Raw genomic sequence first — 91,743 nt, 5'->3', positions numbered from 1 at the left:
CTTGTTGTCCGTCTGTGCTGGCGACCGTACCGAAACTTGCCGTTAAAGCGTCGTTCCCTCCGGTGAAGCGGCATATATGGACACCATACGAGTCGGTCAACAGTCTTTTGCAATTTTATTGCACGACCCGCCGCCATTGAGGCGAAGACCGCTGAATTGAGCCGTTATGAGATTTGCGAGCATCTCGCATAACGGCCCCTGCCCTTACTCCACCATCGCTTCCAACGCCTCGCTAGCTTCCAGCCACGCCGCCTCTGCCGCCTCGACTTTCGACTGGATGTCGGCGCGATGAGTCATCAGCTCCGACATCTTCATTTTGGCCAATTGCGCGTCGGCCGATGCCGGATCGAACATGGCTCTCTCAATTGCACTGAGCGACTTGTTGAGCCGTTCGAGCTCAGCCTCCGCCTTCTGGGCACGCTTGCGCATTCCCTGGCCCTTTTCGCGAGCTTCCGCTGCGGCTCGGCGCTGATCCTTTTTGTTAGGAGCCTTCGTTGTGCCAGCCTTCTTGCCGCCGCCTGCTGCCGATGCCGGGTCCTTCGCCAGTACGAAGGCAATATAATCGTCGATCGACCCGTCGAATTCCTGCGCCAGCCCCTGATCGACCAGTACCAGCCGATCCGCAGTCATTTCCAGCATGTGCCTGTCATGGCTGACGATGACGACAGCGCCAGTATAGGCGTTCAACGCTTGAATCAGCGCCTCGCGTGCGTCGACGTCGAGGTGGTTGGTAGGTTCGTCGAGGATGAGCATGTGCGGTGCATCGCGCGTGATGAGAGCAAGCGCCAGCCGCGCCCTTTCCCCGCCCGAAAGCTTGCCGACCTGTGTCGTAGCCTTGGACCCCGAAAAACCGAAACGCCCCAGATGCGCGCGCACCGCAGTGGGCTTGGCGTCCTTCATCAGCGACGTCATATGCTCCAGCGGGGTTTCCGTCGCGTCCAACTCCTCAACCTGATACTGTGTGAAATAGCCGACGCGCATCTTTCCGGACGCATTCATCTCCCCTTCCATCGGCGTCAGTTGCGCGGCCAGCAAACGGGCCAGCGTCGTCTTGCCGTTGCCGTTGCGGCCCAGCAGGGCCATCCGTTCGTCGGGGTCGAACCGCAGGTTGAGCCGGCTGAGCACCGGCGTATCGCCATACCCGACGCTGGCAAGATCGAGCGTGATCAGCGGCGGGCGCATTTCTTCCGGGTTGGGAAAATCGAAGCTGAGCGAAGGATCGTCGATCAGTTCCGCGATCGGCTGCATCCGTGCAAGCGCCTTGGCCCGAGACTGGGCCTGTTTGGCGGTGGATGCGCGGGCCGAATTGCGGGCGACGTAGTCCTGCAACCTTTCGCGTTCCGCCTGTTGCTTGGCGCGGGCCGAGGCGATCTGAGCCTGCCGCTCGGCACGCTGGCGTTCGAAGGCGTCGTAGCCGCCTGCATATAGGGCCAGCTTGCCGCCCGAAAGATGCAGGATCGAATTGACGACGTTGTTCAGGAAATCCCGTTCGTGACTGACCAGCAGGATCGTCGCCGGATAGGACTTCAAAAAATCTTCGAGCCAAAGCACGGCTTCGAGATCAAGGTGGTTCGACGGTTCGTCGAGCATGAGCAGGTCGGGCGCGGAAAAGAGCAGCGCGGCCAGCGCAACGCGCATCCGCCAGCCACCCGAGAAAGTTTCGAGCGCGCGGTGCTGCGCCTCTTCATCGAAGCCGAGACCGACAAGGATGCGCGCGGCACGCGACGGTGCCGAATGGGCGTCGATGGCAATCAGCCGCTCGTGCACTTCGGCAAGGCGGTGCGGGTCGTGGCAGGTTTCGCTTTCCACCATCAGCGCCGCGCGTTCGCCATCGGCGGCAAGCACCGTCTCGAACGGCGTCGCCGTGCCGCCAGGCGCTTCCTGCGCGATATAGCCGATCCGGCTGCCGCGCGGCATGTCGATCGAACCGCCATCGGCCTCGATCTCGCCGGTAATGGTTTTCAGCAGCGTGGATTTGCCCGCGCCGTTGCGACCGATCAGTCCGATCCTTCCGCGCGGCGGCAGATTGGCCGAAGCGCCATCGATGATCGTGCGGTCGCCAAGGCGTACGGTAATGTCTGTAAGATTGAGCATGGCGCGCGCCTAGCAGCGAGGCTCGCATTTCCCAAGTATGGAGTTTGGTCCGGCCTTGGCGACGCGGTCTGGCGAAGGTCGCCCCCGACGCGGCCTGTCGCGAACTTGCTGGCTGGGGCGGCAGGATTCGAACCTGCGCGTGCCGGTACCAAAAACCGGTGCCTTACCGCTTGGCTACGCCCCAGTGCCGGCAAGGAGGCTGCATATAGCGCCATGCGAGCAGATGAAAAGGGCCGATCGCCGGAACCGTATCATGGACCATGTCGTTTCTTGGCTCATCATGGCAAGTCATTCGAAAACAAGCCCGAAACCGCAGCCTGACACGACCGGGCTCATTTTCGTCGACGATTCGCTTCCAGGCATAGCGCGGCGGCGTTGCGGTCGCGGTTGGTCGTACTCCGATGCAAAGGGCCGTCGGGTCACCAATCGCGTCGAGATCCAGCGGCTCAATGCGATTGCCTTGCCGCCCGCCTATGTCGATGCCTGGTTCGGCCCCGCTGCCAACGGCCATATCCTTGCCACCGGTTTCGACGCGCGTGGGCGCAAGCAATATCGCTATCATCCAAGCTTTCGCGCTGAGCGGGAGAGCGAGAAGTTCGACCGCACCGTCGCGTTCGGCAAGGCACTGCCGCTCATTCGCAAGCGGGTGGAAGACGATCTGTCGCGCCGAGGGCTTACCAAGCAGCGCGCGGTCGCTTCGGTTATCCGCCTTCTCGACCTCGGGCGCCTGCGCGTCGGCAACGAGACTTACGCGAAAAGCAACGCCAGTTTCGGTGCGACGACCCTGCGCCAGCGGCATGCGTCGCTGACCGGAAGGCGACTTTCCCTGCGTTTCAAGGGCAAGTCGGGCCAGATGCGCGAAGTGACGCTGACCGATCGCAGCCTCTTGCGCTTCGTCAAGCAGATGCAGGATTTGCCCGGTCAGAACCTGTTCCAGTACCTCGACGAACATGGCGAGCCTCATCCCGTGGCGTCGAGCGACGTCAACGAATACCTGCGCGAAACCATGGGTGAGAATTTCAGCGCCAAGGATTTCCGCACATTTCATGCCAGCGTCGTCGCGCTCGCGACCTTGGCCGATGGCGACGGGGCCGATGGCGACGGGCGTACGCCGATCAGACAAGTACTGGAGGTGGTATCCAGCAAGTTGGGCAATACGCCTGCGGTGGCGCGACGCAGTTATATCCATCCTGCTGTGATCGATCTTGTGGAAGTGCAGGAAATCTGGCGCGAAAAACTCTCCATGCCGCGCAAAACCCGCTGGCTGACGCGGGAGGAGCGGGCGTTGATCGAGCTACTCGAGGCATGCACCGACAAAGACCGCACTAAGTCCTGCAAAAGCGAGAGGTCTGAAGAAGCGGCCTGATTTGATCCGTTATGGACCCGTAGTACTATTTCCACCTTGCCTCGATAATTGGTGGCGCATATCTGGGGCAGAGGGGGGATTACAAAATTCTCAGGTTTATTTTCATTGCCTTGGCCGGGTTGGCCTTGGCTGGTTGCGATTCGCAAGAACGTGCGGTCGACGTCGCGATGGAAAATGGCGTGCTGATCGTTGCCAACGGCGCCGACCCCGCAACGCTCGACCCCCACCTGCTGATCGGCGCGCCAGAAGCGAACATCGTCGGCGCGCTCAGCGAAGGGCTCGTCATTCATGATCCGGATGATACCGGCGCGGTCCGGCCCGGCGTCGCACGTTCCTGGCAGCACAGCCCTGATTACAAAACCTGGACCTTCAACTTGCGAAAAGATGCGCGGTGGAGCGACGGTCAGCCCCTGACCGCGCAGGACTTCGTTTTCAGTTTCCAACGAATGCTGGCACCGAAACTGGGCGCGGAAGGCGCCGACCTGCTCCATGTCATTCGCAATGCCCGGGCCTACAATCGCGGAGAACTGACCGATTTCGCGCAAGTCGGCATTGCCGCTCCCGATCCCTATCGGCTCGTGCTGACGTTAGAATATCCCGCGCCCTACCTTCTCCCGATGCTGGCAGGTACGGCGTTCGTCCCGGTCAACCAGGCCGCGGTGCAAGCAGGCGGCCGGATCGACGATGCGGACAATCGCTGGGCCAGCGCCGGCACTTACGTCGGCAACGGGCCCTTCCTCCTCAGCGAATGGCGGGTCAACCGTTTCGTGTTGCTTGAACGCAACCCGCAATACTGGGACGCCGGCAACGTCGCGCTGAATGCCGTACGCTTCGTGCCGCTGGGCGAACGCGATGCCGAAGTGACAGCGTTCATCAAGGGCGATGTTCATGTCACCCAATCGTTTACGGGATCGGAAATCGCCGAATTGAAGCGCAAGCGGCCCAACGCGGTCGTCACTGAAGACATGCTGGGCGCCTATGTCTATGTGTTCAACCTGCAGCAAAGACCGTTCGACGACGTTCGCGTGCGTCGGGCGCTGGCCCTGGCCATCGACCGTCAGAAACTCGTTGAGAAGTTGGGCGGCGACAGGCAGGCGATCGGCGGCTTCGTGCCACCTGGAATTCCGGGTTATGACCATATCGGCCCACCTGCACCCGATGTGGCGAAGGCGCGCCGACTGCTGGCCGAAGCAGGCTATCCCGATGGCCGCGGCTTTCCCGAAACGACCATTCTGATCAACGAATTCGACATCCACCAGTCGGTCGCAGAGGCGGTGATTGCCATGTGGCGCGATGGATTGGGGATCAACGTTGGCATTCGTGCAAGATCATGGAAGGACTATCTCGCCGCTTCTCGCGACAGGCAGTTCCAGATCGCACGTTCGGGCTGGGTGGCGGGCTATCTCGATCCCGGCGCATTCCTCGACATCCTCGCATCCGGCGGACGCAACAACGAAGCCGGCTGGGCCGATCCGCGCTATGACGCCCTGATTGCCGAAGCCCGCGCTATGTCCGACCAATCCAGCCGCATGGCCACGATGCGCAAGGCAGAGGATTTGATGCTGGCGCAGCAGCCGCTGATCCCCCTGCTCAATTATTCCCAGACTTATCTGCTCGATCCCCGGGTCAAGGGTTGGGGCCATAGCATTAACGGGAATCGCGTGTACAAGTTCATGTCGTTTTCGTCGAACTGAAGAAAACCGCACTGGCAATAACGGACCACGCATGACCAGCCTCTACAGCCGTATCTGCATCGCCTTGGCGATGGCCCTTTCGCTCGCCGCCTGCAGCAAGGGGGAAACGGATGCCGATATCGGCGTGCAGGACGGCATCCTGCTGACCGGAAATGGCGTGGAGCCGCGCACGCTCGACCCCCAGCTTAACACCGGGTCGCCCGACGGCCGCATTATCGCGGTGCTGAGCGAAGGGCTGGTCACGTCCGATCCCATCGATCCTTACGGCGTTCTGCCGGGCGTGGCGCAAAGCTGGGAACATGACGACGAATACCGGCAGTGGACCTTCCATTTGCGCCCCGGCGCGATGTGGAGCGACGGGTCACCGCTCACTGCACAGGATTTCCTCTACAGCTTTCGCCGCATCCTGACCCCGGCGCTGGGCGCGGAGCTGGCGGAACTGTTTTACGGCATCAAGGGCGCAGAAGATTTCAACAAGGGCAAGACCGACGACTTTTCGACCGTCGGCTTCAGTTCGCCCGATCCGCAGACGCTTGTCATCACGGCCGACGCGCCAATGCCGCACTTGTTGAACATGTTGGCGACATACACCTTCTATCCGGTCCAGAAGGCGGCAGTCGAAGCCAACGGCAAGATGACCGACCGGAACAACGACTGGTTCGAGCAGGGCAGCTACGTCGGCAATGGCCCCTTCATTCTCGATGAATGGAAAACCAACCAGTACATATCGGTAAAGAAGAACCCGAATTACTGGGATGCGGCGAACGTACGGCTGAACGGCATCCGGTTCTTTGCGATCGAAAACCAGAAGAGCGAGCTGAACGCCTATCTTTCGGGCCAATTGCATATGACAAATACCGGCTCGGTCCCGGTCGAACGCATCGCCAGCCTCAGGAAAAGCCATCCTGACGAGCTGCGCACCGACCATCAGCCGAACGCCAATTTCTATGCCTTCAACACCGGTCGAAAAGCCTTCTCGGACAAGCGCGTGCGCAAGGCGCTTTCGCTTGCGCTCGACCGCAAGCTGCTGACCGAACGGGTGCTGTTGGGGGGGGAAACGCCTGCGGGCGGGCTCGCCCCGCTGGGCCTGCCCGGATACGATGCCATGCCCGCGCCCAAGGCCGATCCGGCAGCCGCCCGCCGCTTGCTGGCACAAGCTGGCTATCCCGGCGGCAAGGGCTTTCCCAAGTTGGACATCCTGATCAACACGCTCGAAAAGAATCGGAAGCTGGCCGAAGCGATCCAGGCGATGTGGAAGAAGGAGCTTGGCATCGACGTGGGCATCTACAACCAGGAATGGAAGGTCTTTCTGGACACCCGCAAGGCGCGCGATTTCGACGTTACCCGATCCGGCTGGTTCGGTTTCTACCCCGGCCCCGGCGCATATCTGACGCTGATGACGACCGACAGCCCGAACAACGACAGCGGGTGGAGCAATCCGCGCTACGACGCACTGGTGGCCGAAGCGCTGGCGACGGGCGACACGACGAAACGCATGAACCTGTTCCATCAGGCCGAGGCGATCCTGATCGACGAAATGCCGATCCTGCCGCTTTATTACGGTGCACAGAATACGATGGTCGACACCCGGGTCAAAAATTGGGGCAGCGACGGCGCCGGGAACTTCAAGTTCGTCTATCTGGAAGAGTAAGGCGTAAAGCGCACGCCACGAGGTTTGCGCTCCACACCTTCTCGACCCATTGGCAAGAGCCTCTGGCTCAGCCCAGCTTGCGGACCCAGCCGTGGCTGTCGGCAATCTCACCGCGCTGGATGCCGGTCAGCGTCGCCTTCACCTTTTCGGTTACCTGACCCGGGCCACCCGAACCGACGGTGAAATCGATGTCGTGCCCTGCAACCCGGCCCACCGCGGTCACCACCGCAGCCGTGCCGCATGCGAAACACTCAACCAGCTTGCCGCTTCTGGCATCGGCTTCCCACTGATCGATCGAGTAACGTCCTTCGCTCACGTCCAGCCCTTCGGCGCGGAGCAGCTCGATCAGGCTGGCGCGGGTGATCCCGGGCAGGATCGTTCCCGTCAGCGCCGGGGTGACGACGCGACCGTCGTCGAACACGAAGAACAGGTTCATGCCGCCCAGTTCCTCGATCCACTTGCGCTCAACCGCGTCGAGGAAGACGACCTGGTCGAAACCGCGTTCGATCGCAGCGGCCTGCGGGACGAGGCTGGCGGCATAATTGCCGCCGCACTTGGCCGCGCCGGTGCCGCCGGGCGCGGCGCGGGTATATTCGCTCGACACCCAGATCGACACCGCCGGCGCGCCCGACTTGAAGTAATTTCCGGCCGGGCTGGCGATGACCATGAAGCGATAGCGCTTGGCCGGACGGACGCCGAGAAACACTTCGTCCGCAAACATGAACGGGCGAAGGTAGAGCGACGCGCCCGCGCCTTCTGGTATCCAGCCGCCATCCTTGGCGAGCAGCGCCTCTATCGCGGAAATGAACAGCGCCTCGGGCAAGTGCGGCATGGCGAGCCGGTCGGCCGACTTGTTGAACCGGCGGGCGTTTTCTTCGGGACGAAACAGCGCGGTCGAACCGTCGGGATGGCGATAGGCCTTCAGCCCCTCGAAGATTTCCTGCGCATAGTGCAACACTGCTGAGGCCGGGTGCAGCGGGATCGGCTGCAGCGGGCCGACGGTGGCGTTGTGCCAGCCCTCACCCTCGGTCCATTCGATGGATACCATGTGATCGGTAAACTGTGTGCCGAAACCGGGGTTCGCAAGCGCTAATGCACGGTCCGCATCCGATGTCGGTGCAGGGTGCGGAAGTTCGCGAAACTCGATGGTATCGGCGGCGGTCGCCATGGTCGTTTTCCAGTGCTTTGATGCGTCGGTCGAGCGAGCCGGTTAAGCGTTGCCACGCCTCGGTGCAAGCCTTGTGACGAGCGCAGGTCGCGCCACTTGCGGGTTCTTGTACCCAATACGAAAAAGGCGGCTCCCGAAGGAACCGCCTTGTTTCTGCCTGGCGCAATGCGCGAGAACTTATGCGTCGTCGCGAACGACCTTGCGCTCGGCGATGCGAGCGCGCTTGCCGGTGCGGCCGCGCAGGTAATAAAGCTTTGCACGACGCACGACGCCGCGGCGAACCACGGTGATGCTGTCGAGGTTGGGCGAGTAGAGCGGGAAAACGCGTTCCACGCCTTCGCCGAACGACATCTTGCGAACGGTGAAGTTCGAACCCATGCCGCGATTCGAACGGGCGATGACGACGCCTTCGTAGTTCTGCACACGCTCACGCGTGCCTTCGACGACGCGCACGCCGACGCGGACGGTGTCGCCCGCACGGAATTCCGGGATATCCTTGCCGAGGCTCTGGATGGCTTCGGCTTCGAGCTGCTGGATCAGATTCACTGGTCCAAGTCCTTTTTCTTTCGCCGCGCGCCAGAGGCAGGCTGGGCCCGAGCGTCGATATGACGCTCCCAAAGGTCCGGCCTGCGTAACCGTGTATCGTCTTCGCTGCGTTGCTTTCGCCACGCCGCGATTTTCGCATGATCCCCCGATCGCAGCACTTCAGGGATCGTGCGCCCTTCCCATTCGACAGGTCGGGTATAGTGCGGATATTCGAGAAGGCCGCTTTCGAACGACTCCTCGACCCCACTTGAAGCCGCGCCCATTACGCCGGGAAGCAGCCGAATGCAAGCGTCGAGCAGCACGAGCGCGCCGACCTCTCCGCCCGACAGGATCACGTCGCCGATGCTGACTTCCTCGACCTCGCGCCCGTCGAAGATGCGTTCGTCGAAACCTTCGAACCGACCGCACAGGATCGTGACCCCCGGTCCTGCGGCAAGCTCGCGCACGCGGCGCTGAGTCAGCGGACGCCCGCGCGGAGTCATCGCCAGCACGGGACAGTCGGGGTGGCGCGCCCTGGCATGGTCGATGGCGGCAGCCAGCACGTCGGGTTTCAGCACCATGCCCGCGCCGCCCCCTGCCGGAGTATCATCGACAGTGCGGTGCTTATCGTTGGCGAAATCGCGGATCTGGACGGTATCGAGGCTCCATGTCCCCGCTTCCTGCGCCCGTCCGGCAAGGCTCACGCCCAGCGGTCCCGGAAACATTTCGGGATAAAGCGTCAGGACGGTGGCGGCGAATGGCATGCCCGGGGCACTAGCGCCCCGGGCACACAAACGCCATCCCGTGCGTTGCGCTGGGCATGAACGACGAAATCGACGATTGCATCATCATCGGCGCGGGGCCTGCCGGGCTGACCGCCGCAATATATCTTGCGCGCTATCATCTTTCGATCCGCCTGTTCGATTGCGGCAGCAGCCGGGCGGCGATGATCCCCTGCACGCACAATCACGCAGGCTATCCCGATGGCATCGCGGGCAAGGAACTGTTGCGGTTGATGCGCGAACAGGCGGCCAAATACGGCGCGCTGCGCGAGGACAAGCGCGTCGAAACGCTGGCGCGCGACGATGGCATCTTCACCGTCGGCACCGACACCGGCACTTATCGCGCCCGCACCGTGCTGGTGGCGACCGGCGTGGTGAACCGTCGCCCCGCAACGTTGAATCCCGACGTCCATGACGCTGCGCTGGCGCGTGGCCTGCTGCGCTATTGCCCGGTCTGCGACGGTTACGAAGTGACAGACCGCCGCGTCGCGGTCATCGGGTCGGCTGACCATGGCACTTCGGAGGCGCTGTTCCTGCGCGCCTTTACCCGCGACCTGACCCTCATCTGCCCCGACGGGGATCACGATCTGGACGCCGAATGCATCGCAAAACTGGACGATGCCGGCATCGTACGCGTTGCGGGCCCATGCGAGGGGTTCGCCATCGAAGGAGAGCAGCTGGCATTCGACACGGCAGATGGCCGCATGGCATTCGACAGCGTCTATCCCGCGATGGGCAGCGACGTCCGCTCCGCGCTGGCCGCGATGGCAGGGGCTCAGACCAGCGAGAAGGACTGCATCATGGTCGACGACCATTTGCAGACGAGTGTGCCGGGTCTGTTCGCGGCGGGAGATGTCGTGATCGGGTTGGACCAGATCAGCCACGCGATGGGTCAGGCGGGCGTCGCGGCAACCCGCATCCGCAACCTTCTGTCTGAACAGCGCCCGTTGAGGCGCTGACGCAGCCTTAGGGCTCAGCGAAGTCGGCGGTGACGACCAGCCGTTCGGCATTCCATTCGCGCACGGCGTTTTCGTGCATCGGAATCATGAACGTGCGTGGCTTCGCGCCTTCGGGCCGTTCGATCTCGATCACGTCGCCCGCGCCGTAATTGTCGATGGCAACGATCTTGCCCAACGGTTCACCCGTTTCGGATACCGCGGCAAGACCGAGCAGGTCGGCGTGATAAAATTCGCCCTCTTCCAGCGGGGGCAGTTCTTCGCGCGGGACGGTCAGCGCCGTGCCGCGTAACGCTTCGGCGCTATTGCGATCGGTAACTTCGGCAAACCGGGCGATCGCTCCGCCCTTGCCGTCGTCGCGGATCTTTTTCGGAGTCAGGATGCCGGCGTCATCCGGTCCGCCGCGTGATGCAACGGGACGGGAAACGCGAAAGGCGCGGAACCGCTGGAGCGATTCCACGCCTTCGCCGAACAGTTTCAGCCGGACCTCGCCCGTCACGCCATGCGCGCCGGTGACGACCGCGAGCGTGAGGGCCTGGTCCGCCAAGGATCAATCCTCGGCCTTGGCTTCTTCAGCAGGTGCTTCTTCAGCTGCTGCTTCTTCAGCGGGTGCTTCGGCAGCAGCAGCTTCTTCAGCCGGTGCTTCTTCGGCAGCCGGTTCTTCGGCCGGAGCTTCGGCAGCAGCCTTGGCAGCTTCTTCGGCTTCGCGGGCCTTGTCAGCCTTTTCCTCAGCGCGTTCCTTGGCCTTTTCGCCCGGTTCGGCCTTCTTCGGGTTGTTGCGGGCCGCACGCTCAAGAATACCGGCGGCATCGAGGAAGCGGGCAACACGGTCGGTCGGCTGCGCGCCGACGCCCAGCCAGTAACGCACGCGGTCTTCGATCAGCTTGACGCGGTTTTCGTCACCCTTGGCGACCAGCGGGTTGTAGATGCCAACCTGCTCGAGATACTTGCCGTCGCGCGGGCTGCGCACGTCGGAAACCACGATGCGATAGTAAGGACGCTTCTTCGCGCCACCGCGCGACAGACGGATAGTAACAGCCATTCAGATTACCTTTCGTTCAATTCGTAAAGTCATTCAAAGTCGTAAATTCGGAATTCATTTCTTGCCCAGCAGGTTGGCGAGATCGGGCGGCAGTCCGCCCATGCCGCCGCCAAGTCCGGGCCCACCAAGTCCGGGCCCACCAAGTCCGGGCATGGCGGCATCCATGCCACCCTTGCCGAACAGGGCGCCAAGGCCCTTGAGCCCGCCCATCTTCTTGATCTGCTTCATCGCCTTGGACATTTCCTGGTGCATCTTGAGCACCTTGTTCACGTCCTGCACCTGCGTGCCCGAACCCGATGCGACGCGCTTCTTGCGCTTGGCATTCAGCAATGCGGGGTTGGCGCGTTCCTTTGCGGTCATCGACGAAATGATCGCATCCATGCGCAGCAGTACGCGATCGTCCATGCCCGACTGCGCCATCGCGGCCTTGGCCTTTTTCATGCCCGGCATCATGCCAGCAATCGCGCCCAGCCCGCCCATCTTGGTCATCTGCTGCAATTGCATGCGCAGATCGTCGAGATCGAATTTCCCCGCCGCCATCTTCTTGGCGAGGCGTTCGGCGTCCTCTTCCTTGACCGACGCCGCGGCCTTTTCGACCATGGAGACGATGTCGCCCATGCCAAGGATGCGGTTCGCGACGCGCGAAGGGACGAACGGTTCGATCGCGTCCAGCTTTTCGCCGGTGCCCGCGAACTTGATCGGCTTGCCGGTAACGGCCCGCATCGACAATGCCGCACCACCGCGCGCATCGCCGTCCATGCGGGTTAGCACCACGCCGGTCAGCGGCACTTCGCCAGTAAAGGACTGCGCGACGTTCACCGCGTCCTGACCCGTCAGCGCATCGACGACGAGCAGCACTTCCTTCGGCGTGGCGACGGCGGCAACCGCCTTCATTTCGGCCATCAGCGCTTCGTCGACGTGCAACCGGCCCGCGGTGTCGAGCATCAGCACGTCGAAGCTTTGCAGCTTTGCGGCCTGCATCGCGCGGTTCGCGATTTCGACCGGTTGTTGCCCGGCGATGATCGGCAGGGTGGCGACACCCGCCTGTTCGCCCAGCACGGCAAGCTGTTCCTGCGCCGCCGGACGATTGACGTCGAGCGAGGCCATCAAGACCTTCTTGCCCTCGGTCTCTTTCAGACGCTTGGCGATCTTGGCGGTGCTGGTAGTCTTGCCCGACCCCTGCAGGCCGACCATCATGACGATGACCGGCGGCTTGGCCTCGAGGTCCAGCTTGGCCTGCGCCGCGCCATCTTCGCCGCCCAGCATTTCGACCAGCGCGTCGTTGACGATCTTGACGACCTGCTGCCCCGGCGTGACCGAGCGCAGGACTTCCTGCCCGATGGCCGCTTCGGTAACCTTATCTATGAACCGTCGAACGACCGGAAGCGCGACGTCGGCTTCCAAGAGGGCAATGCGCACTTCGCGCATCGCGGCGCGAACTTCGTCTTCCTTCAACGCTCCGCGGCCGCGCAGCGAATCGAAGACGTTACCAAGCCGGTCTGACAGGCTTTCGAACATCAAATTCTCCTCATGCGCGCCGCGCAAACGACGCCAAGACGTTCAGATCCGGAGCAAAAGCGCAAAACGCCGGTGGGCGAAACCTCGCCAACCAGCGTGCCGCGTATTGTCACGGACCCATGGATACACGCAGTGTTCCGATCCAAAAACCGGCCTGCCTGTGGCGCGCCCTTACATCCGCCCCCCTTCGAAAGCAAGGCACGAGTGGCCAATCCGGTTGCGCACCAGTTGCTTAACCTGATGTTTAGAGCATCGGGCTAACCCGGGCGGGACGGCCATTTCGGCCCGCAAGCGAGGAGCCGCCCGATCTATGCACGAGTCCGCACCTGGGCTTGAAGACAAGGCGGCGGAGCCGGTCGGGAAACCTCGGGCCGAACGCGACGTCATCGCACAAGGCATAATCGCGGCCGCGATCATCATGTTCGTCGGCCACGCGGCGGCGGTCGTGCCGGGCGTCCTGCAATTCATTAATGGTCATGGCGAAGGACCTGCGCCTTATCTCGCCAGTGCGCTGCTGCTGAATACCGCGCTCATCATCTTCGGCTGGCGGCGGCACAACGAACTGGTTGCGGAAGTGAAGAAAGGGCGCCGCGCGGAAGAAGAAGCCCGCAAGCTCGCCTTTACCGATCCGCTGACCGGCTCGCTCAATCGCCGGTCCATCGGTCCCGAAGTCGACAAGCTGGTCGCCGAAGCCGAAGCGAACGACAACGCGCATGCCGCCATTGCATTCGTCATGCTTGATATCGACCATTTCAAGCAGATCAACGATCTGAACGGACACCGCGCGGGCGACACCTTGCTGGTGACGATGGCCGAACGCGTGCGCGACGTCTTGCCTGAACGGTCGAAGCTGGCCCGGCTGGGCGGCGACGAATTCGCATGCGTCATCCCCTACGATCGCCGGGACATGGTCGCCATCGACCGCGTGGCCAGCGCCATCATCGCCACCGCGCGCCAGCCGTTCGACGTGGCGGGCGGCCAACTGGCCATGAGCCTTTCGGTCGGCATCGCGTGCAGCAGCGGACTGCCGGCAAATTGCAAGAGCCCGGCGGAGGAACTGCTGCACATGGCGGACATGGCCATGTATCACGCCAAGAAGAACGGCCGGAACCGCTACGACTGGTTCGAACCCAAAATGGAGCAGGACCTGCGCAGCCGCGCGGAGCTGGAAAACGGCATCCTTGCCGGGATAGCCCGCGGTGAATTCTTGCCTTTCTACGAACAGCAGGTCGATATCGAAACGGGTGCGTTGACCGGCTTCGAAATGCTGGCCCGCTGGCAAAGCCCGCACTTGGGGCTCGTTTCACCCGACAAGTTCATCCCGGTGGCGGAAGAACTGGGCGTGATCGCGGACCTGTCTGAATCGGTCATCGGGCAGGCTCTGCGCGATGCCCGCGATTGGGATTCGCGCCTGACGCTGGCGGTGAACATTTCGCCGGTGCAAATGCGCGATCCGTGGTTTGCGCAACGCCTGCTGAAGCTGATGGCAGAGGCCAATTTTCCGCCCGAACGGCTGGAGATCGAGATCACCGAGATGTGCCTCAGCGAAAACATCGGCCTCGTCCGCTCGCTCGTCACCAGCCTGAAGAACCAGGGCGTGACGGTCAGCCTCGATGATTTCGGGGTGGGATACGCAACGCTGGCGCAGCTTCGCGCCCTGCCCTTCGACCGGATCAAGATTGACCGCGCCTTTGTATCTCGGCTGGCCCGGTCAGAGGATACCGCGGCCGTTATCGCCACCATCGCCTCCATCGGCGAAGGCATGAACCTGCCCGTCACGGCAGAGGGGATCGAAACCGAAACCTTGCGCGATTCGCTGTTGCGCATTGGGACGTTCAAGGGACAGGGCTATTTCTACGGTAAGCCCGAAACCGCCGAACAGGTCCGGACCCGGCTGAAAAGCGAAGCGCGGCTGGCCATCGATGCGCGTGCCGCTTTGGCCGGTATGGACGAAGAAGTCAGGGCCGTGAACGGCTAAACCTGCCGCACGACCTGTGTACCAGCACTGGACGCGCCGCGCCGGGGTGCATAGATGCGCAAGCAATGCGCATTGCTTTCACCAAGATGCACGGTCTGGGCAACGACTTCGTCGTGCTGGACGCGCGCGCACAGCCGTTGCCGCCGCTGACCGGCGATGTCGTCGCGGCGCTGGCCGACCGGCATACCGGCATCGGGTGCGATCAGCTTGTACTGATCGAACCGAGCGAGGTCGCCGACTGGCGGATGCGCATCTTCAATTCTGACGGCAGCGAGGTCGAGGCCTGCGGCAATGCCACCCGCGCGGTCGGGCTGCTGATCGGCGGCGAAGTCACACTGGAAACGCTGGGCGGGACCATCGTGGCACGGCCCGACGAGAACGGCGTCGCGGTCGATATGGGCGTGCCGCGTTTCGGCTGGGACCAGATCCCGCTCGCCTATGGCATGGACACGCTGGACCTTCCCGTCGGCTGGCCGCTCGATTCGGCAGCGTGCGAAGCTGTGCTGGAACATCCCGTCGCGGTGAACGTCGGTAACCCGCACGCCGTGTTCTTCGTGAACGATGCCTATGCCGTGCCGCTGGCTGAAATCGGCCCGGTCATCGAAAACGACCAGATTTTCCCCGAACGCGTTAACGTCAATGTCGCCACGGTAACCGCGCGCGATGCGATCACCTTGCGCGTGTGGGAACGCGGCGCAGGGATTACGCAGGCCTGCGGCACCGGCGCATGCGCCACGGCGGTCGCAGCGATGCGGCGCGGGCTGGTCGATCGCGAGGTTACGGTGACGCTGCCGGGTGGCGCGCTGACCATCGTGTGGGAACCCGATGTCGACGGCGCGCCCGGTCACATCACGATGACGGGCCCGGCCTCGGTCAGTTTCACGGGCAGTTTCGACTGGGGCGACTACGCTTGAGCTTGCCCGAAGCCGGAATGCCCGAGACTCTGGGCCCCGAAATCATCACGCTCGGTTGCCGCCTCAACGCCGCCGAAAGCGACCGCATCCGCGCCATGCTGGACGGGCGCGGCGATACGGTCGTCGTCAATTCCTGCGCCGTGACCGAAGAGGCCGTGCGGCAGACCCGCCGCGCCATCCGCCGCGTTCGCCGTCGTCGTCCCGATGCGCGTCTGCTGGTCACCGGATGCGCCGCCGATATCGAGCGCGAGCAGTTCGCCGCCATGCCCGAAATCGACGGCCTGATCCCCAATGCGGAGAAATTAGCCCCTTCCAGCTGGGGCGCGAGCCACAATGCCGCAGGACTTCCGCTGGTGCCGATGCATCAAGGGACGAGCACGCTGGCCACGCGCCGCACCCGCGCGTTCGTCGCGGTGCAGAACGGTTGCGACCATGCCTGCACCTTTTGCGTCATCCCGCAGGGGCGCGGGCCAAGCCGATCGCTCACCGTGCCGCAAGTGGTGGGCGAGATTGCCGCGCATCTGGAGCAGGGCGCGTCGGAAGTCGTGCTGACCGGCGTCGACGTGACCAGCTGGGGTCACGACCTGCCCGGATCGCCGCCATTAGGCGCTCTGGTCTGCGAGGTGTTGCGCGCTTTTCCCAGTCTGGCCCGATTGCGCCTGTCGTCCATCGACGGAGCGGAAATCGACGAGGAGCTGGAAGAAATGCTGGCGGGCGAGGCGCGGCTGATGCCGCATCTCCACCTATCGCTCCAGCATGGGCACGACCTGATCCTCAAACGGATGAAGCGGCGCCATACGCGCGCACAGGCGGTCGATCTCGTCACCCGGCTGAAACAACGCCGCCCCGACATCGCCATCGGCGCGGACCTGATAGCGGGTTTCCCGACAGAGGATGCCGCGATGCACGAAGCGAATCTTGCCATCGTGCGCGACTGCGACATCGTCCACGGCCATGTCTTTCCCTACAGCCCGCGCCCCGGCACGCCTGCCGCGCGAATGCCGCAGGTCGATCACGCCACGATCAAGGCGCGCGCCGCCGCGCTTCGCGATGCCGTGGAGCAGCAACGTAACGCCTGGCTCGTCAGTCACGTCGGCAGCACGCTCGACGTGCTGGGCGAAAACGACGGCACCGGCCACGCCACCAATTTCGCGCCCGTCCGCCTCCCCACCGGGGTTGGCGGCGGCGACATCGTCCGGATGCGCGCCACCCGCGTAGAGGATGGGCAGATCATCGGAGAACTAATATGAGCGAAAGCTGGTCAGACCGGCTTTTCGGCGGATTGCGCAAAACCGGAGAGAAGCTTTCGGGCAATCTCGCCGGTATCGGCGGACAGGCGCGGTTGAGCGACAATCAGCTCGACGAGCTTGAGGACGCGCTCATCATGTCGGACCTCGGCCCGCGTGCCGCGATGCGCATCCGCGACGCGCTGGCGCAGCGCAGCTTTGCCGGCAACGCCGACGAACACGCCGTGCAGGAAGCGGTGGCCGAAGAGATCGCCGATATCCTGCGCCCCGTCGCCAAACCGCTTGAGGTCACCGCATTCCCCCGCCCCCACGTCGTGCTGGTCATCGGCGTGAACGGCAGCGGCAAGACGACGACGATCGCCAAGCTTGCCCACCTGTTTCAGGAAGACGACTATTCGGTGATGCTGGCCGCAGGCGACACGTTCCGCGCCGCCGCCATCGGTCAGCTCAAGGTCTGGGCCGAACGGCTAGGCATCCCCGTCATCACCGGGCCCGAAGGCGGCGACCCGGCCAGCGTCGTGTTCGATGGCGTGAAGGCCGCGACCGATAAGGGGAGCGACGTGCTGATCGTCGACACCGCGGGCCGGTTGCAGAACAAGCGCGAGCTGATGGACGAGCTGACCAAGATCCGTAAAGTGCTGGGCCGGCTCAACCCCGAAGCGCCGCACGATGTCGTCCTCGTGCTCGATGCGACGAACGGGCAGAACGCATTGCAGCAGATCGACGTGTTCAAGGAAGTTGCCGGTGTGTCCGGCCTCGTGATGACAAAGCTGGACGGGACGGCGCGCGGCGGCGTGCTGGTCGCGGCGGCGGCGCAGTACGGGCTGCCGATCCACGCCATCGGCGTCGGCGAAAAGATCGACGACTTGCGTCCGTTCGATCCCGATCTCGTCGCCCGCGTCATTGCAGGAGTGGCATGATGAGCGAGAATGCAGCTTCCCCGCCCGTTCAGAAAAAGAGCGGCTGGCTCAATATCGCGATAGATTACGGGCCGCTGCTCGTGTTCTTCGGCGTGTACAAGTATTTCAGCCCGACCGAGGACGGCAACGCCATCGGGCAGGTTCTGGCCATGGTAAAGGGCACCGGCGCGTTCATCGTCGCCGCGCTCGTCGCCGTAGCCGTGTCTAAATGGAAGCTGGGCCACGTCACGCCCATGCTGATGCTGTCGACCGCGCTGATCGTGTTTTTCGGCGGCCTGACGATCGCGTTTCAGAACCCGGTATTCGTCCAGATCAAGCCCACGATCATCTACGTCGTTTTCGCCGCGGCGCTTCTGATCGGCCATTGGCGGGGCAAGGCTCTGTTGAAATACCTGCTCGACGCCGCGTTTGAGGGGCTGTCGGACAAGGGTTGGATGGCCCTGTCGCGCAACTGGGGTTTCTATTTCATCGCGCTCGCCGCGCTGAACGAAGTGCTGCGTGCGACGTTGAGCTTTGATTCGTGGCTGGCGGCGAAGCTTTGGGTCTTCCTGCCGCTGTCGTTCCTGTTCACCTTTACCCAATTGCCGATGATGCTGCGCGAAGGCCTGGGCAAGGATGACAAGCAAGAAGCGGTGACCGAGCATCCACCGGCCTGAGCCGGATCGTGCCCCCAGCTTTTGCACAGGCGACAGGTGACATTCGTTGAGATTTGGGGAAATCTCATGTCAGGGTCGCGCCCGAACGGTCTGAGACCGCATAACGGGGGGATAAAACATGGCTAAACTTTTCGGCAACCTGCACCTGGTGCTTGCGATCGGGGTGATCGCCGCCATCGCGCTGATGCTGGCCTTTGCGCCATCTGCGCCGGTGGACATTAACACCGTGTCGCGCTGGCTGCACATTTTCTTCGGCATCTTGTGGATCGGGCTGCTCTATTACCTCAATTTCGTTCAGGTTCCGACCATGCCGGCCATTCCGGCCGATCAAAAGGGCGCCATTACCGGGCATATTGCGCCCAAGGTCCTGTTCTTCTTTCGCTGGGCGGCGGCGCTTACGGTGCTCACCGGCCTGATCATCGCAATGGTCAACGGCTACATGGTCGAAGCGCTGACTTTCAGCGGCGAAGGTGCTGTCGACCTGATCGGCGCGGGCATGTGGATCGCGATACTGATGGCGTTCAACGTGTGGTTCATCATCTGGCCGGCGCAAAAGAAGATCCTGGGCATCGTCAGCGCCAGCGACGAGGCAAAGGCCGCCGCCGCTCCGCGCGCGCTGATCGCCAGCCGCCTCAATACGCTGCTGTCGTTCCCGATGCTTTGGGCCATGGTAAGCGCAAACCTGGGTTGAACACGGTTGCCGGAATTGAGCGGGGCGCGTCGGAAACCCCGATGCGCCCCGCTAATTCATGCGGCAAACCCGATTTTTACCGTTGCCGTGCCAAGCAAGCGCAATGCTCATCACGATCGCACTCTACTTCCTTGCCATCAACGTCTGGACGTTTGGCGCATTCTGGCATGACAAGGCGCAGGCCATCGCCGGCGGACGGCGCATTTCCGAAGCGAACCTGCTGACGCTTTCGCTAATCGGCGGCAGTCCCGGTGCCCTCGCCGCGCGGAAGGCCTTTCGCCACAAAACGCGCAAAGAGCCTTTTTCGACGGCGCTGCTGGTTATCGTCGCCATTCAGGTTGGCGGGTTGATCGGGTGGTTCCTGCTGGCCTGATTGCCAGTCACGTCAATCGCGCGGAGCGGCCGAAGTCAGGTCGAGGCCGCACCGGCTGCACGTTCTGGCCGGCCAGAACACGCTCCATAACCCGCGCCGGAATATCGACGTACCGCAGCGCGGACAGGCGATCTTCAGGCTGCGGATGGCAAAAGCCACGACCCACAGCAACAACAGCGGCAGCACGACCCAATCGAGCATGCCACCGTCGGCCATGCCGACCGCCGACGCCAGCAATGGTATGCCCCAGACGATGAACAGGCCGCTGGCGACGCCCATGGCCATGTGCATACGCCCGATTTCGTAAACCGTCTTGCGCGGCGGGGTCATGGGGCCGTCGCCATCAACCGGCAGTGCGGCAAGACATCGGCACCCCTAGATCCGCACCTGCGAACCCAGTTCGACGACACGGTTCGTGGGCAGGCGGAAGAATTCCATCGCGGTGGCCGCATTGCGCAGCATCCAGCTGAAAATCTTTTCGCGCCACAGCATCATCGCGGGCTTTTCGCTGGGCAACAGCGTCTGGCGCGACAGGAAGAAGCTGGTCTGCATCATGTCGAACTTGCCGCCGCAAAGGTCGATGGCCTTGAGCGCCAGCGGCACGTCGGTTTCTTCCATGAAACCGTAATGCAGCACCACACGGTAGAACCCGTCGCCAAGATTTTCGATCTCCGCCCGGTTCGCCGCATCGACATAAGGTTCTTCGGCAATCGAGACGGTCAAAACCACGACGCGGTCGTGCAGCACCTTGTTGTGCTTGATGTTGTGCAGCAGCGCCGACGGCACGCCCGCCGTGCTGGATGCCATGAAGATCGCGGTGCCCGGTACGCGGGTGGCAGAATTGGCCGCGCTCTTGGCGAAGATCTCGATCGGCAGCGCAATCTCGGTCATCCGCTCGCGCATCAGCTTGCGGCCCTTGGCCCATGTCGTCAGCAGCGTAAATGCCGCCGCGCCGATCAGCAGCGGGAACCAGCCGCCGTCGGGGATCTTCGTGGCGTTCGCCGCAAAGTATGCACCGTCGACCACGAAGAACAGCACGATCACCGGCACCGCGGTGAACCACTTCCATTTCCACACAGCGAACAGCAGGACCGCCATGAGACAGGTGTCGATCACCATCGCGCCGGTGACTGCAATGCCATAGGCGCTCGCCAGGTTGGACGAATTCTCGAACGTCAGGACCAGCAGGATGACCGACACCATCAGCACCCAGTTGATGAACGGAATGTAGATCTGCCCCGATTGGGTCTCACTGGTGTGGAGGATCGAAAGGCGGGGTATGAAACCTAACTGCATCGCCTGATGCGTGACCGAAAACGCGCCCGAGATCACTGCCTGGCTGGCGATGAATGTCGCGCACATCGCCAACAGCACCAGCGGCAGGCGCAGCGCATCGGGGGCCATCATGAAGAACGGGTTCTCGATCGCTTCCGCCGCGCTCGCCCCGGTCAGGCTGGTGACCATCGCGGCCTGACCGAAATAGTTGATCAGCAGTGCGGGCATCACAAACCCGAACCACGACACGCGAAGCGCTCCACGCCCGAAATGCCCCATGTCGGCATAAAGCGCTTCTGCCCCCGTCACGGCCAATACGACCGACCCGAGCGCGAGGAATGCCAACGTCTTGTCGACCATGAAGAACTGCAGCGCGTACCACGGGTTCAGCGCTGCCAGCACGCTGGGGTTGTTGAAAATCTGGATCATGCCCAGCACCGCAAGGACCACGAAATAAAGGATCATGATCGGCGCAAACAGGGCGCCAACCTTTGCAGTGCCGCGTCGTTGGAGCAGGAACAGGAAGATCAGCAGGGCAAGCGCGATCGGGATGACGAACACCTCGAACCGCTTTTCGACGACGGTCAGGCCCTCGACGGCCGAAAGCACCGAAATTGCGGGCGTAATCATCGAATCGCCATAGAACAGCGACGTCGCCAGAACGCCCAGCAAGACTGTGATCCAACCATAGCGCGATCGCCCGATCTGACGCGAAATCAACGCGAGCAGGGCTAGGCTACCGCCCTGCCCCTTGTTATCGGCGCGCATCAAGATTGTGACGTACTGGATCGAGACGACGAGCGTCATCGACCAGAAGATCAGACTTACAACGCCAAGGATATGCAGGCGATCGAGCGCCAACGGGTGCGGCCCGACGAACGTTTCGCGAAACGCGTAAAGCGGGCTGGTGCCGATATCGCCAAAGACGATGCCGATGGCGCCCGCCGCAAGCTTCAGCTTAGCGCTGGCTCGTGCGTCTTGTCCGTTAGCGGATTGGCTCATCGCGTCTGGTTGCCCTTTGCGATGGCCGGAATATCGTCTTGACCGACCATAGGGCGGTGGCGATTAGCAGCGGTTGTTCGCACCTGCAAGAAAAGCCGCGCGGGTGTCACGGTGCGGGACTGCCCGACGCCGCGGCATCCGGGCTTTCCTGCTCCACCGGCACTGGCCCCGAAGGCATCGGACCCGCCGGACTTGCGCCGTTTGTCATGGCGATGATCGCATCGAGTCGCGCCAGCCGTTCGGTCAGGTCCGCGCGCCATGGCGCATTGGTGTCTCCGGGCCGGTCGAGCAGCCCCTGCCACATCGCGCGCGCTTCCTCGAACTGTCCCGATTGCGCAAGGGCGAGCCCCTTGAAGAACGGCGGGCCGAGATGTTCAGGCGCAATCGCCGCCGCATTGTCGAAGGCATAGAGCGCGGCCGGCGTGATGATACCATTGGCATGGCCGACGAGCGCATTGCCCAACGCGACCCACACATCGGGATCGTCGGGATTTTCGTGGATCGCCCCGCGCAACATGCCCGCCGCCGCGCCGAACTGTCCGGCGCGCACGAAGGCATCGGCGGTGATGAGATAGCTTTGGCCCCGACCGTACTGATCGCCCATCGCCTTGCGCGCCTCGATCAGAGCGGCCTGTCCCGATTCGGCGTTTTCGCGCGGCACGGTCGGCGATCCGCGCATCTGCGGATGCCCCTGCAGCGCATATCCCGCCAGCCCCAGCATCAGCGCCGCGCCCGCGAATTCACGCCCGCCACGCGGCAGTTTCAGCACAAAGGCCATGCCCGCGAAGGTAATTGCCGCCAGCGCCAGAACGATGATCCAGCCCATCAGTCGTTATCCCCTACGCCACGCGTGAACCGGCGGCGAAGCAGCATGATCGCCAGCAGCAGCAGAACCAGCGGCGCAGCGAACAGCGGCCACGTCAGCGCCGTCAGTTCCGGCTTGTAGCTTACGTAATCGCCGTAACGTTCGATCAGCCAGCCGCGAATCGCTTCGGGATCTTCCCCAGCCTTGATCTTCAGTCGCACCTGATTGCGCATGTCGCCCGCCATCGAAGCATCCGAATCGGCGATCGACTGGCTCTGGCATTTGAGGCAGCGGAGCGTTTCCATCAGCTCCTGCGCCTTGGCCTCTTGCGCAGGATCTTCCAGCTGGCGGTAGGCATAGGGCGCGGGCGGCAGTTGGTCCTGCGCGGCAAGCGGACCGGCCAGCGCGCTGACGATCAGCGTGGCGAACAGCGCGAGACGGGCGAGCATGTGCATCACAGCGGCTTCTCCGCCCGTTCGACTTCGGCGAGGATTTTGGCCACGTCGCGGTCCATGATCGGGCCGATATGCTGATAGCGTATCGTGCCGCTGCCATCGATCACGAACGTTTCGGGCACGCCCGACGAACCGAGGCCAAGCTGCACTTCGCTTATGTCGTCCTTGCCGATGCTGGCGAACGGATTGCCGTGGCGGGCCAGGAATCGGGCAAGATCCTCCTCCCGATCGCGGATGGCGACGCCGTCGATGGGCACGCCCGATTTCGCGATGGCATCAAGCTGCGGCGCTTCGGCGGCGCAGGGCACGCACCAGCTGGCAAAGATGTTGAGCAGGCGCGGACGCCCCTGACGAAAGGCATCGGTCGCAAGGCCGGGCCTGTCGGGCGATCCGGGGGCAAGGTCGAACACGGGCAGCGGCTTGCCGACCATCGCGCTTTCAATCTCGCGATCGGCCGGCCGGATCAGTCCGTTCATGACCAGCGCGAAGAACGCGCCGAACAGGACCAGCGGCAGCCAGATGGCCCAGCGCTTGCCTTTTGGAGCATCGGGTGCGGTCATTCCGCCGGCCCTGTCGTCGCCGCTGCCAGCGGCTTGCTTTCGCGGCGCATGGCGATGCGGCGGCGTTGGAGGCCGCGGCGCACATCGCCCGCGACCCGCCCGATCAGCGCCAGCACCCCGCCCAGCGCGATCAGCAATCCGCCCAGCCACACCAGCGGCACGAACGGTTTCCACCACAGTCGCAATTGCCAGCGCCCATCCGCGCCCTCTTCACCGACGACGGCATAAAGCTGACCGTTCCAACGGGTGGAGAGAGCGGATTCGCTCGTCGTCTGCTGCGGCTGGGTGAACGTGCGAGACTGTGGGTGGAGCATGACCGGCGAACCGTCTTCGTACCGAGCGGTCATCGTCGCTTCCAACGCGGTCCAGTTCGGGCCCGCCACCGGCTCCATCGACGTCAGCTCGATCGACCATGGCCCGACATCGACCCGGTCGCCGACATTGGCCGCGACCAGTTTTTCGGTCGAAAACGCACTCTCGCTCGCCATGCCGAACAGCGCGACGGCAAGCCCGAAGTGACCCAGCACCATGCCATAAGTCGGCAGCGGGGTACGCAGGAGGTTGCGACCGAAAAGCGGCACGAGGCTGGCAATGCCAAGCCCGATGGCCATGCCAAGGCCGAGCAGCGGCAGGATGTGGATGTCCGGCGCGAACATCAACGCACCCCCCAGCACGATCACCGTGACGACGGCGGGCAGGATCAGCCTTTTCCCGATGCGACCGAATCGGTCGCTACGCCAGCGTAGCAGCGGGCCGATGGCCAGGGCCACGAACATCGGAAAGGCGAAGATCGCGCCGACCGGATTGAAATAGGGCGGGCCGACCGAAACCTTCGTGTCGAACGCCTCGGTTAGCAAGGGATAGAGCGTGCCGAGCAACACGATGCCAAGAATTGCGGTCAGCGCAACGTTGTTAACGACCAGCCCCGCCTCGCGGCTGACGATGCTGAACCGCTTGCCCTCGCTCACCGTGCTGGCGCGAGCGCCAAACAGGGCTAGAGCGCCGCCGATATAGATGGTGAGCAAAGCCAGAATGAACGTCCCGCGTTCGGGGTCCACCGCAAAGGCATGAACGCTGGTCAGGATGCCCGACCGCACGAGGAATGTCCCCACCATGCTCATCGAAAAGGCGACGACGCCCAGCATGATCGTCCATGTCCGCAGCGCATCGCGCGATGCCAGCACGCTGGCCGAATGCAGCAGCGCAGTCGCGGCCAGCCACGGCATGAGCGAGGCGTTTTCGACCGGATCCCAGAACCACCAGCCGCCCCAGCCGAGTTCGTAATAGGCCCAGTACGACCCCGCGGTGATCCCGATGGTCAGGAAGATCCAGCTTCCCAGCACCCAAGGGCGCATGGCTCGGGCAAAGGCGGGGCCGACCTCTCGCGTGATCAGCGCGCCGACCGCGAACGAGAACGCGACCGAAAGCCCGACGTACCCGACATAAAGCGTGGGCGGATGGAACGCGAGGCCGATGTCCTGCAACAGCGGGTTCAGCCCGTTGCCCTCTGCCACAGGCGTCAGCAACCGTTCGAACGGGTTCGACGAAAACAGCAAAAAGGCATAGAAACCCAGGCTGACGAACGCCTGCGCCGCCAGCGTCGCGATCATCGTGCGTTCGGGCAACCGCCGTTCGACCAGCGCGAGGAACGATCCCGACAACGCCATCACCGTGACCCACAGCAGCATCGAGCCTTCGTGGTTACCCCACGTGCCCGCCACCTTGAAGATGAACGGTTTGGCGCTGTGCGAATTGGCCGCCACCAACAGCACCGAAAGGTCGGTGCGGATAAACAGCCACATCAGCATCGCGAACGACAGCGCGACGAGCGGCCCCTGCATGATCGCGGCGGGGCGCACGATGCCACCCATTTCGCCACTGCCGTCGCCGCCGCGCAGCGTCATCAGGCTGGTGAACAGCTGCAAGACCGCCAGCGCGGCCGCGAACCAGAGAAGGGCGAGGCCCGCTTCGGCGATCATTCGGTTTCGGCCACCACGGCCTTCGCCTGCGCGTCGGTCATGTCCTGCAATTCGCGCGGCATGTAGTTCTCGTCATGTTTGGCCAGCAAGGTGTCGGCCACGAAAACCCCGTCCGCCGCCAGCCTGCCGTCGGCGACGACGCCCGATCCTTCGACGAAAAGGTCGGGCGTGATCCCGGTATAGCGCACCGGCACCGTCACCTTGCCGTCGCCGACATCGAACGTCACCGTGACGCCATCGGGCAAGGTCTTGATCGAACCTTCCTGAACCATTCCGCCCAATCTCACGGCCTTCCCGGTTTCGGGCGGGCTGGCGACAAGATCGCTGGGCACATAGAAATAGCTGGCCTGTCCGCGCAGACCCCAGATCGCCAGCAGCGCCGCGCCGATCAGCACGACAAGCGCGAGCACGACCAGCACCAACCGCTGGTGTTTAGGTTTGAGGGCAGTGGTCATTTACGTCCTTTTGCGGCGTCGCGGCGTGCTTCGGCCCGGCGCATCGCGAACCAGCTCCACGCTACCATCACCAGCGTGCCGCCGATGCCGATGACATAGGCCGCGATCACGAACGGCCAGTGTGACAGCCCCTCGTTCAAAGGGCCACCCCTGCCATCGCATCTGACGCCATGGCGCGGCGGCGAAGGCGCGACTCGGCTTGGAAATTTGCGAGAATGGCGCGCATCCGGGCCAGCACCACGCCGCCGAACAGCAGCGAAAAGCCCAGCATCGCGATCAGCAACGGCCACAGGAATGCGGGATCGATGGCGGATTTGCCCATCGTGATGCTGGCGGGCTGGTGCAGTGAATTCCACCACACCACCGACCGATTGATCACCGGCACGTTGATCGCGCCGACCAGCCCGAAGATCGCAGTAACGCGGCTGCCGCCGCCCACCCCGTCCTTTTGCGCCGCATTGGCGAGCGCGAGATATCCGAAATAAAGGAACAGCAGCACCAGCATTGACGTCAGCCGCCCGTCCCACACCCACCACGTGCCCCATGTCGGGCGGCCCCAGATGGACCCGGTGGCAAGGCAGATCGCGGTGAATACCGCGCCCGGCACGGCCGCTGCACGCGCGGCGATCGTCGCCAGCGGGTGCCGCCAGACCAGTTCGACAAAGCTGGCGATGGCGATGGTCGTCCATCCGCCCATGCCGAGCCATGCGCTGGGCACATGGATGTAGAGGATGCGGACCGTATCGCCCATCAGCCGGTCCGCCGGGGCGAACAGCAGGCCATAGGCCAGCGCGCCGCCCGCAAGCAGAAGACCCGAAACCAGAAGGATCGGGGTCAACCAGCGTGCGAGGCGCAGGAACCGGGCGGGATTGGCGAAACCGTGCATCGATAAGGCTTTCGCCGACCGCTTTGGCAGGGGCGGCGAGCGGCTTCAAGTCAAAGACTCGCCTCGCCCCGCCAAAAGGACAGGAATCGACCTAAAGACCCAAGGGTTTCGCCCGATCCACCGTCAGCGACCGATTGCGGCGCGCGCCATCGCATCGGCGACGCGGTTCGCCGCGGTGCCGCTGGCCTCGCTCTCCAGCCAGATCTGTTCAAGCCGGCCGGGGATCTGCGCGATGCGGCGGTCGACTTCCTCGAACGTGACGGGCACCGATTCGTCGCGAGACAGGTATTCCACCGCGACCGAAATGATGCCGCCGGCGTTGATCACGTAATCGGGCGCCCACAGGATGCCGCGGTGGTTCAGGTGATCGCCGTCGGCCGCCGTGGCCAACTGATTGTTCGCACCGCCCGCGACGACCGCGCAGTCCAGCGCCGCGATGGATTCGGCATTCAGGATCGCGCCCAGCGCATTGGGGCTGAACACGTCGCACGCCGTCGTCATGATGGCGTCCGCCGCCACGACATTCGCGCCCAGTTCGTCGGCCAGTTTCGCCGCGCGCGCCTGATCGACGTCTGCCAGCGTGAGCACCGCGCCATCCTTGGCCAGATGGCGCGCAAGGCCGGAGCCGACGCTGCCGGTGCCCTGTATCGCGATGTGCACGCCCGACACGCTGTCCCTGCCCAGCTTGTGCTGTACCGCCTGCTTTACGCCCAGATAAATGCCGTGCGATGTGAACGGACCCGGATCGGAACCTACCGTCGGCTCGCCGACCTTGGCCGAAAGGCCGGTGACGTGCCGGGTGCGGCGGTGGACGATGTCCATGTCCGCTTCGGTGATGCCGACATCTTCTGCCGTGACGTAATCGCCGCCCAGCTTTTCGATGGCATCGCCGAACGCAAGCATCATCTCTTCAGTCTTGGTGCGGTTTTCATCGGCCAGGATCACCGCCTTGCCGCCACCCATGGGAAGCCCGGCCAGCGCGTTCTTGTAGCTCATGCCCTGCGACAGGCGCAGCGCATCGGTCAGCGCGGCAGTGCTGTCGGCATAATGCCAGAAACGGGTGCCGCCGGCGGACGGGCCCAGATGGGTGGAATGGATCGCGATGATGGCCCGAAGGCCGCTCTTGCGATCATGGACGAGCGTGATCTTTTCGTGATCGTCGAACGCAGGGTTATTCCACATGCGGGAGTTGAACCGCCTCTCCGAATACGGATCGTTGACGTGGATTTTACCCCCGATCCGGCAGTGAAGACTGGGGCGACCGAGGGGTCTCGAACCCCCGACCTCCGGTACCACAAACCGGCGCTCTAACCAACTGAGCTACGGTCGCCACAAAGCCCTGAACCTCCCCCGTTTTAGCCGGGAAGGAAGGGCCTGTTTTCACTGCCGCGAACCAACGTCAAGCGCTATCAACGGCGGGACGCGCCTGTTGCACAAGCAGGCATTGAAGGGAAGCAAAAAACGAACATTCCTTGCGCAAACGTAATTTTGTTGCGTGACCTAATTTGCCTCGCCCCAACTTCGCGCAACGATCCGCGCCGGTTCGAGCTGTGCGTCGATCAGCGCGCGCTCTTCGAGCACCACCGAATCGACCCGGACGACGATGCGCGCCTCGAACCACCGGCTGGAAACACCAAGCTGCCGCAACTGCGCAGGCCCGATCGGCGCGCCCATCGCGGCCAGCGGCGCAATCGCTTGATTCAACGTGCTCCAGCCGTTTGCCGGGCGCGATTCGATCAGGCTTGCGACCTGCTGGACGCTCAGCGTCCCCGGCATCAGCGCGGCGACGAGCGGAGCCTGATCGGAGCGCAGAGTGTTCAGATTGATGACGGTCCGTTCACCACCGGGCACGGCGCAAAGCCACGGGCTGAGCCGGCGATAGATCGGTTCGTCCATGCCGCGCACCGCGCGCAGTTCGGACAGGTCGACGATGCGCCGCCCCGCCGTGCGATAGGGAATGGGGAGCGACGCATAGTAATTGTCCTCCGCCCCGTTCACCTGCGGATCCTGATCGGCATCGACCCAGTCCGCGATGGAATCGCTGATAATGACGGCGCGATCCATCGGCACCTGCAACGCGTCCATCAACCGGCGCATCTGGTCCAGCGCAGCGAGGTTGAGGCGCGTACGTTCCCCTTCGCCCACCACCAGCGAGTTCACATCGAAACAGTTGCCGCGATCGGTGATGGTGACGGTGACGATCCCGCGCGAAAGCGGCAGCGGCGTTTCGCTCCCCAGAAGCCCGCCGGGATCGACGGTACGGCTGCGATCCACCGCGACCAGCGCGCCGAGCCGTGCGGCAACGATGTTTTCGGCGCTGAGCGCATAGAGCCGCGCCTGCGCCATCGCCTGCGAATTGGCCGCGAGACGCGTGGCAAGGTTCAGCCGTTCGAGCATGACGGCGGCAATCACCGCCATCACCGCGACCAGCAGCAGCACGGACAGCAGCGCCGCGCCGCGTTCGCGTTTCGCCATCCAGCGCGAACGGGTCCGGATTGTCCGGGCCCGCATCACTGGTAGTTCGCCCCGACCAGCGCGACAATGCGCAGGGTCGTGCCGTCGGTCTGCGGCACCAACAGCTCGACCGCGGTCGGCAGGTCGGTCGCGTTCTCGCCCTGCCAACGGTCGAGCCAGTTGCCCTCCGCCCCGCGAAACCGCAGCACCGGGGCACCCGAAATCCGCAACATCGCGGACGGTTCGGGCGGGGTGGCGCCATCGGGGAACGGCAAGCCGACGCGGACCAGCCGGTTGCCGTCGACGCGCCAGCTTACGCGTTGCAGCGACGGGCGCGCCTCACCCATCGGGTTGTCCCAGCCGCTTCGGGTCAGGTCGATCAGCGCGCCCCCTGCGCCTTGTTCCATCGCCGGGTGTGCTTCGCCGCGTTCGTCGCGCACGGGCCGCGCGGCCGCCTGTGCCAGATCGGCGGTCCACACCGCGATGAAGCGCCGCTGATCGGCGAGCCGTTCGGTAACTTGCCGCCCGCTGATTTCCGCATCCACGGAAAAGCGCAACAGCCCGATCGCCCCGCCCGCGATGACCGCAAAGAGGACAAGGGCGACCATCATTTCGACGAGCGTAAAGCCGTTGCGGACCGGAACCCGTGTCATGCCGAAACCCGAGTCATGACGGTGCGACCCGCAGAAATTCGTACGTGACGGCATTCGTCTCGCGCCCTGGCGTTACCTCCTTGACCGACAGTACGATGCGGATCGTGCCGGGATATTCGGCCGGCGCTTCGACCACGCGGTCCCACCTGAACTGCCGCCCGGCGTTTTCGACTTCACCTGCGTCATCGCCCAGCGATGGCGGCATCGGGTCGGTCAGCCATTCAGCGGCAAGGTTCTGGGCGGTCACTTCGCGCATCAGACGCTGATCGAGATCGGCGGTGCGGGCGATCGACTGCCCCTCCATCCGCATCAGGGTCAGCCCCGCCAGCGCGAATATCGCCAGCGCGACGAGCAGTTCGATCAGAGTGAACCCGTTTCGGACAGGTCGGTTTGCGGCCGGAAGGGTCGGGGCGTGACGGTTCATGGCGCGCCTTGGGTATCCGGGCCGATCATTGCGATGAAACGGCAACCTCGCCGTTGCGGCCCACGGTTACGACCGTTGCATTGCTGTCGTGTGACAGCCGCAGCCGCAAATCTTCGCTCGCCAAACCCAGCGGGTCGAAGATCACGCGGCGATTCGCCGGTGCGCCCCGATCTTGGCCTTGGCCTTGGCCTTGGCCTTTGCCTTTGCCTTTGCTCTGCCCCTGTCCGTCGACGGCGGCCACCGTCCCGTCACCCCAATCGGTCGCGGCCAGCGTTCCGTCCAGCGGCATCCAGCGCCCGTCGGTGCGGCGTTCGAAATAATATCCCGCCGGGCCGACCACGGCGGACACCGGGGCTGAGGTGGCGATCGCTTCGTCGCGGGCGGCCATGGTGCGAGCGGCGAATCGCTCCGCCTCTCGCCGCAAATCGCCGCTACCGTCGGGCATCGACAGGACCGCGGCGCCTGCCATCAGCGCGATGACGAACAGCACGACCATCAATTCGACCAGGCTGAACCCGTTGTGGGCGGGGCCGTTCGCTTTGCGAGTGCGGTGGATAGGGCAGGTCATGGCGGCGCGCAGCTATGCGCCAGCAAAAACTTTGCCGCAAGCTCGGGAAGCTGCTGCTCAGCCATCAGGCTACGCCATTCTGCCGCGAATAGCGCGGGGTTGCCTGATGCAAGAACCTCGGGCTGATCTCGTCCGGGTTTCGGAAGGCAGCGGACAAGGGCCAGACCTGAGAAATGGTGGGCGGTAACGGGCTCGAACCGCTGACCCTCTCGGTGTAAACGAGATGCTCTACCAACTGAGCTAACCGCCCGCTTGGGACATGAAACATGCCGCATGCGCGGGGCGCGCTTAGCGCAAAGTTCGGTCGGGGGAAAGCGCCGTTTTCGCCAGCGCGCGCTTCGGGTGCACGTTTTTTGCGGATATGGCATCGCGGCGATCGCGCATGGCTTGCAACATGACGCCTTGTGCGCGAAACCATTTTACATGAAGCACTTGGTCCTTGTTCTCGCCCCTTTATTCGCCATGATCGCGGCACCTGCATCGGCGACCACCCCGGACGAAATCGTCGATGCCGCGCCCGACAGCGAATGGCGCGAGATTGCGCCAGCGGACCTTTTGGTCATGACGCTCGCCCCCGACGCTGCGGGCAAGCCGCGCGAGGTTGTCGTGCAGCTTTTGCCCGAACCGTTTTCGGCGGCGTGGACCCGTAACGTCCGCGCATTGGCCAAGGCGAACTGGTGGAACGGAACATCGATCTATCGCTCCGTCGACAACTGGGTGGTGCAATGGGGCGAAGGGCCGGTGGAAGAAGGAAAGACGGTGCCTGCCGCGATGGGGGAGACTTCGGCCGACGGCTATTCGCTCGATTGGCGCAGCGGACTTGTTGCAACGCTGTGGGATGCACACGGCAGGCGCGCGGCAGAAGCGGCGGATAAAGAGAGGGATGGCTCGAAATTCGGCGATCCTTACGCCGCAGCGGTCGGATACGTGAATGGGATGCCGGTGGCGAGCGATCTGGAAACGCGGATCGGTCCCGATGGGGCGAAGATCAGCCGTCCGACGCGGATTTGGCCGGTGCATTGCTATGCTTCTGTCGGCGTGGCCCGGGCGCTGTCGCCCGATGCGGGTTCGGGAACGGAACTTTACGCCGTGATTGGCCACGCACCACGCCAGCTCGATCGTAATATCGCCGTGGTCGGCAAGGTAATCGACGGGATCGAGCATCTTTCTATCCTGCCGCGCGGAACGGGGCCTGCGGGCGTTTACGAGACGGAGGGTGAACGCACGCCCATCGTTTCGGTTCGGCTGTTGAGCGAAATGCCGGTGGCGGCGCGCCCGCGCTATCGCGTGCTCGACACCGATGGCGATAGTTTTGCGCGCTATGCCGAGGTTAAGGCCAATCGTGATGATGCGTTCTATACCGTGCCGGCAGGCGGGGCCGATGTCTGCAACGTGGCTGCGCCGGTCAAGCGCTTCGCCGATGACGCCAGCGGTTAAGGACGCTCAGGCCTAGATCCGATCCGCTTGGGCCACCGCATCGCTGGCGCGCAGGGCGCTGATGATCCGTGTCAGGTGGGCCAGATCGCGCACTTCGATGCCGACTTCGTACGTTCCGAACAGATCGTCGCGCGTTTGCAGGGCCAGATGCGTGATGTTCGCGTGGTTCGCGGCGAATACGCCTGTCATTTCCGACAGCGTGCCCAACCGGTTGTACAACATGACCCGCAGGTTGCCGGTCGCCCCGTCGCTGCGTTGATCCCATGACAGGTCGATCCAGCGCTTGTCGTCCTGCTCGGCCAGCATCATGCAATGGATCGAGTGGACCTCGACCTTGCGCCCTTCGCGAATGCCGACGATGCGATCGCCCGGTACCGGATGACAACAGGGTGACAGCTTGAATTCCGCGCCCTTGGGCAATCCGCGCAGACGCACGGAACGCGCCGGGGTCTGCCAGAAACTGTCGTCGGGCAGTTCCGACCCACTACCGGGGACGAGCGCTTCCATCACGTCCTTCTCGGTTAGTTTGGCAGTACCGATTGCCAGCATCAGCGAGGTTTCGTCTTCCATATCCAGCCGCTTTAGCGCGCCATTGATGGCCTTTTTGCCGATCTTGACGTTCATCCGCTCGACAATGGAATCGAACAGTTCCTGCCCGATACGCGCCGTCTCCTCGCGCTCCTTTTGCCGGACGGATCGGCGGATAGCGGCACGCGCCTTGGCGGTGACGACGAACGACAGCCAGCCCAGTTGCGGTTCGCTGTCGGGCCCCTTGATGATTTCCACGATGTCGCCATTGGCCAGCGGCGTGCGCAGCGGCATGTGGCGACCGTTGATCTTGCAGCCGACCGCGCTGGCGCCAAGGTCGGTGTGGACCGAAAACGCGAAATCGACCGGCGTCGCCCCCCTCGGAAGCTGATATAGCGCGCCTTTGGGCGTGAACGCGAAAATCCGGTCCTGATAAATCGCGAGCTTCGTCTGTTCGAGCAGTTCTTCGGCGTCGGCGGCAGTGTCGAGAATTTCGAGCAAGTCGCGCAGCCAGCCCACCTGACCGTCGGGGGTCGATCCGCCCTGCTTGTAGGCCCAATGCGCAGCAAGACCGAATTCGTTGGTGCGATGCATTTCGCTATTACGGATCTGGACTTCGACGCGCATCGAATTTTCGTAGACCAACGAGGTGTGAAGACTGCGATAGCCGTTCGATTTCGGCGTCGAGATATAATCCTTGAACTTGCCCGGTATCATCGACCACGTGCGATGCAGTACGCCCAGCGCGCGATAGCAGTCCTCTGGCGTGTTGGTCACCACGCGGAATGCCATGATATCGGTGATCTGTTCGAAGCTGACGTGGCGCTCGGCCATCTTCTTCCAGATCGAGAACGGGTGTTTTTCGCGTCCCGAAACCTCGACCTTCACGCCGCCTTCGGCCAGTGCCTGCTTGATGCGCAGCGCGATTTCGTCGACCTGCCCGCCTTCCTGGCTGCGGATCTGCGCCAACCGTCCGGTGATCGTGGCATATGCCGCCGGCTCCAGCTGTTCGAACGCCAACAGCTGCATTTCGCGCATGTATTCGTACATGCCCACGCGCTCTGCCAGCGGGGCATAGATATCCATCGTCTCGCGAGCGATGCGGCGACGCTTGTCTTCGTTCTTGATGAAGTGGAGCGTGCGCATGTTGTGGAGCCGGTCTGCCAACTTGACCAACAGGACGCGCAAATCCTCGCTCATCGCAAGGAACAGCTTTCGCAGGTTTTCCGCCGCCCGCTCGTTCTCCGGCATCTGTTCGATCTTGGACAGCTTGGTAACGCCGTCGACCAACCTCGCGACTTCGGGACCGAAGTTCTTCTCGACATCCTCGATCGTGGCGAGCGTATCTTCCACCGTATCGTGGAGCAACGCGGTGATGATGGTTTCCTGATCGAGCTTCAGGTCGGTCATCAGTCCGGCCACTTCGATCGGGTGGCTGAAATAGGGATCGCCCGATGCGCGCTTCTGGCTACCGTGTTTTTGCACCGTGTAGACATAGGCGCGGTTGAGCAATGCCTCGTCCGCATCGGGATCGTAGGCTTTTACACGTTCGACAAGTTCGTATTGGCGCAGCATTCTGACGCTACGATGTGCGCATTGGATGCTGCGATGCAATGGCTAAAATACGAGAGTTGTGCACGGCACGGCAGACTTGTGGACTTCGGGCCAAAATAGCCGCTTTGGGTCCGACATTCCCAAAGGCAACGACACAGGAATTATCCGGTCCGATGCCTGAGTTCCACCGCAGTCAGTTGGCCGGTTCGAGCGTATCCGTTTCTTCGGTCACGATTTCCGGCACAGGCTCTGCCTGCAAGTCAGCTTCGGGTTCGACGACCGGATTGGCGGTCACGGGCATTTCCACGTTCGCATCGTCCATCATCGTCGCCGGATCTTCCTCGTCCAGCAGCGTTGTCGCACCCTTGACGAAGCCCTCGCCCTTTTTCGGCGTCACGCCGGTTTCGATCTCGATGTCGCAGTTGAACTCCAACCGTTCCTGCATCTCGCCAAGGTTGGCGGTGACACGGCCGCGCAGACGGTCGATCGCGACCTTGCGCTCGATCAGGTAGAGATCGCGATTGGCGGCATAGGGATCGCCGCATTTCTGCCGGATCGCGTCAATCTGTGCATCGGTCTCGATCCTCGCTTCAAGCGAGGTCAGCGCGCCGACCGGGAGCGCGTAATAGGGCTTGTTGAAAGGCTTGCCCGCGACCGCCGGAATGATCGACAGGTCGACGATCCGCCCGAAAAGATCGCGCACCGTGGTCGATCCGATGAAGGGAAGATAGAGATAGGGCCCCGGCCCGACGCCATAGTAGCCCAGCGTATTGGCCAGCCCATTGAATTCGTAAGGCATGTTGAACGGCTTTTTCTTCGCCACATCAAATACGCCGGCCACGCCAATGGTCGTGTTGATGGCAAAACGGCCAAGCGTCTTGATCGCCTTGCCCGGCTTCATCTGAAGCATGAAGTTCAGAAAAGACACTGGCTCACCCAGGTTGCGCAGGAAATTGCCCAACCCCTTGCGGATCGGTGACGGGAGCGCTTCGTCGTAAATCTTGGCGATCGGCTCGACGAGGGCCTGATCCACCGCCTGCACAGCCTTGTAACTGGCGGCATTCAGCTTTTCTGCGGGGTCGCCTACTGGCGTGCCGATAGCACCTTCGACGACAATGACGTTGCCTGTGTCTGACCCATCGGACTGGGGTTCGTCTTCGACCGTGGCGACAGTTTCAGGGGCAGTTGCGCCGCTGGCGGGCCCGGGCGTCGGTTCTTCCTGAAATGCGGTCAGGTACTCCAGACCCAGGTTCGAGATCGCACCTTCGTTCAGGCGCACCGAAACGGGGGCAAACGGCCGGGCGGGTTCTGCAATGCAGGCAATATCCTGCGCACATGCTCCGACGGGATCGGCCCCAGCGGGATTGGCCCCGGCGGGATTGGCCAGAGCAACTGTCAGCGCAAGAACGGAAACAACCATCAAACCCTCATCATTCGCCGGCGCACAGGCAAGGACCGCGCAGGAGATCCCGAAAGAGAAGGCTCTTATTGCATTGCCCGCCATCCCGCCAGAGGCACCAAGCCCCTATTTTGCAAGCCATTATCGAATGTTGCATGAACGAGCGGTGTGCACGGTCGGCGCCCCCGTCAGGTCCAGCTCGCTTCTGGCGGCAGGCTCATCAGGATCGCATCGACGTTTCCGCCCGTCTTCAACCCGAACAGCGTGCCCCGGTCGTAAACGAGGTTGAATTCGGCGTAACGCCCCCTCCATTCAAGCTGTTGCTGCTTGTCTGCTGCATCCCATGCCATCCCCATGCGCCGCCGGACGAGCTTCGGAAACACGTCCAGAAACGCCTCGCCGACATCGCGGGTAAAGGCGAAATTCCGTTCGAACGCCAAACCGTCGGTGCACTCGAGATGGTCGTAGAAGATGCCGCCCACCCCGCGCGAAACGTTGCGATGGGGGATGAAGAAATATTCCTCAGCCCACTTCGAAAAGCGATCGTAATAGGTGGGATTGTGCCTCGCGCATGCCGCCCGAAACGCCGCGTGGAATTCGGCCGTGTCTTCTTCGTAGGGAATCGGCGGATTGAGATCGGCCCCACCGCCGAACCATGCCGTCTGCGTCGTCAGGAACCGAGTATTCATATGCACCGCAGGGACATGCGGATTGGCCATGTGGGCGACAAGGCTGATGCCCGTGGCGGTAAAGTCCGGGCTTTCGATGCTCGCGCCGTTGATCGATTCGGCGAATTGCGGTGCGAAGGTGCCGTGAACGGTCGAGACATTGACGCCGACCTTTTCGAAGACCTTGCCCTTCATCAGCCCGCGCGTGCCTCCGCCGGGGTTTTCGTTGCCCTCTTCCTCTCGCTGCCACGTCGTGAATTCGAAGGCCGCGTCGCTGCCAGCCTCACGCTCGATTTCCTCGAAGGCTGCGCAGATGCGGTCGCGCAGTGCTTCGAACCACGTCTTTGCGGCGGCGGTCTGTTCTGTCCATTGGTCCATGGCTATCCGCTTGCCAAAGCGAGCGCGCTGCGGCAATAGCTGGTGCATGGTTCCCGTTTCGTTCGCACCTTTTTCCTTTGCCGGGGAAGAATGGCACCTGGTTGATGGCCGGGCGCTATTCTGGCCGCGCGAACGGGCGCTGCTGGTCGCCGACCTGCATCTTGAAAAGGCGAGCTGGTATGCCAAATGCGGGCAGCCCTTGCCCCCTTATGACAGCCGGGAAACGCTGCAACGCATCGCCGACGCGATCAAGGCGACCGACGCGCGCCGGGTGTTCACGCTGGGCGACAATTTCCACGATGGCGAAGGGCCGGACAGGCTGGAGCCGCACGCGAGCGGCATGCTCGATGCGCTGACCCGCGCGGTCGACTGGGTGTGGATCACCGGCAATCATGACGAAAAACACGGGCTTCGCCGCGCGCCCGGCGGAACGCAGGTGGCCGAACTGGCAACGAGCGGGCTGCTGCTGCGGCATCAGACACTGCCAGGAGAGACGCGACCCGAGATGTCGGGACATTTTCATCCTCGTCTGCAAGTGCGGCTGCGCGGTCGCCGGATCGTGCGGCCATGTGCGGTGGCAAGCGTGAACAAGCTGATTCTTCCCGCGTTCGGGGCGCTTACCGCGGGCATGGATGCCGCCGATCCGGCGATTCGCGCCGCGCTTCGCCCTGCCCGATCTGCCGACGCGATCGTCCCGGCAGCGGGCCGATTGCTGCGTTTTCCCCTGTGGAGTGCGGCAGCCTAGCCACAAACGCACCGGAACCGGCGCATCATTGGCGCGTACACCCTTTAATCGCGGCGCGTTTGACGATAAGGACGCGCGCGATGGGGGAGCTTTGCGCGACTTGCCGTTATGCGGCCCCCTCACCATATTCGAATATCGCCGCCACAAGGAGAAGGCCCCATATCACGTCCCCCCCGCCGCTCACTTCAACCGCCGGTCAAGAGCGGACCGCGCTTTAATACTCTTATTCAGTCGGACAAGGTTCGCGTCATCGATGGCGAGGGCGAAAACCTTGGGGTGATGTACACGCGCGAGGCAATCGAGCGCGCGGCGGAATCGGGCCTGGACCTCGTGGAGGTTTCGCCCAACGCAGACCCGCCGGTCTGCAAGTTCCTCGACGTCGGCAAGTTCCGGTACGAGGCACAGAAAAAGGCCAACCTGGCCCGCAAGACCCAGAAGACGCAGGAACTCAAAGAGATCAAGATGCGTCCGAACATCGACGACCACGATTATGACGTGAAGATGCGGAATATCGTGAAGTTCCTCGAAAACGGCGACAAGGTGAAGTGCACTCTGCGCTTTCGCGGTCGTGAAATGGCGCACCAGGAACTTGGCCTCGAACTGCTGAACCGCGTTCGCGCCGATGTCGAAGTGATCGCCAAAGTCGAAGCGTTCCCGCGCCTCGAAGGGCGGCAGATGGTTATGGTGCTGGCGCCCAAGTAAGGCGCCTTTCGCCTGCTCAACCGGCGGGCGGCTCCCACAATTCAATCGTGTTTTCGTCCGGATCATGGATCCGGGCGAAACGCCCCGTTTCGGGCGAATCCCACTCGTCCCGGCGTTCCGCGTCGATCCCGCTGGCGGCCAGCCGCGCGACAAGCGCGTCCAGCCCACTGGCCCTGAAATTGAGCATGAACCCCTTGTCCGCCGCGAAATAGTCGCTGTCGGCGGCAAACGGCGCGAAGATCATCGGGCCGGCGCCGGTGTGCCAGGACCAGCCGTTGCCCTCGTCGTCCTGAGCGCCGCAGCCAGCCCCGACGTCAAGATGCTCCCGGTACCATGCCGCCAGGGCATCGGGGGCGCGCGCCCGGAAAAACAACCCGCCCATGCCCAGCACCCTGCCATCTCCCGTCACTGTGCGCGCTCCTTCGCCTTGCCCTTGTCGCAACCACGGCTAGAACCGATCCGGGGCAGACAAAAGGGGTAGCGGATGTCGGGCGCACGGATCGGTTTCTGGTTGGGCCTCGCCCTGATGGCGGCGACGATAATTGCGCCGCCCCCTGCCGGAATGACGGCCATGGCGTGGCATACGGCCGGGCTCGTGATGTGGATGGCATCTTGGTGGATGTCCCACGCGATCCCCCTGTCGGCGACCGCGATGCTGCCGTTCGTGGTTCTGCCCTTGGCGAGCGTGGCGACCGCAAAGGATGTCGCGTCCTCCTATTACTCGCCGATCATCTTCCTGATCCTGGGCGGCGCGATGCTGGCGCTGGCGATCGAGCGCACGGGCCTGCACCGCCGGCTGGCGCGCGCATTGGTGCGGTTGGGCGGGCACAGCTCGTTTTCCATGCTTCTGGCTTTCATGGTGGCCACGGCAGTGCTGTCGATGTTGATCAGCAATACCAGTGCCGCACTCATCATGATCCCGATGGCGATCGCCGTCATCGCCGCCGGCAGCGGCTCTGCGCGCCTTGGCGATGGCGGAATGCCGGACGAACCGGTGCAGCACGGCATTGCTGGCGCACTGCCCATCGGCATCGCCTTTGCCGCGACGATCGGGGGTTTCGGCACTATCGTCGGCACGCCGACCAATGCCATAGCCGTCGCCTTGCTGGACGAAATGCTGGGCGTGAAGATCAGCTTCGCGCGGTGGATGGCATTTGGCCTGCCGCTCGTCGCGATCGCCCTTCCCATCGCGGCGCTGCTGATTGCGCGAGTGCAGAGACTGTCGACCGATCGCTTCGACGTCGATGCAGCCCGCGCGGCGCTCGTCTGCGAACCCGCGTGGTCTTCGCCGCAAAAGCGCTTGAGCGTCGTCATCGTCCTGACCTTTATCGGATGGCTCGCCGCACCGTTCGTCGGCGATGCCCTGCCCGAAGACTCGCTGACCGACGGAACCGTAGCGGTCATTGCCGCGCTCATTCTGTTCGTTCTGCCCGACGGGACGGGGCGCGCAATGCTGAACTGGAAAGAGGCGAACCGTGCGCCGTGGGACGTGCTGCTGCTGTTTGGTGGGGGGCTAGCGCTGGCGGGCGGCATGGCGGCATCGGGCCTTGCCGAATGGCTGGGCCAGATGCTTTTGCCGCTGGAGGCGGTGCCGTTGTTCCTCGTGGCGATGGCGATCTGCGCGTTGGTGATATTGATCACCGAATTCGCCAGCAACGTCGCGACGGGCAGCGCGGTCATCCCCGTCGTCGCCGGGCTGATCGCTGCGCTGGGCGTCGATCCCATCCTGCTGGCGATGCCGGCTGCCATCGCCGCATCGTGGGGTTTCATGCTGCCTGCGGGTACGGGTCCGAACGCAATTGCGTGGGCTTCGGGCCATGTCGCCCTGCCCGCCATGATCCGGTCAGGGCTGTTGCTCGACGTAGCGGGCGTAATCCTGTTGCCCGGGGTTATCTGGCTGGTCGTGCTGGCTTTTTAGGCGACTTGGGGTTTTAAGGAATTTCGCCCCGCTCGCGCCGGATCGCACGCCATTTCTTCACATTATCGTTATGGCCCGACAGCGTGCTTGCAAAAGCATGACCGCCACTGCCGTCGGCCACCATGTACAGCGCATCGGTCTTGGCCGGGTGCAGCACGGCGAGGAGCGATTCGCGGCCCGGATTGGTGATCGGTCCAACCGGAAGCCCGTCCATCGAATAAGTATTGTACCCGTTCACTGCGTCAATCTCGGACCGCTTGATCCGCCGACCCAGCGGTTTGCCGCGCGTTATCGGATAGATGATAGTCGGATCGGCCTGTAAACGCATGCCGACCTTGAGCCGGTTGGAATATAGCCCCGCGACCATGCGGCGTTCGCGTGGCACGCCGGTTTCCTTCTCGACGATGGCGGCAAGGCTCAGCGCCTCGTTCACCGTCTTGACCGGAATGCCGGCATCGCGCTTGGGCCATTCTGCGGCGACGAACTCGTCCATCGCCTTCTGCATCCGGCCCAGCACAGCCGCGCGGCTCTCCCCGCGTTCGAAATCATAGCTGTCCGGCAGGATCGAGCCATCGGCGGGAACGGCGATGTCGCCGGTCAACAAAGGCTCGGCCATCAGCCGTTCGTGCACCATGATCGAGGGCAGACCTTCAGGCACGGTGACCATCCGGCGGACGACCTGCGCATGCTGCAAGGTGTCGAGTATTTTCGCCGCGCTGGCACCTGCGGGCAGCATGAACTCGCCCGCCTTTACCGGATCGCCACTGCCCAGAATCTTTGCGCGGAGCAGGAAAGCGTCAGCTGAACCGATCAGCCCCTCTTCTTCAAGCTTGCCGGCGACGGATGTTACCGACGCGCCGGTTGGCACGATGAACGCGGTATCCCGTTCGACCTGCGCGCCGCCATACCAACCGCTCAGAAACCAGCCTGCAAGACCCGCGACGGCGATCAGCGCCACCGCGACGAACACGAGCAGGCCGCGTTTCATGGCGTCAGTCGACCGCCTTCATCACAAGGCTCGCATTGGTCCCGCCAAACCCGAACGAATTGTTCAGTACGGCCTTCACCTTGCGCTTTTTCGCGACGTGAGGAACGAGGTCCACATCGGCGCAGCTCTCGCTCGGGTTGTCGAGGTTGAGCGTCGGCGGGACGATCTGGTCGCGCAGGGCGAGGATGCAGAAGATCGATTCGACTGCGCCGGCACCGCCCAGCAAATGGCCGATGGCGGATTTCGTCGAGGACATCGATACCGTCGCGATCGCATCGCCGAACAGGCGACGGACAGCGCCCAGCTCCAGCTCGTCACCCAGCGGGGTCGAGGTGCCGTGCGCATTGATATAGTCGATTTCGGACGGCTCCACGCCCGCCTTGGCGAGCGCCATTTTCATCGAACGGTACGCGCCCGAACCTTCGGGGTGCGGTGCGGTCACGTGATAGGCATCGCCCGACAGGCCATAGCCGACGACTTCGGCATAGATCTTCGCGCCGCGCGCCTTGGCGTGCTCGTATTCTTCGAGCACGACGACGCCCGCGCCTTCGCCCATGACGAAACCGTCGCGGTCGACGTCATAGGGGCGGCTGGCCCTAGTCGGATCGTCGTTGAACTTGGTCGACAGGGCCCGCGCTTGGGCAAAGCCGGCGATGCCGATCGGGCAGATCGTCGCTTCCGCGCCGCCCGCCAGCATGATGTCGGCATCGTTGTCCTTGATCATGCGGGCCGCATCGCCGATCGAGTGCGCGCCGGTCGAACAGGCGGTGACGACCGCGTGGTTCGGACCCATCAGCCCGTACTTGATCGAAACTTGCCCCGAAATGAGGTTGATCAGGCGACCGTGAACGAAGTGCGGCGAAACCCGGCCCGGACCCTTTTCGGCCAGCACCAGCGATTCCTTTTCGATCCCCGGAAGCCCGCCGATGCCCGAACCGATCGAACAACCGGCGCGAAGGCGCATTTCTTCCGGCATATCGGCAAGGCCCGCATCCTCGATCGCCTGGCCAGCAGCGTCGATGCCGAAAACGATGAACGGATCGACCTGTCGCTGGACCTTCGTATCGACGCGCTTGTCGGCGTCGAAGCCGTATTCGTGGTCCTTGGGCTTCACTTCACAGGCGATGCGGCACTTGTACTCGCTCGCATCGAAGTGCGTGATGGGCCCGGCACCGGACTTGCCGGCAAGGATGTTGGCCCATACGGTTTCGACGTCACTGCCCAGCGGGGTGACGAGGCCAAGTCCGGTTACGACGACACGGCGCATGATACGCTTCTCCGTTCTTCAATCTTCCGCACGGTCCGCCTCAACGGTGAACCGCAAACGCAACAGGCCCAGCCCAGCGGGCCGAGCCTGTCGACATAGGCCCGATCCGCGTGCGGTGCGGCGGGCGGAGCGTATGGGGATTAGCCCTTATGCTCTTCGATGTACCTTACGGCATCGCCGACAGTCGTGATCTTTTCGGCGGCGTCGTCAGGGATTTCGACCCCGAACTCTTCCTCGAAAGCCATGACCAGTTCGACGATGTCGAGGCTGTCCGCGCCCAGGTCGTCGATGAAGCTGGCGTCCATCGTGACCTTGTCGGCTTCAACGCCCAGGTGTTCGACGACGATCTTCTTAACGCGTTCCTCGGTATCGCTCATGGGTAACCCTCTCGCTCAAAGCGGTGAATAAACTCGGCTGTCGCCCTAATGAAGCACAACTTGCGTTGCAAGGGGAATGAACCCTTGCCCACAATCGCGGTGCGAATCGTTTTCATGACACCCTGTGGACATGACGCCGTCGTGGCTTAGCCCCCTGCCCCCGGCGCAGCGCCAAGAACGCGGCACGAGGGGCGAGGATCAGCCCGATCGGCAGCCACGGCAGAAGCACCTGCGACCAATAGTAATTTTCTGTTCGGGAAAAGAGCGCGATGATCGCGATCCAAGCCAACGCAAACGACGCGACGATCCATGCCCGGTCGCGCGCGGCAAGCCAGCCGAATAGGCTTAGGATCAAAAGCGTCCCTCCAACCGCGATGCCGGGTGCGCGATAGATCGAATTCGATACGACCGAATAAAGCGCCTGAAGCGTACCGATCATGCCCGACCAGCCTTGGGAAACCACATCGCCGTCCATCCTGAATGCGACGACCTGAAACGCGTGCCATGCATAGAATGCCGCCACGATGACGACGCCGACGAACCACTGCGTCGCTTCAGCCCTGCGCTTATCCAGAAACGCCCAGAAAAATCCCGCCCCAACGGCGAGGATCGCAAATTCGCGGAACGCACAGGCGATCACGGCAAGTACGACCGCAGCCAAGGCCCTGTTCGGGCGATAAAGCGCAAAGGCGAGCGACAGAAACGCGCCGCTCCACATTTCATGAAAATAAAAGTGATCGTAAAACGCGATGAAGCCGCCCGCCAGAACCGCTATCGCCGACAATAGCACCTCGATCGGGCGATAACCTGCGCGATCGAGGGCAATTGGCCATGCAATCATGCTGGCGCCGACCAGCGCCCGCATGAGCGATGCCGAACCCCCATCGCCCAGCCAGGCCACCACGTAAGTCAGCGTCGGCGGGCGGACGGTTACCCAAGGTATCAGCGGATAACCATGCGTGCGATGCGCCATGGCGGCCGCGTGATAATAACTGTCACCGGCGGAAACCCGCTCGATGATCAGTTGATAGAGCTTGCGGTCGGTGAATTCAGGCGGGGCGGCTTTCGCACCCGGCATGGTCGCACCGAAACCCTGAAGCCACCACGCCACGAACCCGATGCAAACGATCAGCAGCAATCGCGCGAGCCAGACCGAATGCTTCTCGACGAACTCGCGTACGAACATGTGCCCCCCATTGCATCGGCCTTGGCAACACCTGCCCGGCCGCGATCAGTCCCCGATGTTGTCGGTCCGAACCTGCTTGGCAGGGTCCGCCTTGGGCGGCTCGATCGTACGGATATGCAGTTCGCGCAGCTGCTTCGGGCTGACGACGGTCGGGGCCTGCATCATCAAGTCCTCGCCCTTCTGGTTCATCGGGAAAGCGATCACTTCGCGGATCGCCTGTTCGCCCGCGAGCAGCATGACGATGCGGTCGATGCCCGGTGCCGAACCGCCATGCGGCGGAGCGCCAAACTTGAACGCGTTGATCATGCCCGAAAAATTCGCGTCAACCTCTTCCTGCGAATACCCGGCGATCTCGAACGCCTTGTACATGATGTCCGGACGATGGTTACGGATCGCGCCCGACGACAGTTCGTAGCCGTTGCAGACGATGTCATACTGCCACGCCAGGATGTCGAGCGGGTCCATGCTTTCCAGCGCGTCCATCTCGCACTGCGGCATCGAGAACGGGTTGTGGCTGAAGTCGACCTTCTTCAGCTCCTCGTCGTATTCGAACATCGGGAAATCGACGATCCAGCAGAACTTGAAGCAACCCTGTTCGATCAGGTCGAGCAGTTCGCCGACGCGAGTGCGCGCAGCGCCCGCCAGCTTGGCGGCGTCTTTTTCCTTACCCGCGGCAAAGAACAGGCCGTCATCAGGGCCAAGGCCAAGCTCGTTATAAAGCTTTTCCATGCCCTCGGTGCCGTGGTTCTTCGCGATGGGGCCCCCGAATTCGCCGCCCTTGCGCGTGACATAGCCAAGCCCTGCGAAACCTTCGCCCCGCGCCCAGTTGTTCATGTCGTCGAAGAACTTGCGGCTCTTGTCCGCGGTGTTCGGCGCGGGGATCACGCGGACCTTGCCGCCGCCGACGACGATCTTTTCGAACAGGCCAAAGCCCGACTGCTTGAAGTGATCGGTCACGTCGCTGATGATCAGCGGGTTGCGCAGGTCCGGCTTGTCCGACCCGTACTTCAACATGCACTCGGCATAGGGGATACGCGGGAACGTGCCCGCCGGCGTCACGCTGAAGCCGTTCGAGAATTCCTCGAACACACCGGCCAGAACGGGTTCCAGCGCCTGGAACACGTCTTCCTGCGTGACGTAGCTCATCTCGAAATCGAGCTGATAGAATTCGAGGCTGCGGTCCGCGCGCAAATCTTCGTCGCGGAAACAGGGCGCAATCTGGAAATAACGGTCGAAACCGGACACCATCAGCATCTGCTTGAACATCTGCGGAGCCTGCGGCAGCGCATAGAACTTGCCCGCGTGAAGACGGCTGGGCACGAGGAAGTCGCGTGCGCCTTCGGGGCTGGACGCGGTCAGGATGGGAGTCTGGTATTCGAGGAAGCCCTGATCCGTCATGCGGCGACGCAGCGACGAAATGACCTGGCTGCGCAGCACGATGTTACGGTGCATCGTTTCGCGGCGCAGGTCGAGGAAGCGGTACTTGAGGCGAATTTCCTCAGGATATTCCTGCTCCCCGGCCACGGGCAGCGGCAGTTCGTCGGCGCGGCTCTGCACGGTGATCGAACGTGCGAAAACCTCGATCTCGCCGGTGGACAGGTTCGAATTGACCGTCCCTTCGGCCCGCTGCTTCACTTCGCCGTCGATGGTCACAACCGATTCCACGCGCAGCCGGTCCAGCACTTCGAGCGCGGGGCTGTCTTCGTCGGCGACGATCTGAGTCATGCCGTAATGGTCGCGCAGGTCGACGAACAGGACGCCGCCATGGTCGCGCTTGCGGTGGACCCAGCCAGAAAGGCGGACGGTTTCACCGACGTTGGCGGCAGTCAGCGCGCCGCAGGTGTGAGAGCGGTAGGTGTGCATGGGATCTTCGTTTCGAAAAAATGAGCAGAACGGTTGGCGCCGCCACTAGGCCAAGCGCGAGACGATTTCCAGTGGCGCGAACGATCGCCACGCACGAACACCAATTTTCAAACCCTTCCCTCAAGCTCTTCTTAACCATCGCCGGACTAGAAACGGTGGAGATACCACAAGGGATTGATGCATGTTCGCGAGCAATATCTTCGGGAACGAGGACGAGCTTTTCGCCTTTTTGGGTGACGTCGAGGCGCTTTTGCGCCGTGGTCAGCCCGATGTCGCGGCAAGCATCCTCGAAAGCCAGCTCGGCGATCTTGCCGAAGAAGGCGACGAATTGGCGAAGCTGTGCCTCAAGGTTCCCGTTAGCGCGATCCGGCTCGTAGGCTGGGAACAGCTTGCCGAGAAACTGAAGAAGTTCGACCGACCCGACAAGCGGATTACTGCGTTGAGCGTCGACATATCGGCGCCCTTCGAAATGCCCCTGCTCGAACAGAAGCACGGCAATTTTTACGAACCCGACCTCGATACGGTGTTCTATTCCGACAGCGCCTTTCCATTCAGCGGCGCCCACCGGGAAGACCTGCTCGATTGCTACACCCCAAAGGGTGGTCCGTGGTCGGGCGGTTTCGAACACGTCGATGCGACGATTGCCGTGCGCGGCATGGGCGGCATCTACGGCGAAGTGCTGCTGGCGCAACGCCGCTGCCGCCCGGACGATCACAACGACCCGATGGAGCAGGATTCGGCGGTGCTTGCCTCGGCCTTCGTCGCGGTGCGTTTGCATCAGGCGATCAAGTCGACGGCCGAAGGGCGCGGCATGCCCCGCCCGATGATGCTGATGGTCGGCAACAACGAAAGCTTCCCCTATTTCGATGCTGCGGTGCTGACGCGCCCCGAATACGAAGATTTGCTCGACGTCGAAGGCGAAGAGGACGATTGCGGCGCGGCCGATGAAATGTTCGCACCGCTGCAGATCGCGCCCATCCCCGACGATTACGATCCGTTCGCCAGCATGCCCGGCGAAGATCAGGTCTCCGGAGCCGCGCTGCGCAAGAAACTGCGTGAGATCGCACCCGAGCCCGAAATTGCCAACGACGTCGCGCCAACAGGCTTCGGCGGGTTCATCAACAAGCTTCTGAAGCGAAGCGCCTGAGACGAGGTTGCCCATGGTCTTTGCCAGCCAGCTTTTCACCGACGAGGATCAGGAACGCGGCTTTCGCGCGCAAGTCGAAGGACTGCTGCGCGAGGGGAAGCCAGACCAGGCGCTCGCCGCGGTGGACACAAAGCTGAACGAGATCGCCGAGCTTCCGCTTGCGAAGCTGGCGCTGGCCATCGACCCGGACCACGTGCGAATCACAGGCTGGTCCGCGATTGCTGTCACGATCAATTCGCTCGACGCCCACGGCCAGCCAATCAGCGCGGTGAGCATCGATTTTGCCGGTGCGGCCGATGGCGACAACTCATCGGGCGATGCTGCGGCACCCGCGCTCGAGACCAGCTTCTACTGCGATGAAGTCTTCCCCTTTTCCACCAGCGACAGGGCCGCGATCGTCGCAGGATACGGACGCGCCGGAGCGCGCTGGCAGGGCGGCTACGAACATCTGCAAGACGATATCGGCGTGACCGGGCTGCACGCGCTCTACAGCGCCTATCTTGCGGTAAAAACGCCCATGGAGCGTGGCGAGCTGACCGATCTCGGCGATTACGATGCGCCGCGCCTTGCCGCGATGCGCGCGGCGGTCCTGTTGCATGGTGCGATTGCCCACACCATCGAAGAATCGGGCTTGCCGCGACCGATTGCAGTGCTTTGCGGCAGCAACGAAGCCTATCCGTTCTTCGATGCCCCGGTCACCAGCCGCGCCGAGTACGACGACGCGACCGACGCGCGTGCCGAAGCGGGCGACACGGACGAAACGCTGTTCACATCGCTGGCGACGCTTGCCCCGGTGCGGCAGAATGCGGGCTATCATTTCACCCCGGAAACAGAACATGTTTCGGGTCGTTCGCTGCGTCATCGTTTCGTGCGCGAATTGCAGGACGGCGCGAACGACGAAGAGGACGCACCCGCGCCCCAAGAGGTGAAATCGACCAGCCTGCTGGGACGCCTGTTCCGCCGATCGGCCTGAACCAAGGGCCGCGAAGAGGCCGCGAAGTTGCAAATCGGGGTATGATCCGCACTGCGACGTTGAACGCGGGCGTTCTGTCGACTAATGCGCCCACTCGATGAAAATACACGAACTGATCACGTCCACCGATGAACTTGCCGCGCTGTGCGACCGTTTCGCCAGCGCCGACTTCGTCGCCGTGGATACAGAGTTCATGCGCGAATCGACCTATTGGCCGCTGCTGTGCCTCGTGCAGATTTCGGACGGCAAGGAAGCCGCTGCGATAGATCCGCTGGCCCACGGCATAGACCTGAAGCCGCTGCTCGACCTGTTGACCGATAACGAAGACGTGCTGAAAGTCTTCCACGCCGGTGGTCAGGATGTGGAGATCATCTACAACCTTACCGGCAAGACGCCGCACCCGATCTTCGACACGCAAATCGCGATGATGGCTATCAGCCAGTCGGAACAGATCGGCTATTCGAACCTCGTCGAAGCATGGCTTGGCATGCCGATCGACAAGGGCGCGCGTTTCACCGACTGGTCGCGCCGTCCGCTAACCGACCGCCAGCTCGAATATGCCGTCGGCGATGTCACCCACCTAGCGACCATCTTCCCCAAGATGCTGAAAAAACTGATCAAGACCGGACGTGGCGTCTGGCTGGATCAGGAAATGGAGCGGCTGGCAGACCCGGCCAACTATGCGCAGGAACCCGAAACCCTGTGGCACCGCATCCGCGCGCCGGGCCGCAATCCGCAAGTGCTCGGCAGGCTCAAGGCCCTCGCTGCATGGCGAGAGGCAGAGGCTCAGGATAAGGACATACCCCGCGGTCGCATCGTCCGCGACGAAACCCTGTCCGACCTCGCCAGCCATCCGCCGAAGAAGCAGGCCGACCTTGCAAAGGTGCGAGGGCTATCCAACGGGTGGAAGGACAACGACATCGGCAAACGTTTGATGAAGGCGCTGTCCGAAGCGGTCGCGCTGCCCGATGACGAAATGCTCGAACGCAAGCGTGGTGCGCCGCTGGGCAAGGAAGGCGCGCTCGTCGCCGATCTGCTCAAGCTGTTGCTCAAGATCCGCTCGCGTGAAATCGACGTCGCCGCGCGGCTTCTGGCCCGATCCGACGATCTGGAGCAGCTGGCTGCTGGTGTCCGCAAGAATATCCCCCTGCTCGAAGGTTGGCGGTTCGAAACCTTTGGCCGCGATGCGCTTGAACTCGTCGAAGGCAAACTTGGCTTCGGGGTCGAAAACGGCAGGCTCAAGATGACGCGGATCGTCCTCGATTCGAGCGAGCCACTGGCTGAGGACGAAGCGGAGAACCAGGAAGCGTGAGCGCGTCCTACCTCCCGACGATCAAGCAACTGCAATACCTCATCGCCCTGCACGAGCATGGGCATTTCGGCCGCGCCGCCGAATCGTGTTTCGTATCGCAATCGACTCTTTCGGCGGGGATTCGCGAACTGGAATCGCTGCTGGGCGTGACGTTGGTCGAACGAACGCGCCGCGTGGTTCGCTTCACGCCGCTGGGCGAACAAGTCGTCGCCAAGGCGCATCGCCTGCTGCGCGAGGCTGAAGAACTGTCGGACCTCGTCCAGTCTGCCGGTCAGCCTTTGTGCGGTGAATTGCGGATGAGCGTGATCCCGACCATCGCGCCGTTCCTGCTGCCGCGCATCCTGCCGCGCTTGCGCAAGGAACGGCCCAAGCTGAAACTGTTCCTGCGCGAAGAGCCGAGCAGCGACGCGCTCGAATCGCTGCATCACGGGCGGGCAGACTGCGTACTGCTTGCCCTTCCCTTCGCTACCGGCGAGATCGAATCGGAAACGATCGGCACAGACGCGCTTTATGTCGCCTTTCCAAAAGACGATCCGCGCGATCCACCAGACGAAGTGCCACCATCAATGATCGATGAAGGGCGGCTGCTGTTGCTCGAAGACGGCCACTGCCTGAAGGAGCACGCACTTGCCGCCTGCAACAGGCCGGAAATGCGGGCCAGCGCCACGATGATCGGCACATCGCTCCATACGCTGGTGCAGATGGTCGACAACGGGCTGGGGGTGACGATGCTGCCAAAGATGGCGCTCGATGCCGGCATTCTCAACGGCACCGACGTGGTTGCCCGCCCGCTCAAATCAGACAATGCGAGCCGCGAGATCGCCCTGGTTTGGCGCAAGGGCAGCCCGCGCGGCGACGAATTCCGGCTACTGGCCATGGAACTCCGCGCAGGCTGATTTCAGCGCAGGCGACGCAATCGCCGCAACAGCCCGCGACGTTTGCTGAGCGGTTCGAACATGTCCTCCGCGCTTTCTGGATCGAGCAGTTCCTGATCGGCAACCGTCTTTTCCATGTCGGTCAGGTCCGGAACTTCGAACAACTTCAACGTGCGTTGCGGTTGCGGATGCTGCTGGATCATCGCGTGCATCGAACCATAACGTTCGATCAACGCACCGACTTCGTCCTCCTCCAGCCCGCAATGTTCGGCCAGCAGGGAATGCCGCAGTCGGCGGATGCTTGCCACCGAATCCTCGTTACCGGCGCGATTGGCATCGAGCAGCATGTCGCATTCGGAATCGAGGCCCAGCGAACGGTTGTTCATGTTCGCCGAACCGATCTTCATGACTTCGTCATCGACGATCATCAGCTTGGCATGAACGTATATCGGCTGCCCATCGGTCGTCCGCGGGATATAAATGCGGAAGCGGCCTTTCTTGTCGACCTTGCCGATTGATTTGAGCAAGCGGGCACGTGCCGTATCCATCGCCTGTTGCTCCAGCCAGCCGTCGGCCGTCAGCGGATTGACCAGTACGATTTCCGGCGGGTCATCCTCTGCCATCCGGGCCGCCACGGCCTCGCCAATCTTGCGAGAGGCGAAATATTGGCTTTCGGCATAGATGAACCGCTTGGCGCCCTTGATAAGGCGGACGAACAATTCCTCGATTTCCCGGATTTCGTCGTTCTCGTCATAGGCGGCGCGGGTTCGCGCGATGCCGAGTTCGACATTGTCGAAATCAGCCTCGACATGATCGGGCCATACACTGTGGGGCTGGTCCGGCACGCGATCGAGGTCGCGACCGCCCGCGATATTCCAACGCTTGCGGCCCAGTTCGTCCAGCGCTTTTGCGGCTTCGCCCTCGACCAGCATCGTCATGTCGTGCCACGGCATGTAGCTGCCGCCGCCCGGTTCGCGGCGCAGGCGTTCCACGTCGAGGTGTTCGCGCGTGTCCCACCGGTCCGCGGTCATGTCGATCCCGCCGCAAACGGCAAACCGATCATCAATGATCACGATCTTCTGGTGGTGGCTGCAACCGAACGGATGCGCCGCATCAAGCTTGAAATGGATGCGCGAATGCCGAAACCAGCGCCAAAGGTCGATGAACATCGAACCGCGGAAGAAAAGCTTGGCCGCCGCGAAATTCCATTTCAGGATATAGACTTCGAGGTCGGGATTGCGGTTCACGAGCCACACGATGAAGCGGCCAAGCCTGCGCGGAGGGCGGTGCCTTGGCAGCACTTCCCACCACCTGCGACCGCGACCGAGTGCAATGCGCGTGTCGAAATCCCAGCCGATCAGGAAAATGCGCTTTTTCGCATTCATCATGGTGGTTTGCATGATGCTGAAATAATCGGCAGCGTCGACGACGACATGCGCACGTTCGGCATGTTCGTAACGCCAGACCCCGGATTCAACGCTTTGTGCAAACGCCGACCCGGGGCCCTTTTTGGTCTCTTGTGCCAGGTCGCCCGTTTCGTCAGGGCCGACCGTTTCGTCCGTCATGCAATCTCCTGTCGGCGTGACCGGCTTCCGATCACGCCAAGTCGTTTATACTTTACGTAGCTTATTCCTTCGCATCTTCCATCTTTTCCGGCGTCACTTCCTGCTCGCCGAGTTCAGCCTGCTTCCGCCGTTCGAACACCGATCGCATGTGATCTAAATCGGCATCGGTTAGGTGCTTTTCGAACTCGGGGAAGTGCTCTTCCTCTTCTTCGTCGATGTGATGCTCGTATTCGTGGCGCAAGTCCTTGAATTTGGAAAGCCATGCGCTCGAACTCATGTCCGTGGCGGCCAGGTCGTTCAGCATTTCCTCGATCTCGTGGTGCTCCGATACCGAATGGCGCGTGTCGCTCGTGGTTTCGGGCTTGCGCATCATGGTCGAATAAAGCGCCTGCTCCTCGGCGGCAGCATGGCTCTTCACTTCGATCGTGAATTGCTCAAGCAGCGATTCGCGCTCATCGCTCGCCCCTTCGGTCTTGGCCATCTTGGCAAGCAGCTTGCGATGTTTGTCGTGGTCTTCCTTGAGTCGATCGAAAATGCCCGAAGTATCGGCCATGGAATGCTCCCGCGTATGATGTCTGTTTGGAGGAGAAACCGGTGGGATGCGCTGAGGTTCCGACCCCATTCGTCGATAAGACAGTGCAAAGGGTCACGAGGGAGCGATTTGTGCGAGGGTGCTGGTGCGATGCCGTTAGCTGAAGAACGGAACTTACGTGCACGCGCCAGATTTCGGCATCTCGGCCACCTGCAAAGCCCAAAAACACATCGCCCCGCTCACCAATGGTGAACGGGGCGATGTGTTTGGTGCGCCCGGAACGATTCGAACGTCCGACCCCCAGATTCGTAGTCTGGTGCTCTATCCAGCTGAGCTACGGGCGCACTTGAGGGGCGGCATTTAAGCGGCAGTCGGCACCTTGGCAACCCCTTTGAGGCGATATTTCAAAACTCTTACAAATCGATGCCGAAGGGCTTCAAATTAGGGAGTAACTCCCGGTCCAGCGGCGCGAGATCGAGACCGCTGCAATCGGCGCCGAGGCACCAACGCACCTCTTCACCTTCCAAAGCAAGAGGCTCGCCGTGCCAATGCCGGCAGGTGTAAAGAAGGATTACAAGCGGTTCATCGTCGCCCGGCACCGCAGCGCCGGTGGCAAATCCAGCAGGTGCGAATCGGTGCGGCTCGACCCGAATCCCCAGCTCTTCGGCAAGTTCGCGGCTCAGTGCATCTTGCGGAACCTCTCCGGGATCGACTTTTCCGCCCGGAAATTCCCAAAGCCCGCCATGGTGTTTGGCAAAAGGCCGGCGGTGCATGAGCACTCGCGAAGAGCCATCTAATAGTGCTGCTGCAACGACTAGCATGGTTGGCTGACCATTAACTTTCGCCCCTTGTCGGATTGTTTTGCAACTTCGGTCCCTGTCTCAACTAAAAATTAATCTCTTGGGGCGATTTTGAAGACGGACCACGAAGGAAGGCCCGAAACAATGTTCAGCATTCTTGCCAAATTCTGCGAGGACGAAAGCGGAGCGACTGCCATCGAGTATGGCCTGATCGCTGCGTTGATTGTCCTGGCGATGCTGGCCGGACTGCAGGGCGTCGCGGACGAAACCAGCAACATGTGGACCGGCATTTCCGACAGTATGGCTACTGCGATGGAAAAAGCTCGCTGAGAGTTAACTTCTTTTTCAGTTTTTCTACCTAGGAATGAAATGGCTCGATCAGAATACTTGGGGGCATCGAAGTAATCTTCGCCAAGACATGAAAGAGCCGGGTGATACGCTAGTTACTTTTTGAACCAGGAGACCTAAAATGCAGTTTTTCAAGAACCTTCTCGCTGACGAATCCGGCGCGACCGCCATCGAATATGGCCTCATCGCAGCTCTGATCGCCGTCGCTTGCATCACCACGCTTACCGCTGTTGGCGGCGAGCTGAACAACACCTTCGGCACGGTTGAAGATTCGCTGGTCGCAGCGAACTCGCCGACCGCATAATTGATCGGTTCTACCGTTCTTGAGCGAACGGGCGGCAGGAAACTGCCGCCCGTTTTGCGTTGCGCGTGGTGGTCGTAATCTGCGCACCGTAGAACCCAAGTACGTTAGGATGAACATTTGAAAAAAGGGCGGGCGCACCAGATGGTACGCCCGCCCTTTTTGACGTCAATAGCGGCGAAACATCAATAAGTGACGATCTTCACCTTCTGCCCCGCCTGAAGCGAGCTGTTGCTTTCAAGCGAGTTGAGCACCAGGAAACGCTCAAGCTGGTTGCTCGAATAGGCCATCCGCCCGGCAATCGACTGCAGCGTGTCGCCTGACTTTACAGTGTAAACCGCGATCTTTCGTGCCTTCACCGCCGCCGCCTCGGCCGATGAGATCTTGCGCATGCTCGAGTACATGGGATTGAAGACCGCAGCGTTGCCGCCCTGTGCGATCGTCACGAAGTGGAAGGCCTGCGTCTTCGAGAACTCGTATGCAAACACGGTCACGTCGACCGCACCGTTCCCGCTATCGACCCGCGCGGTGCCGTAGCTTGCGGGAATTCCGTTAACGGTCGTCGTCTGGATCGAAGAAGGCGTAATCTGCTGCTTGCCATCGGTAAGCGCGTTGAACGCGTTCTGGATGTACGTGCTCATATTGCCGTTATACGCCGCTCCGGTGAGCTGACCCTTGCCCGACTGGCCACTGATCGACACCGCGCTGGTACCGTTGATCATGAAAAAGCCGCTCGGCGCTTTGAATTCGAACCCGAACACCGGATGGGTGAACGTGTTGCCTTCGACAACGCCCTGCTTAGGATCGTCACCGTACATCATGCCGTTGATGCGAGTGAGGAACGTATCCTTATTGGTTACGTTGCCGGTTTTGCCCTGCGCCGCCTGAAGCGCGCGGCTGACGCGGCTGGCTGGATCCGGGTGGGTCGATGCCCATTCGGGAACCTGGTTCGAAGTGCCCATCAAACGACCGTCTAGAGCGTTCTGCTGCGCAAGGCTCTGCAACACGGTCGCCATCGCCTTGGGATCGTAACCCGCGTTCGATAGATAGGCGATGCCAAGATCGTCGGCCTGCGTTTCCTGGCTACGTGAATATTTCAGCGTCAGAAGCTGCGAACCCTGCATGGCAAGCTGCTGACCTATCTGGCCAATCTGTGAATTGCCGAACAGGACGCCAGAAAGCACCGCGCCAACCGTACCGAGGATCGAATTCTGCTGAGCAGCCTTCTGACGTTGCTGCGCGTGCCGCGCGGCTACGTGGCCGACTTCGTGACCCAGCACGCCGGCCAGTTCGGCTTCGTTGTCCATCAGGGCAACGAGTTCGCGTGTCGTGTAGATATAACCGCCGGGGATGGCGAAAGCGTTGTTAACCGGCGAATTCAGCAGCGTCACGGTAAACGCGCTGCGAGCATCGCCTAGCCCGCTCTGGACAGCGATATTCTTGCCAACCTGCTCGACGTAGGCCGCCTGTGGCCCCGTATAGGCACCGCCGAATTCGGCGATCAACTGAGGATTGGCCTCGGCGCCGATCTTGCGCTCTTCCGGAGTCATTCCGGCGGCTTGCCCTGCCACAACTGGGGGTGTGGTCGTCCCTGCGCAACCGCCAACGGCTAATGCAAGTGCGGCGGCAGACGATAGCGCCACCAAACGGCTACGCATGGGGATGGAGTGGGCGACTTGGGTGGAACGGTTGGACATCTGGTAATCCTCACTTGAAAACGTGAGGGGAGCCTTCAGTCCCTGCGACGGGCCGAATGCATCCCCTACTCGACAGTGAGAACTGGGATCGCCGGTCGTTTGTTCCCGACAGACAGGATCAGGCGAGCGAACCGATCGCGATAAACCGATTCGCCCTTGCGTCGCGCAAGACATCTGGAGTTTTTCCGGCAAGCGAAATAAGTTCCTCGCCGATTGCGCGGCCGAGCGACTTTGCCGCCAAGACCGGATCGCGATGCGCACCACCCAGCGGTTCGTCGACGATTCGGTCGATCACGCCCAGTCGCTTCAGGTCCTGCGCCGTGACTTTCATCGCCTCTGCCGCTTCGGGCGCCTTTTCGGCCGTGCGCCACAGGATGGAAGCGCAGCCTTCGGGGCTGATGACCGAATAGACCGCATGCTCCATCATCAGGACGCGTTCGGCACTTGCCAAGGCAACGGCGCCGCCCGAACCGCCTTCGCCGACGATCGCGGCGACCATCGGGACCGACAAGTTGAGGCAAGCCTCGGTCGCGCGGGCGATCGCTTCGGCCTGGCCGCGTTCTTCGGCCTCGACCCCAGGGAATGCTCCGGACGTATCCACCAGGGTCACCACCGGAAGGCCGAATCGGCCCGCCAGTTCCATCAGGCGGATCGCCTTGCGATAGCCTTCTGGCTTGCCCATGCCGAAATTGTGCTTGAGCCGGGATTGGGTGTCATTCCCCTTTTCATGCCCGATCAGCATCACCTTCACGCCGCCATCGGGCGTATCGAGCGTCGCAAAGCCACCGAGAATCGCCTGATCGTCGCCGAATGCACGGTCCCCGCCCAAGGGGATGAAGTCGGTGAAGGCATGGGCGACGTAATCGCCGAAATGCGGGCGCGAAGGATGTCGCGCGACTTGGGTCTTTTGCCAGGGAGTGAGCGACTTGTAGATCGACGCGAGCTGACCGCTCGCCTTTCTCTCCAGCCGCGCGACTTCGGCATCGATGTCGATTGCGACTTCATCGGAGTCGGCGGCGGCGCGCAATTCGCCGATACGCCGTTCCAGTTCGGCGAGCGGCTTTTCGAATTCGAGGTAACTGGTCATTGCCCGTGCGCTAGTCTGCCTTGCGCGTCGCTGCAAGGGGACTTGGCCGCCCGGCCCCCAAAGGATGGCGCGCATTGACCAATTCGACCAGCCGCGCCGAATCGACATGGGTGTATATCTGGGTGGTCGCGATGTCCGCGTGGCCGAGCAATGTCTGCAACACGCGAAGGTCCGCCCCACCCTCCAGCAAGTGCGTCGCGAAGGCATGACGCAGGACATGCGGGCTGACCGAAGCCGGCGGCAATCCCGCCCTGCCCGCCAGCGCGCGCAACAGCTGGAACAGCCGGACCCGGCTGATGTGGCGGGCGCGACTGGGAAAAACGTAACGCCCGCCCTTGGGTCGCAGTTCGATCCAGCGTGCCAGCGCGACCTTGGCCCGCGTACTGACCGGCACCATCCTCTGCTGCTGCCCCTTGCCGGTTATCGTCAGCAGCGGTGCATCCCGCGGGACGGTATCGAGCGTGAGCGAGACCAGCTCCGTCGCACGCAGGCCGGAACCGTACAGCATCTCCAGCAGCGCGAGCATCCGCACCGCCGCCGGATCGTCGCCCTCTGCCTCTTCTTCCGCCAGTGACAGCATGGCGGAGACCTGTTCGCGGCTGAGCAGGCGCGGTAGCGGGCGACGGATGCGGGGGCGCGGCAGGGCGCCCGATGGATCGTCGCGGCGATAATTGCTTTCGACGAGGAAGCCGAAATACTGACGCAGGGCCGAACAGCGCCGCGCAAGGCTGGACGGAGCAAGTTCGCGCCACGCCTTGCCCAACCCGGCAAGATCGTCTTCCGACGCGTCGGCAAGGCACGCAATTTCCTCGTCCGCTGCTTCGAGATCCCGGCGATACGCAGCAAGCGTGTTCAGCGCAGCCCCCCGCTCTGCTGAAAGCATCTCGAGGAAATCGTCGATCCCGGGCGCGGCCATGTGCTGCCTCAATCCCGCCTAGCTGCGGGCGACCGCCTCTGCGGCGATCATGCGCGCTTCGGCGCCAAGTCCCGCTGCATTCAGCGCGCTGACGACGTGGTAAAGGTGCACCGGCGTCATCTGCGACCAGCTTGAGCCCTGCATGCCCAGCGCGGCCAGATAGCTGACCAGCACCTTGTTGCGCCGTTTGGCTGCCCGGTCGATTGCTTTGGTCCAGCGGGTCTGACGGCCGATGTCATAGCCCAATTCACCCGAAAGTTCGGCCGCGACGTCTGGCGTTATCCTGCCCAATCCGGCGAGGCCGGCGATGAAGAACCGCGAACGGCGCTGATCGGCGCTTTCGTCTTCGTCGATGAACGATCGAGCCGCCGATTCGCCAACTTCCTCGCTGATGAGCGGGCTGCCGACCATCAAGAGGCCCCAGCCCTGGCTGCCTACCTGAACCGTGCGCGCCCATCGCACGGCATTGGCGTCGAGCCCCGCGGCCAGCATCGCACCGATCAGCTGTCCGGCATCCGCCTCGAACGCAGGGTCGATCGGCAGGCGCGCGGCGGCATAGGCGGTCAGCACCTGTCGCGCATAATACCGCTTCGACAGGTCTTTTTCGCCCCAGATTTCGCGCATTGCGCCAAGCCGCGCCTCGGCATCGCCGACATAGGCATTTCGCAACAAATTGGCGCGCGCAGCTTCGTCACCGGAAATCTCGGGATCGGAATAGATCTGCGAATAAAGGTCGACCAACGCCGCGCTCGACAAAATGCCTTCGGACCCTGCGACGTCGGTGCCCCGCGCCCGCAGCAACAACGGCACCGACGGCGAAATCGCGGCCAACCGCTGATATGTCGCACCACCCTGCTGGACCAGTCCTGCCGGGACTTCCGCGCCGGTCGCCGTCGCCAATGCATAACGCCAGGGGGTCAGCTCCTCGACATCGTCCCATTCAAGCGTGACGGCGCGCCGTGTCCGACCGATGGCGCCTGCGTATTTTTGGGCCAGCAGCGCGTCAATCTGCGTACCTTCGCTGCGACGACGCTGACGTTCGATGCGGTCCATGCCGCTGCTTTCGCCTGAAAAACTTCCACAAATGCCGCGCAGCAGATCCCAGTCGCGGTCTTCGCGTGCGCGGGCGTGAAGGCGGACCATCGGGCAAGCGCCGGTGAAATCGCCCAGCGAGACATAGGCATCGTAGGCGCTGCCGATCAGCGCGGGGGAATAATCGGCGGTATCGACCTCCTGCACCACCGCGCGGGCGATGGTTGCTTCGCCGATGCGATTGAGGACGCCCGCGCGCAGAGCGGCAAATTCCACTCCGTCCATTCCCGCCGGCGCGGCAAGTCGGCTGGCAAGCGCGCGGCGCAACAGAATGTGACCCCAGCGCGAAACGAGCGGGCCTTTTGTGCCGTCCAGGACACGGCGCACGAACAGCCCGTCATAATTAGCAAGCGATTCGGGCCGCATGCCGCCTTCGCCAGTGGCCAGAATCCCGACCGTGCCGGTCGATCGGCGCGCTTGTTCGGGTATGTCGAAAGTGGGCTTCAGACCGAGCAATTCGTCGATCTCGTCGGTGTCCATCTTTTCCAGCTCTGCCAGGCTGGGAAGCCGATCGAGCAAGCGCTTGGCAGCCTCCGTCCGCTCCGGCGGAGCGCTTTGGCCCGGCCCGGACGGCGTACCTTGCACTACGGGCTGCGACACCGTCGCCGGCCCCGATGGCCGGGACGGAGCATTCTGTCTTGCGGGCGCGGGCGCCGGCGTTGGGTCGTCAAATCCAGGTGGCAGGAGCGATTCCGGCCCGTCCTGCGCATAGAGCGCAACGACCGGCGCCGTCGCCAGCATTGCGGCGAGCACGACCTTGCGCGCCGAGAGCCTGTTCATTCTCACGCGCCGTCCTCCGCCAAACCCTGGCCTGCCTGCACCGGTAATTCCTCTTCAATCCAGCGCGGTTCCTGCGATCCGCCATCGATAAAGGCGTAGACCAGCAAGACCATGATGACGAGAGCGAGAATGGCCACCAGGCCCTTCGAACCGCGCATGAATTACCCTTGTATCCGCAGACTGCGATGGATCGCGCAACGCTTGCCCGCAATCGGCCAAGCAAGACCGGTTTCGAAAGCGCGACGCTTGCACGCGGGCCTAGCGCAACTATAGGCGGGGCTGCAATGGACGAGACCAACCCTTCGACCGGCAATCCCGACGGTTCGGCCCATCACCTGCCGGATACCGCTGCGCTGGCCGCCTTGTCGCGGCGGCTGGACCGCCCGGTCGTGCTCGTCGGCTTGATGGGCGTGGGCAAGTCCACTATCGGGCGGCGGCTGGCGCATTGTCTTGGCACGCCTTTCGTCGATGCGGACGATGCGGTGGTCGAAGCTGCGCAGATGTCGATCCCGGAAATCTTCGAAAAGTTCGGAGAGCCTTATTTTCGCGATGGCGAACGGCGCGTGATCGCCCGCCTGATCGAAGAAAACTCTGGCCGTGCCGCAGTAATCGCAACCGGCGGCGGCGCGTTCGTCGATCCTGAGACGCGCGCGCTCATCCTCGACCGTGCGATCGCAGTGTGGCTCGATAGCGATCTCGACACGCTGGTCGAACGGGTCGGCCGCAAGAACACGCGCCCATTGCTGGTGGGCAAAGACCCACGCGTGGTGTTGGGCGAATTGATGGAACAGCGGCGCCCCGCCTATGCGCAGGCGCCGATTCGCGCGATCAGCGACGACGGGCCGCAAATGGCGAGCGTCACACGCATTCTGGCTGCGCTGGGGGATTACGTCGGATGAGCGATACAAAAACCATCAAGGTCGCACTTGCGGGTCGATCCTACGACGTCCGCGTCGGTCCGGGCCTGTTGGGGCGGTTGGGCGTGGAATGCGCCGGTCTTCTGCGCAAGGCGACTATCCCGGTCATCACCGACGCCAATGTCGCCGCGCTTTATCGCGATAGGGTCGACACAGCGCTGGCTGTGGTGGGGAAGCAGGCTCGCTGGCTGGTCCTGCCCGCTGGCGAACAGACGAAGGACTGGGCGCACCTAGCCCAAGTGATCGACTTCCTGCTGGCCGAAGGCGTGGATCGCGGCGACCACATCGTCGCGCTTGGCGGCGGGGTGATCGGCGACCTTACTGGGTTTGCCGCATCGGTGCTGAAGCGCGGCTGCGGTTTCGTGCAGGTGCCGACCACGCTTCTCGCTCAGGTCGATTCGAGCGTCGGCGGCAAGACCGCGATCAATGTCCCGATGGGCAAGAACCTTGTAGGTGCGTTCCATCAGCCCGCGCTGGTGCTGGCCGATACCGACGTTCTGGGCACTCTTCCCCCGCGCGAACTGCGTGCCGGCTACGCCGAAGTGGTGAAGTACGGGCTGATCGACGATCCCGATTTTTTCGCGTGGTGCGAAGCGAACGGCCCGGCCCTGCTAGCGGGCGACGAAGGCGCGCGGATCGAGGCGGTAAGCCGTTCGGTCGCCGCCAAGGCCCGCGTCGTGGCACAGGACGAGCGAGAGACGACCGGCACCCGCGCCCTGCTCAACCTAGGCCATACGTTCGGCCACGCGCTGGAGGCTGAGACTGGCTATTCCAGCGCGCTGCTGCATGGCGAAGGAGTGGCCATCGGCATGGTGCTGGCTGCGCGCTATTCGGTGCGACGCGGGCTTATGCAACTGGCGGAGGCGGACCGTATCGCCGCCCACTTCAAGGCTTGCGCCATGAGGGCGGAGGTTAAGGATTTGGGCCTGTCGTGCGATGGGCGGCGGCTGGCCGATCACATGCTGCACGACAAGAAAATGGATGCGGGCACCCTGCCCTTCCTGCTGATGCGGGGTATCGGCCATACGTTTCTGGCCAAGGATGTCGCCATCGATGACGTTGCGGCATTTCTGGACGACGAGCTGGCCCGGCCCTGAACTGGCCCGGCCCTGAACTGGCCCGGCCCTGACGGCTTCTTGCTCGCATCTATTGGGGCCGAGCACGGAGCGTCATATGCGCCGGGCGCCGATCAGAACAGCCGCGACCCGTTCGGCACCGGTTTATCGGGCGCAAACAGGGTCACTTCTCCCGCTTCGTCTGCAAATCCCAACGTCAGCACCTCGGACATGATCGGACCGATCTGACGCGGTGGAAAGTTCAGCACTGCCGCGACTTGCCGGCCGATAAGCCGTTCGCACGCATAATTGGCGACGATTTGCGCGCTCGACTTTTTAGTACCGATGACCGGCCCGAAGTCGATCTGAAGGATAAAGGCGGGCTTGCGCGCCTTGGCGAACGGTTCGGCGGCGACAATCGTACCGATCCGGATATCGACCTTCAGGAAAGTATCGAAATCGATCGGATCGGCAGCGGGTGTCGCCGGGTCGTGAAGAAGATGCATCTATTCCAGTTCGAGGATTATCGCGTCCACCGCAAGACTGTCCCCGACGATCGCATTTACCCGTGCGATCACGCCGGTCTTTTCGGCGCGCAGGATGTTTTCCATCTTCATCGCCTCCACCACCGCGAGCGGCTGGCCAAGCTGCACTTCCTCACCCTCTTCGACGTGGAGCGCGACCAGTAGGCCCGGCATCGGACACACCAGGAACTTGCTCATGTCCGCAGGCACCTTTTCGATCATGTGCTTGTCGAACTTGGCGATACGGGTGGGAAGGACGCGCAAACGGTGTTTGGCGCCGCGCGTGGTGAATTCGAACCCGGCGGGAACGGGCTTGATCTGCACGATCAGTTCCTCGCCGCCTTCGCCGTCCTCGTCGCTGTCGAACACGGCGGCGACGCTGCTTTGGCCCGGGGTATATTCCATGGCGATGTCGACGTGTTCGCCGTCGACGCTGATTTCGTCGCCCGACAGTTCGGCATTGTGGAATTCGCCATCGATCTTGACGCTCCACTTCGCAGGCGGCGCAAGCCGGTTGCCCAGTTGCCCGTCGACGCGGCGCGCACGATCCGAATAAGCGGCGGCGACAAAAGCCGCCATCGCGGCCAGCCGCGAACGCAGCTTGCGACCGGCGGGCGCGCCTTCGAATCCTTCGGGATATTCCTCTGCGATGAAGCCGGTGGTCAGTTCGCCCGAACGAAAGCGCGGATGCTGCATGATGGCCGACAGGAAGTCGATATTGTGGCCCACCCCTTCGATCTCGAACGCGTCGAGCGCGCGGATTTGCAGGTCCGCTGCCTCATCGCGGGTCGGAGCCCATGTGATGAGCTTGGCGATCATCGGGTCGTAGAATATCGACACTTCGCCGCCTTCCATCACGCCGTCATCGACGCGGATGCCGCCCATCGAGCCATTGATCTCTTCATCGACGCCTCGGATGCCGCCCTTCCATCCCGGAACCGGCGGGTCGTACCGAACCAGCCGACCGGTGGAGGGCAGGAAGCCGCGATAGGGATCTTCGGCATAGACGCGGTTTTCGATGGCCCAGCCGTCGATCTTTACGTCATCCTGCGTCATCGCCAGCTCGCCGCCGGCAGCAACCTTGATCATCTGTTCGACCAGATCAATGCCGGTAATGCATTCGGTGACCGGGTGTTCGACTTGCAGCCGGGTGTTCATCTCAAGGAAGTAGAACGACTGGCCCGTCTTGTCCGCGCCCGAGACGATCAGTTCGACGGTGCCCGCGCTGTAATATCCGACTGCCTTCGAAAGCGCGACGCACTGTTCGCCCATCGCCTTGCGCATTTCGGGCGTGACGAAGGGCGACGGAGCTTCTTCGACGACCTTCTGGTGCCGACGCTGGATCGAACATTCGCGCTCGTTCAGGTAAATGACGTTGCCGTGCTTGTCGCCAAGGATCTGGATCTCGATGTGGCGCGGGTTCTCGATGAACTTTTCGATGAAGACGCGGTCGTCGCCAAACGAATTCAGTCCTTCGCGCTTGGTCGCTTCGAACCCTTCGCGCACGTCCTGTTCGGTATAGGCAAGGCGCATCCCCTTGCCGCCGCCGCCCGCGCTGGCCTTCATCATCACCGGATAGCCGATGTCGGCCGAAATCTCGACTGCGTGCTCGGTATCGCGGATTTCGCCGACGAAGCCGGGGACGACGTTCACGCCCGCCGCCTTGGCCAGTTTCTTGGATTCGATCTTGTCGCCCATCGCGGCGATGGCATTGACCGGGGGGCCGATGAACTCGATCCCTTCCGCCGCCAGCGCCTCGGCAAAGGACGTGCGTTCGGACAGGAAGCCGTAGCCCGGATGCACCGCGTCGGCGCCGGTCTGCTTGGCTGCCGCGATGATCTTGTCGGCGATCAGATAACTTTCAGACGCGGGCGCAGGGCCGATGTGCACGGCCTCGTCCGCCATTTGCACGAACGGCGCGCGAGCGTCTGCGTCGGAATAGACGGCGACCGTGGCGATGCCCATGCGGCGCGCGGTCTTGATGACGCGGCAAGCGATTTCGCCGCGATTGGCGATCAGGATTTTCTTGAACATCAGACCGTCATTTCCTCTTGTGCCACGCAGGGCACATCCAGTTCCATCGCGTCGAGACCGAGCCGCGCGAACAGCGTGTCGTCGCTGTCGTCGCCCGCATTGGGCGCCGTGAGCAGCTTTTCGCCCGAGAAAATCGAATTCGCCCCGGCCATGAAGCACAACGCCTGCGTGCTGACGCTCATCGATTCGCGCCCGGCCGACAGGCGAACCATGCTGGCGGGCATCGTGATCCGGGCCACCGCGACGGTACGTACGAATTCGATCTCGTCGATCTGCGCCAGCGGCGTATCGGCCAGCATGTCGCCCAGCGGCGTGCCCCGTACCGGCACCAGCGCGTTGACCGGCACGCTTTCGGGATGATGCTCCATCGTGGCGAGCAGGTGGACAAACCCGACGCGGTCGTCGCGCGTTTCGCCCATGCCGACGATCCCGCCGCAGCACACATTGATACCGGCGGCCCGCACATGTTCCAGCGTCAGCATCCGGTCGGCCAGCGTGCGGGTAGTGGCCACGCGCTCGTAATATTCCGGCCCTGTGTCGACGTTGTGATTGTAATAGTCGAGGCCCGCATCGGCCAGCTTGTGAGCCTGCCCTTCGGTCAGCATCCCGGCGGTCATGCATGTTTCCATGCCCATCGCCTTTACCTGCCGCACCATTTCGGTGAGCGCGGGCATGTCGCGGTCTTTGGGATTGCGGAACGCCGCGCCCATGCAGAAACGGGTGCTGCCCATGTCCTTGGCCTGCGCTGCGGATTGCAGCACCTGCTGCACTTCCATCAGCTTCGTCGCCTTCAGGTCGGTGTCGTTATGCACGCTTTGCGAACAATAGCCGCAATCTTCGGGACAACCGCCGGTCTTGATCGACAGCAGCGTCGAACGCTGCACCGTGTTGGGCCGATGATGCGCGCGATGCGTTTCGGCGGCGCGGAACACCAGTTCGGTGAAGGGCAGATCGAACAGCGCGGCGATTTCCTCGCGCGTCCAATCGTTGCGGACGGTCGACAGATGGGTGCTGGCCATGTTCATCATCCTTATTCCGCAGCCTCGTCGATGCTTTCGGGCGGCATGTTGTGGCCCAGCAGGCGCAGCACGTCCGCGGCTGCTTCGACCACGTTCGACCCGGGGCCGTAAATGCCCTGCACGCCAGCATCGCGCAGGAACTGGTAATCGCTGGACGGGATGACCCCGCCGGCGGTCACCTTGATGTCGCTGCGCCCAGCCTGCTTCAACAGGCTGATCAGTTCGGGGATCAGCGTCTTGTGCCCGGCGGCCAGCGACGATGCACCGATCAGGTCGACGTCGTTGGCCAAGGCCATGTCGCGCGTTTCGGCAGGGGTCTGGAACAGCGGGCCGGACACGATATCGAAGCCCATGTCGGCAAAGGCCGAGGCGATGACGTTCGCACCGCGATCATGGCCGTCCTGACCCATCTTGGCGATCATCACCTTGGGCTTGCGGCCCAGCCGGCGGGCCACCGCGTTCACGCCGTCTACCACGGCCTGATAGCGGCTGTCCCCGGCATAGGCGGCGCCATAGATGCCCGAAACCGGACGGGGGATCGTGTCGTAACGACCGAACGCGGTTTCCATCGCATCCGAAATCTCGCCAAGGCTGGCCCGTTCGCGCGCGGCATCGACCGCCAGCGCCAACAGGTTGCCGCCACCTTCTGCCGGAGACTTCGCAGCCCCTTCGCGCAAGGCAGCGAGCGCAGCCTGGCACTTCGCCTCGTTACGAGTGGCGCGCATCTTTTCGAGCCGCCTGATCTGCCCTTCGCGCACCGCGCTGTTGTCGATGTCCAGCGTCTCGATCGCGTCTTCGTTCTTCAGACGGAACTTGTTGACGCCGACGATGACGTCATCGCCCTTGTCGACGCGGGCCTGCCGTCCGGCGGCGGCTTCCTCGATCATGCCCTTGGGCCAACCGGCAGCGACCGCCTTCGCCATGCCGCCTTCGCTTTCGACCCGCTCGATGATCGCCCAAGCCTCGTCGACAAGGCTCTTGGTGAGCGCCTCCACGTAGTACGACCCGCCCAACGGATCGACCACGTTGGTCATGCCGGTTTCTTCCTGAATCACGATCTGCGTGTTGCGCGCGATGCGGGCCGAAAAATCGGTGGGCAGCGCGATCGCTTCGTCCAGCGCGTTGGTGTGCAACGACTGGGTGCCGCCCAGCATCGCGGCCATCGCCTCGACCGTGGTGCGGATGACGTTGTTGTAGGGGTCCTGCTCGGTCAGCGAAACGCCACTGGTCTGGCAATGGGTGCGCAGCATCTTGGACCGTTCGGACTTTGCGCCCAGCTCGGTCATCGCGCGATACCATAGCGTGCGCGCTGCGCGCAGCTTGGCGATTTCCATGAAGAAGTTCATGCCGATGGCAAAGAAGAAGGACAGGCGCCCCGCGAACTTGTCGATGTCGAGCCCGCTGGCCACGCCGTACTTCACGTATTCCATGCCGTCGGCGATGGTGAAGGCAAGTTCCTGCACTTGCGTCGCGCCGGCTTCCTGCATGTGGTAGCCCGAGATCGAGATCGAATTGAACTTCGGCATGTGGTCGGCGGTATAGCCGAAGATGTCCGAAATGATCCGCATGCTGGGTTCGGGCGGATAGATGTAGGTGTTGCGGACCATGAACTCCTTCAGGATGTCGTTCTGGATGGTCCCGGTCAGCTGGTCGGGCGACACGCCCTGTTCCTCTGCCGCGATGATATAGAACGCAAGACACGGGATCACCGCGCCGTTCATCGTCATCGACACGCTCATCTGGTCGAGCGGGATCTGGTCGAACAGGATCTTCATGTCCTCAACGCTGTCGATCGCCACGCCCGCCTTGCCGACATCGCCGACAACGCGCGGATGATCGCTGTCATAACCGCGGTGCGTCGCAAGGTCGAAGGCCACCGACAGGCCTTTTTGCCCGGCGGCGAGGTTGCGGCGATAGAACGCGTTGGATTCCTCTGCGGTCGAAAAGCCCGCGTACTGGCGGATCGTCCACGGACGGCCCGCGTACATCGAAGCCTTTACCCCGCGCGTGAACGGGGCGAAGCCCGGCAGGCCGGGGTCCCAGCCTTCGACGTCCGCTTCGGTATAGAGCGGCTTTACGTCGATGCCTTCGGGGGTGTGCCAGGTGAGGTCCTTGCCCTTCACTTCCTTGGCGGCAAGGGCTTCCCAATCGGCGTGGTTCGGGTTAGGGGTGTTGTCGGTCATGTCGGCTCCTGAAGGTCCTTATCGGCCCTTGAATACGGGTTTGCGCTTTTCGCCGAATGCAGCGATCGCTTCTTTGAAATCTTCGCTGTGGCCACATGCGCGCTGGTTGTCGCGTTCGGTCATCAAGCTTTGGGCCAGTGTTTCGTCCACCGCCGCGTTGATCTGCCTGCGGATCAGCCCGATCGCCTTCGACGGACCGGCGGCCAGCCGCGCGGCGATTTCCTGTGCGCGGGTCAGTACGGCGTCATCGTCGGCCACTTCGGCGATAAGACCCATGGCCAGCGCATCGTCGGCGGAAACCTTTTCGCCCATTAGCGCCATCTTCATCGCCCGCTGACGCCCCACGCTCGATGCCACCAGCCATGTCGATCCGGCATCTGGGACAAGGCCGATGTTGACGAACGCCAGCAGCAAGTACCCGCCCCGGCCCATCACCGCGATGTCGCCGGCCAGCGCAAGGCTGAGCCCCGCACCGACCGCCGGGCCGTTTATCGCGGTCACAAGCGGGACCGGCAGGGACATAAGTTTCAGCGTAAAGGGGTTGTAGTGCGCATCAATGATCGCGCCCAGATCCTCTGGCAGGCCCAGATAACCGGCACCGTCCGGCATCAGGTCCGCGCCCGAAGAGAAGGCCCGCCCCTCGCCCGTCAAAACGAAGGCGCGGGTGCCGTCGGCCAAACCGGCGTCGAACGCGTCGGTCAGTTCGGCAAAGACGTTGGGCGTGATCGCATTCAGCTTTTCGGGACGGGCGATGGAAAGCGTGGTCACGTCGCCAGCCTTTTCGGCCGAGATGAATCGATAAGCCATCAGTGCGCCGCTCCTTCGCCGGGCGTTTCCATGATTTCGGTCAGCATGCCCATCATGTCCTTGGGGTGCACGAAAAAGATCGGCGTGCCATGCGCCCCGATCCGCGTGGGGCCAAGAATGCGCTTGCCGATCCCTTCGAAATATTCGCGCGCCGCCGCGATGTCCGGCACTTCGAAACAGACATGATGCTGGCCGCCCAGCGGGTTCTTGGCGATGAAGCCTGCGACGGGGCTTTCGTCGTTCAGCGGACTGAGCAGTTCGACCTGCGTGCCTTCGGTCCCGTCATGGCCGGGCGTGTTGACGAAACAGACTTTCACGCCCTGTTCGGGCAGGTCGAAAGGTTCAGTAATGACGACAGCGCCCATGACGTCGCGGTAATGCGTGATGGCGGCGTCCATGTCGGGTACGGCATAGCCCAGGTGGTTCATGCGCCCCAATTTCATGCCAGTCGTCATGCAGCCTCTCCGTATTCTGGCTCAATCGTCATTTCGCTCTTCAACGAATTAGCGATGATACAGGATTTGTGCGCGCGATGGTGCAGCGCGTCGATGTCGGCGCGGGTCGGCAGCCTGTCGCCGGCAAAGCGCGCGTCGGGCCGCATCGTTATGCGCGAAATCCACGGATCGCCTTCCTCGTTTTTTTCGACATGGCCGACCGGGTTGTCCGCATAACTGCCAATCGAGAAACCGTCCTTTGCGGCATAGGCGAGGAAGTAAAGCATGTGGCAACTGGCTGCCGAGGCGAGCAACGCCTCTTCAGGGTCGACCGCGCTTTCGTCGATCAGTGCGGCAGGCAGGTAACCGGGTGCGGCCGAACCGGACACGACCGCCCCGCCATCGAAACACCATTCGTGCGCGCGGCTGTATCGGTTCGAGGTGAACACCTCGCCCTCGCGCAGCTGCCAGCGGACGGTTGCCGTATAATCACCCATGAAGCTGTCCTTACAACGGAATGTTGTCGTGCTTCTTCCACGGATTTTCGAGCGTCTTGTTGCGCAGCTTGCGCAGGCCGAGCGCTACCCGGCGACGGGTCGAATGCGGCATGATGACTTCGTCGATGAAGCCCATGCTCGCCGCGACGAAGGGATTCGCGAAGCGCTCTTCGTATTCGCGGGTCTTCTCGGCGATTTTGTCCGGATCGTCGCGATCCTGCCGGAAAATGATCTCCACCGCGCCCTTTGCCCCCATCACCGCGATTTCAGCGGTCGGCCACGCATAGTTGAGATCGCCGCGCAAATGCTTCGACGACATGACGTCGTATGCGCCGCCATAAGCCTTTCGCGTGATGACGGTAATCTTGGGCACGGTCGCTTCGGCATAGGCGAACAGCAGCTTCGCGCCATGCTTGATGATGCCGTTATGCTCCTGATCCGTACCGGGCAGGAAGCCGGGCACGTCGACAAGCGTCAGGATCGGAATGTTGAATGCGTCGCAGAACCGTACGAAACGCGCGGCCTTTTTAGACGAATTGATGTCGAGCACGCCTGCCAGAACCATAGGCTGATTGGCGACGACACCGACGGTCCGCCCCTCGACCCGGCCAAAACCGATGATGATGTTGGCGGCATGTCTGGGCTGGACTTCGAAAAAGTCGCCTTCGTCCATCGTCTTGCGGATGACTTCGTGCATGTCATAGGGCTGGTTGGCCGACGCCGGGATGATCGTGTCGAGGCTGTCCTCCTGCCGGTCCCACGGGTCGCTCGACGGCCGTTCGGGCACATCCTCGCGGTTGGACGACGGCAGGAAATCCATGAAATCGCGCGCGCGTTGCAATGCGACGATGTCGTTTTCGCAAGCGAGATCGGCGACGCCCGATTTGACAGTATGCGTGCTCGCCCCACCCAGTTCTTCCTGCGTCACGACTTCGTTGGTGACCGTCTTCACCACTTCGGGGCCGGTGACGAACATGTAGCTGGAATCTTCGACCATGAAGATGAAGTCGGTCATCGACGGGGAATAGACCGCGCCGCCAGCACACGGCCCCATGATGAGCGAAAGCTGCGGCACCACGCCCGATGCCAGCACGTTGCGCTGGAACACTTCGGCATAACCGCCGAGCGACGCGACGCCTTCCTGAATACGAGCGCCACCGCTGTCGTTCAGGCCTATCACGGGTGCGCCGACTTTCATCGCGGCATCCATCACCTTGCAGATCTTCTGCGCGTGCCGTTCGGAAAGCGATCCGCCGAACACGGTGAAATCCTGGCTGAAGACATAGACCAGCCGGCCGTTGATAGTGCCGCTGCCGGTGACGACACCGTCGCCGGGAATGTGGATGTCGTCCATGCCGAATTCGACGCAGTTGTGTTCGACATACATGTCAAGCTCTTCGAAGCTGTCTTCGTCGAGCAGGACTTCCAGCCGTTCGCGAGCGCTCAGCCGCCCCTTGGCATGTTGCGCGTCGATCCGCTTCTGCCCGCCACCTATCTTGGCGGCGGCGCGGCGGCGTTCGACTTCGGCGATATTCGCGGACATCCGGCAACTCCATTCGGGCCGCGCAACGATGGCGGCCAAGACAAGAACCGCGCCCTATCGAACCGTCGGCCGCCCAAGTCCAATGCAAATTTGCAAAATAGCGGGCAAAGGTTTTGCAAAACCTTGTGCAGCGATTAAAGCAATTGGTCGATGAGCAAGCCGCAACGCATCTTCGCCGGGCAGTCGGTCCGCGCCTTACGCGAACGGCACGGCATGAAACAGGCCGAACTGGCCGCCGCTCTCGCCATTTCCGTGTCTTATCTTTCACAGATCGAAAGCGACGACCGGCCGCTGACCGCACCGATCCTTGCGACCCTTACCCGCCGTTTCGGCATGGCCCGCGACGAAATCCGCGGCGAAAGTTCGGACGCGCGGGCAGAGGCATTGTTGCAGGCAGCATCGGACCCGATCTTCGCCGAACCGCTGGACGAAGCGCTGGCCAGCCGCGCCGTGCGACAATTGCCGCATCTCGCCGAAAGGTTCGTCGCCCTGCACCGCGCCTATCGTGACGCGGGCGAACGGCTGCAGATGCTGGACGAGGCGATGGGCGCGGGAACCGACCGCACCGCGCGCCTTCCATGGGAAGAAGTGCGCGACTGGTTCCACGATGCGGGCAACTATGTCGATGCGCTGGACCGCGCGGCGGAGGATCTGGCCACCCGCCTGGCCGCCGACGGCGCGTCGCCCGGAACGATCGCGCTGGAGCGCTTCGCCGGCAATGCGCTCGGACTAACCGTCGTGGATGGAGACGGTGCGGCGCTTCGCCGGATGGAAGCTGGCAGGTTGACGCTCGATTCCGCGCAGCCGCCCGAAACCCGGCGTTTCCAGCTTGCGCATCAGATCGTCGCGCTGGCGCTGAAACAGGATGTCGAAGCCGTCATCGCGGTATCTGGCCTGACGACACAAGCTGCACGCGACCTTCTGGCCGTGGGTCTGGCGAATTATACGGCGGGCGCGCTGCTCATGCCCTATGCCACTTTTCGCGATGCCGCTCTTGGCGAACGGCACGACATCGACCGGCTGACACGTCGCTTTTCGGTCAGCTTCGAACAGGCGTGCCATCGTCTTTCGACCCTGCAAAGGCCCGATGCGCGCGGGGTTCCGTTCTTTTTCTGCCGGGTCGACATGGCGGGCAACATTACGAAACGCCATTCGGCCACCCGCCTGCAATTCGCACGGTTTGGCGGGGCCTGCCCGCTATGGATCGTGCACGAAGCGGTCGCCATTCCGGACCGGATTCTCACGCAGCTGGCCGAAATGCCCGATGGCGTGCGCTATGTTTCCATGGCCAAGGGGCTGGTCAAGCCTTCGGGCAGCTTCACCCGCCCGCCGCGACGCTATGCCGTGGCGCTGGGGTGCGAGGCGGAACATGCCGGCAGCTTCATCTATGCCGACGGGATGGACTTGTCGGCGCGATCTTCGGCAACCCCGATCGGGACAAGCTGCCGCATCTGCCCCCGCGAATCCTGCGACCAGCGCGCCTTTCCGCCGGGCGACCGCGCCATCGTCGTCGACAGGGACCGCCGCGGCGTCGTGCCCTATCGCATCGCGTGATGCACCGGTAATGAGAGTGGTAGCGAATGGCCCGGTCCCGGCCTGACCGGTCACGATCGCGAGCCTGAGCTTCATCCTAACGGGTGTAACCATCTGTCCAAGGCATCGCAGTCGCGCCGATTGCCATCGCCGTAAGGCCGCACTTTCACAGCCATCCGCTCGAAAGAGCCTCCCGTCTCGATCAATGCTGGCCTGGCGCGTCGCTCCGCGCATTTATCTTCGTCAGAATTGACTCCCCATCGGCCCAGAACCGATCGCGCTAGAACTTTTCGCCGATATGCACACTGGCCTCAATACCCTTTTGTGCAAACAGTCCGGGGGCGGCAATCGCTTGCCCTAGTGCTTCGGCCAGCGCGTCGGCTTCGCCCGGCGGGACAAGCCACTCGATCTTCCCGTTTCGATCGAATTTTGCAATTCTCCGACTCCGGACTCAATCATGGGAAGGCTGGCCGACATGGCCACGTGCGCGGCGATGCAGAATCCTTCGCGCCGCAACGGCTGTACGTAAAGATGCCACGACATCTGACGGAAAACCGCAGGGTCCGGCAGAAAGGCAGTGAACGCAATATTACGTAGCGCCTCTGTAATACCGATAGCCGCGACGCCCGCGAGTATAAGCCTTGTTCCTCGCACATCACGAGCGTATCGGCGGAACGGACAGCAGATCGGGAATCGCCGCCAAGCCCGTACGACCGAAATCGAGCCTTATGTTTTTTCGCGTTCCATCCCGTGCCGGCTCCTTGATCGAACAAATCCGCGATCAATTCGGGCAGCGCGGAGCGAGCATTGCCCTAGCCCTGTTGCTCGAAGTAGCTTTGCTGCTCATGCTGTCCACGCTTGGCGCATCTATCGCTGGCCACAAGGAACCTGCTGTATCCCTGACAAGCATCGACTTCAGGGCGAACCCGGATCAGAGCGAGACAACTCCGGAAACCAGCGAGCCGAACGAGAAGACGGTGGATCAGGCCAATCGCGATGCGCAGCCGCAACCCATTCCGGAGCCGCCACGCCCGCCCGAAGAACAAGCCACGCCATCCGATGCGCCTCCGCTGCTGTTGACGCCGCGGGAAATGGCCGCTGCCGATATCGCCAAGATCCGTCCGCGGCCAGCGACGCCTGCAACCCAAGGCAGGGCGATGATCGGACCGGTCGCGCCGCGCTCATCTTCGGACAGCCAGCTTGTCGACGGGTCGGGTCCGAATGGCGAACCACTCTACGCCGCCTCTTGGTATCGCAAACCACTCGATATTGAGTTGCGTGGGTATCTGTCCACGGCAAGCGGACCGGGTTGGGGCATGATCGCGTGCCGAACCGCCCCGGAATTCCGCGTCGAGGACTGCGTGGGCGTCGGCGAATATCCAGAACATTCGAACATCATGCGCTCCGTGCTCGCGGCAGCTTGGCAATTCCAGGTGCGGCCGCCCCAGATCGGCGGCCGAGCGATGATCGGTGAGTGGGTCAGGATCCGGATCGACTACGGCATTCGTCAAAATTAGAGTTCGTTTATCCATTAGGCGCAGAATGCCCGCTCACACCGGGATGGCCGTCCGGTACACGATGTGCCTGAGCGCGAAGCTGGTGGTCACTTGTCCGACACCCGGAATGCGGGTTCCTCAACCCCTGCGCCGCTGAGCAACGGAAGCTAGACGCCTTTTTTCCAGGTCTCGAACATGAATTATAGAGGGTGGCTATCTGCCATCATGTGAAACGACAGGAACTGGGCCGGTTTTGAACCGTCGGATCTTGGGCTCCTCGTGGCAGTTACGAACTGGGTGCCCACCTGGCAACTGCTGGTTCCGCGTGCGATCGCCGACAAGATGGGCCTGAAACCCAAAGGCGTTCATGGTGCCAAGTCAGCGCGAGGCTTTTGGTCGCAGGCGGGCACACCCTTTGCAATGGAAGCGGGCAGTTTCCTCTCGCCGTTGGAGGTACCCTGTTCCAAGCCGCCGTTCGGCGTTCTGTACGCGGTCGATCTGCGGACCGGCAAAATCCGCTGGGAACGGCCGCTCGGCACCATGCGCGACAGCGGGCCATTCGGCATCCCGGTTGGATTAACGATAGCCATGGGCGTTCTCACTAGTGGCGGTGCCCTGATTACCGAGGGCGGGCTTGTCTTCGTCGCCGCGACGCAAGGGCGCACGTTCCGCGCAATTTCTCTTGCCGATTGGAAGACACTGTGGAGCGCGCGATTGCCGGCGGGCGGTCAAGCCGTGCCGATGACCTACTTTTCGCCAAAGAGCGGGCGTCAGTTGGTAGTCGTCGCTGCAGGGGGCAAGGGATTGATCCAGTCACCAACGGGAGACTCGCTGGTGGCATATGGATTGCCCGATCTTTAACCGGGGTGCTGTCGGTGTAACGCGTCTCCACCTGCGGCGCTTCGCCGTCTAGTGGCACCGACAAAAGTTCCATTTCGTCCAAACGGGACCGGTCTGGCTCTACTACCTCCTCACGCGGAGCCTGGCAGATGTCGAGGACATGCTCGCCGAACGAGGGGCAAGCGATAAGTTACGAGACGGTGCATTGCTGCGCGAACAAATTCGGCCTCGCCATCGCCGCCAAAATCCGTCGCAAGCGCGGACGCGCCGACTGCCCCTGGCACCGTGACTTGATGGTCGGGCACATCAACGGCCAAAGATTGTAGACGTCGCGCGCGCCCGACAAGGAGGAGGATGTTCCGGATGTCTTCGTATAGAAGCGCAGAAGCATAGATGCAGCACTGAAATTGCTCGGAAAACCTCTAATAACCAGTATGCGGCGCTCGAAGCCATCGTTAACACGGGCTGCCTTCGTAGCGCGCAGCAATGAAGGTCCCGCGCTCTGCCGACCGTCATGCGCCCGGTCGATTACGCGACAACTGGATTGAGAATTCACTGCCTGTTCGACGACGAGAACGAAAGATACAGCGGTTCAAGTCGCAAAGCCAAGCTCAACGCTTCGTTTCCACCAACAGCGCATAAGTTTTCAGCTTAGCGCTTCGGCTCGACCTGACAAAGCTAACCTGACAACGCCTGGCACCCGCCTTCATTCGAAGTCGATCTCAGGGAAGCCGGCGCTGGCAGATTGGTCCATGGAATCGTAATAGAGGTTGGCACCGCCAAAATAGATGAGAACGCGCGCAGCCTTGTCGTCACGGTTCGCGCCCATCATCCATGAATTGACCTTGTCCCCCTGCGCCATCAATGTCTGCGCATGGATCTCGGCCGTTTGGCGCGTCCACTCGATCTCCGCTTCACGGCGGGGATGGAACAGTTTCAGCCCCTCGCGTTCCATCTTGGCAATGCACTGCGTGATGTATTTCACGTTCTGCTCGATCGAAGTCGGCAAGTTCGCGAAGGGCGCCTGCGGCCCGGTGATGACGAACATGTTGGGAAATCCGGCCACGAACACGCCCATTATGCTTTCCGAGGCGGGCTGCCATTTCTGAGCCAGGGTCTGGCCCTCCTCGCCGATGATCGGAAAAGCCTCCAGCGCACCGGTGTATGCTTTGAAGCCGGTTGAGAGCACGATGATATCGCAATCGTAGTGCTCCCGTGTCGTCAAGACACCCGTCTCATCGATTTCGACGATCGGTTCGGCATCCTTGATGTCGACGAGTTGGACATTGTCGCGGTTGAACGCCTCCAGATAGCCGTGATCGAGCGGCGGGCGCTTTGCAAACAACGGATAATCGTCGAACGTCGGCACAAGCAGATCAGCAATTGCGGGATCGTTTACGCGCTCGCGCATCTTGGCGCCGATAAAGTCTGCCGCCATGCGATTGGCTTCAGGATTGGCGAGCAAGTCGTCGAACGTCTCGAACACCCATCGGAAGCTGCCATTCCAGTGCTCTTCGAAAATGCGCTCGCGTTCTTCCGGATCGGTGTCGACCGCATTGCGGCCGGGAGGGCTTTCAAAGGCCATGCCGAACACATGATTGCGGCACTTGGCAACGATCTCGTCGTAATTTTGCTTGATGTCCCGTTCCCACTCCGGGGTCATCTCCCTTTGCATCGCCGGGAGGATGTAATTGGGCGTGCGCTGAAACACCGTGACTTTGGCCGCGGTTTCGGCCAGCACGGGCACCATCTGCACCGCAGTTGCACCAGCGCCGATCACGCCGATGCGCTTGCCGCTATAATCAAGCCCCTCACTCGGCCAGCGGGACGAATGAAACAGCGGCCCTTCGAACCGGTCCATACCCTTCAGCTTCGGGATCATCGGCTCTGAAATCATGCCCATGCCGCTGACGAAATATTTGCAGGTGAAGCTCTCACCCTCGGCCGTCGTCACGCGCCATCCGCCCAGCTCCGCGTCAAACCTCGCTTCGGTAATTTCAGTATTGAGCTGGATGTGCGGCCACATGTCGCATTTGTCGGCGACGAACCGCATATAAGCTTGCGTCTCCTCGCGCCCGGGATACCGCTTGGTCCACGACCATTCTTGCAGCAGTTCCTTTGAAAAGGTCAGGCAATAGTAATAGCTTTCGCTATCGGTTGCCGCGCCCGGGTAATGGTTCCAGGCCCAAGTGCCACCTACGTCGCTGGCGCGATCGAAGACCCGGACTGAAAGGCCCAGCTCTCGAAAATAATGGATCATACTCAGCCCGGCGAAACCGGCACCGATTCCGATAATGTCGTAATCGAATCTACCGTCGCCTCGCCGATTACCTGACGAAACGTCCTTTGTGCTGGCTACTGTTCCAGTCATCACCGCTCTCCTGATCTCTTCCGGCATTCGATCGCCGGTCTTATTCGATGCCGAGTTCTCGCAAGATGGAGCCTCGGTCGGAATCCGCTTTCCACATCTTTGGCGCAATCATCTCGGTGTCGACAAATCGCGGGGCGGGCCGCGGTTGGGTCAGGCCATCGGACGTTACATAGCTGCCGCGCGCACGATTATGTTCGTGCAGCGGCGCCTCTTCCATGGTCAGCACTTCAGTGTAGCAGCAGTCTTTTGGCAGCAACAGCGCGGTCCATTGCCCACGCGGGCGCGTTGCAAAGGTTGCCGCTAACCGCGTCTTCATCCTGCTCCATTTCGTACGGTCGTGTTGCGCCGCGAACAGCGGATCGTCCGCAAGGTTCAGCGCTTCGATCAATCGTGCGTAGAACTTCTCCTCGACCGCACCGATCGCGATGTATTTGCCGTCTGTACAGGCATAACAGGCGTAAAATGGCGCCCCGCCATCGAGCAGGTTGTGCCCCCGCGGCTCGTCCCACATTCCGTTGTGCTTGAGCGACCACATCGCTGCCATCATCACGCCCGCCCCGTCAGACATGCTGCAGTCGACAACCCGGCCCGCACCACTGCTGCGCGCAGCCAGAAGCGCGGTCACAAAGCCGAATGCCAGCATCATGCCGCCGCCGCCATAATCGCCGATCAGATTCAACGGCGGGACTGGCGGCTGCCCTTCGGGACCGATTGCGTGTAGGCAACCGTTGAGCGAGATATAGTTCAGATCATGACCGGCCCGATCCGATAAAGGACCCGTTTGACCCCACCCGGTCATGCGGGCATAAACCAGAGCCGGATTTCGCTGCATCAAGACATCGGGGCCAAGCCCTAGCCGCTCCGCCACTCCCGGGCGAAAACCTTCAAGAAACCCATCGGCTGTTTCTACAAGCCGTAGCACGATGTCGATCGAATCCGGCTCCTTGAGATCGAGGCATATCGATCGCCGTGATCTCAGAAGCACGTCCCGCGACTGATCCTGGGCCAGCGGATCGCTGCCCCCAGGCCGATCGATGCGAATTACTTCGGCACCGTGATCCGCAAGCATCATGCCGCAAAATGGCGCAGGTCCGATTCCGGCGAGCTCGATCACCCGCACGCCGTCAAGCGGCGGGCGAAACAGAGGCGGAGGGGTCGGTGCCGTGCTACTCATCGCAACTGCCAACGCGGCATCGATGCATGGCCGGTTTCGTTGAAAGTGCCCGTGGAAAAATTCCGAAAGATCAACTGGACGGACATCATCGATCGACCTTCATTTTCGACCCCTCTCCCGCCGTTTGTCGGCTTTGGACTTAGTTGTTAGCGTCTAACAACTAGCTTATCAAGCACCAAAGGGCCGGACCTTGCCGTCATTCGTGGCATCCTGCAGGTTGCGCAGATCAGCTTTGGATAATGTCGGGTTTAATGCCGAATTCGCGAACCGTCGTGAGACGGAAATTTTCGAATTGTTTATGCAAATCAACAGCGTCTGGTGCAACCAGCCACTGATAGATGGTTCCGAAAATGAAACTGCAAAACTGGAACGCGTAGCAATCCGCATCGACATTTCGATCGATCTCGCCGCGTTCGATGCCTTCGCGAACCCAATGCGTCACATCCCGGCGATAAATCGCCTGATAGGCCGAAAGATGATTGCGCGCATCGTCATGCGAGCTGATCGACTGGAACCACAGAATATACATGGCCTTCATGTACTGCGAATTGTTGGCAAGGAAGCCGTTCACGGCGTGAAGCGCGGCAAAACATGCTTGCGCGCCGGTGCGATCCCCAACAGCCTTGGCCAGCTCCTGCGTCCACTTGTTGTTGAATTGCAGGGTAAGCTGCGCAAACAATGCGTCCTTCGATCCGAAACGGTTGGATGCCAAGCCCCGCGAATATCCTGCCCTTTCACCCACCTCTTTCAGCGTCGTGGCATGTGTGCCCTGCTCCACGATCAGGTCCTTTGCCGCTTCAAACATGCGTGCATCTGACAATGCGGTCCGCTCCGCCTGCGTACGGCGTTTGGCTCTGGTCGATTTCGGGTTCGCAGTTGCATCCGGCGTCTGATTTTCGACGGAATCGCGCAACGATGCTTTTGCGGCAAGAGGAGTTGATGCGTTCATGGCGAGCCATCTACTCTCTCAAACACGGTTTTTCCAGTTGCCACCATTTCTCGCAACGCCGACTTGTCGATCTTGCCTACCCCGGTCAGAGGTAGCGATTCAAGATGCGCCCAATTTTCCGGTATCCAGAACCGAGCGACACGCGAGCGCAACTGCGCACGCAGTGCTCCAAAATCAGGTTTCGCCCCATCGCGTGTGGTCACCAAGGCCAACGGCCTCTCTTCCCATCGGCTGTCCGAAACCCCGATCACTGCCGCAAGGTCAATGCCCGGAAGGCTGGCGATGTGGTTTTCAAGTTCGGCGGAGGGAATCCACTCTCCGCCTGACTTTATAAGGTCCTTCAGCCTATCGGTTATCTGCACATAGCCGCGCTCGTCGATCGTGCCCGCATCGCCGGTATCAAGCCAGCCGTCATCAGTAAGCGCATCGGCGGCGATGGCGCCGTGGTAGCCGCGCGCAATCCAGGCTCCGCGCACTTGCAATCGCCCGACCGATTGGCCGTCTTCCGGGACGGGCTGGCCGGTGTCGTTCACGATCCTTACGCGCACCCCCGCGACAGGTCGCCCGCTCTTGGCGCGAAGTCTGCGCGCCTCTTCCGCATCGACGTCTGCGGGAGGGTGCGACAGGACGCAAATTGGACTTGTCTCGGTCATTCCCCATCCCTGGATGAGCGGCACACCCCAACTCTTCTCGACCTCTTCGATCAGCGCCTCGGACACGGCCGAGCCCCCGGCAACGACCATGCGAAAACTGCTCATGTCGATAGGTTCGTCATGGTCGGCCCGCAGCAGATCGTTGAGGATTGTCGGCACGGTTGCCGTGAATGTCGGCGCCGAAGCGCGCACCATGCGTCGTATCATGTCCGGGCCAAGATGCGGGCCGGGCAAGACGAAGTCCGCCCCTGCGAACCAACCGGAAAAAGGCAGTCCCCACGCGTTGGCATGAAACATGGGCGGGAGCAGGAGCACTCGATCCCGATCGCTCAACCCAAAGGCGTTGGCGGCCATCGACCCCAAACTGTGAAGGAAGATGGTGCGATGCGAATATACGACGCCCTTCGGATTGCCGGTCGATCCGCTTGTATAGCAGGTCGCCGCGGCCGCCGTTTCCTCGAGCTGAGGGAAAACGGCCATAGGTGGCTGATCAGAAATGAAATCCTCGTACCCGACGAAATTCATATCGAGATGCGACACCTTGGCGATATCGCCTGTCACGATCAGAAGGTCGAGATCACTGAGCGCTGGCAAATCCGCGGCAATTGCCGCAAGCAGGTCTGCATCGGCAATCAGCACGCAGTCACCCGCATCCCGCATGATGAAATCCAATTGTTTCACATGCAGGCGAAGATTCAGGGTGTGCAGGACAGCGCCCATTGCCGGCACAGCCAGATAGGTCTCAAAATGCGCGAAGTCGTTCCAGCTGAGCGTTGCCACGCGTGTGTTGTTAGCGACCCCCGCCGCCGCCAGCCCGCTGGCCAGCTTTCGTGCGCGGTGGGCGGTTTCCGAATAAGAGCGCCACGCGATGGAATTTCCGTCGAACAGACCAATGCGGCTAGACGCATGAATTCTCTCGCCATGGGCGACAATCGCCGCGGTGCCGAGCGGTTCGTGCATCATCGTAGCTTCCATCACGGCATCCCCCTCCCCTCGGCAAATGCGGCTGCAGCCATCAGTAAGGCGGGCACATCCTCCTCCAGCCCTCGCTCATACCGTCCGTCGATCTTTCCCTGGCGGTACAGAACGTATGCCCCTTCGACGATTGCAGCCAGACGCCACAATGCAAAGGCCCGGTAGTAATTGATATGCTCTAACGACAGCCCCGTGGCGGCGGACCAGCGCGCAGCGAGTTCGTTTCCAGAAACCACGCCGGCACGATTCGAGATGGCTTGCACGGATGCAAATCCGAGCGGCCCGCGTTCGTCGCGGTTCCATATTGCAGTCACCAGACCCAGATCGACGAGGGGATCGGCCAGTGTTGCCATTTCCCAGTCGAGAATCGCACTCACCCGCGGACGGGCTGGGGCCATAAGCACATTGTCGAGATGATAATCGCAATGAACGATCCGGATCGCCTCGGGTGAAGGCGCGTTGTCGTTCATCCAGCTGCCCAGCTGCTCGATCAACGGCAAATCTCGAACGGCCACCTCGGCCCGCACGCCGCGCCAGCGCTCGATCTGCCGAGGCACGAAACTCCGCGCCTTTTCCGCATTGCCTAGTCCCTCCGGTATCGGATCGATCACGTGAACACTGGCAAGCGCATCGATGAGGGCGCAGCCAAGTTCGCTAATCGCCGCTGCCGTGTTTTCGCGTCCCGCAGGGACCGTATCGGTGATTGCATCCCCTTCGACAAATCCGGTCAAGGAAAATGGTGCGCCAATTATTGCGGGGTCGTGGCAAAACGCGATCGGTTCGGCGACAGGCGCCTTGCCATGCAGCGCGGTGATGAAGCGGAATTCCCTGGCAATTCCCGCACTTGCGAGATCGGAAATGGTGTCTGCTGGCGGGTGACGAAGGACCAGCGGCCCCCGCGCGCTTGCGACTAGGCTGGTCACATTGGCATTGCCGCCGGTCAACGGGCGAACGATGCGCGCGTCCGCGATGTCCGCTTCCCGCTCAACCCACAGGGCAAAACGCTGGGCCGCGTCCATCACAATCTAGCCATCAAGCCGCCGTCCGTGGCTACGATAGACCCGGTCATATAACGCGACTGGGCTACCCACCAGACGACCTGAGCGATCTCTTCGGGGCTGCCTTCGCGCCGCAGGGGGATATCCTCGACGATGCGCTCTCGCGCCTTGGCCGACAACTCTGCCGTCATTTCGGTCGAGACAAAGCCCGGGAGAACGAGATTGACGCAGATCGCCCGCCGCGCAAGTTCGATGGCGAGAACCTTGGTCATGCCGGACAATGCGGCCTTGCTGGTCCCATAGGCGACGTCTCCGGCAAAACCGCGCATTCCGACGACCGCGCCGATATTGACGATCGCTCCGCCACTGTCCGGGAAATGCGGTAGGCACGCGCGCACCGTGTTCAGCGGACCGGAGACGTTAGTGCTCAGAACCGACGCGAAATCATCGAGGTCGATCCGGTCTACCAACCCGCCGCGATGCAGGCCTGCGTTGTTGACCAGCACGTCGATCCCGCCCCAACGCTCCGCCAAGGTGTCCGCGGCCGCCTGCATTTCGGCAGGCCGTGTGACATCGCCTTTCAGCGCAATCGCGCGCCCGTCATGCCCCTCGGTGAGATCGGCACCGCCGCGCGACAGGAGTGCGACGCGTCCGCCGCCGTGCAGCGCGGCATTCGCAATCGCAAGACCTATTCCGCGTGAAGCTCCGGTCACGAGCCAACGCTGCGCACCTGCCTCCGGCATCAGAACCTCTGCGCCACAGCAACCCCGTACGTCCTTGGGGGGAGCGCCGCGCCGTAGTTCCAAACGTCATATCCGATCGTGCGGTTCCAGCGCCGCACCTTCCGTAGCTCCATACCGGAGCTATCGCCGAATATATTGTTTTTGTTCGCAGCCAAAAAGCCCTGATATCCGGCATCGAGGAAACCAAGATTGGTGTTGAACGAAGGGCCGTCTACTTGGCGTTTTCGGTTCGTCGGCACAGGCGTATTCTCCTCCCGATCAGCGTCTCGCTTGCGCGGGCGGCGGATTTCTTGGCTCCACCCGAGTCACGCCCGATCCAGACCATGCCGAATCTGCTTGCTTTCGACAAGCAAATTACCGGATTTACCTGACGGCGGGCGAAAATTGGCTGCTCTTGGTCATGGCTGTACGGATTAAACGATTTATTATATTATATAAAATCCCGCAAGTTCCATGCAGCCATATTCTTGCTTGTTCTAAGCTAGTAAGCATGTAGAACCGTTGGAAGAGTGAATCCGGCAGGTTTGGGAGAGAGAATCATGGCTGGTCGATTAGAGGGCAAGGTAGCCTTTATATCAGGCGGCGCCAGCGGCCTTGGCGAGGCGCAGGCAAAGCTTTACGCAGCTGAAGGCGCGTCCGTTACGATCGGCGACATCCAGCAGGATAAGGGCGCCCAGGTCGTCGCCGCGATCGAAGCTGCAGGCGGCACCGCCCAATTCGTCGAACTTGACGTGAGCAGCCCGGAAAGCTGGGCGAATGCAGTCGCTGCGAACACCTCTGCTTATGGCAAGCTGACCACGCTGGTAAACAATGCCGGGATTTTCCATCCTGGCGGCATCGTGGACGAAACGCTGGAAGGATGGCAGAAGATGATCGCCATCAACCAGACCGGCGTTTTTCTCGGCATGAAGACAGCGTCGGCTGCGCTTCTGGCCAGCGGCAATGCCTCCATCGTGAATATCAGCTCGCTGTTCGGCCTGATTGGCAGCCCGGGAGCGATTTCCTATCATGCATCGAAAGCAGCGGTTCGCGTGATGGGCAAAGCCGGCGCGCTTGAATTCGCCAAGCGGGGCATTCGCGTCAACACGATCTTCCCGGGCCAGATCAAGACACCCATTCTGGCTGATATCACGCCCGAGCAGGACGCAGCCATCAAGGCGGCGATTCCGATGGGCGACACCGGCGATCCCATCGATATCGCCTATGCCAGCCTGTACCTCGCGTCGGACGAGGCGAAATATGTCTCCGGCGCGGAAATCTGGGTCGACGGTGGCTGGTACGCCGGGCAATGATCGTATCTTTCTTTCCTTCTCGCGGAGATTAGCTGCTGATGGCCTGGGACTTTTCAACCGATCCCGATTTTCAGAAGCAGCTCGACTGGATGCGCGAATTCGTGCGCGAAGAAATTGAGCCGATGGATCTGGTATTTCGGCATCCCGCTGCGCATGTCGATCCGAAGTCGCCAGCCGCACGGGCGATGGCGCCGCTGAAGGCAGAAGTGAAGAAACGCGGGCTATGGGCATGCCACCTTGGCCCCGACCTTGGCGGCAAGGGATTCGGCCAGCTCAAACTGGGCCTGATGAACGAGATCCTCGGTCGCAGCCGGTTTGCTCCGACAGTCTTTGGCACGCAGGCCCCCGATACGGGCAACGCCGAAATCCTGGCGCGTTTCGGTACGGAAGAACAGAAAGCGAAATACCTTCAGCCTTTGCTCGATGGCGAAATCGTGTCCTGTTATTCCATGACCGAGCCTCAGGCCGGGGCCGATCCCGGTCAGTTCGAATGTCAGGCCCGATTGGACGGCGATCAGTGGGTTATAAACGGCGAGAAATGGTTCGCGAGCCACGCGTGCGTCGCTGAATTCCTGATCGTGATGGCGATCACGAACCCTGATTTCCCGGTTCATGAAGGGTCGACCATGCTAATCGTGCCAGCCGGCACGCATGGGATGGATATCGTCCGCAACACCGCAGTCGGCCCGAAGGATGAGATGGGCAGCGGCGTTCACGGCTACATCCGGTTCACAGATTGCCGCATACCTGAACGCAGCCGACTCGGCCCTGTAGGCGAAGGCTTCAAGGTCGCTCAGTCTCGCCTGGGCGGGGGCCGCATCCATCACGCGATGCGCACCGTGGGCATTCTGAACAAGGCCATGGATTTCATGAAAGAACGGGTCGTCAGCCGCATCACGAAGGGGGAGCGGCTGGCAGACAAGCAGATGGTGCAGGAAAAGATCGCCGACAGCTACACACAGATCCTGCAATTCCGTTTGCACGTGCTTTATGCCGCTTGGCTTCTCGACCGGGACCAGGCGTATACCCGCGATGTCCGGCGCGAGATCAGCGCGATCAAGGCGGCGATGCCCGGCGTTCTCAAAGACGTCGTCTACCGGGCGCTGCACCTGCACGGTTCGCTGGGCATGTCGAATGAAACGCAGTTGATGGACATGTGGCAATACGTGCCCGAAATGGGCATCGTCGACGGGCCGACCGAGGTTCACAAGATCGTCGTCGCCAAGGATATCCTGCGCGGCGTCGAACCCTCCGACGGCCCCTTCCCCAGTTACCACATCCCGTCCCGACTGCCGGAAGCACGCGCGAAATTCGCGGCTTTTCTCGACTGAGGATATAGTGCCGATGAGCCAGACCATGGAACCGAAACTTGACTCAATCGAGAGCCGGTTCGCGATGCATGATCGGGCGCAGACCGTCAGCGCGACGTACGACGATAGTTTCGAATGCCGCGAAGGCAATTGGAAAATAATGCGACACAAGGTGACGATGCACCATTTCACCCCTTCCCCGGGAGTGACCTTGAGCCCGCCAGTATAAGGAGCGATCCCCCGATGGCATTTCTCGAAACGGACGTCGGCAGAATTCATTACGATCACTACCGATCGGATCGCGCGGCCACCATGGTCCTGATCCACGGTTGGGGAATGAGCGGGGAATTCTGGAACTCGGCAGTCGAAGCACTCGCCGCGACCGGATATGGCGCGATCGTCATCGACCATCGTGGATGCGGTCGGTCGGACCGGGCATTTCGGGACATGTCGATTGATGCGATTGCGGCGGACGTCGCGGCGATCGTCGGCCAATGCAGTGTTGACCAGGTTGTGCTCAACGGTTGGTCGCTCGGCGCCGCGATCGCGGTTGCGGCGGCCAGCCGGCTTGGCGCAAAGGTCGCAGGGCTCGTGCTTACTTGCGGGGCAACACCGCGCTACACGCAGGCAGATGATTTCCCGCATGGCGGGAAACCGGAGGATGTCCTGGCAATCGCAGGAGCCATAACGGCCGACCGCCCCGGATTTTTTCGCATGCTGGCGCAGGGCGCGGCCGCCGAAGGTGCCAATCCGGCTTTGACCGACTGGTTTGAACGCGCTTTTCTGGCCAGCGGCCCGCGCGCCAGTCAGACCTTGATGGATCTCGTCACGCTCGATCAGCGCGACATCTTGTCGTCTTTTGCATTTCCCGTCCTGTCCATCGGCGGCAAAAAGGACGGTATTGCCGATCCCGCGATCGCCGGTTTTGCCGCGAACTGCGCGCGGAACGGGAAGGTTTTGATGTTCGAGACCGGCCATTCACCGCACTTGGAAGATCCTGCCCGCTATAACGCGGCCATCATCGAATTTATGGAGAGCCTGGCGTGACCGATCTAACAACCGGCCGAAATCTCGCCGAACTTCTGGAGCCACTGCACCGGCCGTTCGCCTGTAAATCCCTCCGCACGAACAATCGGTTCTGCATGGCGCCGATGTCGCGTTATTTTGCGCCCAACGGCGTGCTGAAGGAGGATGGGGCAGAGTATTATCGGCGCCGTGCGGCCAAAGGTATCGGAACGATCATTACCGAAGGAACCGGGGTAGCGATCGACCATTCCGTCGCGGCTGGCACCGTACCGATATTCGACGGTGAGGATGCGCTCGCCGGATGGCAACGCGCGATCGATGCCGTGCATGACGAAGGCGGTGCGTTCGTGCCTCAGCTCTGGCATGTCGGCGGATGCTCGGATTTCAATTATCCCGACGATCCTCATGCACCGCTCGTCAGCCCCTCAGGTCTTGCAGGGCCAGACGTGCCGGGCGGGCGCGAAATGTCCGATGAAGACATCGCCGACACCGCCGCCGCGTTTGCCAAATCCGCAGCTCATGCAAAAAGAATGGGCTGTGACGCGATCGAATTGCACGGCGCGCATGGCTATATTTTCGACCAGTTCTTCTGGGACGCGACCAACCGGCGAAGCGATCGCTATGGCGGCGCCGACATCGCCGACCGCACGGCCTTTGCGGCGGAAGTGGTCGCAAGGTGCCGCGAAGCGGTCGGCGAGGATTTCGCTATCATCTTCCGGATGTCGCAGTGGAAGACTTATGACTACGAGGCCAAGCTGGCCAACGATCCCGTCGAACTGGAACGCTGGTTAGCTCCGCTGGTCGATGCCGGCGTCGACATTTTTCATGCCTCCCAGCGCCGGTTCTGGGAGCCTGAATTCGCAGGCGACCCAAGGAATCTGGCGGGATGGGTCAAGGCTGTAACCGGGTTACCGGTCATTACCGTGGGATCGATCGGCATGGACCGGGATCTTATGGAGGATTTCGTCGAAGGTATCTCGTCACCCCTGCTCAATCGTCTCGACGAACTCGTCGCGATGTTCGAGCGTGGCGAATTCGACCTAGTCGCTCTGGGGCGCGTCTTGCTTGCGGATCCGGATTGGCTGGAAAAGGTCGAGGCCGGGCGCATCGCGGACCTGACACCCTACGACCGGTCGACAGCGATGCAGCATTACGAACACGGCTGAGCGCCTTTTTGCCACGCTGGATTATGCATGGCGCGTGCTGTTGATCGCACTGTTATGAAAAAGGCTGGCACCTTGCGGCAAAGTGCGGCCTCTTGAAGGAACCCGGATGACACAGGCGTATATCATCGATGCGGTTCGAACTCCCCGCGGGATCGGGAAAGTGGGCAAGGGCGCCTTAGCAAATATGCACCCGCAGCAACTCGCGGCAACTGTGCTGAGAGCGCTGGCCGAGCGAAACAGTCTCGACACTTCGACTGTTGACGACATCATCTGGTCGACGTCGGCCCAACGGGGCAAGCAAGCCGGTGATCTTGGCCGGATGGCTGCGCTCGACGCGGGTTATGCCATCACCGCTTCAGGCATGACGCTCGACAGGTTTTGCGGCGGGGGCATCTCGTCGGTGGCGCTCGCCGCCGGACAAGTGATGAGCGGGATGGAAGATTGCATCATTGCCGGCGGCACCGAAATGATGAGCTATACCGGCGAGAGAGATCGCGCCGAAATTGCCAGCGGGCTGGGTGCGCCGCTGATGGGCGCGGGCAACCCGACGCTCGATAGACGGCACCCTCAGTCTCATCAGGGAATTTGTGCCGACGCTATTGCCACGCTTGAGAACATATCGCGCGCAGATCTCGACGCGCTTGCCGCAGAGAGCCAACGCCGTGCCGCCCGCGCCATCGATCAGGGGTACTTTGCCAAATCGCTCGTTCCAGTTACCGCCGAAGACGGCTCAATCCTGCTGGATCACGAAGAATACCCCCGTCCCGCCACGACAAAGGAAAGCCTGGCGACGCTGAAACCAGCATTCACGGAACTGGCGAATTGGGTTTATGACGAGAAAGGTAGCACGTTCGCCAATCAAATCAGGAGGCGCTATCCTGATCTGGTTCTCAATCACGTCCACCATGCCGGCAACAGTTCGGGCGTTGTCGACGGTGCGGCCTGCGTTCTTGTCACGTCGGCTGCCTACGCGAAGCAGCATGGCCTTGTGCCACGTGCCCGCGTGGTTACTGCCGTCAATTTGGGTGGCGATCCAACACTGATGCTCAATGCACCGGTTCCTGCCGCGCGCAAGGCTTTGGCAAGGGCGGGCCTGACGGTCGAAGATATCGATCTATGGGAAATCAATGAGGCATTTGCCGTCGTTGCAGAGAAATTCATTCGCGATCTCGACCTCGATCGGGAAAAAGTGAACGTAAACGGAGGATCGATCGCCTTGGGCCATCCGATAGGGGCGACCGGCGCCATTCTGATCGGCACCTTGCTCGACGAACTTGAACGGACGGGCGGGCGCTATGGTCTGGCGACCATGTGCGCTGCGGGCGGCATGGCTCCTGCCATTATCATAGAGCGCGTCACCGGAACCCTTTAGACCGATCGCAAAAGGCCGCGGTTTCGGCAACGCACCGTCAAGCGCTTCCGAGCATCAACTCAAACAGGTGCTTCGGACTTCGCGATCACGCGGAAAGTTCGGCCACGGTCTTATGGTAATGCTGCAGACCCGGTTCATTGCGGCCGATTACAAAATGTTTGTTGGCGCCCGAAGCAAGGCCTGCCTGAATGCCGAAGCCGATTGGGTAATCTTCTACCTCGACAGCGTCGTACGCCATATCGCGGAACGCTGCGGCGGCAGCCATTTGCTCGCTCGTTTCGGGTGTTTTTCCTGTCAGGATGGTCTGGATCGTGACCGATTGTGTCGCGCAGTCACCCGGAAGGATCTGGCTGATCAGGAAATAGCCGCCCACGATGCCGGAAACCTGAAAGTTCGGAAAAGTGCAGTAGATGCGACGCAGGTAGTTGCTCGCCTGCCATTCTGCTTCGGGCAAATCGGCAAGTTCGGGCAGATTGCGCCGCGCCATTGTCAAAATCTGGTGATGGCCATGAATATCGTGGACGAGCAGATTGCCGATCGTATGTTTGGAGAGCGTGTCTGCATGGACGGTGTCGTGGTGGTAGGCCTCGAGATAACCGTCCATCGTCACTTTCCAGCCGGGCGATGGAATTGTCCGTTGCGAGAATACCACGCAATCGCGAAGCCGCAGCAGTTCCAGTTGGTGGCGCATGGACCCGAGCCAGTCATCGATATCAAACTGCGCGCCGGGAGTCAGCGTCGCCCAGATGACTCCGGCGGCCTCTTGTGACGGTAACTGTGTGAGGCCAAGCGTCGACTTGTCCATATCGCCAAACGTGCTCGCGCCGGAAACGCCGATGAGCTTGCCCTCACGATCATAAGTCCAGGCATGGTAGGGACATGAAAATCGCGAAGCGCTGCCCATACCCTCTGCGCAAACCCTGGCGCCGCGATGTCGGCAAACGTTGAGGAACACGCGGGCCACACCGTCCTTCCCGCGCACGACCAGCAGCGGCTTTCCGAGATAAGTGCGGGCAACATAATCGCCAGGCTCGGGCACTTCGATGGACAGCAGGATGCCTTGCGGCTTGCGCAAAAAGATTGCCTCGAACTCGCGCTTGAATCTGTCCTCGTCCAGATAAGCCGCGACAGGTAGATCGGAAATGCCCGGGGCTTGGTCAGTTGTGCCGGCCGTGAAATGCTTGAGAGCGCGAACCGCAAGTTTGGTCGTGTCGTTGGCTATGGTCATGATCAATCATGCTCCCTTTGCTGACGGCTGAGAGTGAAAGCGGGCAGCGCTGTCCCCGGCTCCGGTTCTATCCATATCAAATCGACTGGTGCGTCGACACGCAGAGCACCGATCGGACAGTCAACCATGTTAGTGATCAGCCGGATGCCTTGCGCATGGGGGAATTCGACGATCGCGGGCACGTATGGAAGCGATCCTTCCATCCCGTCGATCAGGACACGGTCCACTATCGTATAGCTGTATAGAACCGCCGTTCCGTCGTGCGGAATCCAGTCGATAGATTGCGAATGGCAGTTCGGACAGAACGGCGTCGGCGGCATGCGGTAAGTGCCGCAGACCGCGCACCGCGGCAGAACCAGTTCACGCCGAGCGGCTGCCTCCCAAAACGGCGCGGTCCAGACATCGGTAACGATCGTGCCACCAGTCGCTGGGGGATGGCGAGCGATCCGTTCGTCCATCATCCCCGCCCCAGTATCAGACCGCTAACCGGCAGGTTTGATGGCCCGCCGGTGACCAGCGCGACTTCCGCGTCGTGGATCTGGTTGAAAGCATCGCCGCGTAGCTGTTCCACCGCTTCCCGAACGTGGGTCATGCCCCAGACATAGCCTGCGGAAAGTTGCCCACCGTCCGTATTGATGGGTAGCGCGCCATCGAGGCGAATGTTGCCGTCCGCGACGAACGGACCGCCCTCACCCCTCTCGCAAAAACCATAGTCTTCGATCTGCATGATGACCTGACTGGTGAAGTGGTCATAGAACTGAGCGCAATCTATATCCTGCGGCCCGACGCCCGCTTCGGCATAGAGCCTGGCAGCGACGGACGCGTGGCCAGATGATGCGAACACTTTGTCCGGCATGTTCATCCAGTAGATCGACCGGCCCCAGTCACGGGACCCACCGTGCGTGCTTGCCAATACCTCTACCGGTCGGCGGCGAAGGTCGCGCGCTCGTTCGGCGGTCGTCAAGACGACTGCGACCGCCCCGTCGGTCTCCAGGCAGAAATCGAACAGGCAGTGCGGGTCGGCCAGCATCGGCGCGTTGAAATATTCCTCGCTTGTGAGCGGATTGCGCATGCGTGCTTCGGGATTGTTCACCGCATTGGCTCGGGCCGATAGCGCCACTTCGGCGAAATGCTCGCGGGTCGTGCCGTACAAATGCATGTGCCGGCGCGCCAACAGTGCAAAAATATGTCCCGGACCGACCAACCCGGTGGCGCCGAAAAACGCATTCCCGGGCGTCGCGGGATAAGCGGATGTGATGGCCCCGAACCGCTGTGAACCTTGTTGATTGGCTCCGACGCAAACGACGACATCGGCCATGCCCGATACGATCGCTGCTGCGCCTAGGCCGATGGATCCGGCCGATCCTCCGCCCGTGCCAGTTAGCGAAGCGGTGAAACGAACCTCTGGAATGCCCAGTGTTTCCATAAGGTAACCGGTATCGAACCCGCCGGAAAAGTAGGCGAAACCATCGACATCGCGGCAGTTAAGGCCACTGTCGCTGAGCGCTTCAAGGATCGCCTTGCCGACCAGTTCGTCGAGCGTTTGCGGAGCAGACTCGCCGCGGCGATAATAGGGCGTTGCGCCGACACCCACGATGGCGGTCTTATTGCAAATCGTTCGAGATGAATTTGCCGATGTCATTTGCGCTGGTCGAACCTGCGGCCGAGCATGGCACCGGCGATATTGACCTTCTGGATGTCGATCGCGCCGCCTGCGATGCCCCAGCCCCATGCGTCGCGCAGGCGGCGTTCCATCGGGAATTCCTTTGAATAGCCGTAGGCGCCCATCAGCTGCATCGCATCGCCCGTGACTTCGCGCGAGATCGTGTTGGCAAAGCACTTGCCGGTCGAACTGTGGAGCACCGACGGCAGCCCCTCTTCGGCCTGTGATGCAGCGCGCCAGATCAGCAGACGCGCGGCTTCGACTTTCATCTGCATTTCGGCAAGCTTGAGCTGCACGGCCTGGAATTCGGCGATCGGCTTGCCGAACTGTTTGCGTTCAAGCACATATTCGCAAACATCCGCCAGCGCGCCCGACGCCTGCGCCAGCGACATCGTCGCATTGCCGCAGCGTTCGA

The 91,743-nt window shown here is 62.1% G+C and carries 86 protein-coding genes, 4 tRNA genes and 2 pseudogenes; 32 read left to right on the top strand and 60 right to left on the bottom strand.

From position 1 onward, the window contains the following. Positions 1–204 precede the first annotated feature (204 nt). Complete coding sequence (locus tag EKN06_RS13975; protein ID WP_127613536.1) at positions 205–2,094, bottom strand: ABC-F family ATP-binding cassette domain-containing protein; 1,890 nt, start codon at positions 2,092–2,094, stop codon at positions 205–207. A gap of 109 nt (positions 2,095–2,203) precedes the next feature. Continuing rightward, positions 2,204–2,278, bottom strand: a tRNA-Gln gene (locus EKN06_RS13970). A gap of 96 nt (positions 2,279–2,374) precedes the next feature. On the opposite strand from EKN06_RS13970, the gene EKN06_RS13965 reads away from it, so the two are divergent. From EKN06_RS13965 to EKN06_RS13955, 3 genes are all read left to right on the top strand, one after another. Beyond that, the gene (locus tag EKN06_RS13965; RefSeq protein WP_205693905.1) at positions 2,375–3,460 is read left to right on the top strand and encodes a DNA topoisomerase IB; all 1,086 of its coding nucleotides are present in this window, start codon (positions 2,375–2,377) and stop codon (positions 3,458–3,460) included. 125 nt (positions 3,461–3,585) lie between these two features. Further along, a complete protein-coding gene (locus tag EKN06_RS13960) occupies positions 3,586–5,154 on the top strand; it encodes a peptide ABC transporter substrate-binding protein (RefSeq protein ID WP_127613534.1) in 1,569 nt (522 codons plus the stop codon). A gap of 31 nt (positions 5,155–5,185) precedes the next feature. After that, positions 5,186–6,805, top strand: coding sequence for a peptide ABC transporter substrate-binding protein (locus EKN06_RS13955; RefSeq protein WP_127613533.1), 1,620 nt, complete (start codon positions 5,186–5,188; stop codon positions 6,803–6,805). 67 nt (positions 6,806–6,872) lie between these two features. Here the strand turns inward: EKN06_RS13955 and EKN06_RS13950 are convergent, their stop codons facing one another. From EKN06_RS13950 to trmD, 3 genes are all read right to left on the bottom strand, one after another. Then, positions 6,873–7,973, bottom strand: a complete 1,101-nt coding sequence (locus tag EKN06_RS13950; protein WP_127613532.1) for a branched-chain amino acid aminotransferase — start codon at positions 7,971–7,973, stop codon at positions 6,873–6,875. A gap of 177 nt (positions 7,974–8,150) precedes the next feature. After that, entirely contained in the window at positions 8,151–8,519 is a 369-nt protein-coding gene (gene rplS / locus EKN06_RS13945) for a 50S ribosomal protein L19 (RefSeq protein WP_127613531.1), read from the bottom strand. Next, positions 8,516–9,262, bottom strand: coding sequence for a tRNA (guanosine(37)-N1)-methyltransferase TrmD (gene trmD / locus EKN06_RS13940; protein ID WP_127613530.1), 747 nt, complete (start codon positions 9,260–9,262; stop codon positions 8,516–8,518). Before trmD ends, rplS begins: the two co-directional genes overlap by 4 nt. 56 nt (positions 9,263–9,318) lie before the next feature. On the opposite strand from trmD, the gene EKN06_RS13935 reads away from it, so the two are divergent. After that, entirely contained in the window at positions 9,319–10,239 is a 921-nt protein-coding gene (locus tag EKN06_RS13935) for an NAD(P)/FAD-dependent oxidoreductase (RefSeq protein ID WP_127613529.1), read from the top strand. Between the two features lie 7 nt (positions 10,240–10,246). On the opposite strand, the gene rimM is transcribed toward EKN06_RS13935, so the two are convergent. The 3 genes from rimM to ffh are packed head-to-tail and all read right to left on the bottom strand — an operon-like array spanning position 10,247 to position 12,796. Continuing rightward, positions 10,247–10,783, bottom strand: a complete 537-nt coding sequence (rimM, locus tag EKN06_RS13930; RefSeq protein WP_127613528.1) for a ribosome maturation factor RimM — start codon at positions 10,781–10,783, stop codon at positions 10,247–10,249. Between the two features lie 3 nt (positions 10,784–10,786). Then, positions 10,787–11,278 (bottom strand): 30S ribosomal protein S16, encoded by a 492-nt coding sequence (gene rpsP / locus EKN06_RS13925; protein ID WP_127613527.1) that lies wholly within the window; start codon positions 11,276–11,278, stop codon positions 10,787–10,789. Between the two features lie 54 nt (positions 11,279–11,332). Beyond that, positions 11,333–12,796: a signal recognition particle protein gene (ffh, locus tag EKN06_RS13920; RefSeq protein ID WP_127613526.1), complete on the bottom strand. Its 1,464-nt coding sequence runs from the start codon at positions 12,794–12,796 to the stop codon at positions 11,333–11,335. Positions 12,797–13,106: 310 nt separating this feature from the next. Here ffh and EKN06_RS13915 point away from each other — a divergent pair, with 310 nt between their 5' ends. The 7 genes from EKN06_RS13915 (at position 13,107) to EKN06_RS13885 (ending at position 19,575) form a co-directional block, all read left to right on the top strand. Beyond that, positions 13,107–14,774, top strand: a complete 1,668-nt coding sequence (locus tag EKN06_RS13915; RefSeq protein ID WP_127613525.1) for a putative bifunctional diguanylate cyclase/phosphodiesterase — start codon at positions 13,107–13,109, stop codon at positions 14,772–14,774. A gap of 65 nt (positions 14,775–14,839) precedes the next feature. Further along, the gene (dapF, locus tag EKN06_RS13910; RefSeq protein ID WP_127613524.1) at positions 14,840–15,688 is read left to right on the top strand and encodes a diaminopimelate epimerase; all 849 of its coding nucleotides are present in this window, start codon (positions 14,840–14,842) and stop codon (positions 15,686–15,688) included. A gap of 17 nt (positions 15,689–15,705) precedes the next feature. After that, positions 15,706–16,938, top strand: a complete 1,233-nt coding sequence (locus EKN06_RS13905) for a MiaB/RimO family radical SAM methylthiotransferase (RefSeq protein WP_127613540.1) — start codon at positions 15,706–15,708, stop codon at positions 16,936–16,938. After that, positions 16,935–17,855, top strand: coding sequence for a signal recognition particle-docking protein FtsY (gene ftsY, locus EKN06_RS13900; protein ID WP_127613523.1), 921 nt, complete (start codon positions 16,935–16,937; stop codon positions 17,853–17,855). Before EKN06_RS13905 ends, ftsY begins: the two co-directional genes overlap by 4 nt. Next, positions 17,855–18,511, top strand: a complete 657-nt coding sequence (locus tag EKN06_RS13895) for an inner membrane-spanning protein YciB (protein WP_127613522.1) — start codon at positions 17,855–17,857, stop codon at positions 18,509–18,511. The genes ftsY and EKN06_RS13895 overlap by 1 nt, the downstream gene beginning before the upstream one ends. Before the next feature lie 118 nt (positions 18,512–18,629). Next, entirely contained in the window at positions 18,630–19,202 is a 573-nt protein-coding gene (locus tag EKN06_RS13890; protein ID WP_127613521.1) for a urate hydroxylase PuuD, read from the top strand. A 103-nt stretch (positions 19,203–19,305) separates the two neighbouring features. Next, positions 19,306–19,575 carry a DUF1294 domain-containing protein gene (locus EKN06_RS13885; protein WP_127613520.1) on the top strand — a complete coding sequence of 90 codons (270 nt, stop codon included), beginning with the start codon at positions 19,306–19,308 and terminating at the stop codon, positions 19,573–19,575. A gap of 12 nt (positions 19,576–19,587) precedes the next feature. Here EKN06_RS13885 and EKN06_RS13880 read toward each other — a convergent pair whose 3' ends face one another. The 16 genes from EKN06_RS13880 to EKN06_RS13810 form a co-directional block, all read right to left on the bottom strand. Then, entirely contained in the window at positions 19,588–19,905 is a 318-nt protein-coding gene (locus tag EKN06_RS13880; RefSeq protein ID WP_127613519.1) for a hypothetical protein, read from the bottom strand. 45 nt (positions 19,906–19,950) lie between these two features. Beyond that, entirely contained in the window at positions 19,951–21,852 is a 1,902-nt protein-coding gene (locus EKN06_RS13875; RefSeq protein WP_127613518.1) for a potassium transporter Kup, read from the bottom strand. A 106-nt stretch (positions 21,853–21,958) separates the two neighbouring features. Then, positions 21,959–22,678, bottom strand: coding sequence for a tetratricopeptide repeat protein (locus tag EKN06_RS13870; protein ID WP_127613517.1), 720 nt, complete (start codon positions 22,676–22,678; stop codon positions 21,959–21,961). Beyond that, the gene (locus EKN06_RS13865; protein WP_420810798.1) at positions 22,678–23,112 is read right to left on the bottom strand and encodes a cytochrome c-type biogenesis protein; all 435 of its coding nucleotides are present in this window, start codon (positions 23,110–23,112) and stop codon (positions 22,678–22,680) included. Before EKN06_RS13865 ends, EKN06_RS13870 begins: the two co-directional genes overlap by 1 nt. After that, positions 23,112–23,672 (bottom strand): DsbE family thiol:disulfide interchange protein, encoded by a 561-nt coding sequence (locus EKN06_RS13860; protein ID WP_127613516.1) that lies wholly within the window; start codon positions 23,670–23,672, stop codon positions 23,112–23,114. The genes EKN06_RS13865 and EKN06_RS13860 overlap by 1 nt, the downstream gene beginning before the upstream one ends. After that, positions 23,669–25,651: a heme lyase CcmF/NrfE family subunit gene (locus EKN06_RS13855; RefSeq protein ID WP_127613515.1), complete on the bottom strand. Its 1,983-nt coding sequence runs from the start codon at positions 25,649–25,651 to the stop codon at positions 23,669–23,671. The genes EKN06_RS13860 and EKN06_RS13855 overlap by 4 nt, the downstream gene beginning before the upstream one ends. Continuing rightward, a complete protein-coding gene (gene ccmE, locus EKN06_RS13850) occupies positions 25,648–26,106 on the bottom strand; it encodes a cytochrome c maturation protein CcmE (protein WP_127613514.1) in 459 nt (152 codons plus the stop codon). The genes EKN06_RS13855 and ccmE overlap by 4 nt, the downstream gene beginning before the upstream one ends. Continuing rightward, positions 26,103–26,246, bottom strand: a complete 144-nt coding sequence (locus EKN06_RS15735; RefSeq protein WP_164844083.1) for a hypothetical protein — start codon at positions 26,244–26,246, stop codon at positions 26,103–26,105. The genes ccmE and EKN06_RS15735 overlap by 4 nt, the downstream gene beginning before the upstream one ends. Further along, the gene (gene ccmC / locus EKN06_RS13845; protein ID WP_127613513.1) at positions 26,243–26,992 is read right to left on the bottom strand and encodes a heme ABC transporter permease CcmC; all 750 of its coding nucleotides are present in this window, start codon (positions 26,990–26,992) and stop codon (positions 26,243–26,245) included. Before ccmC ends, EKN06_RS15735 begins: the two co-directional genes overlap by 4 nt. Positions 26,993–27,115: 123 nt before the next feature. After that, a complete protein-coding gene (locus EKN06_RS13840) occupies positions 27,116–28,174 on the bottom strand; it encodes a Glu/Leu/Phe/Val family dehydrogenase (RefSeq protein WP_127613512.1) in 1,059 nt (352 codons plus the stop codon). 71 nt (positions 28,175–28,245) lie between these two features. Beyond that, positions 28,246–28,322: transfer RNA gene (locus EKN06_RS13835), tRNA-His, on the bottom strand. A 170-nt stretch (positions 28,323–28,492) separates the two neighbouring features. Beyond that, a complete protein-coding gene (gene gspK, locus EKN06_RS13830) occupies positions 28,493–29,467 on the bottom strand; it encodes a type II secretion system minor pseudopilin GspK (RefSeq protein WP_164844082.1) in 975 nt (324 codons plus the stop codon). 35 nt (positions 29,468–29,502) lie between these two features. Further along, a complete protein-coding gene (gspJ, locus tag EKN06_RS13825) occupies positions 29,503–30,099 on the bottom strand; it encodes a type II secretion system minor pseudopilin GspJ (protein ID WP_164844081.1) in 597 nt (198 codons plus the stop codon). A 13-nt stretch (positions 30,100–30,112) separates the two neighbouring features. Beyond that, on the bottom strand, positions 30,113–30,523 hold the full coding sequence (gene gspI / locus EKN06_RS13820; protein WP_127613509.1) for a type II secretion system minor pseudopilin GspI: 411 nt from the start codon (positions 30,521–30,523) through the stop codon (positions 30,113–30,115). Between the two features lie 25 nt (positions 30,524–30,548). Next, a complete protein-coding gene (locus EKN06_RS13815; RefSeq protein WP_127613508.1) occupies positions 30,549–31,091 on the bottom strand; it encodes a GspH/FimT family pseudopilin in 543 nt (180 codons plus the stop codon). Between the two features lie 174 nt (positions 31,092–31,265). Next, positions 31,266–31,341: transfer RNA gene (locus EKN06_RS13810), tRNA-Val, on the bottom strand. 173 nt (positions 31,342–31,514) lie between these two features. Here EKN06_RS13810 and EKN06_RS13805 point away from each other — a divergent pair. Continuing rightward, complete coding sequence (locus tag EKN06_RS13805; RefSeq protein ID WP_127613507.1) at positions 31,515–32,528, top strand: peptidylprolyl isomerase; 1,014 nt, start codon at positions 31,515–31,517, stop codon at positions 32,526–32,528. A 12-nt stretch (positions 32,529–32,540) separates the two neighbouring features. On the opposite strand, the gene EKN06_RS13800 is transcribed toward EKN06_RS13805, so the two are convergent. The 3 genes from EKN06_RS13800 to hemF form a co-directional block, all read right to left on the bottom strand. Continuing rightward, the gene (locus EKN06_RS13800; protein WP_127613506.1) at positions 32,541–34,631 is read right to left on the bottom strand and encodes a RelA/SpoT family protein; all 2,091 of its coding nucleotides are present in this window, start codon (positions 34,629–34,631) and stop codon (positions 32,541–32,543) included. A 172-nt stretch (positions 34,632–34,803) separates the two neighbouring features. Next, on the bottom strand, positions 34,804–36,030 hold the full coding sequence (locus EKN06_RS13795; RefSeq protein ID WP_164844080.1) for an MlaA family lipoprotein: 1,227 nt from the start codon (positions 36,028–36,030) through the stop codon (positions 34,804–34,806). Between the two features lie 167 nt (positions 36,031–36,197). Next, positions 36,198–37,055: an oxygen-dependent coproporphyrinogen oxidase gene (hemF, locus tag EKN06_RS13790; RefSeq protein WP_127613504.1), complete on the bottom strand. Its 858-nt coding sequence runs from the start codon at positions 37,053–37,055 to the stop codon at positions 36,198–36,200. Between the two features lie 46 nt (positions 37,056–37,101). On the opposite strand from hemF, the gene pdeM reads away from it, so the two are divergent. Then, positions 37,102–37,800, top strand: a complete 699-nt coding sequence (gene pdeM / locus EKN06_RS13785) for a ligase-associated DNA damage response endonuclease PdeM (RefSeq protein ID WP_127613503.1) — start codon at positions 37,102–37,104, stop codon at positions 37,798–37,800. A 159-nt stretch (positions 37,801–37,959) separates the two neighbouring features. Further along, complete coding sequence (infC, locus tag EKN06_RS13780; RefSeq protein ID WP_240654990.1) at positions 37,960–38,502, top strand: translation initiation factor IF-3; 543 nt, start codon at positions 37,960–37,962, stop codon at positions 38,500–38,502. Between the two features lie 16 nt (positions 38,503–38,518). Here infC and EKN06_RS13775 read toward each other — a convergent pair whose 3' ends face one another. Next, positions 38,519–38,884 carry a VOC family protein gene (locus EKN06_RS13775; protein WP_127613538.1) on the bottom strand — a complete coding sequence of 122 codons (366 nt, stop codon included), beginning with the start codon at positions 38,882–38,884 and terminating at the stop codon, positions 38,519–38,521. A 102-nt stretch (positions 38,885–38,986) separates the two neighbouring features. On the opposite strand from EKN06_RS13775, the gene EKN06_RS13770 reads away from it, so the two are divergent. Continuing rightward, positions 38,987–40,420 carry an SLC13 family permease gene (locus tag EKN06_RS13770; RefSeq protein WP_127613501.1) on the top strand — a complete coding sequence of 478 codons (1,434 nt, stop codon included), beginning with the start codon at positions 38,987–38,989 and terminating at the stop codon, positions 40,418–40,420. A gap of 13 nt (positions 40,421–40,433) precedes the next feature. Here the strand turns inward: EKN06_RS13770 and mltG are convergent, their stop codons facing one another. The 5 genes from mltG to aspS all read right to left on the bottom strand — a co-directional run bounded on the left by mltG (position 40,434) and on the right by aspS (position 46,101). Next, positions 40,434–41,408: an endolytic transglycosylase MltG gene (gene mltG / locus EKN06_RS13765; protein WP_127613500.1), complete on the bottom strand. Its 975-nt coding sequence runs from the start codon at positions 41,406–41,408 to the stop codon at positions 40,434–40,436. A gap of 4 nt (positions 41,409–41,412) precedes the next feature. Then, a complete protein-coding gene (gene fabF / locus EKN06_RS13760; protein WP_127613499.1) occupies positions 41,413–42,675 on the bottom strand; it encodes a beta-ketoacyl-ACP synthase II in 1,263 nt (420 codons plus the stop codon). A 140-nt stretch (positions 42,676–42,815) separates the two neighbouring features. After that, the gene (locus EKN06_RS13755; protein ID WP_127613498.1) at positions 42,816–43,052 is read right to left on the bottom strand and encodes an acyl carrier protein; all 237 of its coding nucleotides are present in this window, start codon (positions 43,050–43,052) and stop codon (positions 42,816–42,818) included. Positions 43,053–43,164: 112 nt separating this feature from the next. Then, on the bottom strand, positions 43,165–44,238 hold the full coding sequence (locus tag EKN06_RS13750) for a hypothetical protein (protein ID WP_127613497.1): 1,074 nt from the start codon (positions 44,236–44,238) through the stop codon (positions 43,165–43,167). Positions 44,239–44,283: 45 nt separating this feature from the next. Then, positions 44,284–46,101, bottom strand: a complete 1,818-nt coding sequence (gene aspS / locus EKN06_RS13745) for an aspartate--tRNA ligase (RefSeq protein WP_127613496.1) — start codon at positions 46,099–46,101, stop codon at positions 44,284–44,286. Positions 46,102–46,282: 181 nt separating this feature from the next. On the opposite strand from aspS, the gene EKN06_RS13740 reads away from it, so the two are divergent. From EKN06_RS13740 to EKN06_RS13725, 4 genes are all read left to right on the top strand, one after another. Beyond that, the gene (locus EKN06_RS13740; protein WP_127613495.1) at positions 46,283–47,248 is read left to right on the top strand and encodes a hypothetical protein; all 966 of its coding nucleotides are present in this window, start codon (positions 46,283–46,285) and stop codon (positions 47,246–47,248) included. A gap of 13 nt (positions 47,249–47,261) precedes the next feature. After that, positions 47,262–48,221, top strand: coding sequence for a hypothetical protein (locus EKN06_RS13735; protein ID WP_127613494.1), 960 nt, complete (start codon positions 47,262–47,264; stop codon positions 48,219–48,221). 97 nt (positions 48,222–48,318) lie between these two features. Beyond that, the gene (rnd, locus tag EKN06_RS13730) at positions 48,319–49,533 is read left to right on the top strand and encodes a ribonuclease D (RefSeq protein ID WP_127613493.1); all 1,215 of its coding nucleotides are present in this window, start codon (positions 48,319–48,321) and stop codon (positions 49,531–49,533) included. Next, a complete protein-coding gene (locus tag EKN06_RS13725; RefSeq protein ID WP_127613492.1) occupies positions 49,530–50,429 on the top strand; it encodes a hydrogen peroxide-inducible genes activator in 900 nt (299 codons plus the stop codon). The genes rnd and EKN06_RS13725 overlap by 4 nt, the downstream gene beginning before the upstream one ends. 2 nt (positions 50,430–50,431) lie before the next feature. On the opposite strand, the gene EKN06_RS13720 is transcribed toward EKN06_RS13725, so the two are convergent. The 4 genes from EKN06_RS13720 to EKN06_RS13705 form a co-directional block, all read right to left on the bottom strand. Continuing rightward, a complete protein-coding gene (locus tag EKN06_RS13720; protein WP_127613491.1) occupies positions 50,432–51,973 on the bottom strand; it encodes a phospholipase D-like domain-containing protein in 1,542 nt (513 codons plus the stop codon). A 61-nt stretch (positions 51,974–52,034) separates the two neighbouring features. Then, positions 52,035–52,526, bottom strand: coding sequence for a hemerythrin domain-containing protein (locus EKN06_RS13715; protein ID WP_127613490.1), 492 nt, complete (start codon positions 52,524–52,526; stop codon positions 52,035–52,037). Between the two features lie 246 nt (positions 52,527–52,772). Beyond that, positions 52,773–52,849: transfer RNA gene (locus tag EKN06_RS13710), tRNA-Arg, on the bottom strand. 69 nt (positions 52,850–52,918) lie between these two features. After that, a complete protein-coding gene (locus EKN06_RS13705; protein WP_127613489.1) occupies positions 52,919–53,326 on the bottom strand; it encodes a (deoxy)nucleoside triphosphate pyrophosphohydrolase in 408 nt (135 codons plus the stop codon). A gap of 123 nt (positions 53,327–53,449) precedes the next feature. On the opposite strand from EKN06_RS13705, the gene EKN06_RS13700 reads away from it, so the two are divergent. Both EKN06_RS13700 and EKN06_RS13695 read left to right on the top strand, forming a co-directional pair. Continuing rightward, positions 53,450–53,635, top strand: a complete 186-nt coding sequence (locus EKN06_RS13700) for a Flp family type IVb pilin (RefSeq protein ID WP_127613488.1) — start codon at positions 53,450–53,452, stop codon at positions 53,633–53,635. A 139-nt stretch (positions 53,636–53,774) separates the two neighbouring features. Then, positions 53,775–53,957: a Flp family type IVb pilin gene (locus EKN06_RS13695; protein WP_127613487.1), complete on the top strand. Its 183-nt coding sequence runs from the start codon at positions 53,775–53,777 to the stop codon at positions 53,955–53,957. 182 nt (positions 53,958–54,139) lie between these two features. On the opposite strand, the gene EKN06_RS13690 is transcribed toward EKN06_RS13695, so the two are convergent. From EKN06_RS13690 to EKN06_RS15730, 5 genes are all read right to left on the bottom strand, one after another. Next, positions 54,140–55,525, bottom strand: a complete 1,386-nt coding sequence (locus EKN06_RS13690; protein ID WP_420810797.1) for a M48 family metalloprotease — start codon at positions 55,523–55,525, stop codon at positions 54,140–54,142. Positions 55,526–55,769: 244 nt separating this feature from the next. Further along, entirely contained in the window at positions 55,770–56,738 is a 969-nt protein-coding gene (locus EKN06_RS13685; RefSeq protein ID WP_127613486.1) for an acetyl-CoA carboxylase carboxyltransferase subunit alpha, read from the bottom strand. A gap of 10 nt (positions 56,739–56,748) precedes the next feature. Then, the gene (locus tag EKN06_RS13680; RefSeq protein WP_127613485.1) at positions 56,749–57,654 is read right to left on the bottom strand and encodes a tyrosine recombinase; all 906 of its coding nucleotides are present in this window, start codon (positions 57,652–57,654) and stop codon (positions 56,749–56,751) included. An 18-nt stretch (positions 57,655–57,672) separates the two neighbouring features. Further along, positions 57,673–59,526, bottom strand: coding sequence for a hypothetical protein (locus EKN06_RS13675; protein WP_127613484.1), 1,854 nt, complete (start codon positions 59,524–59,526; stop codon positions 57,673–57,675). A gap of 2 nt (positions 59,527–59,528) precedes the next feature. Next, a complete protein-coding gene (locus tag EKN06_RS15730) occupies positions 59,529–59,684 on the bottom strand; it encodes a hypothetical protein (protein ID WP_164844079.1) in 156 nt (51 codons plus the stop codon). Positions 59,685–59,810: 126 nt separating this feature from the next. Here EKN06_RS15730 and EKN06_RS13670 point away from each other — a divergent pair, with 126 nt between their 5' ends. Together EKN06_RS13670 and aroB are read left to right on the top strand one after the other, a co-directional pair. After that, positions 59,811–60,425: a shikimate kinase gene (locus EKN06_RS13670; protein WP_127613483.1), complete on the top strand. Its 615-nt coding sequence runs from the start codon at positions 59,811–59,813 to the stop codon at positions 60,423–60,425. Further along, positions 60,422–61,540 (top strand): 3-dehydroquinate synthase, encoded by a 1,119-nt coding sequence (gene aroB, locus EKN06_RS13665; protein WP_127613482.1) that lies wholly within the window; start codon positions 60,422–60,424, stop codon positions 61,538–61,540. The genes EKN06_RS13670 and aroB overlap by 4 nt, the downstream gene beginning before the upstream one ends. A gap of 92 nt (positions 61,541–61,632) precedes the next feature. On the opposite strand, the gene EKN06_RS13660 is transcribed toward aroB, so the two are convergent. Genes EKN06_RS13660 through EKN06_RS13625 form a run of 8 tightly spaced genes read right to left on the bottom strand, consistent with a single transcriptional unit; the run spans position 61,633 to position 70,539 of the window. Further along, on the bottom strand, positions 61,633–62,004 hold the full coding sequence (locus EKN06_RS13660) for a tRNA-binding protein (RefSeq protein ID WP_127613481.1): 372 nt from the start codon (positions 62,002–62,004) through the stop codon (positions 61,633–61,635). Beyond that, on the bottom strand, positions 62,005–64,056 hold the full coding sequence (locus tag EKN06_RS13655; RefSeq protein WP_127613480.1) for an acetyl-CoA carboxylase biotin carboxylase subunit: 2,052 nt from the start codon (positions 64,054–64,056) through the stop codon (positions 62,005–62,007). After that, positions 64,056–65,075, bottom strand: coding sequence for a biotin synthase BioB (bioB, locus tag EKN06_RS13650; protein WP_205693904.1), 1,020 nt, complete (start codon positions 65,073–65,075; stop codon positions 64,056–64,058). Before bioB ends, EKN06_RS13655 begins: the two co-directional genes overlap by 1 nt. An 11-nt stretch (positions 65,076–65,086) precedes the next feature. Continuing rightward, a complete protein-coding gene (gene scpA, locus EKN06_RS13645; RefSeq protein WP_127613478.1) occupies positions 65,087–67,258 on the bottom strand; it encodes a methylmalonyl-CoA mutase in 2,172 nt (723 codons plus the stop codon). Between the two features lie 18 nt (positions 67,259–67,276). Beyond that, complete coding sequence (locus EKN06_RS13640; protein ID WP_127613477.1) at positions 67,277–68,065, bottom strand: enoyl-CoA hydratase-related protein; 789 nt, start codon at positions 68,063–68,065, stop codon at positions 67,277–67,279. Further along, positions 68,065–68,508 (bottom strand): methylmalonyl-CoA epimerase, encoded by a 444-nt coding sequence (gene mce, locus EKN06_RS13635; protein WP_127613476.1) that lies wholly within the window; start codon positions 68,506–68,508, stop codon positions 68,065–68,067. Before mce ends, EKN06_RS13640 begins: the two co-directional genes overlap by 1 nt. Positions 68,509–68,516: 8 nt before the next feature. Further along, positions 68,517–68,996, bottom strand: a complete 480-nt coding sequence (locus tag EKN06_RS13630; RefSeq protein ID WP_127613475.1) for an OsmC family protein — start codon at positions 68,994–68,996, stop codon at positions 68,517–68,519. A gap of 10 nt (positions 68,997–69,006) precedes the next feature. After that, a complete protein-coding gene (locus tag EKN06_RS13625; protein WP_127613474.1) occupies positions 69,007–70,539 on the bottom strand; it encodes an acyl-CoA carboxylase subunit beta in 1,533 nt (510 codons plus the stop codon). Between the two features lie 150 nt (positions 70,540–70,689). Here EKN06_RS13625 and EKN06_RS13620 point away from each other — a divergent pair, with 150 nt between their 5' ends. From EKN06_RS13620 to EKN06_RS16000, 4 genes and pseudogenes are all read left to right on the top strand, one after another. After that, positions 70,690–72,093 (top strand): helix-turn-helix domain-containing protein, encoded by a 1,404-nt coding sequence (locus tag EKN06_RS13620; protein ID WP_127613473.1) that lies wholly within the window; start codon positions 70,690–70,692, stop codon positions 72,091–72,093. A gap of 740 nt (positions 72,094–72,833) precedes the next feature. Further along, positions 72,834–73,589, top strand: a complete 756-nt coding sequence (locus EKN06_RS13615; RefSeq protein ID WP_240654983.1) for a hypothetical protein — start codon at positions 72,834–72,836, stop codon at positions 73,587–73,589. A gap of 255 nt (positions 73,590–73,844) precedes the next feature. Continuing rightward, positions 73,845–74,429 (top strand): annotated as a pseudogene (locus EKN06_RS13605) (outer membrane protein assembly factor BamB family protein); the annotation flags it as partial. Between the two features lie 513 nt (positions 74,430–74,942). After that, a pseudogene (locus EKN06_RS16000) lies at positions 74,943–75,041 on the top strand (IS6 family transposase); the annotation flags it as partial. A 73-nt stretch (positions 75,042–75,114) separates the two neighbouring features. On the opposite strand, the gene EKN06_RS13600 reads toward EKN06_RS16000, so the two are convergent. From EKN06_RS13600 to EKN06_RS13575, 6 genes are all read right to left on the bottom strand, one after another. Next, positions 75,115–76,779 (bottom strand): flavin-containing monooxygenase, encoded by a 1,665-nt coding sequence (locus EKN06_RS13600; RefSeq protein WP_127613470.1) that lies wholly within the window; start codon positions 76,777–76,779, stop codon positions 75,115–75,117. A 40-nt stretch (positions 76,780–76,819) separates the two neighbouring features. Next, positions 76,820–77,953: a CaiB/BaiF CoA transferase family protein gene (locus EKN06_RS13595; protein WP_127613469.1), complete on the bottom strand. Its 1,134-nt coding sequence runs from the start codon at positions 77,951–77,953 to the stop codon at positions 76,820–76,822. A 226-nt stretch (positions 77,954–78,179) separates the two neighbouring features. Next, positions 78,180–78,902, bottom strand: a complete 723-nt coding sequence (locus EKN06_RS13590) for a TetR/AcrR family transcriptional regulator (RefSeq protein WP_127613468.1) — start codon at positions 78,900–78,902, stop codon at positions 78,180–78,182. Beyond that, complete coding sequence (locus EKN06_RS13585) at positions 78,899–80,530, bottom strand: long-chain-fatty-acid--CoA ligase (protein ID WP_127613467.1); 1,632 nt, start codon at positions 80,528–80,530, stop codon at positions 78,899–78,901. The genes EKN06_RS13590 and EKN06_RS13585 overlap by 4 nt, the downstream gene beginning before the upstream one ends. Next, a complete protein-coding gene (locus EKN06_RS13580; RefSeq protein ID WP_164844078.1) occupies positions 80,530–81,474 on the bottom strand; it encodes a phosphotransferase family protein in 945 nt (314 codons plus the stop codon). The genes EKN06_RS13585 and EKN06_RS13580 overlap by 1 nt, the downstream gene beginning before the upstream one ends. Positions 81,475–81,548: 74 nt before the next feature. Beyond that, on the bottom strand, positions 81,549–82,271 hold the full coding sequence (locus EKN06_RS13575) for an SDR family NAD(P)-dependent oxidoreductase (RefSeq protein ID WP_127613465.1): 723 nt from the start codon (positions 82,269–82,271) through the stop codon (positions 81,549–81,551). A gap of 539 nt (positions 82,272–82,810) precedes the next feature. Here EKN06_RS13575 and EKN06_RS13570 point away from each other — a divergent pair. The 5 genes from EKN06_RS13570 to EKN06_RS13550 all read left to right on the top strand — a co-directional run bounded on the left by EKN06_RS13570 (position 82,811) and on the right by EKN06_RS13550 (position 88,437). Then, entirely contained in the window at positions 82,811–83,563 is a 753-nt protein-coding gene (locus EKN06_RS13570) for a glucose 1-dehydrogenase (protein ID WP_127613464.1), read from the top strand. Between the two features lie 38 nt (positions 83,564–83,601). Further along, complete coding sequence (locus EKN06_RS13565; RefSeq protein ID WP_127613463.1) at positions 83,602–84,894, top strand: acyl-CoA dehydrogenase family protein; 1,293 nt, start codon at positions 83,602–83,604, stop codon at positions 84,892–84,894. Positions 84,895–85,116: 222 nt separating this feature from the next. Continuing rightward, positions 85,117–85,920, top strand: a complete 804-nt coding sequence (locus EKN06_RS13560) for an alpha/beta fold hydrolase (RefSeq protein ID WP_164844077.1) — start codon at positions 85,117–85,119, stop codon at positions 85,918–85,920. After that, the gene (locus tag EKN06_RS13555; protein ID WP_127613461.1) at positions 85,917–87,065 is read left to right on the top strand and encodes an NADH:flavin oxidoreductase; all 1,149 of its coding nucleotides are present in this window, start codon (positions 85,917–85,919) and stop codon (positions 87,063–87,065) included. Before EKN06_RS13560 ends, EKN06_RS13555 begins: the two co-directional genes overlap by 4 nt. 106 nt (positions 87,066–87,171) lie before the next feature. Beyond that, the gene (locus EKN06_RS13550; RefSeq protein WP_127613460.1) at positions 87,172–88,437 is read left to right on the top strand and encodes an acetyl-CoA C-acetyltransferase; all 1,266 of its coding nucleotides are present in this window, start codon (positions 87,172–87,174) and stop codon (positions 88,435–88,437) included. An 85-nt stretch (positions 88,438–88,522) separates the two neighbouring features. Here the strand turns inward: EKN06_RS13550 and EKN06_RS13545 are convergent, their stop codons facing one another. The 4 genes from EKN06_RS13545 to EKN06_RS13530 form a co-directional block, all read right to left on the bottom strand. Continuing rightward, a complete protein-coding gene (locus tag EKN06_RS13545) occupies positions 88,523–89,665 on the bottom strand; it encodes an aromatic ring-hydroxylating oxygenase subunit alpha (RefSeq protein ID WP_127613459.1) in 1,143 nt (380 codons plus the stop codon). A 2-nt stretch (positions 89,666–89,667) separates the two neighbouring features. Next, complete coding sequence (locus tag EKN06_RS13540; protein WP_127613458.1) at positions 89,668–90,123, bottom strand: Zn-ribbon domain-containing OB-fold protein; 456 nt, start codon at positions 90,121–90,123, stop codon at positions 89,668–89,670. Then, complete coding sequence (locus tag EKN06_RS13535) at positions 90,123–91,259, bottom strand: thiolase C-terminal domain-containing protein (protein ID WP_240654979.1); 1,137 nt, start codon at positions 91,257–91,259, stop codon at positions 90,123–90,125. Before EKN06_RS13535 ends, EKN06_RS13540 begins: the two co-directional genes overlap by 1 nt. A gap of 44 nt (positions 91,260–91,303) precedes the next feature. Further along, the coding region (locus EKN06_RS13530) for an acyl-CoA dehydrogenase family protein (RefSeq protein ID WP_276317289.1) at positions 91,304–91,743 on the bottom strand (440 nt) is incomplete at its 5' end.

Source organism: Croceicoccus ponticola (genome assembly GCF_004004515.1).
Taxonomy (GTDB): domain Bacteria; phylum Pseudomonadota; class Alphaproteobacteria; order Sphingomonadales; family Sphingomonadaceae; genus Croceicoccus; species Croceicoccus ponticola.
This window is presented reverse-complemented; position numbering and strand designations above follow the sequence as displayed.

Excerpts from the sequence above, each read along its gene's own strand:
- ftsY (WP_127613523.1), top strand. The coding sequence starts at position 16,935 with ATGAGCGAAAGCTGGTCAGACCGGCTTTTCGGCGGATTGCGCAAAACC.
- EKN06_RS13595 (WP_127613469.1), bottom strand. The coding sequence starts at position 77,953 with ATGAGTAGCACGGCACCGACCCCTCCGCCTCTGTTTCGCCCGCCGCTT.
- EKN06_RS13630 (WP_127613475.1), bottom strand. The coding sequence starts at position 68,996 with ATGGGTGATTATACGGCAACCGTCCGCTGGCAGCTGCGCGAGGGCGAG.
- pdeM (WP_127613503.1), top strand. The coding sequence starts at position 37,102 with ATGGTTCCCGTTTCGTTCGCACCTTTTTCCTTTGCCGGGGAAGAATGG.
- EKN06_RS13655 (WP_127613480.1), bottom strand. The coding sequence starts at position 64,056 with ATGTTCAAGAAAATCCTGATCGCCAATCGCGGCGAAATCGCTTGCCGC.
- hemF (WP_127613504.1), bottom strand. The coding sequence starts at position 37,055 with ATGGACCAATGGACAGAACAGACCGCCGCCGCAAAGACGTGGTTCGAA.
- EKN06_RS13565 (WP_127613463.1), top strand. The coding sequence starts at position 83,602 with ATGGCCTGGGACTTTTCAACCGATCCCGATTTTCAGAAGCAGCTCGAC.
- EKN06_RS13915 (WP_127613525.1), top strand. The coding sequence starts at position 13,107 with ATGCACGAGTCCGCACCTGGGCTTGAAGACAAGGCGGCGGAGCCGGTC.
- EKN06_RS13950 (WP_127613532.1), bottom strand. The coding sequence starts at position 7,973 with ATGGCGACCGCCGCCGATACCATCGAGTTTCGCGAACTTCCGCACCCT.
- ccmE (WP_127613514.1), bottom strand. The coding sequence starts at position 26,106 with ATGACCACTGCCCTCAAACCTAAACACCAGCGGTTGGTGCTGGTCGTG.
- ccmC (WP_127613513.1), bottom strand. The coding sequence starts at position 26,992 with ATGCACGGTTTCGCCAATCCCGCCCGGTTCCTGCGCCTCGCACGCTGG.
- EKN06_RS13775 (WP_127613538.1), bottom strand. The coding sequence starts at position 38,884 with ATGGGCGGGTTGTTTTTCCGGGCGCGCGCCCCCGATGCCCTGGCGGCA.
- EKN06_RS13640 (WP_127613477.1), bottom strand. The coding sequence starts at position 68,065 with ATGGCTTATCGATTCATCTCGGCCGAAAAGGCTGGCGACGTGACCACG.
- EKN06_RS13705 (WP_127613489.1), bottom strand. The coding sequence starts at position 53,326 with ATGCTAGTCGTTGCAGCAGCACTATTAGATGGCTCTTCGCGAGTGCTC.
- EKN06_RS13855 (WP_127613515.1), bottom strand. The coding sequence starts at position 25,651 with ATGATCGCCGAAGCGGGCCTCGCCCTTCTCTGGTTCGCGGCCGCGCTG.
- EKN06_RS13965 (WP_205693905.1), top strand. The coding sequence starts at position 2,375 with ATGGCAAGTCATTCGAAAACAAGCCCGAAACCGCAGCCTGACACGACC.
- EKN06_RS13860 (WP_127613516.1), bottom strand. The coding sequence starts at position 23,672 with ATGACCGCACCCGATGCTCCAAAAGGCAAGCGCTGGGCCATCTGGCTG.
- EKN06_RS13675 (WP_127613484.1), bottom strand. The coding sequence starts at position 59,526 with ATGAACAGGCTCTCGGCGCGCAAGGTCGTGCTCGCCGCAATGCTGGCG.
- EKN06_RS13770 (WP_127613501.1), top strand. The coding sequence starts at position 38,987 with ATGTCGGGCGCACGGATCGGTTTCTGGTTGGGCCTCGCCCTGATGGCG.
- EKN06_RS13880 (WP_127613519.1), bottom strand. The coding sequence starts at position 19,905 with ATGACCCCGCCGCGCAAGACGGTTTACGAAATCGGGCGTATGCACATG.
- EKN06_RS13890 (WP_127613521.1), top strand. The coding sequence starts at position 18,630 with ATGGCTAAACTTTTCGGCAACCTGCACCTGGTGCTTGCGATCGGGGTG.
- gspK (WP_164844082.1), bottom strand. The coding sequence starts at position 29,467 with ATGGCGAAACGCGAACGCGGCGCGGCGCTGCTGTCCGTGCTGCTGCTG.
- EKN06_RS13870 (WP_127613517.1), bottom strand. The coding sequence starts at position 22,678 with ATGGGCTGGATCATCGTTCTGGCGCTGGCGGCAATTACCTTCGCGGGC.
- ffh (WP_127613526.1), bottom strand. The coding sequence starts at position 12,796 with ATGTTCGAAAGCCTGTCAGACCGGCTTGGTAACGTCTTCGATTCGCTG.
- EKN06_RS13935 (WP_127613529.1), top strand. The coding sequence starts at position 9,319 with ATGAACGACGAAATCGACGATTGCATCATCATCGGCGCGGGGCCTGCC.
- EKN06_RS13795 (WP_164844080.1), bottom strand. The coding sequence starts at position 36,030 with ATGGTTGTTTCCGTTCTTGCGCTGACAGTTGCTCTGGCCAATCCCGCC.
- EKN06_RS13815 (WP_127613508.1), bottom strand. The coding sequence starts at position 31,091 with ATGACCTGCCCTATCCACCGCACTCGCAAAGCGAACGGCCCCGCCCAC.
- EKN06_RS13695 (WP_127613487.1), top strand. The coding sequence starts at position 53,775 with ATGCAGTTTTTCAAGAACCTTCTCGCTGACGAATCCGGCGCGACCGCC.
- EKN06_RS13740 (WP_127613495.1), top strand. The coding sequence starts at position 46,283 with ATGTTCGCGAGCAATATCTTCGGGAACGAGGACGAGCTTTTCGCCTTT.
- EKN06_RS13720 (WP_127613491.1), bottom strand. The coding sequence starts at position 51,973 with ATGACGGACGAAACGGTCGGCCCTGACGAAACGGGCGACCTGGCACAA.
- EKN06_RS13885 (WP_127613520.1), top strand. The coding sequence starts at position 19,306 with ATGCTCATCACGATCGCACTCTACTTCCTTGCCATCAACGTCTGGACG.
- rpsP (WP_127613527.1), bottom strand. The coding sequence starts at position 11,278 with ATGGCTGTTACTATCCGTCTGTCGCGCGGTGGCGCGAAGAAGCGTCCT.
- EKN06_RS13715 (WP_127613490.1), bottom strand. The coding sequence starts at position 52,526 with ATGGCCGATACTTCGGGCATTTTCGATCGACTCAAGGAAGACCACGAC.
- EKN06_RS13540 (WP_127613458.1), bottom strand. The coding sequence starts at position 90,123 with ATGGACGAACGGATCGCTCGCCATCCCCCAGCGACTGGTGGCACGATC.
- EKN06_RS13545 (WP_127613459.1), bottom strand. The coding sequence starts at position 89,665 with ATGACCATAGCCAACGACACGACCAAACTTGCGGTTCGCGCTCTCAAG.
- EKN06_RS13895 (WP_127613522.1), top strand. The coding sequence starts at position 17,855 with ATGAGCGAGAATGCAGCTTCCCCGCCCGTTCAGAAAAAGAGCGGCTGG.
- EKN06_RS13660 (WP_127613481.1), bottom strand. The coding sequence starts at position 62,004 with ATGCATCTTCTTCACGACCCGGCGACACCCGCTGCCGATCCGATCGAT.
- EKN06_RS13700 (WP_127613488.1), top strand. The coding sequence starts at position 53,450 with ATGTTCAGCATTCTTGCCAAATTCTGCGAGGACGAAAGCGGAGCGACT.
- EKN06_RS13590 (WP_127613468.1), bottom strand. The coding sequence starts at position 78,902 with ATGAACGCATCAACTCCTCTTGCCGCAAAAGCATCGTTGCGCGATTCC.
- rnd (WP_127613493.1), top strand. The coding sequence starts at position 48,319 with ATGAAAATACACGAACTGATCACGTCCACCGATGAACTTGCCGCGCTG.
- EKN06_RS13800 (WP_127613506.1), bottom strand. The coding sequence starts at position 34,631 with ATGCTGCGCCAATACGAACTTGTCGAACGTGTAAAAGCCTACGATCCC.
- EKN06_RS13875 (WP_127613518.1), bottom strand. The coding sequence starts at position 21,852 with ATGAGCCAATCCGCTAACGGACAAGACGCACGAGCCAGCGCTAAGCTG.
- EKN06_RS13550 (WP_127613460.1), top strand. The coding sequence starts at position 87,172 with ATGACACAGGCGTATATCATCGATGCGGTTCGAACTCCCCGCGGGATC.
- trmD (WP_127613530.1), bottom strand. The coding sequence starts at position 9,262 with ATGCCATTCGCCGCCACCGTCCTGACGCTTTATCCCGAAATGTTTCCG.
- EKN06_RS13680 (WP_127613485.1), bottom strand. The coding sequence starts at position 57,654 with ATGGCCGCGCCCGGGATCGACGATTTCCTCGAGATGCTTTCAGCAGAG.
- EKN06_RS13975 (WP_127613536.1), bottom strand. The coding sequence starts at position 2,094 with ATGCTCAATCTTACAGACATTACCGTACGCCTTGGCGACCGCACGATC.
- dapF (WP_127613524.1), top strand. The coding sequence starts at position 14,840 with ATGCGCATTGCTTTCACCAAGATGCACGGTCTGGGCAACGACTTCGTC.
- scpA (WP_127613478.1), bottom strand. The coding sequence starts at position 67,258 with ATGACCGACAACACCCCTAACCCGAACCACGCCGATTGGGAAGCCCTT.
- bioB (WP_205693904.1), bottom strand. The coding sequence starts at position 65,075 with ATGGCCAGCACCCATCTGTCGACCGTCCGCAACGATTGGACGCGCGAG.
- EKN06_RS13600 (WP_127613470.1), bottom strand. The coding sequence starts at position 76,779 with ATGACTGGAACAGTAGCCAGCACAAAGGACGTTTCGTCAGGTAATCGG.
- EKN06_RS13735 (WP_127613494.1), top strand. The coding sequence starts at position 47,262 with ATGGTCTTTGCCAGCCAGCTTTTCACCGACGAGGATCAGGAACGCGGC.
- EKN06_RS13585 (WP_127613467.1), bottom strand. The coding sequence starts at position 80,530 with ATGGAAGCTACGATGATGCACGAACCGCTCGGCACCGCGGCGATTGTC.
- aroB (WP_127613482.1), top strand. The coding sequence starts at position 60,422 with ATGAGCGATACAAAAACCATCAAGGTCGCACTTGCGGGTCGATCCTAC.
- EKN06_RS13905 (WP_127613540.1), top strand. The coding sequence starts at position 15,706 with ATGCCCGAGACTCTGGGCCCCGAAATCATCACGCTCGGTTGCCGCCTC.
- EKN06_RS13625 (WP_127613474.1), bottom strand. The coding sequence starts at position 70,539 with ATGTCCGCGAATATCGCCGAAGTCGAACGCCGCCGCGCCGCCGCCAAG.
- EKN06_RS13955 (WP_127613533.1), top strand. The coding sequence starts at position 5,186 with ATGACCAGCCTCTACAGCCGTATCTGCATCGCCTTGGCGATGGCCCTT.
- mltG (WP_127613500.1), bottom strand. The coding sequence starts at position 41,408 with ATGAAACGCGGCCTGCTCGTGTTCGTCGCGGTGGCGCTGATCGCCGTC.
- EKN06_RS13575 (WP_127613465.1), bottom strand. The coding sequence starts at position 82,271 with ATGCCGGAGGCAGGTGCGCAGCGTTGGCTCGTGACCGGAGCTTCACGC.
- EKN06_RS13805 (WP_127613507.1), top strand. The coding sequence starts at position 31,515 with ATGAAGCACTTGGTCCTTGTTCTCGCCCCTTTATTCGCCATGATCGCG.
- EKN06_RS13620 (WP_127613473.1), top strand. The coding sequence starts at position 70,690 with ATGAGCAAGCCGCAACGCATCTTCGCCGGGCAGTCGGTCCGCGCCTTA.
- EKN06_RS13840 (WP_127613512.1), bottom strand. The coding sequence starts at position 28,174 with ATGTGGAATAACCCTGCGTTCGACGATCACGAAAAGATCACGCTCGTC.
- EKN06_RS13750 (WP_127613497.1), bottom strand. The coding sequence starts at position 44,238 with ATGTTCGTACGCGAGTTCGTCGAGAAGCATTCGGTCTGGCTCGCGCGA.
- EKN06_RS13685 (WP_127613486.1), bottom strand. The coding sequence starts at position 56,738 with ATGACCAGTTACCTCGAATTCGAAAAGCCGCTCGCCGAACTGGAACGG.
- EKN06_RS13755 (WP_127613498.1), bottom strand. The coding sequence starts at position 43,052 with ATGAGCGATACCGAGGAACGCGTTAAGAAGATCGTCGTCGAACACCTG.
- EKN06_RS13570 (WP_127613464.1), top strand. The coding sequence starts at position 82,811 with ATGGCTGGTCGATTAGAGGGCAAGGTAGCCTTTATATCAGGCGGCGCC.
- EKN06_RS13865 (WP_420810798.1), bottom strand. The coding sequence starts at position 23,112 with ATGCACATGCTCGCCCGTCTCGCGCTGTTCGCCACGCTGATCGTCAGC.
- gspJ (WP_164844081.1), bottom strand. The coding sequence starts at position 30,099 with ATGACACGGGTTCCGGTCCGCAACGGCTTTACGCTCGTCGAAATGATG.
- EKN06_RS13560 (WP_164844077.1), top strand. The coding sequence starts at position 85,117 with ATGGCATTTCTCGAAACGGACGTCGGCAGAATTCATTACGATCACTAC.
- fabF (WP_127613499.1), bottom strand. The coding sequence starts at position 42,675 with ATGCGCCGTGTCGTCGTAACCGGACTTGGCCTCGTCACCCCGCTGGGC.
- mce (WP_127613476.1), bottom strand. The coding sequence starts at position 68,508 with ATGAAATTGGGGCGCATGAACCACCTGGGCTATGCCGTACCCGACATG.
- gspI (WP_127613509.1), bottom strand. The coding sequence starts at position 30,523 with ATGAACCGTCACGCCCCGACCCTTCCGGCCGCAAACCGACCTGTCCGA.
- aspS (WP_127613496.1), bottom strand. The coding sequence starts at position 46,101 with ATGCACACCTACCGCTCTCACACCTGCGGCGCGCTGACTGCCGCCAAC.
- EKN06_RS15730 (WP_164844079.1), bottom strand. The coding sequence starts at position 59,684 with ATGCGCGGTTCGAAGGGCCTGGTGGCCATTCTCGCTCTCGTCATCATG.
- EKN06_RS13670 (WP_127613483.1), top strand. The coding sequence starts at position 59,811 with ATGGACGAGACCAACCCTTCGACCGGCAATCCCGACGGTTCGGCCCAT.